This is a genomic window from Pyxidicoccus trucidator (assembly GCF_010894435.1).
GTDB lineage: Bacteria > Myxococcota > Myxococcia > Myxococcales > Myxococcaceae > Myxococcus > Myxococcus trucidator.
The window spans coordinates 342,792-458,134 of the sequence record NZ_JAAIXZ010000002.1 but is presented as its reverse complement, the minus strand read 5'-3'; the positions used below and the strand labels follow the sequence as shown (position 1 = coordinate 458,134).

Genomic DNA, 115,343 nt, shown 5'->3' with positions numbered 1-115,343 from the left:
GTAGGCGCCCTGCGCCTCACTCGGAGGCACCGCGCTGCCATACAGCCCTGTAGCGGACCCGGGCCGGGCCTGTCCCCCCACCGCGCCCGTGGGGGCCGGCAGCGGCACGGCACCCGGGGAAGCCACGCCGGGCCCCGCGCTCTGGGGCAAATCGAACGGATTCGCCGACGGGCGCGCGGCGGGAGGCAGCGGCATCGGGCCGATCCGGGTCGGCTCGTCGAAGACGCCGGCCTCCGTGCCGATGTCCCCATCCACGCTGTTCCACGGCGCCGCGGGTGGCCGGACGGCGGGCGAGCCCTTGGTCGCCTCCACGCCCTGCGCGAAGAACCCCGGCTTCGTTATCTCCACGCCCCGAGGGTCCGGAGCGACCCCGAACTGGGCGAAGGGGTCCACCTGACCGCCCGGAGGGGGTGCTGGCGGCGCACCCGTCTCCGCCGTGGCGCTCTCACGGGTGACCCGGAAGGTGTTCTGACACTTGGTACAGCGGACCTTGACCCCCTTGTCCGTCACCTTCTCGTCGGGGATCTTGAACCGCGTCTGGCACTGCTCGCACTTGACGATCATTCAACAGGCCCGGCTGGGAGCGCGAGTATAGGGGCAGTAGGCGGCCACGGCGAGCCGGGTTCTCGTAGCTTGCTCGCTCCCAACCCCTCTGGTACGAGGTTCGCCCCTGCGAGACTCAGGCGGGGCACGTGGCTTGGAGTCGAGCCCAAAAGGGGCGGAGAGACACATGAGCGAGGCCGAGCAAGCAGGCGCTCCGAGCAAGGAGCCCAAGATCATCAAGCGGTACACGAACCGGAAGCTCTACGACACCGTGGAGAGCCGGTACGTCACCCTTGATGAGATCGCCGCGATGATCAAGGAAGGTACCGAGGTACGGATTGTCGACAATCGTACCAAAGAGGACCTGACCTCCGTCACCCTCGCGCAGATCATCTTCGAGGAGGAGAAGAAGAAGAACCAGATGCCGCTGTCGGTGCTGCGCGAAATCATCCGCCACCCCGGCGAGTCCATCTCCGGCTTCATCCAGCAGCAGGTCACCCCCCGCGTGGCCTCCATCCGCGAGGAAGCCGAGTCCCGCCTCGACAAGCTCCTGCGCCGTGACGAGACCACCGGCAAGGTGGAAGGCGCCCCCGAGGAGCCGCCCGCCGCCGCCGCGACGCCCGAGTCCGCCGCCGCCGCCGGCCTCAACCCCGCCGACCTGCTCAAGGCCAGCCAGCGCGCCTTCGAGGACTGGCAGCGGAAGATCGACGAGCGCGTGAAGCACGTCGTGGAGAACCTCACCGGCAACCTCCCCGCCCTGGGCCGCGACATGGCGTCGCTCACCCAGCGTCTGGAGGAGCTGGAGAAGAAGCTCGAGCAGGTCGAGCAGCAGAAGAAGCAGCAGTAACCGCGCACGGGGCGCGAGCCGTCGCCGGCCGCGCCCTACGCCACCTCCGGCGCCCGCCTCCGCTTCCTGGGGGCCGGGCCGCCGTGAAGCTCCGCGGCGATGGCCGCCAGCATCTGCGCGCCCCGGCTCTTCGGCGCGTACTCCCAGATGGTCTTCCCGTGGCTCTGGGCCTCGTCCACCTTGACGTCGTAGCCCAGCGGCGTGGCCGCCAGCGCGTCCGGGAAGTAGGCCTTCAGGCGCTCGAGAATCGCCGTGGCCAGCGCCGTCTTCCGGTACAGCGTGGGCACCACCTTGGTAACGCGCAGCTCCGGCCGCCCCTCCGCCTCGCCCACCTGCCGCACCGTGTCCGCCACCTCGGCGCAGCCATCCAGCGACAGGTACGTCAGCGCCACCGGCACCACCACCTCCGTGGAGGCCACGAGGATGTTGCGCGTGGTGAGCCCCATGGACGGGGGCGCGTCGAAGACGATGGCGTCGTAGCCCGCCGCTTCCGCCGCGCGCAGCCGGTCCGCCAGCCGCCAGGCCTTGCGTGCGTCGCCGGCCACCACCACCGGGAAGTCCGCCATCTCCTTGTACGCGGGCAGCACGTCCAGCCCCTCGGTCGCCGAGTGCTGGACGACGTCCTCGAAGCGCACCGCCTCGTCCGTCAGCAGGTGGAAGACGTTGCGCGGCAGCGTGCGCACGTCCACGCCCAGCACCTTGCCCGCGTGGCCCTGCGTGTCCAGGTCCACCAGCAGCACGCGCAGGCCCCGCTCCCGCACCAGCCACGCGGCGGTGTTCACCGCCAGCGTCGTCTTGCAGGTGCCGCCCTTCTCGTTGATGAACGCGATGCGCCGCATGGCCGGGACTCCTCAGCCGCCGCGAGGGTGGCTACTTCTTCGGCGACGTCTTCGCCGCCACCAGCGTGTCCACCTTGCCCTCGACGGAGGCCAGCAGCCGCTCCAGGTCATCCACCTTCGAGCGCAGCTGCTCCAGGTCTCCCGTGGACGGCAGGTTCATGGCCGACAGGGTCGAGCGCAGCGCGCTGTCCAGCGTGCCCTTCGCCGCCAGCGAGCGCGACACCAGCGTCTGCACCGTCGCCACGAACTTCTCGTTCGACAGCAGCTGCTGCGCCAGCTTGCCAATCCGCTCCTCGCCCGTCTCCACGAGCTTCTTCATCACCGGGTTGTTCTTGAGCATGGGAAAGCGCGTCCTCGCGCGCGAGGCCTGCCTCGGCCTCAGGAAGTCAGGAAAAAGACGCCGCACTCTGTGAGGTGCCAACGCGACGTGTCAAGCAGCGCAACAACACGTGGCCAAACGCGTTGACTCCTGGAGACGCGATTCCTACGGTTCGCCGCTCTCATTCTATGGCCGGACTTCTCGACAAGCGTCTGTGGATCGTCTCCGGCAAGGGCGGAGTCGGCAAGAGCACCATTGCCGCGGCCCTCGCCCTTGCCTCAGCGCGCGCGGGACGCAAGACGCTCGTCTGCGAGGTGAACACCCAGGAGCGCGTCAGCCGCTTCCTGGAGCGCCCCGCCGCGGGCCCCGAAGTCACGATGCTGGAGGAGAACCTCTGGGCCGTGGACGTGCGCCCCCAGGAGGCCATGCGCGAGTACGGCCTCATGGTTCTGCGCTTCGAGACCCTCTACAAGACGGTCTTCGAGAACCGGCTGGTGCGCTACTTCCTGCGCTTCATCCCTTCCCTGCAGGAGCTCGTCCTGCTCGGGAAGATCATGTACCACCTGCAGGAAAAGGGGCCGGACGGGCGCCCGCGCTTCGACACCATCGTCATGGACGCGCCGGCCACCGGACACGCCATCTCCTTCCTCAGCGTGCCGCAGGTGCTGGTGCAGACGGTGCCCCCGGGGCCCATGTCCCGCGAGGCGCAGAAGATGCGGGATTTGCTCGTGGACCCGGCGGTGACGGCGATGGTGCTGGTGGCGTTGCCGGAGGAGATGCCGGTGAACGAGGCGCTGGAGCTGCACGCGGCGCTGCGTGACAAGGTGAACATCCGCACGCAGGCGGCGGTGCTCAACCAGGCCTTCCCGGAGCGCTTCACGGAGGCGGACCTGGAGGCGCTGCTGGGCCACCCGGAATTGCACGGCGTGGCCAAGGCGCACCATGACCGGGCGGCGCAGGCGGTGCTCGCGGGGACGAAGCTGGAGCGCAACCTGCACGCCCCGCTCTTCACGGTGCCCCGCCTGTTCACGCCCGAGTTCGGACGCGACGCGATTGAGCAGGTCATGGGGCACCTCGAACCGATGGTGACGGGGGAGATGTGAGTACGACGGCCCTGGCTTCCGCGCTCTCGGGCAAGCGCGTCCTCATCTGCGTGGGCTCGGGAGGCGTGGGCAAGACGACGGCGGCCGCCGCGCTGGCCCTGCGCGCCGCGGCGGACGGGCGCACCAGCCTGGTGTGCACCATCGACCCGGCGAAGCGGCTGGCCAACTCGCTGGGCCTCACCGGCCTGGGCAACACGGAGACGCGCGTCCCCGCCACCGCGCTGGAGCCGCTCGGCATCAAGCCCCGCGCGGAGCTGTACGCGATGATGCTGGACATGAAGCAGACGTGGGACGACCTGATTACCCGCGTCGCCCCGCCGGACCAGCGAGAGCGCATCCTCTCCAACCGCTTCTACCAGTCCCTCTCCACGGCCCTGGCGGGCAGCCAGGAGTACATCTCCATGGAGAAGCTGTGGGAGCTGCGCCGCCGCAACGCCCACGAGCTCATCGTCCTGGACACGCCCCCCACCGCGCACGCGCTGGACTTCCTGAACGCGCCCAACCGCGTGCTGGACTTCCTCGACAACGAGGCGGCGAAGTGGCTGCTCAATCCCGCGCTGAAGGCCGGCAAGCTGGGCATGTCGCTGTTCAACCGCAGCGGCTACGTCATGCGGGCGCTGGCGAAGTTCACCGGCACGGAGATGCTGCAGGAGCTGTCCAACTTCATGCTCGCCCTCTCCTCGATGAACGAGGGCTTCCGCGAGCGCGCCCGCGGCGTGCGCCAGCTGCTGGAGGACCCGAGCACCGGCTTCGTGCTGGTGACGAGCCCCCACCCGGAGCGCATGGACGAGGCCATCCACTTCCACACCCTGCTCAAGCAGCACCGGATGGAGGTGGTGGCGCTGGTGGTCAACCGCGTGCACCCCATGCCGCCCGAGGCGCTGTGGACGGACGCGGCCACGCTGACGCCCACCCGCCGCGCCAAGGTGGAGGAGACGCTGCGCGAGCTCCAGGTCCTCGCCGAGCAGGACTCGGCGGGCATCTCCCAGCTCCAGGCCGCCTGCCCGGGCGTCCCCATCATCCAGGTGCCCCGCTTCGAGCTGGACGTGCACGACATCACCGCCCTGTGGCGCACCGGCCGCTACCTGCTGGGCGACGACACCATCGCCTGAGGTCGCCCGCTTCCCTGCCCCGCCCGGGCCCGGATGCAGGCTGGCCGGACTTCTTCACCGTTCCCGTCCGGAGGGCAGGCGGCCGGGGAAGCGCGGGCGGTGGAGCCGCATTAAGCTGGGCGCGCCCACCCCTCGAAAGAGGGCGCCGGGCACGCCCACCTTTGGAGGTGGGAACTCCCCGGGCCTCCGCGATGTCCGGGAGGGTGGCCGGTCGTCCGGTCCAGGAGGACGCATTTCGTGATTCGGAGAGAGCGGGCGCACATGTCGGTCAGTCGGTGGTGGTGGGTCGCGGCGCTGGGGCTGGCGGTGTCCGGGTGCAGGACGACGGGCTCGGCCGCGCGCGCCGACGGACAGGGCACGGCTCCGAAGCAGGAGCTCGAGTTCGACGCGGTGACGGTGACGGCGGACCTGGAGCTGGACAAGCTCAACGACGAGGAGCTCTTCGCGGGCGGCACCTCGGCCTTCGCGGCCAATGACTTCAAGCAGGCGGCGCGCTACTTCGGGCGGCTCGCGGACTTCCACCCGGACAGCCGCCACCGCCGCGCGGCCCTCTACAACGCGGGCCTCGCGCACCAGCGCCTCAAGGAGTGGGAGGAGGCCGGGCACCGCTTCTCCGAGCTCGCGGACCCCGCCAAGGGCCAGGGCGATGCGCTGGACGCGGCGTTCCGCGTGGCGGAGACGCACTACCACCTGGAGCGCTACGACGAGGCCGTCGCCCTGCTGGGCGTCATCTCCGCGCGCGAGGACCTCCCCGTCAACCGGCGCCTGGAGGCCCAGGTGCAGCAGGGCGTCTGCCAGCTGGAGGCCGGCCGCAGCGAGGAGGCGGAGAAGACGCTGCGCAAGGCGCTCTCCACCTACGACGCGCTGTCCGACAAGGACGAGGTGGACGACTACTTCCCGGCCCAGGCCCACTTCTTCGTCGGGGAAGTCTTCCGGCTCCACTACGACAACGTGAAGCTGGACCCGGTGAAGGGCAGCGACAAGCTCGCGGAGGACCTCAACTACAAGGCGGAGCTGCTGCTGTCCGCGCAGGGCCACTACCTGCGCTCCATCCGCGTGGGCAACGGCTACTGGGCCACCGCCGCCGGCGCGCAGATTGGCGCCCTGTACGAGAATCTCTACGAGCACATGGTGAACTCGCCTGCCCCGTCCGAGCTGGACGCCGCCGAGGCCGAGGTCTACCGCCAGGAGCTGCGGAAGAAGATTCGCGTGCTGCTCACCAAGTCCATCAACATCTACGAGCGCACGCTGGAGACGGCCGAGCGCATCGGCTCGCAGAGCGCCTTCGTGGACCGCACCCGTGAGAGCCTCGCCAAGGTGAAGGCCCTGCTGCTGGCGGACGCCGAGGCGGACCCCTCCCCCGCCCCGCCCGCCACGGACGCCGAGCCGCACTCCTGAGCTCCACCCCCGGCTGGGCACCCGGGGGCTGCGCGGCATAGCCTGGGGCTCCCCCATGGAGCCTCTCTTCACCGCCGAGCAGCTCGCGGACATCCACGCCTACCACCTGCCCTATTACATCCGGGCCGCGGTGGACCCGTTCGCGCTGCTGGCCCTGATGGTGCTGCAGCTTCGCTTCCTCGTCCACCCGCTGTACCGCGCGGCCACGGCGGCCACCGCCGGACTGGAGCGGCGGCTCGGCTTCCTGCGCACGGCCCCCGTCAGCCGCGCCTTCTTCCGCGCCATGGAGCGGCTGTGGGGTGAGCCTGGCTGGGGCGCCGCGGTGCTCTTCGCGCTCGCCACGGACCTGTTCATCAAGCTCGTCTACACGCCGGTGGACGTCTGGTTCACCTACACGCTGGAGCACCGGCACGGCCTGTCCAACTACACCCCGGGCGCGTACGCCTGGGATTTGCTCAAGGGCCACCTCGTGGCCGCCATCTGCGTCGCCGCGCTCGTCATCGGCGTGTACGGGCTGGCCCGCAGGGTGCGGCACTGGTGGCTGGTGCTGGGCGTGCCCGTCGCGCTGATGATGCTCGGCTCCTCGGTCCTGGACCCGTACCGGGACCTCCTCTACTTCGACCAGAAGCCGCTGCCCGCGGGCCCGCTGCGCACGCGGATGACGGCGATGATGGAGCAGGCCAGCATTCCCTTCGCCGACGTCATGGTGGAGGAGACCTCCGTCGCGTCGCGCAGGGTCCAGGCGTACTTCGCCGGCCAGGGCCCCACGCGCACCATCGTCCTCAACGACGTCATCCTCAAGGAGCTCTCCGCGGAGGAGGTCCTCGCCGCCGTGGCCCATGAAGCAGGCCACGTCCACGAGCCGAAGTGGCCGGGCCGCATCGCCTCTTCGTTCGTGCTGCTGGCCCTGCTCTTCACCATCGACCGGCTGCTGCGCGTGTCCGCGGCCCGGGGCTGGTTCGGCACCACGCGGTTCGCGGACATCCGCACCCTGCCGCTCCTCTGGCTGCTCTTCTCCTGCGTCTCCCTGCTGGGCAACCCCGTGGCCGGGGCCTTCTCGCGCGAGGGGGAGCGCGAGGCCGACCGGTATGCCCTGCGCCTCACCGGCGACGTGGAGTCCTTCCGCCGCATGCTGGTGAAGGCGGCCCGGGTGAACAAGATGGACCCCGAGCCCCCGCGCTGGGTCGTACTCAAGGGCATGAGCCACCCGCCGATTGGCGAGCGACTCGCCGCGCTCCCTCCTCCGTGAGGACACCCGGACGCGGGGCCGCACGGGCTCCGATTCAATCCTGAAAAAAGCGGCCGGCAGGTGGGCTCCCCGCGACCTCCGTCCCCGCCCTCACGAGCCCACCCACCGACAGCCGCCACCGGACCGCTCCCCGTCGTCCCGGCGGCACGCCTCCCTTTCCCTCTCGCCCTACGGCTGCGAGTCCTCCTTCAGTTTCTCCACCGCCACCAGGGTGATGGCCTTCACCAGCGCCCGCGCCCGGCGCCCCGCCGCCGTCTCCCCGTGCGGGTCCGCCTCCACCGCGTTGGCCAGGTCCGTGAACCCCTGCCGCTCTCCCTTGCGCAGGTAGAGCTCACCGCGGTTCGCCAGCGCCACCGGGTTGCCGGGCTCCCGCTCCAGCGCGGCGCTGTACTCGGCGACCGCCTCCTCCAGCCGTCCCAGCTTCTGGTACACGGTGCCCAGCGCCGACCGCGCCGCCGTGTCCTTCGGGTTCCCCTCCACCAGCCCCTCGAAGAGGATGCGCGCCTCCTCCAGCCTCCCGGCCGCCGCCAGGTCACACCCCACCTGCGCAATCGCCTTCGCCTCCTCGAAGGTCATCCCCTCCACCTCCGCCCAAGTCGCCTCGCCCCGGGCGAAGGCCTTCAGTCGCGTCACCGCTCCACTCTGCATCTGCATGGCCGTTGCTCCCTCGTGTCTGATGATGCGTGCCATGGCGGCTCACGCGCTCCGCAGGTTGGAGATGGCCGTCTTCGCCATCTCGTGGAACTTCGAGGACATGTTGCTCATCAGGTCGAACATGGACTTGCGCTTCTCCATCAGCTTCTGGAGGCGCAGGTTCAGCTCCTGCATGCTGGTATCCAGCTTCGCGGCCCTCTTCTTGTCCGCGTCGCCGGTGCCCAGCGTGGCCTGCTCGTCACGAGCGCTCGCCATCTCGTTCAGCACGCCGAGCAGCTCATCGTCCGTGTCCTGCGAGATGGACATGAGGATGGCTTGAATCTTGTCCTCGACGCTCATGTTCGGGTTGTCGAGGATGCCCTTCACGCTCACGCCGCCGCCCACCGGCCGGCTCCCGCCCGTGGAGGGCTGCGTCCCCGACGAGCCCAGCACCGAGTCCGCCTGACGCAGCGCCGCCGTCACGTCCGGCCGACCCACGATGCCGTCCCTCCCTCCCACGCCCGCCGCCATCTCCAGCCGGTCGAAGTACTCGGGGTGGTCCTTGAAGAACTGCGCGGCCCGCTTCAGCGTCGCCGACGTTGCCGGGTTGTTCAGGATGGCGGCCAGGTTGTCGCGCGTCAGCAGGTTGTCCTTCGCCCCCACCGCCGAGTCGAAGGTGTCCCAGTTCTGGCTCAGCACCGACAGCGCGTCGCGGTACTCGCGGAAGTCCGGGTCCAGCGTGCCACCCGAGGGAGCCGGCACCGGCGTGGTGGGCGTGGGGCTGTCGCAGCCAGGCGTCCCGCCCGTCCCCGGAGTCGGCGTCGTTCCCGGGCCCGGCGGCGTCGTTCCCGGGCCGGGCACGCCACTGCCGGGACGCTCGGGACGGCCGTAGCGAGCGAACTCCCCCTCCACCCGCCGCAGCTCGCCGCGCAGGTCCGACGCCTTGAAGCGGTCGTTGTCTCCCAGCATGCCCAGGAAGCCCAGATTCGAAAACGGGCCCCGGTTGTCGAGCCGCTCGAACAGCGCCTTGTTCTCCAGCATGAAGCGGGCCGCGTTGCGCAGCTGCGGTGACAGGCTGGAGTCGCTGGAGATGCGCTCCAGGTCCTTCTTCGTCAACGAGCCGTTCTTCTTCCCGTCCAGGAAGTCGAGCTGGTCGAAGTTCGCCTCCAGCACCCGCAGCGAGTCCGCGTAGCCGAGCATCTTCGGGTCCAGCGGGCTGCTGCCCGGGGCGAGGATGGACGCGGAGGACGCATAACCGTCCCCCACCTTGGAGTCTCCTCCGGAGGGCGGCCGGTACTCCGTCTTCGCCGCGGGGTTCTTGGAGAGCTCCTGGGCCACGCCCATGGCGCCGCTGGCCGCCATCATGACGTTGCCCGTCGCGGCCCCCGTCGCGGCCTTGATGGAGTTGGTGATGAGTGGTGGCAGTCCCAGCGCGTTGCCCGCGAAGTCCACCGCCGCGGACATGGGACCGGCCAGCAGGTTGGCCGCACCTTTGAGGAAGTCGAGCATGAGCCCTCTGGCGCGGCGGGGTTGGATGTGACGCCGCGCTGTCACTGTCCGGTTTGCAGCGCCGGTGCCGTCGGCCGTCCCTCCCTTCCTCCAGCGAAATCCATGGGTTGGCCCGTCCCCCCGTCCGGACACGTCCCCGGACGCGGACGGGGCGGTCCACGGCGGGGGATTGGGGCTAATGTCCCGCCGCCATGCGGACCATGGGCCTGGACCTGGGCACCAAGACCATCGGAGTGGCCGTCTCGGACGGACTGGGGCTGACCGCCCAGGGTGTCACCACCGTGCGGCGCACCTCACTGAAGGCGGACCTCGCCGCGCTCGCGAACCTCGCGCGGGAGCACGAGGTGAGCCGCGTGGTGCTGGGCTTCCCGCTGAACATGGATGGCAGCGAGGGCCCCCGCGCGGAGGCCTCACGGAAGTTCGCGGACACGCTGGGCTCCGCGCTGGGAGTCCCCGTCGAGCTCTGGGACGAGCGGCTGTCCACCGTGGCCGCCACGCGCACCCTGCTGGAGGCGGACGTCAGCCGCGCCCGCCGCCGCGAGGTCATCGACCAGGTGGCCGCGCAGTTCATCCTCCAGGGCTGGCTCGACGCCCACCGCCCGGCTGATTCCGCCTACCACGCGGACGACGACTACGACCCGGAGGCCTGAGCAGGCCCCCGGCACCCGCCGCCTACGGGCGGCGCCGGTACACGTGCAGCGGCGCCGAGAAGCCGTCGAGCTCCTCGAAGGTGACGCCGTCCAGCACCAGGACGCGGCCCTCCAGCTTCACGCCGGGGTCCTTCACCAGCGAGCCCTGGTCGAAGCGCACCAGCACCTCCGGCTGCGTCTCCTGCATGAGCTTGCGGAAGGTGTCCCAGCGCACGCGCGCCATCCGCTCCTCGGGCAGCCCGGAGAAGAAGGCAATCTGCAGGTCCATGTAGCTGGGGTCGTCATCGATGGCCACCGCGCCACCCTTGCCGGCCACCTCCGCCTTCACGAAGTCCGCCACCTGCATCACCGCCACGGGGTTCGTGGACGTGGGGCTCACCGGGCGCATCGAGTTCTGCAGGCGACCGTCAGCGCGGAAGGTGTAGAGGCCCATGGCCACCGGCACCGCCACGGCCAGCACCGCCGTCACGCCCGCCAGCGCCTTACGCGCGCCAGCGCCACGCTGCCCCACCAGCGCCGCGAAGCCGAGCGCCATGAAGACGGGCACCACGGCGATCTGCGTCACCGTGAAGCGCCCCAGCGGCACGAAGGTCATCAGCACCGCCGCGCGGAAGGTGAAGTACACGGCGGGCACCACCGCCGCCGCCACCAGCCAGCGCGTGTCCGGCCGCGAGCGCCAGGCCTTCACCATGCCCAACATCCCCAGCACCGCCACGCCCGGAGACAGGGTGAGGAGCGCGATGCCGGGCCAGAACCCGAGTTGCTGCAGGCGCCAGCCGATGGCCGGGCCCGAGCCCGCCGAGGACAGCACCCAGCTGCGGTGGAAGTCCTCCACCGCCTTCACCGGGAAGAACGGGTCCCCGTGCATCAGCTCGTTGCCCTGCATCCACAGCAGGGGGAACGGCAGGCACGTCAGCCCGAAGCCCACTGCGCGCGTCAGCGCCGCCACCTTGTCCTCGCTGCTGAAGCACAGCGCCAGCGTGAGCAGCGGGATGTACATCCACGCGTCGTAGCGCAGCGCGCAGGCGAGGTTGAGCATCAGCGCCGCCTGGAACAGGGGCGCGAAGCGATTCTCCTCCACGCCCTCCGCGTACAGCGCGAAGGCGGCCAGCATGAAGAAGAGCGACACCGCCTCGCTGCCCGCGGTGGTGGAGAACTGGAGGTGCATGCCCCAGGCGGAGAAGGCCAGCCCGGCCGCCACGCCCGCGCGCCAGCCGAACAGCCTCCGTGTCAGCGCGAACAGCGGAATCACCGACAGCACGCCGAACAGGAGGCTCACCGCGCGGCCCGCCACCTCGCGGTCCATCACCGACAGCGCCGCGCCCACCAGGTACATGTGCAGCGGGCCGAACTGGAAGGCACCATCGCCGTACGCGGTAATCACGTGCGGCTCTCGCAGCCAGCGCTCCGCCAGCTCCGTGCGCACCACCGCGTCGCCGTAGAGGTTCTCGTTGACGACGAACACCAGCAGGCGCGGTACCAGCGCCGCCACCAGCAGCAGCCCGATGAGGAGCCGGGTGCTCGGCTCGGGTACGAGGGCGGGCACCGCCGAGAGATTCGGCGTGTGGGACGGCTGAACGGACAGGGGGGAGGGGGCGGTCGCCATGACGCGCGGGAGGATACGCAGGCAGGGGCCAAAGCCAAGCCAGCGACCCCTGCTCCCCTGCTTGCAGGGCGTCCCGGGCTTCACCCACCGCGAAGCTGCGCTCTCCCGTACCGGTTTTCCCTGGAACCGCAACCATCGGTGCCCCTACCGCCCACCTCACGGGGGAACCGCCACCCGTACTCTCCGCGACAGTGGCTGCAACCCGCCGGCCTCCAGCGTCACCCGGGTGCGCCGCACCACGCTCCCTCCTCGTCCCCGAGGTGTGCGAGACGTGAAGACGACCTCCAGCCGCTCGGGCAGGGGACGGCGCAGGTCGAAGCGCAGCTCGCCCTCCGCCACCGGCTCCCGCGAGCCTCCGGGCGTCCGGGCTTGGAACTCGAACCGCACCCGCCCCCGGAAGCCGCGAAGCTCCAGCAGCTCGTAGGTGATGACGGACAGCGAACCCGGCTCATGGGCCCGGGCCACCGTCCAGCGCGCGCCCGGCCCCACCGGCTCCTCGGGAAATGGCGGCGTGGCCAGCCAGTGCGATGACAGCGCCGCCCGCACCTGCGACACCAATTGCGAGGACACGCCCCCGCGCAGGTCCAGCCACGCCTCCACGAGCGCTCCCGTCCCTGACAGCACGGCCTCCCCGTCCCGTCCGCTCAGCGCCCCCAGGGCCTCGGCCAGAGCGAGCGCGGCCTCCATGCCGTCCTCGTCCACGGCGCGCACCTCCGGGCGACCCACGCGCAGCCGATAGCGGGCCTCCCCCGGTATCGCCCACGGGTCCGGTGGCACGAGACGGCCCGGGCCCAGTCGATACCTCGCGCTGTCGTCCACCGCGCCCGTCACCGGCAGCGACAGGCGGAGCGGCACCACCACCTCGGGGCCGTACTCGGTGCGCAGCTCACCTTCCGGGCCGGCTCCCGACACGGTGTCCACCTCCGAGGCCACCGACAGTCGCGCCCGCTGCGCCCAGCCCGGCCGGTGCACCAACCTCAGCGCCCTGCGTGGCTCCGCGCCTGCGTCCAGCAGCACCGTGGCGACCACATCCTCGGCGGTGGAGGGTGAGAGGCCCTGAAGCAATGAGCCCAGCAGACATGACGCGGCAAGCAAGGCGGACACGACTCGACTCCCTGGGTCGGGTGACGTCCGGGCCCGATGCACACGCCGTGCTCACCCGCGTCCCGACGCAGCACGGCCCCAACGCCGTCCAGCGCCGTGGACACCGTGCAGGATTCCGACTCCCTGCTGGCTCCCGACGACACCCGCGTCCACCGCCGGAGACACCGTGCGCGATTTCGGCTCCAATGGCCGCCCATGCCGGAGGTCGAGGTCGCTGCCCTGGAGAAGACGTACCCGCCGCCCGGAGTCTGGGCGCGACTGCGCGGGCGCGCGTCCTCCTCACGTCCGGCCCTGCGCGGCGTCTCCTTCCACGTGGATGCCGGCGAAGTCGTCGCGCTCATAGGCCCCAACGGCGCCGGCAAGTCCACCCTGCTGCGCATCCTCTGTGGCCTCCTGCTCCCCGACGCGGGCACCGCCCGGGTGGCCTCGCGCGACGTGGTGCGGGACAGGCCGGAAGTCCGCCGTCACGTCGGCGCCGCGCTCAGCGATGACCGCGGACTCGCCCCGCGCCTCACCGCCCGCCAGAACCTGCGCTTCTACGCCGCGCTCTACGACGTGCCCTCCCGCGAGGTGGACGCACGCATCGACGAGCTGGCCCACACGCTGGAGGCCCGCCGCCTCCTGGACCGCGAGACGCGCACCCTCTCCAGCGGAGAGAAGGCCCGCGTGGTGCTGATGCGTGCCCTGCTCCACCGCCCGCGTGTGCTGCTGCTGGACGAGGTGACGCGCTCGCTGGACCCCGGCGCCGCCCGCCGCGTGCGCAGCCGCGTCCTGGCCGATGCGGCCTCGCGCGGCGCCGCCGTCCTCTTCGCCAGCCATGACCTGGCCGAGGTCCAGGCCGTGGCCCACCGCGTCCTCCTGCTCGACGCCGGGCGCATCGCCGCCTCGGGCGCCTTCGCGGACGTGCGCTCCGCCGCCGACGCCGTCTTCGCGGCGAGCGCCGAGGAGGACGCATGAGGCGCCTGCTCGCCTTCCTCCGGCGCGACCTCGAAATCGCCACCGCCTACCGGCTCAACGGGCTGCTCCTGGTGGCAGGCGGGCTGTTCACCCTGACGCTCTTCTACTTCCTTGCCCGCACCGTGGGGGAAGCCCCCGCCGTGCGCGGCCGGTATGGCGCGGACTACTTCTCGTTCGCCCTCGTGGGCCTGTCCACCGCCACCCTCCTGCGCAGCCTGCAGCGCGGCTTCGGCAACGCGGTGCGCGCCGCCCAGAACGACGGCTCGCTGGAGCCCCTGCTCGCCGCGCCCCTCTCCACTTTTCACGTCGTCGCGCTGATGGCCTCCGGCACCGTGGCGGGCTCGCTGGTGCGCGCGGGCGGGCTGCTGCTGGGCGGCTCGCTCTTCTTCGGCGCCCGGCTCTCCGTGCACCCGCTGACGTTCGGCGTGACGCTCGTGCTCAGCGTGCTCGCCTTCAGCGCGCTGGGCCTGCTGTCCGCCGCCTTCGTCCTCGTCTTCAAGCGCGGAGACCCGTTCGCCTACGCGCTCGACATGCTCAGCTATCTGTTCGCCGGTGTGCTCTATCCAGTGGACGTGCTGCCCGAAGCGCTCCGCATGGCCGCCCGCCTGCTGCCGGCCACACATGCGCTGCACGGACTGCGCGCCGCGGCATTGGAGGGCGCCGGGATGGAGCGCCTCCTGCCCACCTGGGGCGCCTTGCTGGCGTTCAGCGCGGTCCTCTGGCCACTTGCCGGCTGGGCCGTGCAGGCCGCGCGCCGACATGTGGAACGAACGGGCACGCTGCCCCACAGCTAGGTAACAGTCCGGCCTCGGCGGGCGCACGGAAATCCACTGCCCGGGCGTTCAATACCCCTCGCGCCAGAGGGGGGACCCTACCCCCGTGGGCGAGGCACCTTATAATCAAAGTGCCTTTTCACCCCGTGGAGGGGGTGCGCCCTTTTTCGGCGTCCAACCCCCGACACGAGCGTAACGCGCGGTCCCACTCCGCGGCGGGGTCCCGAAGGGGCAGCAGGGCTGTTTGTGCCTGGGACCTCGGCGGGTGGTTGTGGAATGGCATTCCAGCCCTCCAGGTTCACCATTCTAGCCCCCTGTCGGCGCGGTTCCTCCGCGCACCGGGGCGGCCCCGAGGGAGAGACATGAAGGACGCTGAGAAGGTTTCGTGGGTCTCCAAAATCGCCGCGCTCCAGGACGCGAAGACCTACGCCGAGCTCACCTGGGAGGGCTCGTTCGAGGACTACCTCGAGCTCGTCCGCAAGAACCCCAAGGTCACCCGCACCGCCTTCCAGAGGATCTACGACATGATCCTCAGCCACGGGAAGACGGAGTACATCGACAACAAGAAGAAGCTCATCCGCTACCACTTCTTCAGTGACGAGAAGTTCGGCGGCAGGGACGCCATCTTCGGCCTCGACGTACCGCTGATGAAGCTCGTCAACGTCTTCAAGTCCGCGGCCCAGGGCTACGGCACCGAGAAGCGCGTCATCCTCCTCCACGGCCCCGTCGGCTCCTCCAAGTCCACCATCGCCCGCCTCCTCAAGAAGGGCATGGAGGACTACTCCAAGACGCCCGACGGCGCGGCCTACACCTTCTCCTGGACCACCGACAAGAAGCTGCCCGACGGCACCTCGGTGAAGGAGAAGATGAAGTGCCCGATGAACGAGGAGCCGCTCAACCTCATCCCTCGTGAGTGGCGCTCCAAAGTCACCGTCGAGCTCTCCCCTCCGGAGAGCGGATACACCATTCCGGACGGCTCCGAGCTCTGCCCTGCCTGCCGCTTCGTCTTCAAGGACCTGATGACGCAATACCAGGGCGACTTCGCCCGGGTGATGAACCACATCCGCGTCAACCGCCTCGTCTTCAGCGAGAAGGACCGCGTCGGCATCGGCACCTTCCAGCCCAAGGACGAGAAGAACCAGGACTCGACCGAGCTCACCGGTGACATCAACTACCGGAAGATCGCCGAGTACGGCTCCGACTCGGACCCGCGCGCCTTCAACTTCGACGGCGAGTTCAACATCGCCAACCGCGGCATCATCGAGTTCGTCGAGGTGCTCAAGCTCGACGTCGCCTTCCTCTACGACCTGCTCGGCGCGTCGCAGGAGCACAAGATCAAGCCGAAAAAGTTCCCTCAGACGGACATCGACGAGGTCATCCTCGGCCACACCAACGAGCCCGAGTACAAGAAGCTCGAGAACAACGAGTTCATGGAGGCCTTGCGAGACCGTACGGTGAAGATTGACATCCCGTACATCACCAAGCTGTCCGAGGAGGTGAAGATCTACGAGAAGGACTTCAACTCCCGCGCCATCAAGGGCAAGCACATCGCCCCCCACACGCTGGAGATGGCCGCCATGTGGGCCGTCCTCACCCGTCTGGAGGAGCCCAAGAAGCACAACCTCTCGCTGCTGCAGAAGCTCAAGCTCTACAACGGCAAGACGCTCCCCAACTTCACCGAGGACAACATCAAGGAGCTGCGCAAGGAGAGCAACCGCGAGGGCCTGGAGGGCATCTCCGCCCGCTACATCCAGGACAAGATCTCCAACGCCCTGGTCAGCGACAAGGGTGAGGGCTGCATCAACCCCTTCATGGTCCTCAACGAGCTGGAGGCCGGCCTCAAGACGCACTCGCTCATCAACAGCGAGGACGCCCGCAAGCGCATGAAGGAGCTGCTCACCTCCGTGAAGCAGGAGTACGAGGACATCGTCAAGAACGAGGTCCAGCGCGCCATCTCCGCGGACGAGGACGCCATCAGCAAGCTGTGCGGCAACTACATCGACAACATCAAGGCCTACACCCAGAAGGAGAAGGTCAAGAACAAGTACACCGGCCTGTACGAGGAGCCCGATGAGCGCCTCATGCGCTCCATCGAGGAGAAGATCGACATCCCCGACAGCCGCAAGGACGACTTCCGCCGCGAAATCATGAACTACATCGGCGCGCTGGCCGTCGAAGGGAAGACCTTCAACTACCGGACCAATGAGCGGCTCCACAAGTCACTGGAGCTGAAGCTGTTCGAGGACCAGAAGGACAGCATCAAGCTCAAGAACCTCGTCTCCTCCGTCGTCGACAAGGAGACCCAGGAGAAGATCGACCTGGTGAAGGACCGGATGATGAAGAACTACGGCTACTGCGAGATCTGCTCCACGGACGTCCTCAACTTCGTGGCCAGCATCTTCGCCCGAGGCGACGCGAAGGAGTAACCCCCCAGGAGAGAGGCGAGCCGTCGTGACCTTGAAGATCCACCAGGACCACTCCCGCTTCAAACAGATCGTCCGCGGCAAGATAAAGGCCAACCTGCGCAAGTACGTGCAGAAGGGCGAGATGCTTGGGAAGAAGGGCAAGGACGCCATCTCCATCCCCATTCCCTTCATCGACATCCCCCGCTTCAAGTACGGCCACAAGGAGCAGGGCGGTGTCGGGCAGGGGGACGGAGAGGTGGGTCAGCAGCTCGGCCCCGGGGCCGTGGAGCCCGGGGAGGGCCACCAGGCAGGACAAGGCGAGGGCGACCACGCCCTCGAGGTGGATGTCACCCTCGACGAGCTCGCCCAGATTCTGGGCGAGGAACTGCAGCTGCCCAACATCGAGCGGCGGCACAACGAGAAGATCGTCACCCAGAAGATCCGCTACACCGGCATCAACACCACCGGTCCGGAGTCGCTGCGTCACTTCAAGCGCACCTACAAACAGGCCCTGCGGCGGCAGATTGCCGCGGGCACCTATGACCCGAACCGGCCCATCATCATCCCCATGCGCGAGGACCGGCGCTACCGCAGCTACAAGCTGCAGAACCTGCCGGAGACCAACGCCGTCATCATCTACATGATGGACGTGTCCGGCTCGATGGGTGACGAGCAGAAGGAGATCGTCCGGATTGAAAGCTTCTGGCTCGATACGTGGCTGCGCCACCAGTACAAGGGCCTGGAGTCGCGCTACATCATCCACGACGCCGTGGCCCGCGAGGTGGACCGGGACACCTTCTTCCACACCCGCGAGTCCGGCGGGACGATGATCTCCAGCGCCTACAAGCTCTGCCGCGACATCATCGCGGCGGACTACCCGAAGAGCGCGTGGAACATCTACCCGTTCCACTTCAGCGACGGTGACAACTGGAGCGCGGACGACACGCGCCAGTGCATCGAGATGCTGCGCAACGACGTGCTGCCCAACGTCAACCAGTTCGCCTACGGCCAGGTCGAATCGCCCTACGGCAGCGGGCAGTTCATCAAGGACCTGCGCGAGGCGGTGGGGGACACGCCCAACGTCGCGCTGAGCGAAATCGCGGACAAGGACGCCATCTACGCGTCCATCAAGGACTTCCTCGGCAAGGGCCGCTGACGCGGACGCCACGCCACCGGAGCGACTGCCCATGCCCAAGAGCCTGACACCCCGCCTCGCCGCGCTCAGGGACGAAATCCACGGCTACGCCAAGGAGTTCGGTCTCGACTTCTTCGACACCATTTTCGAGATGGTGTCCTACGACGAGATGAACATGGTGGCCGCCTACGGCGGCTTTCCCACGCGCTACCCGCACTGGCGCTGGGGCATGGAGTACGAGCAACTGGCGAAGGGGTACGAGTACGGGCTCAGCAAGATCTACGAGCTCGTCATCAACAATGACCCTTGCTACGCCTACTTGATGGAGAGCAACCCGGAGGTGGACCAGAAGCTCGTCATGGCCCACGTCTACGGGCACTGCGACTTCTTCAAGAACAACTTCTCCTTCCGGCACACCAACCGCCGGATGATTGACGACATGGCCAACCACGCCACCCGGGTGCGCAGGTGGGTGGACAAGATTGGTGTGGAGAAGGTCGAGGACTTCATCGACCGGACGCTGAGCCTGGAGAATCTCATCGACCAGCACGCGCCCCACATCCGCCGCAACCCGGACCCGAAGAAGGCCGAGGAAGAGGTCAAGGCCAACGAGCGCGTGGAGGGCTTCAAGGTCGGCCGCGAGTACATGCGCGGCTTCATCAACCCCTCCGAGTTCCTGGACTCGCAGCGCAAGCGCGTGGAGGACGAGAAGCTGCGCGCGAAGAAGTTCCCCGAGCGCCCGCAGCGCGACGTGCTGATGTTCCTCCTGGAGCACGCCCCGCTGGAGCCATGGGAGTCGGACATCCTCGCCATCCTCCGCGACGAGGCCCACTACTTCGCGCCCCAGGGCCAGACGAAAATCATGAACGAGGGGTGGGCCAGCTACTGGCACTCCACCATCATGACGCGGCGGGCCCTCCGGGACGATGAAATCATCGACTACGCGGACCACCACTCCGGCACCATGGGGACGCGCCCCGGGGCCATCAACCCGTACAAGCTCGGCATCGAGCTGTGGCGGGACATCGAGGACCGGTGGAACAAGGGCCGGTTCGGCAAGGAGTGGGACGAGTGCGATGACCTCCGCGCGCGCCGCTCCTGGGACAAGAAGCTGGGCGCAGGCCGCGAAAAGATTTTCGAGGTCCGCAAGCACTACAACGACATCACCTTCATCGACACGTTCCTGACGCCCGAGTTCGCGATGGAGCAGAAGCTCTTCGTGTACGGCTTCAACGACAAGCGCAACTCGTGGGAAATCATGGACCGCGAGTTCCGCAAGGTGAAGAGCAAGCTCCTCCAGGGCCTCACCAACTTCGGCCAGCCCATCATCGAGGTGGTGGACGGCAACCACGAGAACCGCGGCGAATTGCTCCTCGCGCACAAGCACGACGGGCAGGACCTCAAGGGCGACTACGCCCGCGAGACGCTCCGCAACCTCCAGTCCCTGTGGCGCCGCCCCGTCAACATCGTCACCCGGTACGACAACAAGGGCGCCATGCTCCGCTTCGACGGGACGAGCCACTCGGAGAAGAAGGTCGACCTCTAGTCCGTCAGGCGCTTCAGCCTCGCGGTACAACTTCAGGAAAAACGGCCCGGTGAGCCCCTACCCAGGGGGTTCCCGGGCTGCCGGGCAGGCGGGCGCGGGAATTCTCCGGCCGACTGTTGGGCGCGGGCGCGAGCGTCCACTAGACTCGCCCCGCCCCATGAGAATCGCCCCCCTGCTCTGCCTGGCCGCCCTGCTGGTGGCCTCCAGCTCCGAAGCCGTCGTCCGCTACAGCATCAAGAACCGCCGCATCGAGGCCCGCCAGACGCTCGCCTCGGCGCTGCATGACGCGCAGCTGCCGGACGCACAGGTGACGGCCGTCATCTCCGCGCTGGAGGGAGTGTTCGACTTCCGCAAGTCGCGGGTGGGCGACCAGTTCCGGCTCGTCATCCGGGACGGCGAGCTGGACTTCTTCGACTACCGCCAGAGCCTGGTGGACGAGTGGCAGGTCCGCCGCGACGGCGAGAAGTACGTGGGCAGCAAGCGCGCAATCGAGGTGGAGAAGCAGGTCTCCGTCGTCTCGCTGGACATCAACACCTCGCTGTACGAGGCCGCCGTCGACGCGGGCGAGGACCCGGCCATCGGCATGGTGCTGGCGGACGTGTTCGCCTGGGACATCGACTTCTACCGCGACGTGCGCAAGGGCGACCAGGCGCGCGCGCTGGTGGAGAAGTTCGTCTCCAAGGGCCGCGTGCTGCGCTACGGCGAGGTGCTGGCGGCCACCTACGCGGGCGGCCTCGTCGGCAACAAGAAGGTGTTCCGCTACGTCCTGCCGGACGGGCAGCCCAACTTCTTCAACGAGGAGGGCGCCAGCGCGAAGAAGACCTTCCTCAAGAGCCCCCTCAAGTACGCCCACGTCACCAGCCGCTTCGGCTCGCGCTTCCACCCGGTGCTCAAGTACCTCAAGGCCCACAACGGCGTGGACTACGGCACCCCCATCGGCACCCCGGTGTGGGCGGTGGCGGACGGCACGGTGACGCAGGCGGGCTACTCGGGCGCCGCCGGCAACATGGTGGTCATCCGCCACGCCAACGGCTTCGAGACGCAGTACATGCACCTGTCGCGCTTCGGTGACGGCGTGCGCGCCGGCTCGCGCGTGCGGCAGAAGCAGGTCATCGCCTACTCGGGCAACACCGGCCGCTCCACCGGGCCGCACCTGCACTTCGGCCTCAAGCGCAACGGCGGCTACGCCAACCCGCTCAACCAGCAGTTCCCCCGCGCCGACCCGCTGCCCAAGGCGCTGCTCCCGGACTTCCTGGCGAAGGCGCAGGAGCTGTCCGGGCAGATGGAAGCCGTGTCCGTGGCCGCGGTGGCCGGTCAGGCCGCCAACGCCCCTGTCGCACCCACGCAGCCCTAGCCCCAAGGGGGCGCCCCCCATGTCCTCCGTCGCCGAGTTCATCGCGCTGTCGGAGCAGCTCCATGCCGAGCTCCTTGCCCTGGACGAGGAGCTGCTGAACGGCCTTCCGGACCGGCTGGCGCGCTACCCGAGAGACCCGGAGCAGCGCCGCGCCATCCAACACGAGCAGGCGGACGCGCTGCGGCGCCACCTCCCCACCTTCACCGGGCGGCTGGACGCCACCTACGCGCGGCTGACGGAGCTGGACGCCCTGTTCTCCGAAGAGGAGCGCGAGGCCGCGCTGGAGCACCACCGCGCGCGCGTACAGCCTTTCTTCCTCCAGTGCCCCTTCATCCGCCGCGCCGCGGACAAGCCCCTGGGCTACCCGGGCGACTACCTGACGGTGGAGATGCTCTTCAACGAGCAGGACGAGGGCGTCTCCACCTTCGCCCGCCTGCTGTCCCGCTACGCGCTGCACTGCGGCCCCGCCCGCGCGCACCGCGCCCGCCCGCCCTGGCTGCTGCGCCACCTGCGCCAGCACGAACGGGAGCTGGGCCGCCCGCTGCGCGTGCTGTCCTTCGCCTGCGGCCCCGAGCACACGCTGCGCGAGTACGCCACCGCGGGAGCCTCGGGCCACTTCACCCTCTGCGACTTCGACCCGGCGCCGCTGGAGTACTGCCGCCGCCAGTTCCAGGTGCTCACCCGCCGCGCGGGCCCGGGCCTTCCGCCCCCGCCCACGGTGGACTACGTCCAGCTGTCCACCTACCAGGTGCTGCGCCACAAGGAGCTGCTGTCGCAATTGCGACACCCGGAGGGCCAGGACGTCCTCGTGGTGGCAGGCCTGCTGGACTACCTGAAGGGCAACGTCGCCGAGCGCTTCCTGGACGCCCTCGCGCCCCTGGTGGCCCGCGGCGGGCGCGTCCTCCTCACCAACCTCCACCACCCCAACCCGTGGCAGGCCTTCATGGAGTACGTGGGGGACTGGCGCGTGCTGCACCGGAGCCAGGAGGAGTTCCAGTCGCTCTGCGAGGGCGGCCCGGCGCGGCGGCTGGCCACCATGGAGCTGACCTGCGACGAGTCGGGCACCAACCTCTTCTGGGCCGGACGGCGGGACTGAGCGGCCGGGGCCTCGCCCCGGAGCCGACTACCAGCGCACCAGGAACTCCGCGTGGTCCAGCGCGCGGGCGGTGCCCTCCACCGTGCTCTGCTGGCCCCCGCCCACCGCCATCAGCGCGGCCCTCAGGCTGCCCTCGTGGAAGAGCATGGGCTGCATGTCCCCGCGGAAGACAATCTTCACCCGCCGCCCCTCGAGCGGCTCGCAGTCGTGGGAGCCGTAGCTCACCAGCGTCTTGTAGACGGTGGAGGTGCTGGAGAAGGCCCGCTTCGGGTCCCCCCGCCCCACCAGCTTGGACAGCGTGTTGCCCACGTGGGACTCGAAGAAGCCGGAGACGGTGGCGGCCCCGCAGGCCCGGAAGGTGTCGTCCAGGGAGCCGTAGTACGGCTCCAGCACGTCTACCGCGCCGTAGAGCAGGCGCAGGAAGTCCACCGCCGGATAGGAGAAGAAGTCGATGGGCCTCTTCAGCCTCACCTCTTCGGCCAGCCGGGCCGTGGCCTCGCTGCCCGCCCGCCCGGAGACGAGGGCGAGCAGGGAGTTGAAGATGAAGCCCCGCACGGTGTGCTCGGAGCGCGTCAGTGCGATCCGCTGGGCAAGTTCGCTCTTGTCGCTGGGCATCGAGGAGAGTCTCCAGGCTGAGGAGTGCAGGCCCGCTGACCTTGCAGGCGTCTTGTACCAGAGTCCCCACACGGCAGTGGAGCCCGTGGGTCCAATCGCGATAAATGAAGGTCTCCCGGAGGATTCCCTACCCAATGGCTGAACCCATCAGGACGCAGACCCCTGTCACGCAGCCCCGCACCGCGCAGGCGGGCACGAACGACGACAGCGGCCGCACCGGGCGCGATGCGACCAGCATGCGTCGCTCCTTCCTGGACCACGTCCGCTACTCGCGGGGCAAGAACTACGAGACCTCCACCGCGCATGACCGCTTCATGGCCCTCTCACTCGCGGTGCGGGACAGGCTCGCGGACCGGTGGGTGAAGACGGCGCGCACCTACTACGAGGCCGACGTCAAGCGCGCGTACTACCTGTCCGCCGAGTACCTGCTGGGTCGCGCCCTGGGCAACAACCTGCTCAACCTGGGCATGCACGAGGCCGCCGCCGAGGCGATGCGCGAGGTTGGGGTGGACCTCACCAACCTGCTGGAGATGGAGCCCGACGCCGGCCTGGGCAACGGCGGCCTGGGGCGCCTCGCCGCGTGCTTCATGGACTCGCTGGCCACGCTCGGCTACCCCGGCATGGGGTACGGCATCCGCTACGAGTTCGGCATCTTCACGCAGGACATCGTCGACGGCTACCAGGTGGAGCGCGCCGACGAGTGGCTCAAGTTCGGCAACCCGTGGGAAATCGTCCGGCCGGAGAAGGCGGTGCCGGTGCGCTTCTTCGGGCGCGTGGAGCACCACCAGGGTCCGGATGGCCGGCCCGTGGCCCGCTGGGTGGGCGGCAAGACGGTGGTTGGCGTCCCGTACGACACACCCATCGCCGGCTTCCAGAACAACACCGTCAACACCCTGCGGCTGTGGCAGGCGCGCGCCTCCGAGGAGTTCGACCTGCTGCTGTTCAACGCGGGCGACTACGAGCGCTCCGTGGTGGAGAAGAACGACTCGGAGGTCATCTCCAAGGTCCTCTACCCCAACGACGCCTTCCAGGCCGGCAAGGAGCTGCGCCTCAAGCAGCAGTACTTCTTCGTCGCCTGCTCCATCGCCGACATCGTCCGGCGCTACCTGAAGAACCACACGGACTTCAGGGACTTCCCCAACAAGGCGGCCATCCAGCTCAACGACACGCACCCGGCCATCGGCGTGGCGGAGCTGATGCGCGTGCTGGTGGACGAGAAGCGCCTGCTCTGGGAAGAGGCGTGGGGAATCACGCAGTCTGTGTTCGGCTACACCAACCACACGCTCCTGGCCGAGGCCATGGAGAAGTGGCCGGCGACGCTCTTCGAGCGGCTGCTGCCCCGCCACCTGGAAATCATCTACGAAATCAACCAGCGCTTCCTGCGCCAGGTCCAGATTCGCTACCCGTATGACCAGGAGAAGATGCGGCGGATGAGCCTGGTGGAGGAGGGCCCGGAGAAGAAGATCCGCATGGCCCACCTCGCGGTGGTGGGCAGCCACAGCGTCAACGGCGTGGCCGCGCTGCACACGGACCTGCTCCGGCGCGACGTGATGACGGACTACGCCGCCATGTTCCCGGAGCGCTTCAACAACAAGACCAACGGCGTGACGCCGCGCCGCTGGCTGGCGTGGTGCAACCCGCGTCTGTCCAAGCTGATTACCTCCCGCATCGGCGAGGGCTGGGCGACGGACCTGGACCAGCTGCGAAAGCTGGAGCCGCACGCCGACGACCCGGCGTTCCGCAACGCCTTCCGCGAGGTGAAGCGCGCCAACAAGGTGGACCTGTCCCAGCACATCCGCGACTTGCGCTGGGTGCAGCTCAACCCGGACGCCATCTTCGACGTGCAGATCAAGCGTCTGCACGAGTACAAGCGCCAGCTCCTCAACGCCATCCACATCGTGGCGCTGTGGATGAAGGCCCGGCGAGATCCGTCCTCCATCATCCACCCGCGAGCGTTCATCTTCGGCGCCAAGGCGGCGCCGGGCTACCACCTGGCGAAGCTGACCATCCGCCTCATCAACGGCATCGCCGAGGTGGTCAACAGCGACGCGGGCACCACGGGCCTCCAGGTCGTCTTCGCCCCCAACTACCGGGTGAGCCTGGCCGAGCGCATCATCCCCGCCGCCGACGTGTCCGAGCAGATTTCGACCGCGGGCATGGAGGCGTCCGGCACCGGCAACATGAAGCTGATGCTCAACGGCGCGCTGACGCTGGGCACGCTGGATGGCGCCAACGTGGAGATTCGCGACGCGGTGGGCGACGAGAACTTCTTCCTCTTCGGCCTCACGGCGGACGAGGTCATCGCCCGCAAGCGCGAGGGCTACCGCCCGCGTGACGTGTACAACCAGCACCTGGAGCTGCGCGAGGCGCTGGACCTCATCTCCACGGGCTTCTTCTCGCCGGAGGACAAGCACCTCTTCAAGCCGCTGGTGGACAGCCTCCTCGACGAGGATCGCTACCTCGTGCTCGCCGACTTCCCGTCGTACATGGCGAAGCAGGAGGACGTGGTCCGCGCCTACCAGGACGTCGACGGCTGGGCGAAGAAGTGCATCATCAACGTCGCCCGCGGCGGCATCTTCTCCTCGGACCGCACCATCAAGCAGTACGCCGAGGAGATCTGGCGCATCCAGAAGACGCCGGTGGAGCTGTGAGCCAGGGGCCAGCGTCCCCTCCTGCCGCGGCCGGCGCTGATGCCGGCCGTCGCGCCTTGGAGGAGGGGGTGCTGGCCTTCACCGATGCGTTCAACCGCAATGACTTGAACGCGGTGATGACGTACTTCGAGCCGGACGCGCTCTACGTGACGTTCGACGGGAAGCAGTGCCGGGGCCTCGCGGAGGTGCGCGCCGCCTTCGAGGCGCAGTTCCGCGGGGACTTCGGCACCATGCGCTTCCTCACCGAGGACCTGGTGGTGGACGTGCCCGCGGGCAAGGTCGTGCTGCGCTGGCGCTGCCAGCACGAGGTGTCCCTGACGGGCGGCCCGAAGCAGCTCCTGTACCGGCTGCTGTATGGACGGGACTTCGGCTGGTACGGGCTGGACGTGTTTCACTGGGTGGACGGGCGCGTGCGCGAGAAGCGGACGTACTCCCAGGCTGGCCTGCCGCTGGTGAGGCGCGGGAAGCCCTGAGCGTCAGGGCCCGGTGCTGACTTCATCCGGGCCGAGGGCGGCGCGAAGGTCGCCCCACAGCTCGGAGTCGATGAGCTTCCGCCCCGCGCCGGACAGTGCCCGGCGCACGGCCTCCGCGGCCTCGGCGTTCGAATACGGGCCCTGCTGTTCGTGCAGCGCGCGCAGGTCCACCACCAGCACGTTCGCCGTGGCGTGGCGCTCGGCCGGGGCCCTCCGCAACAGCGTCTGGAGGAGGCCTCGCAGCGGGGGTGACAAGCCTCCCGATAGACGCTCGACGTCCTCGGGCTGGAAGGTGGCTGCCTGGAGGGCCACGTCCCGGTAGGTCCCCAGTGACAGTCCCGCGGCCTTGACTGCTTCCAGCCCTCGGGCGATGCGCGCCCGGTCCGTCTTCTTCAGCCGCTTGCCCAGCCGGGACTCCAGCACGTCGGGGCGGTTGTAGAGGTTGCGCCCGGTGGCCAGCTCCAGCAGCACGGCCCCCACGGAGAAGAGGTCCGCGCGCGGGTCCACGTCGTCCAGGAAGAGGGCCTCGGGCGCGGTGAAGTAGAGCGCGCCCCGGGGATGAACCACGGTGGTGTCCTTCCGGCCTGGCAGGCGCGACCAGGAAAGCCCGAAGTCCGTCAGCTTCACCTGGCCGTCCGGACGCACGCGGATGCCGCACGGGTGGAGGTCCCGGTGGATGATGCCCAGCGGCACGCCCCGCTCGTCGGTCCGCGCATGGGCGTGGGCGAGCGCCACGGCGACCTGGAGCCCCACGTGCACCAGGAAGGACTCCGGGAATGCGCTGCCCCGGGCCAGCTTCACCGTCACCAGGTCGTCCAGGGACAGGCCCGGCACGTACTCCTCCTCCACGAGCAGCGCCCCAGGGACGGTGCGCAGGCCGTACACCCGGGCAATGGACGGGTGCTGGAGGTAGCCGGCGAGCCGGACCGATGCCTCCAGGAGCCGCCGCGCCCGCGCCACCTCCGGGGCGGGCGGAGTCCCCTCGGGGAGGGCCAGCCACTTGAGCAGGCGGAGCTCGTTCGTGCCCCCCTGGGTGCGCCGCGCCAGCAGCCGCCTCACGCCGTGCGCGTCCTGCCCCCAATCCCTCTCCAACTCGTAGATGGCGTCCCCATCCCGCAGGAGAACGTCGCCTTCACTTCCAGGGCTCCTCGTTCCAGCCATGACGTGCGGACTCCTTGCTACCCGCGCGGACAGCCACCGCGACCGGGCAACAAGAGACTACCCATGAGGGCGTCGCGGGCGGAATGACGTGGTGGGTCCTACGTCTCCACTTTCGCGTCCTCGCGCCAGCGTGCCCGTTTCTGCAAAAGGGCTTTACATCCAGGGCCGCCAGGCGCTCAGGGGAAGACGTCCACCACCTTGAAGACCTCCGCGAATGCGAGGGCGGGGGCCTCCGGCGTGGACGCGGAGTGCTTCAGGCAGCCTCGCTCATTGCACAGCACGAGGCAGACGGGGTAGCGCCGCCCGTTGGGCAGCTCCAGCGCCGTGTAGCGGCCAAAGATTCTTTCTCCCCGCGTCCACAGCCGGCCCTCTATCAGCGTGCCGTCCGGCAGCGAGGAGCTTCTGAAGACGCGGCTGACGATGTCGCCGTCGCGCACGAAGAGCGGATCGGACGCGCTGCCGGGCTTGTCCTTGTTCACGTAGATGTTGACCTGCCGCCCCACGTTGAGCCGGAGCTCCCTCATGGCCTCGAGCGCCCCCTCCGGACAGGGCGTGCCGGGCGTGGGCCGCACCTGGGGGCCCGGGCAGGCCAGGGTGGCCGCGGCGCAACCGGCCACCACGCCGCGCTTGAGGGTGGAGACGAGGCCCGGTCCGGGGCCGGGCGGGGCGGAGGCGGTGGGCATGGCGGGCTCCAGGGGAGAAGGGGGCGGAGAGGAAGCGGGAGCCGCCCCCTCGGCGGCAGCATGGTGGGGCCTGGGCGCAGGCGCCACTTTGGCGTCCACCGCCTCAACGGGACCGGAAGCGGGCGGCACCCGGGAGCGCCCCAGCACCAGCGCGCCCACCACCGCCGCCAGCAGCACCGCGCCCACGGCCAGGCTCCGGCCCCGATGCCCAGGTGGAGCAGGCACGGCCCCCGGCGCCACCGGCTCCGCCTGAGGCGCGGCCGGGCCTCCACTGGCCGCCAGCGGGGGCGCCGCCGTTGGCGCCGACAGGGGCGGCTGGGGCGGGACTGTCGGGGACGGACGCGCCCCGGCCTTCGCCTCCACCGGCGAGGACGCCGGGGCGGGGACGCGGGCCTCGGAAGCGGCTTGCGCCGCCGCGTCCGCTTCCTGCACGGCCAGCGCCTGCGGGTGACGCCGCCGAAGCCAGCGCGCGGCGGCCCTGTCCGCCTGCGCCTCGGGCCGCCGCCACCGGTCCTTGAGGAGGGCGGCCTCGTCGCCGGGCGCCACCGGCCCCCACCCGCCGTCCTCGTCCGTGGTGCGCGACTGGCTCTCAGGGCCGGAGTACCACTCGAAGAGGGGCGCGTCCCACGCCGCCCCCGCGCCCTCCAGCGCCCCGCGCACCCGGGCGGCCAGCGCGGCCATGCTGGCCGGGCGCGCCTCGGGCCGGGGCGCCAGCAGTTCCATGACGAGCGCCGCCAGCGCCGGGGGCACGCGCGGGTTGGGCAGGGCCGGCGGCCCGGAGGCCAGCGCCTCCAGGCCGTCCTCGTCCTCCAGGTCCTCCAGCCGCAGCGGCGGGTACTCGTCCGCCAGCACCCGGTGGAAGGTGACGCCCACCGCGTACAACTCGTCCGCCACCGTGTACGGGTAACGCCCGCCTCCGCCGCGCAGGGCGCGCGCTCGCCAGCGCACGACCTGGGGGCTGTAGTAGAGGGGCGTGCCCGGCGGCATGCGCCCGGTGCAGGTGAGGGCCTCCGCCTCGGGGTGCAGGCCCGCGCCCCAGTCCAGCACCCGCGCGCGCGGGCCCGGCCCCACCACCACATTGCCGCCCTTGAAGTCTCGGTGCAGCACGCCCACCGCGTGGGCCGCCTCCAGCGCCTCGGCCACCTGCAGCAGCAGCCCGGCCACCTGCCGCGCGGTGGGGTTGCGCAGCCAGGCCCAGCGGTAGAGGCCCTCGCCGTGCGCGTACTCCAGCACCAGGTATGGGTGTCCCGCCGCCCCCGCCTCCCACAGCCCCTCCTCCACCAGCCGCACCACGCCCGGGTGACTCATCCGTCGCAGCGCCTGCGCCTCGCGTCCGAAGCCCGCGTCCTCCGGCGTCTGCGCCAGCTTCAGCGCGTACAGCGGCCCGGCCGCGGCGTCCGCCTCGCGCACCGCGTACACCGTGCCGAAGCCGCCCTGGCCCACCTGCCGCACCACCCGCCAGCGCCCCACCCGCGTCCCCTCCGGCAACGTCAGCGGCGACAGCCCCCGCGTCCCCGGCGCCACCCCGCCTCCTCGGCCCCCCCTCATGGCGCCACCTTCCGGCCCCGCGAGCGCGGGGCCATGGGGGGCTCCGCCACCGCAGGCACAATCTCCAGCCGCTCCCACCGCAGGCCCCGGCCATGGGCGTCCATCACCTCCAGCCGCACCGCGGCGGCGGGAGCCTCCAGGGGCTCCTCCCACTGCACCGCCACCCACGCGCTCTCGCCAGGCCCCACCCGCTCTGGCTCCAGGGCGACGGGCAGCCGTCGGGCCTCCTCCAGCGGCCGGCCCTCCGCGTCCAGCCGCACCAGCCGCGCCGAGTCCGCCGCCCATGGGCGCTGCCCGAGCGGGTTTTCCAGTCCCATCCCCACCATGACCGTGCCGCCGGTGCGGAACACGGTGGCTTGCTCCGCATCCCTGACGCCCTGCGCCTCGGCCCGCCTCTCGGGGCGGTGGGCCGTCACGCCCCATTCCCGGTCCAACTCGCCGGAGACGAAGAGGCCGGCCAGCCCCGCCCGGGCGCATCGGGTGCGCAGGGGCGCCAGTGCGGCCTCCGTCACGGCACAGCGCCCGCGCAGCTCTGCCAGGGCCGCGACCAGCTGCGCTTCCGACTTCTCCCCGCGCCGCACCTCCACCTGCGTGTCCACCGCGTCCGGGTCCGAAGTGAGCTCGAATTCCACCTGCCTCGGCGCCTTGCCGTCCGCGAAGCGCACCGTGAGGCGCAGGGAGGTACCTGGGCGCAGTTCCTCTGCTGGCCGGAGCACGAGCGAACGTTCCGTCACCTCGGCGCGCTCAAAGGACTGGAGCGACAGGGAATCCACCGATTCACGCACCACCGGCGCGTCGAAGAGGACCAGGGTCGCCGCGTCCGGCGCCACCCGGAGCACGTGTGCGGCCAGCGCTTCGCCTGCGCGCAGGACGATGACCTGCTCCGCCTTCCGCCGTCCGTCCACGCGCGGCTGCGCAGCGGCTTCGGTGCCCACGAGCACCACCAATACGGCAACCCACGAGCAAGGTAGGGACATCCAGGGTCAACCTCCAGCGTCGGACGCTACCAGAGGCCGGCGACACGGAGAGAATCCCTGGCGAGCAGGTCTGGACGCGGCGTGGAAGCCCCAGGTCGGCGCCTCGTCACGGCCAGACGTCCCCCATGGCGAGCAGGCGCAGCCCTGTGCACCTTCACCAGGGCGTTGGCCACGTAGAAGGGCTCGTCGTCAATGACATGGCCCCGCTTGTCCTTGAGCACGAAGGGCGGGTACTCCACCTGCTCTCCGCCCACGCCCTCCGCCGACGGGGTCAGGGCGCCAGCGCCTCAATGCACCCGCGAGCTGCCCGTGCCCCGTCCTCCACTCCTGGACAAGGGCACCACGCCGCTCCTCCACGTCCCGTTATCCTCCAGCACCGCCACCAGGCGCTCGGTCAGCGTCCCCGCCATCTCCATCACCGGGCCGCACAACGCGTCCGCCCACAACGCGTCCCACTCGCCCTCGCACGTGCGAAGGCCGCCGGGCGTGAGCACGGTGATGCGGCACCGGGAGCCGGAGGGCGGCGCCGGCCTCGGCCCGCTCATGGGCACCACGCCTTCCGCCAGCGGCCGGCACACCCGCAGCCACCTCCTCACCGCGGCCACCATGAAGGGCGCGGGGTCCGAGAACATGCGGAAGTCTCCGCTCGCGTCCATCAACCGCGCGTTGCCATCCCAGTAGGCGGACAGTATCTCCGGACCGCCGTGCCGCGAGTGCTCGATGACCAGCCCCAGGACGCGCGTGGCGACGGCCGGCCCCGGTTGCTCACCCAGCTGACGCAGGTAGTTCCAGAACTGGAAGCAGGAGCGCGCGTCCTCCCCCTCGTCTTCCAACAGGCGGTACAGCTCCTCGATGGCGGGCCGCCGCTCTCCCTGGGCGACCTGGGCCGCCACCTTCGCGAGGCGCTTCCACACCTCCTTCGCCTCCGTGCCGGACGCCTCCTGCTCGAGGACGAAGCGGGCCACACCTTCCAGCGACTCATCCGCGAAGATCAGCTCTCGCAGCGGCGCGTAGATGTCCCGCGCCCCGCCTGGCATGGCCTGCTCGCCTCCCGGAGCAAGCGGCTTCGACGGCTTGCCCTTCAACCAATCCATCCACCCCATGCTTCCTCCAGTCTGGAGTCGCGGGCAGGGTACGCCGGAAACGCACCCCAGACGACGCTCACCTTCGCGCCATCCGGGCCCCTGCGTGGCAAGGCCCCGCGCCGCCGCGTCCGAGCCACCAGAGCCTGCCAACGCAGAGGAGCCAGCGAGTTCGAGAGAAGACCGCGCAGCCTCCTGCCAGGCAACGAAGCCCGCCACGCGCTCCAGCGGCTCATCCGCGAAGCCCCACTCACGCCGCAGCCCAACGAGCCCCCATCCGCTCGTCGAGCCGCCAGCGCATCTCTCGCTCAGGACCCGTTCCACACGCGCCCGCCCCGCAAGGGGGTGCCAGGCCTCCTTCTCCCGCCGACGCACTGCGACACAAACGCCCGATGACTCGGCGCATCACACTCTCTCCGTATTCCAGCACAAGAGCCCGTAATCACTGCGGCGCGGAGCGATGCATCGCGCCATGAACACACGACGCACCGCGCAATCCCTCCCTCCGGTACGAGACACGCGTTGTCTGACGCACGGCGCCAGCCGATAACACGGCGCAGCGCATTGACTGGGGAATCAACTCCGGGCACTAGGACTCCGGGTGTTCGGGACTCGCCGTGTTTTTGTGGAAGGCTGAGACGCGTCTGCATTTGCCTCCAGCCACGCGGTCCCGAGGACCTGACGGTGCTGAACCGTCGCGGTGTGCAGTGCCTCATCCCCCGCGTGAAGGAGTCATCATGAAGCAGCAGCGCACCCCATTCCTGGCAGTCCTGGCCCTGGGCCTCCTCGGACTGTCCCTCCCCGCTTCCGCCGCAGCGGAGCGGACGACGTACCCCGTCGTGTTCGCGCACGGCCTGGGCGGCTTCGACAACATCCTCGGCCTGGACTACTGGGGCGACGACTACGGCACCTTCGTCGGAGACCCCTGCAACGAGTTCCTCGAGGTGAGCTGCAACGGCGACATCAATAGCGGCCAGCGCTCCTTCGTCGCCACGGTGCAGCCGCTCCAGAGCTCGGATGTCCGCGGCCTCGAGCTGGCCAATGACATCGAGAGCTACATGGCCAGCGCGGGCGTCGCGCACGTAAACCTCGTCGGCCACTCGCAGGGCGGCATCGACGCCCGCAAGGCGGCGCGCGTGCTGCGCGAGCGCAAGGGCTACGCGGTGGTCAAGGTGCTGCTGAGCGTCTCCTCGCCCCACCGCGGCTCGCCCGTCGCCAAGTTCATCCTCGACCTGGGCCCCGGCGTCACCAGCGTCATCGACGCCCTGTTCCGCATCTACGGCAGCGTCGTCTACGGGCCGGGCAATGACGGCTACGCGGCCACCAAGGCGCTCGTCTACAACGACTATGACCCGAACGACGGCAAGGCGACGGGGGCGAAGCTGTTCAACACGAACTACCCGGTCAGCGCGTCCTACGCGTCCCACTACGCGTCGCTGATGACCGCCCAGTCCGGCCTCAGCGTGAACCCCGCGCTGTACCTGCTGCGCGGCTTCTTCTTCGACATCGACGGCGACGGCTACTGCGTCGACGACTGTGAGAATGACGGCGCGGCCGGCAAGGGCGACGGCTGGAAGGCGGAGGACGATGACGACGGGCTCGTCGGCATCAACTCCCAGCAGATGGGCTACCGGCTGCGCTACACCGAGCAGCTGTTCACCCTCAACTCCATCTCCATCGACTCGGCGCTGGGCTACGTCGCGAACATGAACGCGCCGAGCTCCCTCCAGATGACCTCCTCGTCGTCCCTCATCAACCAGGACCACCTGGACGTCATCGGCCTGGGGCCGGACACGTTCGACGAGATGGAGTTCTACGCGGCCATCTTCAACTACGTCGCGAAGAACGACTAGGCACGCACAGGAGCGGCGGCATGAAGACGCGGATGAAGATGGTGCTGGGCGGCGCGGCGAGTCTGCTCGGGCTCGCCGCCGGCCTGTGGCTCTACGCTCCGGGGCAGGCGGCCGTCGGCCCCGCGTCTTCCCGTCAGGCCTCCCTGGCCCCCCGCCCGTCCGCGGCGCCCCTCCCCTCCTCCGTGCCGGGGGCAACCGCCGCCAGCGGCACGGCGGGGGCCGCGCCCTCGGCCACCGCGCCGGAGGACGGGGACGCGGAGCTCGAGGCGCTCGTCAACGCCATGCGCGAGCGGTACGGCGCGCGGCTGGACGAGCCCTCCGTGCAGATGCGCATGCTGGAAGAGTTGATGCGCCACTTCCAGAAGCTCAGCCCGGACCGCTGGCGCGAGGAGCTGCTCGCCTTCCTGAAGAAGGCCTTCCCCGAGCGGTACGACGAGCTGGCGGCCATGCTCCGCAACCGCGAGGACTACGAGAAGTGGGTGAAGGACAATGACGCGTACCTGCGCGGGCTCGGGGACAAGGAGCGCCGCGCCTCCGTCTGGGATGCGCGCAACCGCCTCTTCGGGAAGGACGTCGCGGAGCGCCTGTGGGCCGCCGAGCTGAAGAACCAGGCCGTCGCGGACACGCTGCGCACGCTCGACACGATGGAGGGCGCCTCCGTCACGGAGAAGCTGTCCGAGTACAAGAAGAAGCTCCAGGAGGTGCACGGCGCGGCGGCCGATGCGTACGTCGCCCGGCACCAGCAGGAGCTGATGAACCGCTTCCTGGACCTGTCCTCCATCCAGCGGGAGCTGACGGAGCTGCCTCCCGCGGAGCGCTCCCGCAACCTGCGCACCATCCGCAAGGAGCTGGGGCTGGACGACGAGGCGCTCACGCGCTGGGACTCGCTGGACCAGACGCGCGACGCCCGCTGGGACGCGGGCGCGCGGTACATGGCGGAGCGCGCGGCGCTGGCGAAGGAGCTGTCCGGCGACGAGCTGGAGGCGAGGCTCCAGGAGGTCCGCACGCGCTACTTCGCCGCCGAGGCGGGCATCATCGCCCAGGAGGAAGCGGGCGGCTTCCTGCGCTTCGAGCGCCCCCGGGTGTGGGGGCGCAACTGAGCGGCCCACTCACGCGGCCTTGTTGAGCCACTCCTCGTAGGCGCGGAAGTCGTAGTCGCGCCCGAGGAAGGCGTGCACCAGCTTCGCGGCGTCGGCCGAGCCCCCTGGCTCCAGCACCTCGCGCCGGTAGGCCTGCGCGGGCACCGGGTCCAGCAATCCCTTCTGCTGGAACACGGTGAACAGGTCCTTCGCGATGACCATCGACCACATGTACGTGTAGTAGTTGGACGAGTACCCGTCGAGGTGTCCGAAGGACAGGTGGAAGTACGTGCCCTCCACGTAGGGGAAGGGCGTGTACTTCCCCTGCAGCTCGCGCACGAGCTCGGTGACGTCCACGCTCCCGGGCTCGCGCCGGTACAGCTCCAGGCTGAGCGCGGCGTAGAACATCTGCTGGCGCACCCACAGCCCCTTGCCGAACTCGTCGGCGCGGTTCATCCGCGTGACGAGGTCCGCCGGAATCGGCTCGCCCGTCTGGTGGTGCAGCGCGAACGTCTGAAGGCTGGCGGTGTCGCGCGCCCACTCCTCAAGCATCTGCGACGGGGCCTCCACGAAGTCCCACTCCGTGCGCACGCCGGACACGCCCGCCCAGCGCGTGTGGCCTCCGAAGACGTGGTGCAGCAGGTGGCCGAACTCGTGGAAGAACGTCACCACGTCGCTGTGCTGGAGCAGCGCGGGCTCGGCGCCGGGCCGGGGGAAGTTGCACAGGAGCACGCCCTCCGGCAGCCGGTACCCCGTCTTGCCGCTGGTGAGGGTGAACTGGGCCGCGTGCTTGTACTTGTCGTCTCGCGGGTGCATGTCCAGGAAGAAGCGGCCCCGCAGCGTGTCGCCCTCGTAGACGTCGTAGGTCTCCACTTCCGGGTGCCACGCCGGCGCGTCCGGGACGCGGCGGTAGGTGACGCCGAACAGCCGCGCCGTCAGGTCCAGCACGCCCTGCTTCACGCGTGAGTACTCGAAGTACGGGCGCACCAACTGCGAGTCGAAGGCGTACTGCTCGGCCCGGACGCGGTCCTCCAGGTACGTCTGGTCCCAGGGGTCCACGCGCTGGGCGGAGGGCACCTCGCGGCGCTTGCGCTCCAGCAACACGGCATAGTCGTGCTGCGTGCGCGCGGCGGAGGCGGTGGAGATCTTCTCGATGAAGTCCGCGGCGGCCTGCTCGTCGCGAATCATCTTGTCCTCGGTAGAGTAGGCCGCCCAGTTACGGTAGCCCAGCAGCGTGGCCAGCTCGTGACGGCGGGTCACCATGCGCTGGAGCACGTCCACGTTGGCGGGGTGGCCCCGCAGGCGGAACAGGCGCCACATCGTCTCGCGGGCCTTCGCGTCCCGCGAGTACGTCATGAAGGGGATGATGTCCGGGTAGTCGGTGGTGATGCGCACCTGGCCGTCCGCGCCGGGCGGGTGGGCGCGCACGTAGTCGTCGGGCAGCCCCTCCAGGGCGGACGGAGGCAGGGCCTGGGTGCGGGTGTCCTGGAGGATGTTGCGGCTGAACTCCTGGCCGATGCGGATGAGCTCCTCCTGCAGCTCCTTCACGCGGGCGCGGGTGGCGGCATCGCGGTCCACGCCGGCGCGGCGGAACTCGCGCAGCACCTTCTCCATCCACTTGCGCGTGGGGGCGTCCTCGCGGGACAGGTCCAGCGAGGCGAGCACGTCATAGACGCCCCGGTCCATGCGGATGTCGTTGAGCAGCGTCTCCAGCGCCTGCTCGGCGGCCTCTCCGGCCTCGCGCATCGCGGCGTCCGGGTGGGAATGGCGGGCCACGGACGCGCGGGAGCTGGCGTCGTCGAGCGCGCCCATGGCCTCGTCGTACAGCTCCAGCACCTCCCGCACGGTGTACGGGGGGCGGAGCGCCTTGAGGCGGGCGATTCCGGCGCGGGCCGCGGCCATGGCCTCCTCACCGGAGCTCCGGAACTCGGCTGGCGGGCAGGTGACGAAGCGGGCGGCGTCGGGAACGAGGGAGTCTGGCACTGTCTGCTCCTGGACCTGATGACAGGGAAGTTTCGGCGGCAAAGGTAATGCGCCCGCCCGCTCCCGCCCAGCAGCAGTCTTCACGGAGCGGCAGGCCCCCTGGGCGACAGTGGGCCGCCCTGTCCTGCTCCCCACGAAAAGCAGGAGGCCGCCCCGGCATACGTGCCGGAAGCGGCCTCCTGGACTCCTCAACTCAACGGCTCAGCGGACGACGGCTGCCTACGGGCAGTGGTTGGGCGTGCCCGGCGTAGGCGTGGCCGTCTGGAAGACGCGGCCGTCCCGCCGCCCCGTGCCGCAGCGCTGGATAGACCTCGTCGGCGCGGTACCGCCAGCGGCCTCGTTCAACTGGACCCGGCGGGCGTCCGGCGCGAGCCACAGCAGCGCATCCAGCAACCCGGCATCAGCGCTCCCCGCCGCGTTGTTGTAGACGAGCGCATCGATGAGCCGGTTGGCCGTCGGGGCGGTGTTGGGCGCCATCGGAGCGGCCTGATAGAGGGCCACGGCGTCCGGGCCGTTCTGCAGGAAGGTGGAGATGGGGAAGGAGAAGGACCTCGGGCTGATGCCAGCCCCCGCGACAGTCATCCGGCCTAAAGCGTCCGTCGCCGCATTCAGGTTGATGGCGTAATAGGACTGGTCACTGCTGCCATTGAAGAAGACCAGCGAATAGCCCGAGAGGTTGACCCCTGGGACTCCCGTTGAGATCTCCACGAACTCCATGACCTCGGGGTTCTCCGCCGTATCGCTGTCCAGCTCGGAGATGACCAGGTCGATGACCACGACGTTCCGGCCAGCGCTCGAGCCGGTCGGTCCCGTGACGATGATGGGCTGCGCGGTACCGACAGGCGTCGAGTCGTGGAGGCTGGCGACGGCAAGCGACGTGGCGCTGTTCACCGTGAACGTCTGGGCCATGCCCCCGATGGTGACGGAGGTCGCCCCCGTGAAACCCGTGCCAGTGAGGACCAGTTCCGCGCCCCGGGCGACGACCTCGAAGGTGACACCGGTGATGGCGGGCGGCGGCGGCGCGGCCACCGTCACCGTGCCGTACTGCGGCGACCCGCCCGACACGACGCCGTTCTGGTCGCAGTACACCCAGTCCTGCGCCCCCGCCGGCCCCCGCGTGAAGCGGTAGCGGAAGCCGTACAGGTAGCTGCCCGCCGTGCCGATGCGCAGCGTGCCCACCGTCTCGTCGTCGTTGAGGCCACCGGGCACGCTGTAGGTCGGGTTGAACGGCGCGGGCACCCACGTCCAGCCCGCCGGGGCGTTGGCGTCCGTGCCGTAGCCCAGCTCCGCCTCGATGAACGGGAAGCCGTCGTTGCCGGTCTGGTTCCGGTTGGTGATCTGGTCGTCGTAGAAGCGACTGTAGATGGTCTGCGGCGCGTCCATCTGGATGGGCGCGGCGATGGTCTTCGGGAACTGGATGGCGCAGTAGTCCACCGGCGGGTTGATGGCCACGGCGCACGTCTCGTTGGTGCGGCCCGGCGTCCCCCGGTCTCCACCAGCGAGGGCCTCACTGGAGTCACACCAGTACCAGCTGCGCTGATGGGCCGAAGAGCCCACCACCACCGAGGACAGGTTCATCGAGCGGCCCACCGTCTGGGGGAACGACGGCGTGTACACGAGGTCGTCCAGCACGGTGGTGGCCATCTCGAGCGTGAGGTGCCCCGAGCCGCCGAGGATGAACGAGCCTCCGGCGTAGCTGTACTGCGCCGGCACGCCGCCGTTGGTGGCCTCATCCACGTTGTTGGCCACGACGAACGTCCCACGGCCCCGGACGGGGGTGGGCCGGTCTCCCGGCGCCTGCACGGCGAAGGCCTCCACGGTGGCGCCGCTGTCGTAGCTGACGAGCAGGTTGGTGATGTTCCGCAGCCCGTCCACGGTGCTGGTCAGCTCGAGGTACTCCGTGGTGCCGGCGCTCGGCGTGTGCATCACCTCGCTGATGACCAGCTCGCCCGGAGCCGGCGCGGGCGCCGTATCACACGCCCCCTCGAAGCAGACCGCATCCTGGCCCTCGCAGAGCGCGGAGGATGGCGTGTACTCGCAGCGCGGCTCGCCGCCCTGCACCACGCACGCGCCCGCGTACGTCACGAGGCTGAGGTTGTCGGGCCCGCACTCCGGAGCACGGGGCGGGCAGACGAAGCCGCCGCACGGACCGGGCACCTCGATGGAGGTCACCACCAGCGTGCTGGCATTGCCCGCGCCGTCGCGGACGCGGAGGCCGAAGTACCAGGTCGCCTGCGCGGGCGGCAGGTCCACGGTGGCCTCCTCCTGCGTACCGGCCGGCTGGGGCTGGCCGGTGGGCAGCTGCATCGCGCTACCGAAGTTGCCCGCGTCGATGAGCTCGGGGCTCTGGCGAAGCTCGTAGCTCGCCGCCAGGCCGTCGCTGCCGTCATCCCCCGTGGCCCGCCACGTCAACCGGACGGTGTCGTTGTCCACCAGCGTGGCCGTGAAGGCAGGGGCCGGAGCCGGCGCCTGGTCGTCGGAGATGTTGAGCTCGGAGTCCACCTGCGAGATGCGCGGGTCCTCCGTCCGCGCGACGAGGATGAAGCGTCCCTCCTGGTCCACGGTGAGGTCAGGGAAGACGGCCACGCCATTCACCGGGTTGACCGTCAGCGTGCCACCCAGGGTGGTGCCCTGGGGCCCACTGGCCAGCAGCACCGTCACTGTCGGGACACCCACCTGAGGGGTGTTGCCGAACGCGTCGCGCAGGGCCACCTGCACCGGCGCGAGCGACTGGCGCACGGTGCCCGTCGCCGGCACGGAGACGTAGACAATCCGCACGGGCTCGGCCGCCTCGACGGTGACGTCACTCGTGGTGGACACGCCGGCCGCGGCGTCGGTGAAGGTGACCGTCTGCGGGCCCGCCGTCCGGTGGACGACCTGGAGCGGGTACTCGCCACGATTCGCCTCGGTGAAGGTGTGGGACTCCAGCACCCCCGGGTTCGCGTCCGTGGTGGTGGTCTCCACCGTGCCCGTGTAGTCCGTCTTCAGGTTGCCGAAGCGGTCATGCGCGGTGACGACGAAGATGTTGCCCTGGCCCGCGACGACCGGCCCCGGCTGCCGCGCCGCGCGCAGCTCCGTGAGCAGGCCGGGGCTCACCGTGACCTGCTGGTCGTCACTCAGCCCCGGCGCCACCGTTTCCGTGGCGATGAGGAGGCTGTTGCGCACCGCCGCGAACGTCACGCTGAAGGTGTGCTGGCCGGCGTCCGCCTCGGTGAAGGTGTGGTTGCCCGGCACGGTGGCCTGGGCGTCGTCCGGCACCTGGAAGCCCACGGTGCCCCGGTAGCCCGAGGCCCGGTTGTCGAACGCATCGAACAGCGTCACCGTGGCTTCCACGGACTGCCCCGCGACGGGAGTGGTGGTGGACAGCGCCAGCGCCATGCGCGAGGCGACTTCGGCCGCCACGCGCGTGCCCGCGCTGGCCGCGCGCGCCGTGTCGAGGTCCGTGGCGGTGACGGAGTGGGGGCCGGAGCTTCGCAACGTCACGGGGAACTCGTGCTGGCCGGCGTCCTGCGCGGTGAACGTGTAGTCACCCGGCAGCTGCGCCTGGGCGTCATCCGACGTGAAGCGCACCGTCCCGGTGTAGCCGGTGACGAGGTTGCCGAAGCGGTCCCTCGCGCTGAGGGTGAGCCGGTTCAGCGCGCCCGCCGTGACATCCTCGGCGAGGCCGCTCAGCACCAGGCGGTCCGCCGCGTCGCTGACCACTTCCACGTCGAGCGAGTCGCTGAGCGGGGTGACCATCAGCTCCGTCACCGTCACGCGCCGGGGGCCCGAGGTGGCCAGCACCACGTTGCTGAAGACGTGGCGCCCCGCGTCCGCCGCGGTGAACGCGTAGTCGCCCGGCAGCTGCGCCTGGGCATCATCCGACGTGAAGTGCACCGTCCGCGTGTAGCCCGTGGCCACGTTGTCGAAGCGGTCATACGCGGTGACCACCAGGCTGCCCGTCATGCCCGCGGTGACGGGGCTCACCAGGCCGGTGAGCGCGAGGCGCACGGCCTCGTCCGCCTGGATGGTGAACAAGTCACTCTCCACCGTCAGCGAGTTGGCGCTGGCCAGGAAGCGGTGGGTGCCCGCCGTCTCCACGACCACTCCGGTGAAGGTCGCCACGCCATTGACGGGGACCGCGTTCACCGCCTCGAACTCCGGGTGGCCCACCAGGGACAGCGTCACCGGAGCGGTGGCCGTGGGGACGATGTCGCCATTCGCGTCCAGCAGGGAGACGGTGAACTCGGCCAGCGCCGCGCCAGCGACGGCGTCGGGCGGCTGCACGGTGAAGGCGAGCCGCGACACCGCGGGGTCCTGAGTCGCCACCGGCAGGCTGGTGGAGCGGGCGGAGTGGCCCTGGTTGTCCGTCACCCGCAGCGCCACGTGGTAGGTGCGGCTGGGGAGCAGTCCCGTGAGGGTGGCGGACTCGGCGGTGCCCGCCGCGGCCGGAGCGCCGACACCCGACACCAGGGAGGCCGCGGCGAACTCGGCGTCGGTGGTGATGGGGCTCTCCGCGTAGCGCAGCTCCTGGGAAGTGGCCGTGCCTTCGAGGCCGTCGTCACCCACCGCCGTCCAGGTCACCGTGGCGCTGGTCGGCGTGGACGCGCCCGCCGCGAGTGAGGGCGCTGCCGGGGCCACGTCGTCCTCGATGTCGATGCTCGCGCTGGTGGCGGACGAGAGCGCGTCCGCGGAGGCGAGGAGCCGCGCGGCGCCTTCCCCGTTCACCCGGAGGTTCGTGAAGGAGGCCACGCCATCCACCGGCGCCGCCTCGATGACACCGGCGAGCCCGGTGCCCTGCGCCAGCGCCATCGTCACCAGGGGCGCGCCGACGGCGGCCCGGTTCCCGTGGGCGTCCTGGAGCACCACCTGCACCGTGGACAGCACCGCGCGTACGGAGGCGCGGGTGGGGACCTCGGTGAAGACCAGCGCGGCGGCGGCACCGGCCACCACGCCCACGTCACTGCGGGACGTCAGCGCCGCGGTGGCGCCGTCCTGGACGGTGACCTGCTGGGCACCCGCGCGCTTCAGGATGAGGCCCGTGAAGGTGAAGCGCCCCGCGTCCGCCGAGGTGAAGGCGTGGGCGGCGGGCAGCTCGGCGGTTGCGTCCGATGAAGTCACGGCCAGCGTTCCGGTGTAGCCGGTGGCCACGTTGCCGAACGTGTCGCGCACCGTCACCTGCGCGCTCTGCGCGGCGCCCGCGGTGGCCACGGCCGGAAGGCCGGAGACCTCCAGCGAGGCGGGAGCCGCCGCCCCGACTGCGAAGGTGGCGCTGGTGGCGCCCTCCAGGCCCGCGGCCTCGACCTTCAGCTGGTAGCCGGTGCCCGCCTTCGTCAGCACCACCTCCGTGAAGCGGACCACGCCGGCCACGGCGTTCGCCTTCAGCGTCCCTTCCAGGGTGGCGTCGCCCGGGCCGGCGGCCAGCGACAGCGTCACCTCGTCCGTGGCCGTCGTCACCGTGCGGCCACGGGCATCTCGCAGGCTCACCTCCAGCCCGCCGATGGGCGCGCCAGCGGTGGCCGACAGCGCGGTGGCGGTGAAGGCCAGCCGCGTGGCGCGCGGAGCGGCGAAGTCGATGACCGGGCGCATGCCCAGCACCACCGCGCCACCGTCCGCCTCGACGGAGACCGTCACCGTCTTCGCACCCGCGCCGGTGGACACCACGGAGGCCGTCGCCTGCCCCTGGGCGTCCGTCTTGCCCGTCGGCTGCGTCACGGTGTTGCCGTCACCGGACACCTCCACGTTCACCGTGCGCCCCTCCAGCGGAGAGCCGTCCTTCTGCTTCACGGTGACGGTGATGGTGACGCGGTCCTCGCCATCCGCCAGCACCTGCGCGGCGCGGCTCACTTCCACCCGGGAGAGCGTCGCATCCGGCAGCGGCTTCGTCGTGGGAGGGGGCAGCGGGTCGGTGCCACCGTCACAACCCAGCGCAACGCCGAGGCACAGCACGCCCAGCCCGAGCAGTCGGGTGAGCGGGAAAGACAGACGGGACATGGATGTCTCCGGAAGCGAGCAGACCCCGCGCGAAGACTCCCCCCGCGGGGTTGCATCGACTTCTAGCAGACATTCTCAGCCAAAACGTAGCCCTGGACCGTAAACTTGAAGCCCCAATGAAAATTCACGAGACCGTGAGGCACTGTTTACGGGGTGGTGACGTGGCCTACATCAGGGCGGCCATCATGGCGCCGCCGCCGAGCAGGGACTGACCGCCGTCGCAGACCATGATGGAGCCGGTGATGTAGGAGGCGGCGTCCGAGGCGAGGAAGAGCGCGAGCCCGGCGATGTCGTCCTTCCTGCCGAAGCGCTGCAGCGGCAGGAGCTGGGTGAGCTTCTGCTTCCCCTCCTCGTTGGGAGCGAGCCGGCGCATGCCCTCGGTGTCGTCGATGGGGCCGGGGGTAATCGCGTTGACGCGCACGCCGGAGCCGCCCCACTCAATCGCCAGCACGCGGGTGATCATGTCCACGCCGGCCTTGGCGGCGCACACGTGGACCTGCATGGCCATGGGCAGGTAGGCCTGGGGCGCGGAGATGTTGATGAGACAGGCGCCGGGCTTGCGCAGGTGGTCGAAGGCCGCGCGGCTGATGTTGAAGGTGCCCAGCACGTCGATGTCCATGACGGCCTTGAAGCCGTTGGAGGACATGCCCAGCGCGGGCGCGGGGAAGTTGCCGGCGGCGCCACACACGACGATGTCCAACTCGCCATAGGCGTCGCGCACCGTCTGGAGGGCCTTCTCCACGGCGGCGTAGTCCCGCACGTCGGCGGCCACGCCCATGGCGGTGCCGTGGGCCTGGAGGCCCTTCACGGCGCCCTCGAGCTTCTCCACGTTGCGGCCGTTGATGGCGACCTTCGCGCCCGCCTTCACGAAGGCCTCGGCGATGCCGAGGTTGATGCCACTGCTGCCGCCGGAAATGAACGCCACCTTGCCCGCGAGCAGCCCGTCCCGGAACACGCCATCAGCCATTGTTTCGTCTCCTGTGGAAGCAACCAGCCGGCGACTTGACCAGAAGCTACCGCACCGCGCCATGGCCTTTACGTAGCGGATGGCGAGGCCGGGGGGTGCTGTATTAGAGGACGCGACATGACCCGTCGCCGTCCTGAAATCCTCGCCCCTGCGGGGGACCTCGACTCGATGAAGGCCGCGCTGGCCAGCGGCGCGGACGCCGTCTACTTCGGGCTCGACGAAGGCTTCAACGCGCGGGCCCGCGCGGAGAACTTCTCGCTCGCCACCCTGCCCCAGACGCTGGCGCTCGTGCACCGCGCCGGGGCCCGGGCGTACCTGACGCTGAACACGCTGGTGTTCGAGCCGGAACTGCCCGTGGTGGAGGACATCCTGCGGCGGGTGGCCGCGGCGGGGGTGGACGCGCTCATCGTCCAGGACCCGGCGGTGGCGCTGGTGGCTCGCGCGGTGTGTCCGCGGATGGAGGTCCACGCCTCCACGCAGATGACGATTTCGAGCGCGGAAGGTGCGCGCTTCGCTCGCGGGCTGGGCGCCACGCGCGTGGTGGTGCCGCGCGAGCTGTCGGTGGTGGAGATTCAGCGGCTGGCGTCGGAGACGGACATCGAGCTGGAGGTCTTCATCCACGGCGCGCTCTGCATGTCCTGGAGCGGCCAGTGCCTCACCAGCGAGGCGTGGGGCGGGCGCTCCGCCAACCGGGGGCAGTGCGCGCAGTCCTGCCGCCTGCCGTACGACCTGGTGGTGGATGGCCAGACGCGCGAGCTGGGGGACGTGCAGTATCTCCTCAGCCCCAAGGACCTGGCCGGCGTCATGGCGGTGCCGCGGCTCGTGGACATCGGCGTGCACTCGCTGAAGATTGAGGGCCGGCAGAAGGGGCCGCAGTACGTGAGCACGGCGGTGCAGGGCTACCGCCGCTGGGTGGACGGTGTGGCGGCAGGAAAGCCGGACGCGGGCGCGCTGAAGCGCGACCTGGCGGGCATGACGCTGTCGTACAGCCGGGGCTTCTCTCACGGCTTCTTCGCGGGCTCGGACCACCAGACGCTGGTGGAGGGGCGCTTCCCCAAGCACCGTGGCGCGTACCTGGGCTTGGTGGAGTCCGTGCACGGGCGCGACGTGCGCGTGGTGGACGACCCGGAAGGGCGCCCCTGGACGGGCGGATTGGGGCAGGAGCAGGAGCGCCCGGACACGCCGCAGGGCAAGGTGTCCTCGCCGCTGGAGGGGGATGCGCCGGTCGCGGCCGAGCTGTCCCCTCGCCCGGGCATGGGCGTGGTGTTCGACGCGGGCCACCCGGAGGACAAGCACGAGCCGGGCGGTCCGCTGTTCCGCGTGGAGCGCAAGGGACGCGGCTGGGTGCTGGGCTTCGGCAACCCGGGGCCAGATTTGGAGCGGGTGGCGCCGGGCCAGCGCGTGTGGGTGACGAGCGATCCTTCCCTGGCGAAGCGCACGGAGGAGCTGCTGGCCCAGGGCGAGCCCGAGGGCCGCGTGCCGCTGGAGCTGACGGTGTCCGGTGCGGCCGGGGTCCCGCTGGCGGTGACGGGCCGGGCGCGGGGCGGGCACGTGTGCGCGGTGTCGAGCGAGGTGCCGCTGGCCGAGGCGCGCGGCGGAGGAATGGGAGCCGCGCTGCTGAAGGACAAGCTTGCGGCGCTGGGCGGGACGCCCTTCCACCTCGCGGGGCTGGATACGTCCGCGCTGGCGTCGGGCCTGCATCTGCCGGTGTCGGAGCTGAAGGCGCTGCGACGCAGGCTGGTGGCGGAGCTGTCGGAGGCGGTGGCGCGGGGGCCGGTGCGCACGGTGCACGAGGGCTCCACGCTCGAAGGACTGCGCGCGTCGCTGCGGGAGCGCGTCGTCGAGAAGCCCCGGGCCGAAGGTGCGCGGTTGCTGCCGCTGTGCCGGACGGACGAGCAGCTGGAAGCGGTGATTGCCGCGGGCCTGCCCGAGGTGGAGCTGGACTGGATGGAGCTGGTGGGCCTGCAGCGCGCGGTGGAGCGGGCGCGAGCGGCGGGGCTGCGGGTGACGATTGCGACGGTGCGCGTGCAGAAGCCCGGTGAGGAGGGCTACGACGCGCGCATCGCGAAGCTGAAGCCGGACGCGGTGCTCGTGCGACACTGGGGCGCGATGATGCACTTCCTGGAGCGCCCGCCCGCGCCCGGAGAGCCTCGCCCGGCGCTGCATGGGGACTTCTCGCTCAACGTCACCAACTCGGTGACGGCGCTGCACCTGCTGGGGCTGGGGCTGGACACGCTGACCTTCGCGCACGACCTGGACGCGGTGCAGCTGGAGGCGATGCTGGAGCACCTGCCGGCGGAGCGCTTCGCGGTGACGGTGCACCACCACATCGCGACGTTCCACACGGAGCACTGCGTGTACTCGCACACGCTGTCGCACGGACGGGACTACCGGAGCTGCGGGCGGCCATGTGAGAAGCACCGCGTGTCCCTGAGGGACCACAAGGGGCTGGAGCACCCGGTGGTGGTGGACGTGGGGTGCCGCAACACGGTGTTCAACGCACAGGCGCAGAGCGCGGCCTCGCTGGTGCCCCGGCTGCTGGAGCGCGGAGTGCGTAACTACCGCGTGGAGTTCGTCCGCGAGTCACGCGAGGAAGCCACGCGCGTGCTGTCCGCGTACCAGGACCTGCTGGCGGGCCGAATCTCCCCGGCGGAGACGGTGCGCCGCGCGGCGGTGCACGAGCAGTTCGGCGTGACGAAGGGCACCATGAAGGTGCTCAACCCCACCTTCACCGTGCAGCGCTGACGTCGAGGTCCACTGTAGCGGCGGTGCTCGAAACTCAGTCCTGAGGCGTCCGCCGTGAGAAGCGCAGCACCGCGCGGAACACGTCCTCCACTGCGTCGACATCCACCTTCTCTTCCGAGGCCCACTGGCGCCGCACCTCCAGGAGGCTCGCCTCCCGCCCCAGGTCCGGCAGGGGCAGGCCGTGCTCGGCCTTGACCCGAGCCGCCTGCTGCACGAGCCGCGCGCGCCGGCCCAGCAGCTCCACCATCTCGCGGTCGAGCACATCGATGCGCTCGCGAAGCTCACCCAACCCGGGAGGCGTGGGAATGGCCTCGGGGGCGCCGTGACCGCCGGAGGCCCGGGAGGCTTCGAGCTCCAGGTGCAGCCGCGTGAGGGCGTCCATCAACCCCACGCGCGCGTCGTGCCCATACGGGTTCTCCGACTGCACGACGCCGAGCAGGTGGGGCACCTCCTGGCGCGCGTACTCCACCAGGCGGGCAAGGGGCTGGAAGCTCGGAGGCGCGAAGGGAAGGTCCTTCCCCGCCTCGGCACGCATCAAGCCGTGCGCCAGGAAGAACGTGAGCACGTGCGTGCGCGACATCAGCGCGTCGTGCTCGTCCGGAGTCATCTCCGTCACCTCGCACCCCAGCCGCTCGAACAGCTCCCGGGCGCGCCGAGCGGCCTCCGGGTGCAGCTCGTTCGGACACACCACGGTGCGCCGGGGACGGTCTCCCCGCGCGAGGCTGGCGGGGCCCCAGAGTGGATGCGTGCCGGCCCAGGGGATGTCCCGCCCGAGCACCGACGCCAGCACCTGCACCGGCCGCACCTTGACGCTGCCCACGTCGAGCACCGTCTGCGCGGGCGTCAGGTGCGGGCGCAGCTCCTGGAGGACCGCACGCATGGCCCCCACGGACATGGCCAGCACCACGAGGCTTGCGCCGCCTACCGCTTCCGCGAGCGAGCCTGCTCGAAGCTCGGGGGGAACCGCTTCCTGCCGTGGGTCATGCACCCGGTGCGGGACGCCTGCTTCGACAAGCAACCCCGAGAGGGCGCGACCGAAGCGCCCATAGCCCAGCAACGCGATGCTCTCCGACATCCGACAGGCTCCCGTTGCACGTGCACGATGATGATGAAGAAATCCTCGCACTGACGTCTTGCAGGCGGAAGCCCCCCACCCTGTCAGCCTGGCTCGCGCTTCAGGTACAGGCGGGTCAGGTTCTGCTCGCCTGCCACCTCGACCGTGGTGGACACCAGCTCCCAGCCCTCCCGACCCTCGGCCTGGAGCCACTCCCACAGGGTCTCGCAGGACTCAAAGGGCCTGGCGGACCTGGAGGCCTCCTGGATGGGAACCTTTCCCGCCCACTGACCATTCACGAACGTCACCCGCCCATCCTGGGACTGGGCGATGCGGTACTCGAACCGACGCGGTGCCATGTTGACTCCGGGTGTCTGGGAGGTGCTCAACGACCCTGGAAGCGGGGAGGCCGGCGCTCGGCGAAGGCGGAGAAGGCCTCCGTCAAATCATGCGACTGGAGGAAGGCGGAGTTCCACACCGCCACGTAGCGCAGGCCATCCGCGATGGACTTGTCCGCGCAGTACTCCATCACCTGCTTGGCGCCCTGGATGACGAGCGGTGGGTTGTCGGCGATGCGCCGCGCCGTGGCCCGTGCCTCGGTGAGCAGTGCCTCGGGCGTGGGGAACACCTCGTTGACCAGGCCCATGCGCAGGGCACGCGCGGAGTCCACGTCCCCGCCGGTGTAGGCCAGCTCGCGCGTGTTGCCATCGCCGATGATGCGCGGCAGGCGCTGGAGCGCGCCGAGGTCCGCGACGATGCCGACCTTCACCTCGCGCAGGGAGAACTTCGCGTCCTGGGAGCAGTACCGGAAGTCACACGCGGCGATGAGGTCCATGCCTCCGCCAATGCACCAGCCGTGTACGGCGGCGATGACGGGCTTGCGGCAGCGGGCCACGCCTTCGGTGGCCTGCTGCATCTCGCCGATGAGCTTGAGCAGCTTCGTGCGCTCCAGGGCGAGGTTGCCCTCGGCGGTGAGCAGCGGCCCGAGGGACTCCATCATCCCCATCAGGTCCAGGCCGTAGGTGAAGTGGTTGCCCTCGCCGCGAATCAGCACGACGCGCACGGCGTCGTCCGCGTCCAGGGCCTTCAGCGCCTCGGGCATCTCCCGCCAGAAGTCGGGGCCCATGGCGTTGCCCTTGCCCGGGCCGGTGAGCACCAGTTCGGCGACGCCCTCACCCTTTTCGATGCGCAGCGACTTGTACGTGCCGTCCATCTGTTCCTCCTCAGCGAGTTTCCAACTCCTGAAACCTACTGGAACTTCATGCAATCCAACCCAGACGCGCCACCGCATCAACGAAGCCCCTGGAGATGGCGCAGCACCAATGCTTCATCCTCGAGACGCGCCGCCTCCCGCGCCAGTAGTTCCCGGAAGGAACCGACCTCTCCGGCTACTCGCAGGCACGACGCGATGCCATCGCCACACGCCTCAACAGCCGCTCACGCAAGACGCTCGGGTTCCTCTCGCCCGCTGAACATCCAAGAAGCGTATTGCCCTGACCGGTTGAACCTGCGGGCCGTCCAGGCTCATGGGCTGAGCCAGGCATCCTCTGGCAGCGCGGGACATGAGGCCTCCCGGGCCGGCCGCGGAATCAGCTCCAGCCGCTGGGGTACGACGACCCCGCGGGACTGCGCAAGTCGCACGAGAGCGAGCCCATTGAGGTATACCTTCCCCTCTGTAGCATCGAGCTCCCGGTCGAAGTCGAGTTGCTTCCGGTACTTCCGGAGGCTCTCCTTTCGCGTCTTGAGCACCTCGCCGAGCGCGGAGCAGAACGCGGCCTCATTTGCTTCCAGCAGGGCCTGGCAGACAGCGAGGTAGACGGTGGGCTCGCCTTCTACCACGCGGGTCCAGCGGTCGAGGGTGCCCCAGAGAGAGGCTTCGTCCCGGGGGGTGCGCAGCAGCCGTTGCTGGAAGTGGAAGAAGAGGAACTCCTCCTCGTACTCAATACCTTCCAGGAACGTGTCCGGTGAGCGCTCCGCGATGCGTGTCGCGGTATCCAGGTCCCCCGCGGCCAGCGCGGCGACGAAGCCCGTGTCCTTGCTGATGGCTAGCACCTGGTCTGGGGGCTGGGTCTCCGAAGCAACCTGCCTCAGCAGATGCAAGCGGGCCAGTCCTGACTTGCGCAGGAGCCTTGCGAACCGCTCCCCGTCCATGTCACGCAGCAGGGCGCAGAGTCCCAGGATGCGGTAGGAGAAGGCGATGGTGGACAGGTCCTCGGCGGTGGCGTCGCCTTCCTCCACCGCCTCCAGTGCGCACCGAAGCTGGAAGCTGTAGTTCTCCTGCGCCAGCTCCAGCGGGTCATGCCTCATTGGATGTCGACCTTCGTCCCCAAGGCGTGGAAGACCATTCCGGTCAGTCCCTGCGCGTCCATCAGCGCCTTGAGTTCCTCCCTCACGAGAATCACCCGGGGCATCATGGCGATGCGGAAGAGATTGACCTGCGGGTCCACCTGGTCGTCCTTCAGGTAGAGCCGCCGCAGGCGGTCGAACTGCCGCTCGCCACTCGGAGCGGTGGTTCTGGAGCCCATGCTCCGCTCCATGTCCCCCCAGTCCCGCGTACCGAGGACGTTGGCGATGTAGCACTCGTCGCTGGCGACGCGCCCCTTGTGGTTGAGCAGGGTGAAGCGGAGGAACTCGATGGGTTCGGTAGTGTGTTGGGCCAACAGCTCCTTCATCCGGGCGGACACCAGCAGATAGCTCAGGGTGTTGGGAATGACGTCCGCGAGGCGGCTTCCCGTGACCTCGGGCGCCATGTGGAAGCTCAGGCCCTCCGGGTACTCGGCGCCCATGGGCTTGCCGAGCGTGGGCTTGTAGAAATTGGACATCGCGCTCGGGTACTTCCAAACCTGGCAGTACTCCGGCTTCGTGGCGTCAGCTCCGAAGATGAAATGGCTCATCACTGTCACTCAGGCGCGAAGGGTCACATCGTGAGGGTGGTGGGCAGCTTGTTGATGTGTGCCCCACGGCCTGCCTGCGCTTCGGCCCGACCCCACTTCACCAGCAGCCAGTATATCTCCTGCTGCGTGCGCTCAAGCTGCCTCTTGGTATCGGCCGCAATCTTGGCCTTGGTTCCCTCACAGCCCTCGTTCTTGATCTGGTCGAACCTGGCCCGGAACTTGTTCAGCTCCGTGATGCAGCGTGCTGCGTAGGCAGTCTGCTTGCCGTGCCGACCTCGATGCCTGGGCAGCCCCAGGATCTGCGCAACGTCCCAGGTGCACGGCAGGATGATCATGTTGAGTCGGGAGTTGATGTTGTACTTGATGTGAGACTGGAGGATCTCCCGCTCCTCCTGCTGCTCGAGGCAATCAAAGACGGTTTCCTCCGGCAGGATGTGGTGGTGCTCGTGCATGAAGGGACGAAGCTCGCTCTGGTAGTTCTGTCCCTTCCCGAAGTTCCAGGCACCCTTCTCGTCCAGGGGATTGACAGGCTGGTGGGAGTCCTTCGTTCCGCTCGCAGGCGTGGGGCCGCGGGCTGTCTTCGTGGCGAAGGCCTTGCCCTTCAACCGCTCCGCGGCGGTCAGCCGCTTTTTGGGACCGATGCGCCAGGAGCCCCTGAGGTCGTCATCGGGGTCCATCTCATAGAGGGAGCGTTTGCGAGAGACGCTCTCCGTCTCCTCGACACTGTTGTACTTGTAGGAGCAAGCCGGGAAGGTCGGGCTCTGCTGGTGTCCCGGAACGTGCTTGTAGATACAGCCCGTGGAGGCGTCCTTCTCAGGTGCTTGTCCACGTCAGGGAGCTCCGGCCAGTGCCGTTGGGATGTCATGGACCTGCCTCATGCCTTGGGTTCAGGAGGGTGGAGTAGGAGCGAGCCGCGGCTGCCGTCATCGCCGCTGACCCAGAGCAGCGCTCCACCTTCCGGGAGGTAGCCCCGCTCGAAGCCACGGACCGCCATGCAGATTCCCAGCAGACCGGCCGCCGCCCCTGTCTCCCCGAAGGAGGCGACGGGGTACCACGTGGGCGCTTCCGCCAGATAACCCTGCGAACGCAGGGTGACGAGCGCGTGTCCCCAGTCGGTCGCGCGGTAGCTGTCACCATTCAAGGCCGCGATGACCCTGAGCGCCTGCTCCCGCGGGCCGCCGAGCGCGCCCAGCGTCCGCCGGATGCAACGCACGAGCGCCTCACCCAGAGCCGGCGTGCGTGACAAGCGGTGGAACGGCTCCGCTTCGACGCAGGGTGCCTCGAGCGTTGCCAGGACCTGGGCCCCCCGCCTGACAGCGGAATCCCAGCGCTCCACGCGCACGAAGGCAGAGGCCTCCCCGGGGAGCAGGCCCACCGGGTTGCCCGGCGTCTTCAACAGGCGCAGCTGGTCGAGCGCTTCGACGAGGCGTGGCTCCACCAGGCTGTCGACACCGCCGATGATGCAGGATTCGACCACGCCGGCTTCGAGCTGCCGGAGCGCGTCCTGCAGCGCGAGCAGGAAGCCGGTGTCCCCAAATGAGAGGAGCTGCACCTTAGGAGACGTCTGGAGCCTCGCGGCCCGGAGAACGGCAGGGAGCAGGCGCTGCTGGTACATGGCGCGGCGCGCCTCGTGGAGGGAGGCCGGGACGCCTTCCCGCGATTCCAGCTCCTGCAGATAGTAGCCGCCCGGAGCGCAGAGATAGAACGCGCACCGGGGACCAGGTTCCTGGTGGGGCCGCGAAAGCAGGTCCAACAGGGCCTCCGTGGCCAGCGCCGCGAGGCGGCCGTGACTGGAGAAGCCCTCCGTGAGCCAGGGGATGGCTGCGCCTCGGGCCGGTTCGAGTTGCCGGCTCTCGGGGTCCCACACCTGCACCTCCCCGAGCGAGGAGAGGCGGGACAGTCCCGCGCGGCTGGCTGCGCAGCTCGCTACGACATCGTCACCGAGGGCGGAGACCATGCCCAGCCCGGTGATGGCCAACCGCCTCGGATGCGGGCGTGTGCCCTGACGTGGGCGGTCCAAGCTCCGCTGAAGCATGGGGGTTGGGCGAGGAGGCCTTGTGGTGGCCAGCAGTTCCTGGAAAGGCCAGCTCAGGCCCAGCCGCCCCAGCGCTTCCAGGCCCTCTCGGACCCCGGCTCGCTGCGTTGCGGAGAAGCCTCGGGACTGGAGGAGGAACCGACCCCGGCTGCGCAACGCGAGTTCCTGGGCCAGGACGTGACGCCGCCGCATGGGCACATGCTCCAAGGCTTCCGCGAGCCAAGCCCCGCTCAGAGGTCTGCCCAACAGGTAGCGAACGCCGCGCTCGAAGTGGCCTCGGTGCTCCCGCCACCACGAGTGAACTGGCCCGGGCGCCGCGAGGGGCAGTGTGTCCTCGGGTCTTGGTCCCACGACGCCCTCGGAGGCGTCCTCTTCCTCACGGAGAGCCGGTTCCAGCGGCGCGCGCTCGTAGGGCCCTGTCAGGCGCAGACCGGTGATGGCGCAGAATGACTCCGCCGCCAACCTACCGAGCGCTGCATCTTCAAGCAGTTGCAGGCAACATTCCGCCGCCTCGACGCGCCCGCTGAAGCCCAGGGCCCAGATGGCCTCCGCGCGGTTGCCAGGAGCTTTCGCGACTGCCAGCAGCCGCTCCAGGTCGGAGTCATTGCCCCCGAGTCCTACGAGGAGCAGGGCCGTGCCGTCGGGGGTGGGACCCGTAGCCAGCTTCCTGCACAAGGACCAGGCCGGGCCCAGGCCCAGGGTCAGCGCTGTCAGCAGGGCCTCGGTGCGTACTTCGGCGTGCGGCGCAGCCAGCGCATTGAGGACACTCTGCTCGGACACAGGCCCCTGGGTCATGCGAGCGGCCTTCAGCGCTGCGGCCACCAGTTGGGGGGATGGATGCGAAAGCAGTTCTCCCAGCAGGGGGCCCGGCTCTTCCCCCCGGAAGGCCACCACTTCCAGGGCAGCAGCCTGCACATCGGCCTCCGGCGAGGCCAGCAGCCGTGAGAGGGATTTCAGGACGCGCGGCGAAGCTCCCAGTTCCAGGGACCGGCGCAGCCAGGAGCGCGCGGCTGGCTCGGCGTGCTCCAGCGCGTCAAGGACCGCCGCCTCCGCCTTCTCCTCTCCCGAGGAGAGCAGGCCCAGTGCCGAGGCGGTGACGACGTCCGCGTCATCTCCGGAGAGTCCTGGCAGCAGCAGCTTCTGTCGGGAATGGGAGCCACCCAGTACCAGCGCATCCAGGTGCGCCAGCAGCCGCTCTTCTGGCCCCTCCGCCAGCTCTGCCAGGGTATAGGCGGGAGAGACCAGGGCGCCCTCCCACAAGGTCCACAGGAACGCGGCTTCGCCGAGGTGACCCTCCAAAAGCTCCTGCTGGGCTTCTGAAAGTGCGGATCCCATGGCGCGATTGCCAGCCGGGTTCACTGCACTCACTCATCCACGGGGTTCTTGCAGGTCAGGCACTTGGGTTTTTCACCGCTCTCGCCGAGCGCCACGACGGGCGGCTGCATCAGGGGTGAGGGGGGCGTGTTCTTGTCGTTGTGGAACATGAGGTCCATCGCCCGGGCGACATTCTTGCCCTCGAACTTCACGTCGAACGAGAAGTTCGCGAACTCTGCCTTGCCCTGGGTCTTCCCCGACACAACTCCACCTCCAGCGGTACCGGCCTCGTCGCCCGTACTGGTGCTGAAGTTCGAGTCCTTCACACAGACTGGGTTACCCTGCACGCTGACGTGCTTGGTACCTTTGTCGGTGTCAGAGGATCTGGCGACGTTGGGGTAGGGGATGGGAACCGGGCCACCTGGGCTCGGTGTCTTGCAGACATCGGGGAAGGCGACCGAGACCCCATTGGAGTCCCTGGTCACCACGGACATCTTGTTGACGCCGACCGTGTTTGCCATGGAGCCGAACTGTAGCGGCCGGCATCCAAGGGGGTAAATCGGACTGGAAGGCAGATGCCCCGTGTGTACTCCAGACGGCTGCACGGGAGTGCATTGGAGCCCGGCAGGCCCGGCTCCTGAGAGCCGGGCACTACGCCTGGCGTCAGCCGAACTCCACCACGCGCATCCCGAACAACCGGTCCACGGCCAGCAGCAGGTCGTCGTTCACCTGCACCTTGATGGACGTGTTCCCGATGAGCGCCTCACCTTCCCCATGGAAGAGCACGCTCACCGCCACCGGCGTCGCACCCGCGTACTTCTTCGCCAGCTCGTGCAGCTTCGCGACACGGTCCTCGGTGAGCAGGTCCGCCGGCACGCGCAGCTCCAGCCGCTTCGTGCGCTTCTCACGCACCTCCTTGAGGCTCTGGATGTCGTCGACGATGAGCTCCGGCGTGGGCGAGTCCTCGTCACGCTGGCTGATCTGCACCGTCCCCGTCACCAGGATGGGGTCGTCCGACTTGAGCAGGTGCTCCCAGTGCTCGAAGCCCGGCTTGGGCCCCTGCTTCGCCCACTTGCCATCGCGCCCCATGACGTTGCGCGTGCCGTCCTTGCCCGGGAAGCACACCAGCTCAATCGACCCGGACAGGTCTTCAATCGTCACCCACGCCATGCGCTTGCCCGTCTTGGTGGGCCGCTCGCGCAGCACCGTGACGACACCGGCCACGGTGAGCTTGTCGTCCTTCCGCGCACGCTGCACCGCCGTAATCGGCTTCGCGTAGCGCTTCAGCTCCTTGTCGTACTGATGCAGCGGGTGCCCGGACACGTAGAAGCCGATGGCCTCCTTCTCCAGCGCCAGCCGCTCCTTCTCCGACCACTCCTCCACCGACACGTACTCGTCCTTCAGCCCACCGCCGCTCCCCGAGGCCGGGCCGGCCAGCATGCCGAACAGCGAGCTCTGTCCCGCGGCCTTGTCCTTCTGGCTGGCCGAGCCGCGGTTCATCGCCTTCTCAATCGTGTCGAAAATCTGCCGGCGCGGGCGCTTCTCGAAGTCGAAGGAGCCGGCCTTCACCAGCGCCTCCAGCACCTTGCGGTTGACGCGGCGGCTGTCCACGCGCTCGCAGAAGTCGAACAGGCTCTTGAAGGGGCCGTCCTTGCGCGCCTCAATAATCGACTCAATCGCGCCCTCGCCCACGCCCTTGATGGCGCCGAGGCCGAAGCGAATCTTCCCCTCCACCGCGCCGAACGCCATGTCCGACTGGTTCACATCCGGCGGCAGCACCGCGAGGCCCGACTCGCGCGCCTCGCTGATGTGCTTCACCACCTTGTCGGTGTTGTCCTTCTCGCTGGAGAGAAGGGCCGCCATGAACTCGCACGGGTAATGCGCCTTCAGCCACGCCGTGTGGATGGTGACGAGGCCGTAGGCCGCCGAGTGGCTCTTGTTGAAGCCGTACTCGGCGAACTTCTCCATCAGGTCGAAGATTTCGCCGGCCACCTTCAGGTCGACGTTGTTCTTCGCGCACCCCTCGAGGAAGCCGGCGCGCTCGGCCTGCATGACCTCGGCCTTCTTCTTTCCCATCGCGCGGCGGAGCAGGTCTGCGCGGCCCAGGGTGTAGCCACCCAGGACCTGCGAGATCTGCATCACCTGCTCCTGGTACACGATGACGCCGTAGGTGTCCTTGAGCACCGGCTCCAGCGCGGGGTGCGGATACGCCACCTTCTCCCGGCCGTGCTTGCGGTTGATGAAGACGTCCACCATGCCGGAGTCCAGCGGACCCGGGCGGTAGAGCGCACCAGCGGCGATGACGTCTTCGAAGCAGTTCGGCTTGAGCTTCACGACCATTTCCGTGAAGCCGCTCGACTCCATCTGGAAGATGCCGGCCGTGTCGCCCTTGGCCATCAGCTCCCAGACTTCCGCGTCGCCCAGCGGAATCTCGTGCCGGGGAATGTGCTTGCCGTGGTTGCGCTTCACCAGGTCCAGCGCGTGCTGGATGACGGTGAGCGTCTTCAGGCCGAGGAAGTCGAACTTCACCAGGCCCGCCGCCTCCACCTCGTCCTTGGCGAACTGGGTGATGAGCGTCTTCTCACCCGGCGGCTGGTAGACGGGCACGAACTCCCACAGCGGCTTGTCGGCAATCACCACGCCTGCCGCGTGCATGCCGGGCTGGCGGTGCAGCCCCTCCAGCGCGAGCGCGATTTCCAGCACGTCCTTGGTGGTGACGGGCCGGCCCTCCACCTCACCGAGGGTGGTGGGCGTCTCCATCATCTCCTTGAGGCGAGGCTCCATCTCGATGGCCTCCTTCAAGGTGATGTTGAGCACCTCCGGCACCAGCTTGGCGATGCGGTCGCCTTCGCTGAACGGGAGCGCGAAGACGCGGCACACGTCGCGCAGCACGCTCTTCGCCTTGAGCGAGCCGAAGGTGATGATCTGCCCCACGTTCATCTCGCCGTACTTCCGGCCGACGTACTGGATGACCTCGTCCCGGCGGTCCTGGCAGAAGTCGATATCGAAGTCCGGCATCGACACGCGCTCCGGGTTGAGGAAGCGCTCGAACAGGAGGTTGTAGGGAATGGGGTCCAGGTCGGTGATGCCCAGCACGTAGGCCACCAGACTGCCGGCTCCGGAGCCACGGCCCGGGCCCACGGGGATGCCCTGCTTCTTCGCCCAGTTGATGAAGTCCTGGACGATGAGGAAGTAGCCGCTGAACCCCATCTTCTGGATGACGCCAATCTCCAGCTTCAGGCGGTCCACGTACACCTCCCGGTCGATGGGATAGGTGACGGTGGCGGCCAGCTCCTTGAAGCGCTCGCGCAGGCCCTCGTAGGCCAGCTCCGCCATGTAGCTGTCCGGGGTGTGGCTGTCGGGCACCTTGAAGGTGGGCAGCATGGGCTTGCCCAGCTTCAGCTCCAGGTTGCACTGCTCGGCGATGCGCTGGGTGTTGTGGACGGCCTCGGGGATGTCCTTGAAGGCTTCCAGCATCTCCGCGGGGCTCGTGACGTACAGCTTGTCCGTGGAGTGCTTCATGCGCTTGCCGTCCGCCAGCGTCTTGCCGCTGGCGATGCACATCAGCAATTCGTGCGCGCGGGCGTCCTCGCGCTTGATGTAGTGGGCGTCCGCGGTGGCGCACAGCGGGATGTCCATGTCCCGCGAGAGCTGCTTGAGGTTCTCGTTCGCCTTCTCCTGCTCGGGCATTCCGTTGGACTGCACCTCGAGGAAGAAGTGCCCGGGCTCGAAGATGTCCTTGTATTCCTGCGCGGCGCGGCGGGCGTGGTCCATGTCGCCGCGGAAGCACGCGCTGGTGACTTCACCACCGAGGCACGCGGTGAGGGCGAAGAGCCCCTTGCTGTGCTCGGCGAGGACCTTCTTGTCGATGCGGGGGTGGTAGTAGAACCCCTGCATGTACGCGGTGGAGGAGAGGTAGCGGAGGTTGGCGTAGCCCTCCGCGTTCTTGGCCACCAGGATGAGGTGGTGGGACACCTTCTCCGAGCGGTCCTCGCGCCCCTTGGGCCCCGCGACGTAGGCCTCCATGCCGAGGATGGGCTTGATGCCGGCGTCCTTGGCCTTCTTGTAGAAGTCGATGGCGCCAAACATGTTGCCGTGGTCCGTCACGGCAACGCTGGTCATCCCCTTCTCCTTCACCGTCTTGATGAGGTCCTTCATCCGGATCGCCCCATCGAGGAGCGAGTAGAGGGTGTGCAGGTGGAGGTGGGTAAAGGACATAGGCTCGTGCCACTCCAGGAGGAGAGATGCTGAACACTAGGGCTGCGCTCCCCTGCTCGCCAGTCCAGTATCGAGACTCTGGAGGTAGGCGACGGCGGAGCCGATAAATCGGCCCTGGAACCTCTTCTGCCATGAGCGGAAGCAGGGTTGAAGAAAGTAACGGCGGGGCCTGGCCGGCGCCTGCCTCCGTGCCCCCCTCCGGGCGTCCACTCAGCAGCACTTCAATGCGATTCCGGGGTGTTGCGCGGCCTTGACAGTGCCCAGCGTGAAGCCCTCATGGCCTCCGCGGACCGCCCCACCTTCGCCCGCGCCCTCCTGCTCGGCTGCCGGGCGGGCCTGCTCGTCTTCCTGGCGCTCTACACGCTCTGCGCGGTCTTCAACATGCAGCTGGGCTACCAGGGGAACGAGAGCCGGGTGGTCTCCGAATACGTCTGGAGCCAGTGGCGCGGGGTGGTGCTGGGCCAGGTGGGGCGGCTGCTCGCGGCCTACACCGTCGTGGGACTGGCCCTGGGCACGCTGCTGGGCGCGGGCCTCTGGGCAGCCGGAGCGGGCCGCAGGGCCGTGTTCTGGGGTAGCGCGCTGGCCTGCCTCGCGGTGGACGCACTGCTGGTGCTGGGCGACCTGGCGCACCACCCGCACCTGTACGCGGCCACGCTGTATGAGCGCTCGGCCGCCACGCGGTGGGTACTCCTGACGGTGAGCGGCACGACGCCCGGGGCCTGGCGCCTGGGCGCGGCGGTGCTGCCCTCGCTGGCCGGCATGCTGCTGCTCGCGCGGGCGCTGCGGCGCGCGCCGGCCCGGGCGCTGGCGGTGGGCGGAGCGCTCGCGGTGGCGGTGCTGCTCGGGACGGGGCAGCTGGTACGCGCGGGCCCGCCGCCCGCTGTGCCCCAGCCTCCCTCGGAGCGCCTGAACCTCGTCATCCTCTCCGCGGACGGGCTGCGGCCGGACCACTTCTCCGGCAACGGCTACCCGCGCCCCACCACGCCCAACCTCGACCGACTGCTGCGCGAGGGCTCGCAGTTCCAGGAGACGGTGGTGCAGGTGCCGCGCACCGCGCCCTCGTGGACGACGCTGCTCACCTCGCAGTGGGCGGGCGAGCACCCCATCCGTCACACCCTGGTGGGGCGCAAGGCCCGCCAGCAGCCGCTCACCACGCTGGCCACCGCGCTGAACGGCGCCGGCTGGCGGACGGCGGTGGTGGCGGACTACGCGGGCGACCACTTCTCCCGGCTGGACTTCGGCTTCCAGCACGTGGAGGCACCGGCCTTCCACTTCCCGGACCTCATCCGCCAGCGGATGCTCATCACCCACGTGGCCCTGCTGCCGTGGACGGCGCTGGCGCCCGGCCTCTTCACCGAGCGCGGCCAGTTCCCCGAGCTGACCGACCCCGCCCCGCTGCTGGGCCGCGTGCGGCGCACGCTGGAGCGCCTGCCGCGCGGAGACCCGTTCGCGCTCGTCGTCTTCGGCTCCACGCCGCACTTCCCGTATGCCGCGCCCTGGCCCGAGCAGGGCCGCTTCGTCGCGCCGGACTACTCGGGCCCCTGGCGCTTCGGCACCACGCCCCAGTTGGAGGCGCCCCCGGGACAGCCTCCACCGACGCCCGAGGACGTGCGAGCGCTGGTGGCCAACTACGACGCCTCGGTGCGCGCCTTCGACGGGCTGGTGGGCGACGTGCGCGCGGAGCTGGAGCGGCGAGGGCTGTGGGAGTCCACGCTGGTGGTGGTACTGGCGGACCATGGCGAGCACCTCGCGGACGAGGGGCGGGGCCTGGGCCATGGGGACCACCTGTGGGGCGGCGCCGCGCTGCGCATCCCCTTCGTGCTGCACCTGCCAGGGCACGTGGCCAAGGGACACACCGTGAGACAGCGGGCCCGCGCACTGGACGTGGCGCCCACGCTGCTGGACCTGCTCGGCGTGCCCGCACCGGCGAGCTTCCGCGGCCGCTCGCTGGCGTCCCTCGTCCGTCCGGGCGCGGAGGGCGTCACGCTGCCGGACGCGCCCGCGCTCGTGGAGACGGACCTCTGGTTCAGCGACCGCGACGGCCAGCCCTACCAGCGGATGCGCATCCCCTACCCCTGGGTCTACGAGACAGCCACGGTGGAGCCGGAGACGGGGGACATCGCCCTCAAGCCGGAGTGGGAGGCCGCCGTGCAGGCGGCCCGTCACCGGGGCGTGTACCTGGGCCGCTGGAAGCTGCTGGAGCTGCCCACGCCGAGCGGGCTCGAGGTGGAGCTGTATGACGTCGTGGCGGACCCGGCGGAGGCCCACGAGGTGAGCGAGCAACACCCGGACGTGGTGCGCGCCCTGCGCGAAGTGCTGGCCCAGGAGCGCCCTTCACACTTCTTCACGCCCCGTACAGGCGCACGACATGGGCGCCCGGCACATTGAGCACTGTCGCCACCTCGGCGAACCCACCCGGAGCCCTCCACGGGCCCCGCACCGGAGAGAGTGCCATGAAGAAGAAGATTGCCATCGCCGCTTCCGCCGTCCTCGCCGTCGTCCTCCTCAGCGGCTTCGCGTTCCGCGGAGGCCATGGCTGGGGCCACAACCCCGAGCGCATCAAGCAGATGATTACCTGGCGGCTGAACGACAAGCTGGAGGACCTGGACGCCACCGACGCGCAGCGCCAGTCCATCAACGCCGTGAAGGACCGCCTGTTCGAGGACGGGGTGCAGCTCATGGAGGAGCATCACGGGTCGCGCGCGGAGGCCTTCGCCCAGCTTTCGTCGGACGCCCCGGACGCGCAGAAGCTGCACTCGCTGGTGGACGCCCGCATCGACGCCATGCGCGCCTTCGCCCACAAGATGACGGACGCCGCGCTGGAAGTGCACGGCACGCTGACGCCGGAGCAGCGCAAGGAGCTGGCCACCGAGTTCCGTGAGCGCACCGGCATCAAGTGACGTCCACCCACGGGCCCGGCCACCCGGGCGGGCCCGGGGCCGTGGGGCACTGAACGCCCCGGCCCTGTACGGAAGGTGGAAACGGGTGGGCGCCGGGTCTGGCCACGGCTAGTTTAGGTGCGTGAATTACACCGACTATGCCCAGCGCATCCGCTCCTTCGTGACGCTCGCCGAGGTGGCCGAGTACGGCCGCGTCACGGAAGGCGGCCAGGACTACCCGCTCTTCCGCCTCACCGTCCCGGGCGACCGTTGGCTGGTCATCACCTCGGGCTTCCATGGGGAGGAACCCGCCGGCCCGCTGACGCTGGCCGAGCACTTCCCGGAAGTGGTGGCCTACGCCCGGGAGCGCGGCGTGGGCCTGCGCGTCTACCCGTGCATCAACCCGTCCGGCTTCGAGGACGGCACCCGCTACAACCGCAGCGGTGAGAAACCCAACAACGACTTCCTCCGGTACGAAGTGACCGCCGGCGAGTGGAAGGGCGAGCTGAGCCGCCCGCAGCCCATCCTCCGTTGGGTGCTGTACGACGGCGGCCCCAAGGAGACGCGGGCCGTGCGTGGCGACCTGGCGCGCTTCCCGCCGCCGAACGCCGCGCTCGACATCCACCAGGACAACTACCTGGGCGGCGAGGCGACGTACGCGTACACCTTCGGGGACAAGGCCGCGTTCCGCCCGCTGGTGGACACGTGCGCCCGCCACGTCACCGTGGTGCGCAACCAGAAGGTGGACGAGAACAACTTCACCGACGCGGACGGCCTCATCGAGTACCACGACGGCAGCATCACCGACTGGTACATGCGCCAGGGCGTGCCCTACGCCGCCGCGCTGGAGACCACCACGCCCACGCCGCTGGCGAAGTGCCACGCGGTGAACCTCACCTGGATTCGCGGCTTCATCGACCTGGCCGCGCGCGGCGGACGGTAGCGCCCGACGTCGTCCCGCCGTGGGGCATGGCGTGGCCTCGCTGGATGCCACGCCACGGCTCGCGTGCCATGCTGCGCGCCTCATTCCGGACCGTGGCCGCCGCCGCCCGGCCGCGCGAGGAGGTTCATGGTGATGGAGCGTCGCCCCCTGGGAAGGACGGGACTCGAGGTGTCCGTGCTCGGCTTCGGCGCGGGTCACGTGGGCAGTCCGGACCTGCCCGAGACAGACGCCGCCGCGCTGCTGCACGGCGTGCTGGACGCGGGCCTCAACCTCATCGACACGGCGCCCGGCTACGGACTGTCGGAGGAGCGCATCGGCCGGCACCTGCACAGTCGCCGCTCCGAGTTCGTCCTGTCCACCAAGTGCGGCTACGGCGTGCCCGGCGTGGAGGACTGGACGCCCGAGTGCATCACCCGTGGCGTGGACCAGGCCCTCCAGCGGCTGCGCACGGACGTGCTCGACGTGGTGCACTTCCACTCGTGCCCGGTGGAGACGCTCCAGCGGCCCGGGCTGATTGACGCCCTGGTGCGCGCCGTGGAGGCAGGCAAGGTGCGCGCCGCCGCCTACTCCGGAGACAACGCCGCGCTGGAGTACGCGCTGGGCACGGGTGCCTTCACCGTGGTGCAGACCTCCGTCAACCTGTTCGACCAGCGCGTCATCGACCGGGGACTCGCGCAGGCCCGGGAGCGTGGCGTGGGGGTCATCGCCAAGCGGCCCCTGGGCAATGCGCCGTGGCGGTTCCACGAGCGTCCCGGCGCGCACGATATCGGCGAGTACTGGCACCGGATGCGGACCCTGGCGCTGGACTCGCGCGGCCTGGACTGGGGCGAGTTGGCGCTGCGCTTCACTGCGTACGTGCCCGGCGTGTCCACCTGCATCGTGGGCACCGGGCGGCTGGACAACCTGCGGCGCAACCTGCGGACGCTGGAGCAGGGCCCGCTGCCCGCGGACCTCGTCGACACCATCCGCGAGGCCTTCCGCCGGAACGACCACGGCTGGGACGGGATGATCTGAAGGGTGCCGGCTGTCTCTCGTCGGAATGGGAGGCGCGGAAAAGCGGCGGCCCCCATCCGCGTCACCGTGGCGGATGGAGGCCGGCGTTCATCACACAGGCGGGGCTCAGCTCCGGGCCAGCCGCTTCCGCCTCGCACGTAGGGACAAGCCCAGCAGCGCGAGCAGGGCCAGCGGGAGTGGCACCGCCGTCGTGACACCACACCCACCCGGGCCCTCGCCGTCGTCACCCACCACCGCGGGCACCTCCGGAGCGACGCCCTCCTCGGGCGGGGGCTGAGGGGCCGGCGGCTCCGCGGCGTCCTGCACCACTCCCGGAGGACCGTCCCCCTCGCGTGAAGCCGTGCCGCCCTCCTCCCCCGCGGAAAGCACCGCGTCCCTGCGCTCGAAGACGCCCGTGGCATCCAGCAGCGCTTCGGAGAGCACCGGGTCATCCTTTCCAGGACGGGGGGCCAGCACACTCGCGGACGCGCCGGCCGTCACCGTGTGCCCCAGCACGCGGAAGTCGCTGTCACTGATGACCGTCCTCACCGAGACGCGGCCGAGGTCATTGATGGCCGGAGCGCCCGTGCGGAAGACGTAGTTGCTGGCAATCTGGACTTCGCTGCCTCCGGGCGGACGGACCCAGACGCTGTAGCGCTGCGCGGTGAGGTCCGCGCGGATGCGCACGTGGTACGTCTGCCCGGAGACATAGGGCACCCGGGTGAGCGTGGCGTAGCCCCCGCCGTTGCGCACGTCGAAGTAGCCGTCCGGGTTCATGCGCACCGTCATCGACAGGCTTCCGTACCCCGCCACCTCCGTGGAGCTGTCCGCGTAGCCCACGGTGCCGTCCTGCGGCGAGGCGCGCGGGTTGATGTCGAACTCGATGGTGCGCAGGCCGGTGTTGGTGGAGCCGAGCAGGTGCTGGCTCTCGAAGAAGGACGTCTTCGAGTACCAGGGGTACGGCGGCCGCGGGTTGAAGCGCAGCACCGCCTCCAGGAAGTAGTAGTCGCCGTAGATGAGGGTGGTGTTGATTTCCCGCCCCGCCGGCAGGTGCCCCACGCCGTGCAGCAGCAGGCCCGGGCTGTTGGTGCCTTCCGCGGAGTAGGCGGGCGACGCCAGCGAGTCGAGCGTGCGCAGCGCCGCGTCCCGGTAGCGCGTCCTGCGGGTGGCGTCCGTCTCCAGGCTGCTCAGCTCCAGCAGCGCGGAGGCGACGATGGCCGCCGCGGACGAGTCCTTCTGCTGGCTGGGGGCGTTGAAGTCCCAGTTGGGCACCATGTCCGCCGGCACCCGGGCCAGGTACCAGTCCGTCACCTTCCGCGCCGCGTCGAGCATCCGCGTGTCGCCCGTGTACCGGTACACCATGGTGTACCCGTAGATGAGCCACGCATGCCCGCGCGCCCACGTGGAGCTGGCCGAGTAGCCCTGGAACGTGCCCTTGGAGCGGATGGCCCCCGTGGTGCGGCTGTAGTCCACGTAGTGGAAGGAGCTGCCGTCCGGACGCACCGCGTCCTGGAGCGTGCGGAGCGCGTGGTTGACGGCCATCGTCCTCCACTCGGGCCGCCCGCCGTTCTGTGACGCCCACAGCAGCAGCTCCAGGTTCACCATCGTGTCGGTGACGAGCGGGACCTGCCAGGCGGAGTTCCAGTCGCAGCAGCTGATGATGCCGACCTGGGAGTTGTAACGGGACGCGAGCGACTCGGCGGCCGTGAGCAGGACGCCGCGGTAGTAGCTGTTTCCGGTGAGCCGGTACGCATTGCCGAAGCTCAGGAACAGCTTGAAGCCCAGGTCGTGCGTCTGACGGTTCGTCTTCTGGAGCTCCAGGGGCCGCGTCCAGCGGTCTGCCCTGTCCCGCCACAGGGGCTCACTCCCCACCTGGTACATGAACCACATGCTTCCGGGGAAGAAGCCCTGCGTCCACTCGATGAGGTCCGTGTTGGGTTCCCGGGTCCACGTCCCATCCGACAGGGCCGCCTTCGGAGACCACGTCGCGTCCGGCATCTCCCGCGTGGTGTCCGCGAGCTGTGAGCGCGCAAAGCCAATCACCCTCACCGCGTCCGCGTCGCTGAAGGCCTGTGCCCGCGGCACCACCACCAGCATCAGCAGGGACAGCACGGCGAAGCCCCTTCCCACGCTGCAATAGGATGTCATATGCAACCCTCCCCTCCGCCCCGGCAAGGTGGCGGCGCACAGGCGGTGCGAACAGGGACACCTGCCCTGTCGCCGTCTGGCTGCCTGGACCGCGAAGCGGCGAGCCCGCGCCGACAGCCAGGTGCCGTGGCAGGGAGGGTGCACGGGGCTTGTGACGGGTCACCACGCGCAGCAGTGGCCTGTCCGCCTGGAGGGAGGGCGGGCTGGCGGGGCGCTTGGGAGCAACCTGCTCAGCCCTGCCTCACTACCGCGACGCGGCCACCAGGTGGGACCACAGGGTCAGCAGGCTGCGGACCACCGACCCCTCCGGAACCTCCGCCACCGGCGGCACGTCCACCTGGATGCCGTGGGGCGCCAGCCGCGTGAAGGGGTTGGCGACGTCCTGCGTCTTCAGTGGCACCGCCGGGTCCGCGGGCCGGAAGCCGAACGCCAGCGCGCGCTCCTGCACGGGCCGGCTGCGCAGGTAACGAAGCCACTCCAGCGCCGCGGCCTTCTGCCTCGGCGTCACCCAGTCACCCTGCAGCACCGCCGCCGGGTGGTCGCTCCAGAGCGTGAGCGCCGGGTAGTACACCCTCAGGTTGCCCCACCGGCCCTGTGCGTTGGCAATCTGTGAAATCGCCAGGTTCTCGTACACCACGGCGATGTCGTACCGGGACGGGCCGAAGCGGACCATGTCCGTCATCAAGGTGCCCGTGGAGGTCTCGAAGCGCGTGACGCCCTTCTCCAGCTGCCGCATCCAGTCCTGGTACTTCGGGTCCAGCAGGTCGCGCTCCGTCAGGCCGCTGCGCTTGTTGTAGAACTCCATCGTCGCCAGCAGCAGCGCCTGGAGCCCTGAGTTGGAGCGCGTCGGGTCCGTGTGGCCCAGCTTCACGAAGCCCCAGTCCGGCTTGCCTCCGATGGCGGACCAGCCCTGGTCGCTCGCCACCGCCTTGTGGATGGCCTTCCACGACACCGTCTGGCCCTGGTTGGCCTTCTGCAGCACCTCCGCCCGGTCCTCCCACACCACGAAGACGAGCGGCGTAATCACCAACGGCTGCGGAGCCTCGTTTCCATTCGTGGCGAAGAGCGGACCGCGCGAGGGTTCGGTGGCCCAGTCCGACTCCAGCATGCGCAGCACCGCGCTGTCCGCGGGGCTCCACACGGTGGGCTTCTCGCGGCCGTCGAGGATGGCCTGCGCCGCCTCCAGCGAGCCGCGCCCGACGAGGGTGAGCTTGATGTCCCGGTGCTCGCGCTGGAAGGTCGCCGCGGCGGCCTCCACCCAGTCCTTCTTCTCCGTGCTGTAGAGGAAGGAAATCTCCGTCACCTCGCCGCGCGCGCCCGGCTCGGAGCCGCCCCCCTGCAGGCCCGCGTTGCGCTGGGACGACAGGTAGAGCACCCCGCCGACCGCGGCGAGGAACCCGATGATGATGAGGACCCTGGGCGTCATGTACCGACTCGCACCTCTTGGAAGGACTCTTCTCGCGCGGCGTTGATGTCCACAAGGAGTCCCCTCCACATCACCTCGTTCTTGCACCCCTGTCACACCAACGTCACGAAAGCGGGGCACGCGCGCGGCGGCGCGCCCTGGCGCCGGCCCGGTGTCGTCCCCGCGACTGACACGCCCCGTGACATTTGTTTGTGCTCAAATGAAGTGCCAGAATCGGGGCATGAGGTCGACCCTTCAGCGGCTGGTGCTCCTGGGAATGGGCGTGGCGCTTGGCGCCTGCGCGGCGAGGCCCGCGCCTCCCGTGCAGCGGTATGTGCTGGGCATGTCCCGGGCGGAGTACCGGGACTACCGGGAGACGAAGGCCTCCCCGTGCGACGCGGAGCCCCGGTGGCTGGCGGACGAGCTGACGACGGTCAACGGGCTGCTGTCGCGCTTCCTCCGGGAGACGGAGCAGCTTCCCGCCGTGGACGCACCGGAGCATGCGTCCCGACTGGCGCTGCTCCAGGAAGCCACCCGGACGCTGCCACCCCTGCTGGAGGTGCACCGCGGCACCCTGCGGAGCCTGGAGGAGTGTGGCTTCCGCCGCTCCGGGGCGTTTCCGGAAATCTCCCAGCGCGGCGTGGAATTGGTGGAGGCCACGCGGGCCCGGCTCGCCCAGGCCCCCGCGGCGCTGGAGGCGGCGGCGCTGCACGAGGCCCGGCGACAGTGGAAGGAGGAGGCACCGAATCGGGAGGCGTCCGCGCGCGGCACCTGGTGCCCGGCAGCGCCGAAGGTGGGGCAGCCGGACGTGTACTACGCGCGCCAGGAAGCGGACGGCCGCATCGAGTGGCGCTTCTGTGACGGACACCGCGTGGAGCGCGCCGCGGGAGGCGAGCCCCAGCTCATTGAACCGGAAGGCCTGACGCGCCGCGAGCGCCGGCTCATCCAGCCCCGGCGCTACCTGGAGGCCGCGGGCAACTTCCCGACGGAGGAAGTCGACCGGCAGCCGGACACCGCGCCCGCCCGGGGCTCCGCCGCCAAGGAGTCCCCGTCCGGCGGGCCGGGCTGAGCGCGGCTACGGGGCGTAGGTGACGACGACGTGGTTGCCCGTCACCAGCAGCCGGCGCGGCACGGCGCCGTTGGCCTGGAGCGTCATGTCGAACACGAGGGGCAGGCGGAGCGCGCTCTTGTTCATCTCGCTCTGGAGGCGGCTCTCCGCGCTGGAGTCCCGCTTCGCCCTGAGGCGGATTTCCGTGGCCTCGGCGCGGGCCAGCACGCGGGCGCCGTCCAGCGTGAGCTGCACCTCCAGGTCGGCGATGGCGCCCTTGGTGACGGCCTGCTCGAAGTCCTTCACCTGTCCCTTCGCGAAGGACGGCACGCTGCCGGTGTACTTCACCTTCTCGCCACGCAGGTGCGCCTTGCAGCGCAGCCGGTTGCGGGAGAGGAACTGAAAGTCGGTCACCCGCTCGACGATGATTTCGCCCTTGAGCTTGCTGTTGAAGTCCCGGCCGGGCATCCGGTACGGCACCATCTGCGCCGCCATCCGCTCCAGCGCCTCGGGCGTGAAGTAGAGCGAGAAGGCGCCGCCCGCCTTCGCCGGGGACTGCAGCTCCGCCAGGTACGAGGCCGAGGCCTGCACGGCCTGGTCAGCGGCCTGCACCTCCCGGGTGAGCTGGCGGTTCTCATCCTCCAGCGACTTCATGCGCACGCGCGGGTCCACCGCGCAGCCCCCCAGCAGCGCGGCGACGGCCAGCAGCGCCCACGTGGCACCCCTTCCCCGTCGCGCGCTCATTGCGGGGACACCTGGCAGTTGCCCGGGGACACCTTCCAGCCCCCGGCGTTGCGGGAGGAGGAGAAGCTCGGCGTCATCTGGAAGGCGCGGTGGCTGAGCTTCACCCGCGAGTGGACGGTGCCCGAGCGCGGCATCCCCTTCGCGGGAGTGCTCGCGGCCGTGACTCCGGCACACTCCAGGCCCTGCAGCCCGGCGGTGCCCTCCGCCTGTGTGGTGGTGCGGAAGGACTGCTCGATTTCGGCCTGCTTGCGCCGCAGCTCCTCGCGCAGCGCCTGGTTGCGCGCCTCCAGCTCCTGCACGCGTGGGTCCGCCGCACCGCCTCCGCGCGTCGCGCCGCTCTCGGAGGCACAGCCCGCCGCCAGCAGCAGCAGCGCCGCCAGCAGCCCTCGTGGGGTGATGCTCGTCATGCGCCGCACGGTAACACCGGCGCGCAGGCCTAGGCCTCCAGGCGGGCCAGCCTCCGGGTGAGGTGGGAATCACCCCCCGCGTCCACGCCCTTGACCCAGGCGGCCAGCGAGCCACCCGCGGACGACAGGTGCGACTCCACGTGTGGCCGCAGCTCCGCCCAGCGCTTCGCCCAGCCCTCCTCGGAGAGGGCACCGTTCAGGCCGGGCCGCTCGGCCAGCAGCATGCCCAGGCGCAGGGCCAGCTCCGGCTCGCCCAGCGAGGTGGCCTGCCCGGCCAGCGCCGTGGCGGCGGGGACGGCGGAGCCCGCGCGCCGCCAGACCTCGGTGGCGCGGAGGAAGGCCGCCGCGTCGACGGCGCCCAGCAGCGACAGCGCATGCCGCAGCGGCAGGCGACCTTCCTTGGGCGCCACCACCACGCGCTCCATCAGCGCGGTGAAGGTGCCCGCCAGCTCCGGGTGCGCCGCGGGGTCCACGCCTCCGAGCGCGCGCAGGGCCCTCCGGGCACGCCGGGCGCGCGACGTCACCTCCCAGCTTCGCCACCCGAGCCGGGCCCGCAGGGCGGCCAGCGCGTCGGCGGCGGCCTTCACGGCCTCGGGGGTGGGGGTGGCGCGCGGCACGCGCCGGAGCAGCGGGGCCTTCTGGGGCGTGGCGGGCGGCGGGGGGGCTTCGGCGCCCGCCGTGACTTCGCGATAGCCCTCGCGCTGCTTCTCCGCGACCTTCTTCTCGTACTCGCGCCGGGCGCCGGCCTCGTCGGGAAACTCCTTCTCCTTGCGCTGGCCCGCGGTGCCGATGCGGCCGAACGTGACGATGAAGGTGCTGCCCTTCAGCTCCGGCTCCCAGAACTTGGAGCTGCTGCCCTCGACGAACTCGAACCTGCGCATGGCGCTGCCTCCTCGGGCGACGGCGACCGGCGCAGGCTAGCGCACTGCTCCGCCGGGTGCCCGCTCGAACGGGCCCGGCCGGCGGACGCTCACAGCGTGCGCGGCGAATTCGCCTTGTACTCCATCCGCATTTCGCGCAGGCCCTCCTCGCGCGTCATCCGGCCCTCATAGCCCAGCTCCTGGCGGGCCTTCGCGTCGCTCACCGTCACCTCGCGCCCCACCAGCAGCAGCTCGGCGCGGGTGAGGGGCGGCCGGCTCTTCAGGTGGAACGCACCCCACAGCACGTCCCCCAGGGTGGCAATCGTCGCCGCCAGGCCGTACGGCATCGTGCGCGTGCCCGCGTCCACGCCCTGCGTCTTCAGCATCTCGGTGATGAAGTCGCGGAACACCACCGGCTCGCCGTCGGTGAGGAAGTACGCCTCGCCGCCGCGTCCCTTCTCCGCCGCCAGCAACATGCCCTCCACGCAGTTGGCCACGTGGCAGGTGGAGGACAGGTAGCGCCCGCCGCTGAACCACGCGAAGCGCTTCGCGCGCACCGCGCTGATGAACTCCGGCAGCAGCGACGTGTCCCCCTTTCCCCAGATGAAGCGCGGGCGCACCGCCACGGTGGTGAAGTCCGCGGAGCTCACGCTCAGCACCCGCCGCTCCGCCTCCGCCTTGGTGGAGGGGTAGTCACCGATGGGGCGCGCCGGCACGGGCCACGTCTCGTTGACGCCCACCAGCGGCGTGCCGTCCACCAGCACCGCCTCCGTGCTGACGTGCACCAGGCGCTTCACGCCCGCCGAGCGTGCAGCCTCCAGCACGCGCTCCGTGCCCCGCACGTTGGCCTCGTAGAACTCCTCGCGAGGCCCCCACCCCTTCACATACGCCGCCGCGTGGAAGACGGTGTCGCAGCCCTCCATGCCGGGCCGCAGCTTGTCCGCGTCGGACAGGTCCCCTTCGAAGGCCTCGGCCCCCGCCTCCGTGACGGCCGCCATGGCGGCGGGGGAGCGCGCCAGCGCGCGCACCGAGTCCCCGCGCGCCTTCAGCGTCGCGATGAGGTGCCTGCCCACGAAGCCCGAGCCACCGGTGACGAATGCCCGCATCGACTGCTCCCTGTCATGAAGTCCCGGGCGCTCCTACCACCACCCGGCCCTGCTCCGCACCGGGGCCCGCTCAGAACATGTCGCGGATGGACGGCTGGGGCCCATGGAAGAGGGACACCGCCGAGCGCACCGAGGTCTCGTCCGACTCCAGCGCCCCCACCCTCCGCAGCGCCTCCGCCGAGTGGAAGCCCGTGTACAGGGACGCCAGGGCCTTCACGTCCAGCCGCAGCCGGCCCTCGCCGCCCCGCTTCACGCGGGCCGCGCCGTCGGACACCTCCAGCACGAAGCGCCCGTGATTCTCCGGGAGGAGCGCGTCCTGCACCTCCAGGTGCAGCGCCCCGGACAGCCCCGCGGGCCAGCCGCGCGCCTCCAGCGCCTTCGCCACGTCCAGCACCCGCACCATCCAGTGCATGTCCAGCTTCACCGAGTAGCTCTGCTCGCGCAGCAGCATGAGCAGCGGGTCATCCGCCCCGCCGTACCACACCGCCTCCGTGCCCAGGGAGCGGTGCTCGCCGAGGAAGGCCAGGATGCGCCGCGCCGCAGCGGGCGTGGTGGCCACCACGTCCGAGAGGAACAGCTCCTGCTTCCACCCGGCGAGCGACTTGCGGACGACGTACAGGTAGCCCTGCACGCCCGAGTCGCCCTCCACCAGGTAGCCGGTGGCCGTCCCGTCGCGCGGCACGTACACGCGGCTCCACACGTAGGGGCCCCGCGCCAGCCAGCCCTGCCGCGTCTGGGCCTGGCCCTGGTAGCACGCGGTGATGGCGGCCTCGTCCTTCGCTTCGATGGGCCGCAGCGTCAGGGTGCGCTCGCTCACGTCCAGCATGGGTATCTGGACGCGGACCTCATACCTCGCGCCGGCGTGCTCGTAGCCCACGCGTCGGTAGAGGGGCTGCGTGGCGGGGTAGAGGGTGGACAGCGGCGCGCCCGACTCGCGGGCCTCGCGCAGCAGGTGCTGCATCAGCCGGGTGGCGGTGCCCTGGCCACGGTGGATGGGGGACACGCCCACGCCTCCCACGCCGACGATGGGCACGTCGCGCCCGCCGTACCACTGGCCCATGGGGATGGAGACGAGCGTGCCCGCGACGTGCCCGCCCTCGCGCAGCAGGCGCAGGCTCTCGCGCCCCACGCGCTGGGTCCAGGCGGTGGCCGCGGCCGGAGCCATGGCATACGACTGCATCATGATGTCGGCGGCGGCGGCGAGCTCCTGCTCGTCCCTCGGCGGCCCGAAGTCCCCAGGCTTCGTTTCCACGTGCATCCCCTCCCGGTTCGCGCTGTCGCGCGTCGTAGGTGCCTAGCACGCTCAGGACGGGAGGGTCAGCCTGTCGAGCAGCAGGCCGAAGAACGCGCCCTCGCCCTGGAAGGCCCAGCCCAGGTGCGCGCCGCACGCGCCGCAGTGGGCAATCCGCCAGGCGAATCCCGGGAACCACGTCTCCTCGGCCGTCAGCGGGCCGTCCACCGCGCAGCCGTCCGCCTGGGCGAAGCAGCCGAAGTGGAAGACGAAGCCGAAGGGATTCACCCGCGTGTGCTCATGCCGGCCGTTGACGGCGAGGCGGTGGCGCTCGCGAGTCACCGGGTGGCCGCAGCGCGCGCAGCACAGCGAGGCCTCGGGCTCCCGCGTCTCCAGCGACTGCTCGGCCTTCGCCTCGGGCGTCTGCGGCGTGCCGGAGGTCGTGCCCTTGAGCCAGCGCTCGTCCCTGTCTCCGGCGGCCTGCATCCACGCTCCCCTGACCAGGACTCCCAGCGCTCAGATAGTGCCGGGGCCCGTGAAGCGGGAGGGGCCTCGGGGTGCGAGCCTGGCGCCGCGGCTCACGTGCCGACGCGCTGCAGCTTCGCGTAGAAGGACGGCGCGTACAGGAAGGCGAACGTCGCGTCCCCGAAGCCCAGCAGGTCGCCGTCGCGCACGTGCAGCTCGCCACCGGGCGCCAGCTCCTTCGCGTTGATGAAGGTGCCGTTGCTGGAGTTCAGGTCCACCAGGGTGCAGCCCGCCTCCGGGCCATGCCAGCAGAGCTTCGCGTGGCGCTTGGAGACGGAGGGCTCGTTGACCACCAGGTCGCAGTCCGGCTGGCGGCCCACGGTGAGCTCGTCCTGCCCGCGCACGGGCGGCAGCGTGGCCACGGTGAGCGCGTCGAAGTGGAGCCAGAGGGCCACCTGCTGCCGCTCCAGGCTGGGAATGTCGCGCGCCATCGTCGTGCGCGCCGCGCCCATCTTCAGCGCCAGCTGCGCCATCACCGGGCTGGGCGGCCTCTGTACCAGCACGAAGGGCCCCACCTGCCGGCAGAAGAACGGCTCGGTCAGGCGGCGGCTCAGCGTTCGCAGCTCCTGGACGGTCATCATCGCGTTGTCCCCCACCCTCGACTTCGGGCGCGCATCCTACCCGGCGACCTCGCGCTCGTCGCGGGTGACCAGGATGTGACGGTATGGCACCACCCGCACCAGCTCCGCGAGCGTCGTCGTGCGCGCGCCCACCTTTTCCAGCGCGTCCTCCACCAGCGTCCTCAGGCCGTGCGCGCGCGCGTGGCGGCGCAGCTCCACGGTGGCGGCGCCCCGGGCGATGAGCTCCTGGAGGTCCGGGTCCACCAGCAGCAGCTCGAAGATGCCGGAGCGGCCCTTGTAGCCGGTGTGGTGACACGCCTCGCAGCCCTTCCCCGCATGCGCCTGGACCCCGTCCAACAGCCGGCCGAGCAGCGCCACCTGCTCCTCGGTGGGCCGCACGGGCTCCACGCACTTCTCGCAGATGCGGCGCACCAGTCGCTGGGCCAGCACCGCCAGCAGCGAGTCGCTGATGTCCACGTCGTCCAGCTTCAGCCCGCGAAGCCGCGCCACCGAGCCCACCGCGTCCGCGGTGTGCAGCGTGCCCAGCACCACGTGGCCGGTGGAGGCCGCCGTGAGGGCCATGCTGCCCGTCTCCAAATCACGGACCTCGCCCACCAGCATGACGTTGGGGTCCTGCCGCAGCATGGCGCGTAGCAGCGTCGCGTGCGGCATCTGCGGCGTCACCTGCTTCTGGTTCACCTTGGGGACGTAGTACTCGATGGGGTCCTCGGCGGTGATGATCTTCCTGCGGCCGTCGTTGAGGCGGGCCAGCGCCGAGTACAGCGTCGTCGTCTTGCCGCTGCCCGTGGGCCCGGTGACGAGCACCAGCCCCTCCGGGTTGGACAGGAGCTGGAGGAAGAGCGTCTGCAGGCCCTCCGACATGCCCAGCCGCTCCACGGGCACCAGGCCCACGCTGGAGTCGAGGATGCGGATGACCACGTCCTCGCCCACGGGACTGGGCACCACGCTGACGCGGAAGTCCACCAGCTTGCGCCCCTCGGTGCCCTCCAGAAGCGCCCGGAGGCGGCCGTCCTGCGGGCGACGGCGCTCGGTGATGTCCAGCCCCGCCAGCAGCTTGATGCGGCTGACCACCTCCGGCAGCGAGCGCGGATCGATGTCCGTGTACGACTGGTGGAGGATGCCGTCGACGCGATAGCGCAGGTCGACGTCGTCGAAGTAGCCCTCCACGTGGATGTCGGAGGCCTTCAGCTCCACGGCGGTGGTGAGCACGTGCTCCACCAACTCCACGGCCGAAGGGTCCTGGGACAGCGGCACGCGCGCCTTGAGCGTGAGGTCCGCGGTGACGCGAGGCCCCGCGCCGAAGCCCACCTCCAGCGCGGACTCGACTTCATAGTGGTTGAGGCGGACGGGCTGGAGCGGGCGCCGCAGGAAGTCGGTGATGAGCTCGAGGATGACTCGGTTCTCCGGCTGCACCATGCCCACCGTCACCGGTGTGGCGGGCGCGTCCGGGTCCACCCTGCCCAACACCGCCACCTTGTTGCGGCGGCAGAAGGACTCCGGCAGCAGCCGGAGCGAGGGACGGTCCAGCGTGAACTGGGAGAGCTCGGAGAAGGGAGGGACGTCCGCCATGGAGGCCCTGGATTATCAGCCCCGGGCCGGGGTGGGCTACCGGGTCGGCACGCCGCTGCTATCCTGTCCGTCCATGAAGCGCCCCTCCGAGCCCGACGCGCCGGCCATGCCGTCGCTGCTCGTCTTCGCCATCGCGGTGCTCCTCTTCGGCTCCCCGCTGCGCCGACTGTGGCTGGCGGAGGGCGCGCCCGGGTACCTGCCCTTCGTCGTGTGGCTGGGCGTCATCGCCCTGGGCGGCTGGGTGGCGCACCGGAGCGGCGGCCATGACGCTTGAGCTGGGCCCGCTCGTCGCGGCGTCCGTTGCGTACCTGCTGGTGCTGTTCCTGGTTGCGTACGCGGCGGAGCGGGGCGTCATCCCTCCGCGCATCACCCAGCACCCGCTCGTCTACTCGCTCGCGCTGGGCGTGTACGCCACGTCGTGGTCCTACTTCGGCAGCGTGGGGTACGCGGCGCGGCACGGCTTCCGCTACCTGGGCATCTACCTGGGCGTCACGCTGGCGTGCCTGCTGGCCCCGGTGCTGTGGCGCCCGCTGCTGCGGCTGACGCGCGAACTGCAGCTCACGTCGCTGGCGGACGTGCTGGCCTTCCGCTACCCGGGACAGTCCACCGGCACGGCGGTGACGCTGTTCATGCTGGCCGGCAGCCTGCCCTACCTCGCGCTGCAGGTGCGCGCCGTCGTGGAGTCCGCGAAGGTGCTCAGCCCCTCCGCCTCGCCCACGTTGGTGGGCCTGGGCTTCTGCGCGGTGCTCACCGGCTTCTCCGTCCTCTTCGGCGCACGGCACCTCACCCCGCGCGAGCGGCACGAGGGGCTGATGCTGGCCATCGCCTTCGAGTCCGCGGTGAAGGTGGTGGCGCTGGTGGCGGTGGGCGTGTGGGCGGTGTCCTCGGTGTTCGGCGGCGTGGACGGGCTGCGCGCCTGGCTGGACGCGCACCCGGAGGCGGTGGAGGGGCTCCAGCGGCCGGCCCGTGACGCGTCCTGGGCGCCGCTGCTGGTGCTGTCCTGCGCGGCGGCCTTCCTGACGCCCCGGAGCTACCACGTGGCCTTCACCGAGGCCCCGGAGCGCGACGCGTGGGCCACGGCCACCTGGGCGCTGCCCCTGCTGCTGCTGGTGATGAACCTGGTGGTGCCGGTGGTGCTGTGGAGCGGCGACGCGCTGGGCCTGCCCTGGCCCGCGGACTTCCACGTGCTGGCGGTGCCCGCGTCGCGCGGGGCCACGGGACTGGCGCTGGTGGCCTTCCTGGGCGGCGTGTCCGCGGCGAGCGCCATGGTCATCGTCACCACGCTGGCGCTGGCGCCCATGTGCCTCACGCACCTGGTGCTGCCGCTGGGGTACGCGCGAGGCCAGCCGGACCTGTATGGCTGGCTCCTCTGGGCGCGCCGGCTGCTCATCGCCATCATCATCCTGGCGGGCTACGGCTTCTACCGGCTGCTGGACACGCGCGGCACGGGGCTGGTGGACCTGGGGCTGGTGTCCTTCGTGGCGGTGGCGCAGTTCGCTCCGGGCGTACTGGGGCTCCTCTTCTGGAAGCGCGGCACGCGGGCGGGACTGCTCTCGGGCCTGGGGGTGGGCGCGGCGATGTGGGTGGTGACATTGGTGGTGCCGCTGTGGGCCTCGCCCGGAGTAGTGGCGTGGACGCGCCGGGCGGCGGTGCTGCTGGGCTTCCCGTCGGACGAGCCGTGGGGCTTCGCCACCTTCGCGTCACTGGCGCTCAACACCCTGGCCTTCGTGGCGGTGTCGCTGGCCACGCGGCAGTCGGCGCGGGAGGCGGAGGCGGCGCGAGCCTGCACGCGCGAGGCGCCCTCGCCGGCCTCGGGAGGCGTGGTGGCGGGCTCGCCGGAGGAGTTCCGCCGGAGCCTGGCGCCGCTGCTGGGCAAGGAGGCCGCCGCGGCGGAGGTGGACCGGGCACTGGAGGCGCTGGGGCTGCCCCCGGACGAGCGCCGCCCCGCGGAGCTGCGGCGGCTGCGCGACGGAATCGAGCGGAACCTGTCGGGGCTCATCGGCCCGGTGCTGGCGCGGCTCGCGGTGGAGGAGGCGCTGCGGCTGGAGCCCGGAGCGCGCACCGCGCTGGCGGAGCAGCTCCGCTTCGTGGAGGAGCGGCTGCGCGACGCGCGCGGCCTGCAGGGCGGCCCGGTGCTCGCGCTGGAGGCGGTGCGGCGCTACCTGCGGCGCATCCTGGAGGACCTGCCGCTGGGCGTGTGCGCGGTGGGCCCGGATGGCGAGGTGGTCATCTGGAACGCGGCGCTGGAGCGACTGGCGGGCGTGGAGGCGGGCGTGGTGCGGGGACACCTGCTGGAGGCGCTCCCGGCGCCCTGGGGCCCGCTGCTGGCCGGCTTCTCGGTCGGCGCGGAGGAGGACACGGAGGCGCGCGTCACGGTGGCGGGAGGCGAGCGCGTGCTGCGGCTGCACCGCTCGCGGCTGTCGGCGGCGGAGGAGCGAGGGAGCACGTCCGAGGGCATGGCGCTGCTGGTGGAGGACCTGACGGAGCGCAAGGCGGTGGACGCGCGGCTGGCGCACCAGGACCGGCTGGCCTCGCTGGGACGGGTGGCGGCGGGCGTGGCGCACGAGATTGGCAACCCGCTGACGGCGATTGCCAGCCTGACGCAGAACCTCAAGTACGACCTGGACGACGAGGAGGCGGTGCGCGAGCGCGTGGGGCTCATCCTCCAGCAGTGCCGGCGCATCGACGCGATTGTGCGGGCGCTGGTGGGCTTCAGCCACGCGGGCACGGTGGGCGGCGAGGCGCGCCCCTTCACGCGGGTGGCGGTGGGGCCGCTGCTGGCGGAGGCGGTGCAGCTGGCGAGGCTGGCGCGCGGCTCGCGGAAGGACCGGGGGCTGCGCTTCGAGCACCGCTGTCCGGAAGGGTTGGAGGTGCTGGCGGATCCGCAGCGGCTGGAGCAGGTGCTGGTCAACCTGCTCACCAACGCCATCGACGCATCTCCTGACGGCGCGGTGGTGGAGCTGGAGGCGGAAGCCAGGAACGAGCGCGTGCGCCTGACGGTGCTGGACCGGGGGCCTGGCATTCCCACCGAGCTGACCCAGCGCATCTTCGAGCCCTTCTTCACCACGAAGCAGCCAGGCGAGGGAACGGGGCTGGGGCTGGCGCTGGTGGCGGGCATCGTCCGCGAGCACGGAGGCGCGATGCAGGTGGACAGCCGGCCGGGGGGAGGCACTAGCGTGACGGTGAGCCTGCCAGAGCCGCGCCAGCAAGACGTGAGCGTGCGGTCCGGCCGGGGAGCCCTGGCATGAGTCGCATCCTGGTCATCGAGGACGAGCCCATCATCCGCACGGAGCTGCGCCGGCTGCTGGTGCGCGCGGGCCACGACGTCTCGGAGGCGGGCAGCGTGCAGGAGGCGTCGAGCGACTACGCGCTCGACTCGTTCGACCTGGTGCTGTCGGACCTGCGGCTGCCGGGAGCATCGGGGACGGACGTGATTGCCCTGTGCCCGGGTGTGCCGGTGCTCATCATGACGAGCTACGCCACGGTGAAGTCGGCCGTGGACGCGATGAAGCTGGGAGCGGTGGACTACATCGCCAAGCCGTTCGACCACGACGAGCTGTTGATGCAGGTGGAGCGGGTGCTGCGCGAGGGGAAGCTGGCGCGGCAGAACGCAGCGCTGAAGCGCGAGGTGGAGCAGGCGCATCCGGTGAGCGGCATGGTCGGAAGCTGCGCGGCGATGCGCGAGGTGTTCGAGCGCGTCCGCAAGGTGGCGCCCTCGCCCGCGACAGTGCTGGTGCTGGGCGAGTCCGGCACGGGCAAGGAATTGGTGGCCCGGGCGATTCACGCGCAGAGCCCCCGGACGGACGGGCCGCTGGTGGCGGTGAACTGCGCGGCCATTCCGGAGGGACTGCTGGAGAGCGAACTGTTCGGTCACGAGAAGGGCGCCTTCACGGGAGCGCAGGCGGCGCACGCGGGACTGGTGGAGGCGGCGCACGGAGGGACGCTCTTCCTGGACGAGATTGGCGAGCTGCCCGCGCCCGCGCAGGCGCGGCTGCTGCGCATGCTGCAGGACGGCGAGGTGCGGCGCGTGGGCTCGACAAGGCCGCGCAAGGTGGACGTGCGAATCGTGGCGGCGACGCACCGGGATTTGCCGCGCCGGGTGCAGGAGGGGACGTTCCGGCAGGACCTCTACTTCCGGCTGCGGGTGGTGGAGATACGGTTGCCGCCGCTGCGAGAGCGCGGAGAGGACCTTCCCGCGCTGGCGAAGCACCTGCTGGAGAAGGCGTGCCGTCAGCTCGGCCGACCGTTGGCGACCTTCTCTCCCGACGCGCTGCTGGCGCTGACGTCGCATCCCTGGCCGGGCAACGTGCGCGAGCTGGAGAACGCAATCGAGCGGGCCGTCATCCTCGCGGACAGTCCGATGGTGACGCCGGAACTGCTGGCGCTGGAGCCGGCGGGCGGCGTCGAGGCCGTGGGCACTCCGGCTGACGTCGTAGAGAGTGGTGCCGAGGCAGAGGACGACTCGCCGGACTCGATTGAGGAGTACTTCCGCCGCTTCGTGCTGGAGCACCAGGAGCACATGGGCGAGACGGAACTGGCGAAGCGCCTGGGCATCAGCCGCAAGGCGCTGTGGGAGAAGCGCCAGAAGCTGGGGATTCCTCGCACACGGGCGTAAGCGTGCGACGGGAGTCCACCGCCCTCGGGTCTGACCCACTGTCCTTCAGTCGAGAGTCCCAGCCCGCATAGACCGGAAAGACAGACAGCTCGTTAGCATGACCTCCACCACCACGGGGGGAAGTCATGGACTCGAACGCGCCCAATGCCATTCCAGTGGGAGACCTGAAGCAGGAAGCCGCTGTCATTTCCATTCCGCAGCCGGAGAACAGCCGCCTCATCTTCCTCACAGCCGCGCTGCCGCTGACGGTGGTCGCCACCGCATGGTTCGTGGCTCCTGGTTGGAGCTACGTCGCGACCACGGGGGCGCTGGCGATGTTCCTCCTCGTCTTGGGACAGACGATTTCAGGAACCCCCTTCGGTGTGCTCATCAACGAGCGCAACCTGATGAGCCTCTCCCGCGTCCAGGCCGCCGTCTGGACGGTGCTGGTCGTCGGCGGCTATCTGACCATGGCCATCTCCCGAGTGAAGGCGGGCACGCCCGCGGCCGTGGATATCGCCATCCCCCAGGAGCTCTGGCTGGCGATGGGCATCTCCACCACCTCACTCCTGGGCACGCCGCTCATCCTCGCCGCCAAGCGCTCCCGGAAGCCGGACGAGAAGATGGTGCTGAACACCTCCGCCCAGCTCGCCGAGGACGCCACCGACATCCATGAGAACTGCCACGGCACGCTCTACGCCAACAAGAGCCTCCAGGACGCCCGCGTCTCGGACATGTTCCAGGGAGACGAGGTCGGCAACACCGCCCACGTCGACCTGGCCAAGGTGCAGATGTTCTACTTCACGCTCATCGCGGCGGTGAGCTACTTCATGGACGTCGCCTCGGCCGTCATGGCGGGCAAGACGGGCGGCCTGCCGCCGCTCTCGGAAGGCTTCGTCGCGCTCCTCGCCATCAGCCACGGCGGCTACCTGCTGGGCAAGGCGAACGACCACTCCAACTCGAAGCCCACCGCCTGAACCCACGCCGGCTGACGCAGCGCTTGCCTTCAACGGCACACGCTGCGTCAGCGACATGAAGTTCTGCACGCCTCGTCATGGGCACTGCATGAAGCGCTACCCCGGTACCGCGCACGCGGGCGTGAGCGAGGACGAACCCGAAGACACTCTCTGCCCGTGCGTACTGAAGGTGGCGTATGAAGTGCTCCTGCTGATGCGGGAGCCACGGCGTAGAGCGGGAAGTCCGTCCTGGAACCCCCTGGCCAGTGCGCTCCTCGCGCTGCTGGTGGTGCTCAGCGGCTGCGGCACGGGCGGGCCCTTGCCGATAGACGACCCTCTCTCCTGGCATCTCCGCATGGGGACGCTGCCCCAGTCACAGTTCCTGCACCAACGCGCACTGGAGCAGCGCCCCCAAGGCAGGCTCGGCCCTATTGAGTCGTCGCTCGTCGACGTTGACTGGTTCCAGGGCCTGATGGTGCGGGCGGGCGTTCCCCCCTCCTTGCTACCCGGAGACAGGCGGAAGCTGACATCGCCACAGGCAGCGGCGCTGTTGACGCGGCTGCTAGAAGCGGAGGTTCCGCTGCGCGATTGGGGCCCGAGGCGCATGGCGGCGCACCTGTTGGTGGGTGTGGTTCAAACTGGCAGGCCGGTACCACGCGAAGAACTGCACGCCCGCATGCGGCGGTATACGGGAATGCTCGTCCTGCGACCGGATGGATACCTGGTGAGTGCCACCACCGGCGCGGCCGTCCAACATGCGGGCGAGGTGGAACTGACGGGTGGCACCCTGCGCGCCGAAGGATTCGAGGCAGGGCCTTTCTACGGAACGCGGGGAGATGCATACCTGTATCCGCTGGAGGATGACCTTGGACACCATCCCGACGCCCTCGTGGCGGGCAGCTACATGCCGGATACGGGCACGGTGGGGCCAGTAGTCGAAGGGATGGGCCGGGCAGTAGAGGACGTGGTGGGCGGCGTGGTGACGCTGGTGCTGGAGCCGGTGGAGAGCCTCGCTGGGCTGGCGAAGCTGCCCGTGGCGGTGCGCACGCTGATTGAGAACAGCCCCGAGTACTGGGAGCAGTACCGGGCACTGCCTCATGGCGAGCAGGTACGGCAGGCCTCCAGGCTGCTGACCAACGTGCTGCTGACGTGCGGCACGGCCGGCGTGGGCAGTGCGCGCCTTGCTTCTGCCGGGAGCAGACTGGGCCAGTTGAGCGTGCCTGTGCTCTCACTGGCCGCCGATGGCGCTCTGGCACTGCGCGCGGTGGTGGTCCCAGCAGGCCAATTGGTCGCGGTTGCGGGCGAGGGCGCCGGCGCACTGTATGTCCTGCACATGGCCAGCACTGGCGCGGGCAGCGGGGGCGGTGCCAATGCATCAAGGCCATGGCCACCTCCTCCGCAGGGCCCCGGACGGTGGGACCAGAAGAACGAAGGTATGAAGCTTCCTGCGCGGAGGTACCAGTCCCAGACCACGGGTGCCCCTGAAGGCTGGGTCTACCGAATCCAGACCGGAAGTGGCCCCAGAGACTACGTGGACTTTGACGGCTTCGATGGAGGCTTCCTACTGGAGGCCAAGGGCCCCAACATCGCGAAATTCATCGATGCCAACCTGGAACCGCTCTGGTTCTTCGAAGGCACTGACGGCATCCTCTCACAGGCAGCAAGGCAGCTCGACGCAGCCGGAAGGACTCCCGTGCGCTGGGTTGTCGCGGAGAAGAGACTCGCTGACTATCTCCGGAAGCTCTTCGACACGAACGGCCTCGGAAAGATCGACGTCGTCCACATCCCCGCACGGCCCTGAGAGGAGAGCCACATGTCCGAGGGCTACTATGCCGGTGTCTACTGGCCTGGCCGCAAGGAGCCGGCCGAATCCTGCGCCCGACGCACGGCGAATCTCTTCCAGCGCCTTGCCCCACTGGAGCCGACCTGGGCGCATTGGTTTGGAACAGGCAGGACTCGTGAGGAGGCGCTCGAGCAGCGACTTGTCCCCGCTGCAGCGACTTTCGAGCAGCTGTTCGCGAAGAAGAAACATCAACTGCTCGGTGGCTTCAACCTGACGGCATGGAGTGGAGAACCCCAGGGAAGCGCGACTGGAGTGATTCTGAAGTGCGGGCTGACCTCGGCAGCAGTGTGTAACTCGTGCACTCTCAACCCTCCAGGGAAGGGACTCATCGCAGACCGGGTCACCGATTCGACGGTGATGCGCAGGGCCCTTCACGCCATGGCACTCACCTGGGAACCGGACTGGGGCATCGCGACCTCCGACCTCCATCGAGCTGAAGTACTCAAGGCGTCCGAGCCCGGAACCTTCGTGGGCTGGCTCATGTACTTCTCGCGCAGCCGCGGCACGGTACCGCCCCTACCCGCTCCGGTACGTATCGAGCCCGTGGAGGACAAGGGCACGCTGATCATCCTCACCCCCGAGCGCTTCACTGTGAGCAACCCCGAGCACGTCGCCCTCGCTGCACGGGTGCAGGAGCTTCTCGCTCGGGCTGGGCTGCTGCGCCCGCTCAATGAATGAAGCGCGAGCGCCAGCGCCTCCAGCGAGAGGCACATCTCGGGTGCCAAACGGAAGTCCACCGCCATGAACGTCGGCGAGCATCTGGAACAACACCTGGGGCAGATTGAAAGAGGCTGGTCCAACACCACTGCGCCCATGACGGTGCAAGCCTGCCGATTTCGGGACCAGCCCTACGCCTCCGCGACGACCTACACCACCCTCGGGCTGAGCCACCACGTGCTCCGCATGAACGAGACTCGAGAGGTCCGGCAGGAGCTGCTCGTCTCCGTTCATGAGTCACAGGCCCACGAAGAACTCGCGGGGCTGCTGCTCGAAATCGCGTCCCGAGTGATTCAGGAGCAGAAGGCCCTGCTCCGTGGGGAGGTGCTCCAGCTCGGCGCCCCCATCCTGCATGGCAGCGAAGCGACCGCCCTCTACGCCTCGCTCCCCGTTCTCTTCACAGAGGGCCTTGCCACTTTCTCGGGGACCGAGCCTCCCACCATCTTCGTCTGGCTCTTCCCCATCCTCCCCAGTGAAGTCCGGTTCATCGCCTCCCACGGTTGGAGCGCGTTCGAGGACCTCCTGGAGCGAAAGGACCCGGACCTGCTCGACCTGCGCCGTGCGCCCATCACCTGAAGGGCCGTGCCTCCGCGCCTGACTGCCTTTCGGGGCACTTACCTGTCCGTCCCGCTACTGCACGACTCGTTACGACGCACTGCATGAATCGTTACCCCGGTAACGCGCACGTCACCTTCCGTAACACCCTGACGCACCGGGCCAACCTGTAAGGTCCTGAATCTCCGAGTCACACCTGTTGGCCGAGGTGTTGCTCATGGCGGCAGGCATGCGCCCTGCCCCCCTCCGCCTGCTGTCGCTCCTGGCCGCGCTCGTGGCCTTGCTGCCCGCCGGCCCCGCGGTCGCGGGGAAAATCACGTTGGGCGAGGAGGCCTTCCTCAACGTCAACGTCCTCCTCCAGCCCCAGCTCCAGCTCATCAAGGACGGGGCTCCCGTGGGAAGCGTGGGCACGGACCTCTACCTGCGACGCGTCCGCCTGCTCGTCTTCGGCAACGTCACCAAGAACCTCTCGTTCTTCATCGAGACGGACCAGCCCAACTACGGCAAGGACGGCAACTTCGACGTCGCCCTCTTCATGCAGGACGCGTTCGTCTCGTACATGTTCGCGGAGAAAATCTGGGTGGACGCGGGCTTCCTCATCGCCCCGCTCTCCCGCCACAACCTGCAGGGCGCCATCGCCCTCAACACGGTGGACTACCACTCCAACCTCGTCCGCTTCACGCCCGGGGTCGGCAAGGTGTGGCGGGACACGGGCATCCAGGTGCGCGGCTTCGTGGGGCAGCTCGGCTTCCGCGCCGCGCTCCTCAACGGCGCCGAGGGCGCCCGGAAGCCCGAGGGCACCGTCAACCCGGACGACCTCCCGCGCGGCGTCGCCCACGTCCGGTGGAACTTCCTCACCCGCGAGGAGGACCTCTTCTTCCAGGGCATCTACTTCGACGACAAGCCCCGCTTCTCCGTGGGCGTCGGCGCCGACTACCAGCCCTCCGCCGTCGCCACCGCCTCCGGCATCCACGACTCGCTCGGCCTGGCCACGGACGTCTTCGTCGACCTGCCCCTCGGGAATGACCAGGCCGTGGTCTTCCAGACAGGCGTCTTCCACTACAGCCAGGGCCTCGACAACCCGCAGAGCGGCACCGGCTTCTTCTCCGAGGTGGGCTGGCGCATCGGCAAGCTCCAGCCCCTGCTCTCCGGCGAGTACTTCAACTCGCGCGTGGCGAACCAGGACCTGCTCGCCCTCAAGCCCGGCTTCAACCTCTGGTTCCAGGCGCACACCTTCAACCTCAAGACGGAGGTCGCCTTCTCCCGCACCGGCGACCTCTCCGAGGCCGACACCGGCATCACCGGCACGGCCCAGCTCCAGTACTTCTACTAACCCCTCCCCGAGGATGCCCCCGATGACCCAGCCCAAGGACGCGTTCATCCCGCCGAAGGAGACGTTCAGCCTCACGTCACACGTGAAGAGCCTGGAGGACTACCGGCGCCTCTACAAGAAGAGCCTGGAGCAGCCCGAGGCCTTCTGGGGAGAGATGGCGCAGCAGCTCACCTGGTTCCACAAGCCCGACACGGTGCTGGACGTGGACGCCGAGCAGGTGGACTTCTCGTGGTTCGGCGGCGGCAAGCTCAACGTCGCCTTCAACTGCGTGGACCGCCACGCCAAGGCGCGCCCCGGCAAGCCCGCCATCATCTGGGCGAAGAACGAGCCCGGCGAGTACCAGGTCATCACCTTCCGAGACCTCCAGCACCAGGTGGGCCGCGTGGCCAACGTGCTGAAGGCCCACGGCGTGCGCAAGGGCGACCGCGTCTGCATCTACCTGCCCATGGTGCCGGAGCTGGCCTACACCATGCTCGCCTGCGCCCGCATCGGCGCGGTGCACTCGGTGGTGTTCGCCGGCTTCTCCGCCGAGTCCCTGCGCGAGCGCATCCTCGACTCGGGCGCGAAGGTGCTCGTCACCGCCAACGAGGGCCCGCGCGGCCCGAAGCTCGTACCCACCAAGGCCATCGCCGACGAGGCGGTGGAGGGCCTCTCCCTGGTGGAGTCCATCCTCGTCGTGCGCCGCACCTCCAAGGAGGTGCCCATGCGCGCTGACCGCGACTTCTGGCTGGACGTGGAGATGTCGAAGCACCGCGGCGTCTGCCCCGCGGAGTGGATGGACTCCGAGGACCCGCTCTTCATCCTCTACACCTCCGGCTCCACCGGGAAGCCCAAGGGCGTGCTGCACACCACCGGCGGCTACCTCACCTATGCCGCCACCACGTTCCGCTACGTCTTCGACATCCAGCCGACCGACGTGCACTTCTGCGCCGCGGACCTGGGCTGGGTCACCGGCCACAGCTACATCCTCTACGGACCGCTGGCGACCGGCACCACCACCGTCATGTTCGAGTCCACCCCCACGTACCCGGACGCGGGCCGGCTCTGGCAGGTGGTGGACGACCTGAAGGCCACCATCCTCTACACGGCGCCCACCGCGCTGCGCGCGCTCATCAAGGAGGGCGACGGCTTCGTGAAGAAGTCCTCGCGCAAGACGCTGCGCCTGCTGGGCTCCGTGGGCGAGCCCATCAACCCCGAGGTGTGGCGCTGGTACCACGACGTGGTGGGCGAGGGCCGCTGCCCCGTGGTGGACACCTGGTGGCAGACGGAGACGGGCGGCATCCTCATCGCCCCGCTGCCGGGCGCCACGCCGTGCAAGCCCGGCTCGGCCACCCTGCCCTTCTTCGGCGTGGAGCCGGTGCTGGTGGACGACGAGGGCCGCATCATCGAAGGCAACGGCGTCAGCGGCAACCTGTGCCTGGCGCGCTCGTGGCCCGGACAGGCGCGCACGCTGTACGGCCACCACCAGCGCTTCGTGGAGACGTACTACTCGCGCTTCCCCACGCTGTACTTCACGGGGGACGGCTGCCGCCGCGACGAGGACGGCTACTACTGGATTACGGGGCGCGTGGACGACGTGCTCAACGTGTCCGGCCACCGCCTGGGCACCGCCGAGGTGGAGAGCGCGCTGGTGGCCCACGAGTCCGTCGCCGAGGCCGCCGTGGTGGGCTTCCCGCATGACCTCAAGGGCACCGGCGTATGCGCCTTCGTCACCATGAAGCCCGACTGGGCGGACGCCTCCTCGGAGCAGATGGTGGGCGCGCTCAAGGAGCAGGTGCGCCACGTCATCGGCCCCATCGCCACGCCGGACCGTGTGGTGCTGGTCAATGGCCTGCCCAAGACGCGCTCCGGAAAGATTCTGCGGCGCATGCTGCGGAAGATTGCCTCGGGTGAGACGGAGAACCTGGGCGACGCCACCACCCTGGCGGACCCGGGCGTCCTCGATGAGCTGCTCGCCAAGGGCATGCCCCCGCAGGTCAAGCGATGAGAGGAGAGACTTCGATGCAAGCGAACTCCCGAGAGGAAGCCCTGGAAGCGCTCGCCGCGTCCCGTTGGCGCGTGGCGGCGGCACTCACCGCCGCCATGCTGGTGGCGTACCTCGGCTTCATCCTGCTGGTGGCCTTCAACAAGCCGCTGATGGGCCAGCAGCTCGTTCCCGGCCTGTCCATCGGCATCGTGCTGGGGGTGCTCGTCATCCTCGCCGCGTGGGTGCTGACGGGCATCTACATCGTCTGGGCGAACGGCAAGTACGACCGGGCCCTCCAACAGTACCGCGACCGCAAGTGAGACAGGCATGAACCCGACCACGACGGGCACGCAACTGGGCCAGCCCAACACCACGGCCATCGTCTTCTTCCTCCTCTTCGTCGGCTTCACCCTGGCGATTACGTACTGGGCGGCGCGCAAGACGAAGACGACCTCGGAGTTCTTCGCCGCGGGCGGCGGCGTGAGCGCCGTGCAGAACGGCTTCGCGCTGGCAGGCGACTTCATGAGCGCCGCCAGCTTCCTCGGCATCGCCGGGCTCGTGGCGATGTCCGGCTTCGACGGGCTCATCTACTCCGTGGGCTGGCTGGTGGGCTGGCCGGTGGTGACGTTCCTCATCGCCGAGCCCCTGCGCAACCTGGGCAAGTACACCTTCGCGGACGTGGTGGCGTACCGGCTCAAGCAGACCCCGGTGCGCCTGGCGGCGGCGCTGGGCACGCTCGCGGTGGTGAGCTTCTACCTGATTGCGCAGATGGTGGGAGCCGGCAACCTCATCCACCTGCTCTTCGGCCTGTCGTACGAGATGGCCGTCGTCATCGTGGGCGCGGTGATGATTCTCTACGTGCTCTTCGGCGGGATGATTGCCACCACGTGGGTGCAGATCGTGAAGGCGGTGCTGCTGCTGGCGGGCGCCACGGCGCTGGCGGGCGCGGTGCTCTACAAGTTCGGCTTCAACCCGGTGAACCTCTTCAACGAGGCAGCCACCCAGTACGGTGCGGAGACGCTGGCCCCCGGCAAGTTGGTGGCGAGCCCGCTGGAGGCCATCTCCCTGGGCCTGGCGCTGATGTTCGGCACGGCGGGCCTGCCGCACATCCTGATGCGCTTCTACACGGTGCCGGACGCGAAGGCCGCGCGCAGCAGCGTGTTCTATGCCACGGGGCTCATCGGCTACTTCTATCTCGTCACCTTCATCCTCGGGTTCGGCGCGTCGGTGCTGGTGGGCCGCACGGCGATTGTCGGCGTGGACAAGGGCGGCAACATGGCGGCGCCCATGCTGGCCGAGGTGGTGGGCGGCACGGGCTTCCTGGGCTTCATCTCCGCGGTGGCCTTCGCCACCATCCTCGCGGTGGTGGCGGGCCTGACGCTGTCGGGCGCGGCGGCGCTGTCCCACGACTTGTGGTCCACGGTGGTGCGCAAGGGCAAGGCGCCCGAGCACGAGCAGCTCAAGGTGGCGCGGCTCGCCAGCCTCCTCCTGGGCGTCCTCGCGGTGGTGCTGGGGGTGCTGTTCAAGGGGCAGAACGTGGCCTTCATGGTGGGCCTGGCCTTCGCCATCGCCGCGAGCGGCAACTTCCCCGCGCTGCTCTTGTCCATGGCGTGGAAGAAGTTCACGACGAATGGCGCGGTGGCCAGCATGCTGGTCGGCACGTTCACCGCGGTGGTGCTCATCTTCCTGTCGCCCACGGTGCAGGTGGACCTGCTGCACAACACCACGGCGTTCTTCCCGCTGAAGAACCCGGGCATCATCACCATTCCCCTGGCCTTCGCGGTGGGCGTGGTGGTGTCGCTGCTCTTCCCGGAGCGCGAGGCCTCCGACCGCTTCGACGAGGTGCGCCACCGGATGCACGTGGGCGCGCCCACGCCCACGCTGCCCGCGCCGGAGGCCCCCGTGTCCGCGGCCGTGGGCACCGCGCCGTCGGTGCCTGGCCCGAGCAAGGCCTGACAGCCACTTTGCCCTCCTCACCATTCCCCCCCGGCGAGGAGGGCCGTCCCCCCGCTTTGCAACGGCCCTGGGACGCTTAGACTGGCGCCGTGTCCAGTCCCTCAGAGCAGAGCCCGCCCGAAGGCATCCGTTTCCGGCTACACACCATCATCTTCGAGGCGGACACCCCGGCGGGGAGGGCGTTCGACATCGCCCTGCTGTGGGCCATCGTCTTCAGCATCATCGCGGTGATGCTGGAGAGCGTGGCCCCGCTGCGCGAGCGGTACGGCCCGGAGCTCCGCGCCGCCGAGTGGTTCTTCACGGCGCTGTTCAGCATCGAGTACGTGTTCCGGCTCATCGCCGTCCGGCGGCCCCTGCTCTATGCGCGCAGCTTCTACGGGCTGGTGGACCTGCTGGCCATCCTGCCCACCTTCCTGAGCATCGTGTTTCCCGGCGCTCAGTCCCTGCTGGTGGTGCGGGTGATTCGGCTGCTGCGCGTCTTCCGCGTGCTCAAGCTGGCGCACCTGCTGGGGCAGGCGGAGATTCTCATCACCGCGCTGCGCGCCAGCCGGCCGAAAATCACCGTCTTCCTGGGCACCGTCCTCACCATCGTCGTCGTCATGGGCGCGGTGATGTACGTGGTGGAGGGCGGGGCGAACGGCTTCGACAGCATCCCCCGGGCCATGTACTGGGCCATCGTCACGGTGACGACGGTGGGCTTCGGCGACATCACCCCGAAGACGGTGCTCGGGCAGCTCATCGCCTCCGTGCTGATGGTGATGGGCTACGGCATCATCGCCGTGCCCACCGGCATCGTCTCCGTGGAACTGGCCGCCGCCACCCGCCACGCCGTCGACACGCGCGCCTGCCTCGGCTGCGGCGTCCAGGGCCATGACCTGGACGCGTCGCACTGCAAGTACTGCGGGCACTCGCTCTAGCGTGGGGCGGCGCTCCCCACCGAGCGCCTGTCACTCACCGCCAGGGGCTGCCACCACGTCGAGCTGGAGGTCGAACGAGAGGTCCGGGGACTCGGAGTTGACCTGCTTCACCATCACCGCCACGGTGTTCTCCCCCGCGACGAAGGCCGAGGCCGGGAGCACCACGTCCGCCACCGCGTTGTCCGTGGAGGCGCTGGCGTAGTCCCCATGTGCCAGCCCGCTGTCCACGTCGCGGCTGAAGACGTGCGTGCCATTCACCCACACGGCCACTCCGTCGTCATAGCGGATGCGCATCGTGACGGAGGAGACCGGGCCGGTGAGCGTCACCTTCTTGCGGAAGTAGACGCTGGACTGCGCGGAGAACGTGCGCAGCAGCACCGTGCCCTCGTCGCCATCTCCGTAGCCCAGCTCGCCCGGGCCCGTGGACCAGTGTGAGTCCTCGAAGTCGGGCAGGAACCAGCCCGGCCCTGGGTCCACGCCGCTGGCCTCGTAGCGCCACGCATCCCCGAACCGGACCACCCGGCCCAGCGCGGGCAGGTAGATGGAGAACGGCCCGTCGCTCACGTCCGACATGGGCGGCGCCGTCTGCCGGGCGACGCGCAGCAGCCCGCGCGTGGTGAGCACCTCGGGCACCATCCAGGTGAAGCGTCCGGTGTTCGGGACACCCGAAGCGACAGGCGCCCAGGTGGAGCCCAGGTCCGGGGACCAGGACAGGTCCACCGATTCCTCCGGGCCGGTGCTGCTCCAGCGGAGCTCCACCGGCATCCCCTCCGGGAGGCTTTCACCGCCGCGAGGAGCCATGACGGTGAGCGTGGACGCGGGCGTCGAGACGCCGAGGTCCACCAGGCTGAAGGTGTCCATGAAGAGCATGCCAGGGGCTCGCAGGGCCAGCGCCACGCTGACGGCGAGCGCGCCCGAGGGCACGGGCGGAGTGAGCCACTCACCGCTCCGGTAACTGGCGCTGGTGGGCAGGTCCGGGCCCGCCGCCCAGGCCACCCAGCCCGTGGACGTCCGGTAGAAGGCCCTGAAGCCGGCACGCGCGGCCGTCTTGTACCAGGCGGAGACACGGTAGCGATGCCCGGTCACCACCGAGGGCGCGCACGGCCCGAAGTCCTGGCGCACCTCCAGCCGACGCTCCGCGCCGCTGGACAGACTGGTGATGCTCACCCGCTGCGCCCAGCTCCCGCTGTGAGCGTCCGTCGTGCGGCTCCAGCCTCCGGAGGACGTGCCCGCGTTGGTGCGCTTCCAGCAGTCCGGGACATTGTCCCCATCCGCATCCACCTCCAGCGAGGGATTCGGGAGCAGCTCGGGCCCGCCGCCGTCCGGCGCGCCTCCATCCGGGACGCCCGCGTCGGGAATGCCCGCATCCGGAACTCCGGCATCCGACACACCCGCATCTGGAGCCCCCGCATCCGGAGCCCCCGCATCAGGCCCGCCTGCGTCCGGCGCGCCCGCATCGGGGGTGCCGGCATCGACCACCCCGCCATCAGCGCGAACCGCGGGCTTCACGGGGCCGCCGACCACCTGGTGCGCCGTGCGCACGAAGGTGCCACGAGACACCCGGGGCGCGAGCCAGGCCAGGTACGAGTCCAGCAGGGACTCGGTGATGGAGTAGGTGCCGCAGCCCGTGCAGATGTCGTGGAGGGAAATCATGATCCACCCGCCGCCCGCGTTCTCGGCCTGGAGGACCAGGCTCTGCAGATTCGCGAGCGTCCAGTCCGACTTGATGGAGGTGGGCGAGCGGATGCTGTACGGGTCCGCAGGCGGGACACTCTCCGCCAGGGGGCAGGAGTTGCATCCGGTGGGAGAGCGGATGCGGCCCGTCCGTCGCGCGTTGTTGTAGCCACAGAAGATGACCGTGTCCCGGGCCAGCGGACTGTCCGAGCCGAAGGGAAAGGCGAACGAGGTGACGGGGAACCCGAAGCCCATGAGGGCGACCCGACAGTCACAGACCTGATGCCGCAGCTCCGCCAGGGGCAGGTCATCCAGTTCCTCGTGGTCGAGGGTGTGTCCGCCAATCTCATGCCCGGCGGCCGCGAGCGTGCGCAGGTCGGCCAGCGTGAGGTAGCCAGCCCGGCCAATGCGTCCCGCGCTGATGTAGAAGGTCGCGTGCATCCCGTACTTCGCGAACAGCGGCCCGACGAGCACCTGGTTCTTCAGCGTGTCCGCGAAGGTGAAGGTGACCACCACCTGCCCTGGCTCGAGCTCCAGGGGCGGCGTCACCTGGGACAGGACGAGGGCTGCCAGGGGAGGCGGGCGCGGTGAGGTCCAGGCAGTGGCGGGCGCGAAGAGGGCGGCCAGCAGGCCACTCCACCCGAGCACCCGGAGAAGGGTGACACGGCGTATGGGGGTATTCATGGTCGGCGCAAGGTCGGACCCCAGGGCCACTCCGGCCATGACCCGACAGCACGGGACGGGTAGCGCCATCCGACTTGCGGTCACCCTTCCGTCGTGGGTCGGTAACGGCCTCATCGGGGCCCGAGTCAACCGGGGAGCTCGCCGGCACCTCGCGCGGAGGGCCGCCTTTGTATGCAGGACGGCGTTGGCCTCAGACTCCAGGGCAGGTGGGCGGGCGTTGAAATCACAGCAACGTCTTTCCCTTCCGCGCATTTGTGCGGGTGGGCCTCCGCGCGGCAGGGTGGTGGCCAGGATGGGGGGACCTGATGCGACGCGTCGCCAACAGCCCGTTGCAGGTGGATGAGGAGAAGCTCGTCCGTCAGTTCCCCGGGCTGGACCGCAAAGCGGTGGGTGCCTTCTTCACGCCCGCGCCGCTGGTGGAGCGCACGCTGGCACTCGCGCTGACGCACCTGGGCGAAGGCCCGCTCACCGTGGTGGACCCCGCCTGTGGCGCAGGCGCCTTCCTCGCGGCGGCTGCGCGGCTGCGGCCCGATGCGCGGCTGTGCGGCCTGGAGCTGGACCCGGAGGTGGCGCGCGTCTGCCAGGCCCGCGTGCCCGGCGCGGACGTACGCGTGGGGGACTCGCTGCGCGGAGGACTGGAGCCGCTGCTCGCCGCCACGCCGCCGGAGCACCGCGAGCTGTGGGTGGGCAATCCGCCCTACAACGGCACTTCGTCGGTGCTGAAGGACGCGTCCACCTACGCCCGGCTGCGCGCGCTGCTGCCGCTGGCCCTGCCCCCGGGCACCAGCCTGCGGGATGACTTCGCCTTCTTCCTCCTGGTGGCCGCGCACCGGCTGGTGTCGCGCCCGGGGGTGCTCGCCTTCATCACTCCGTCGACGCTGCTGGACGCCTTCCTCTACGCCCCGCTGCGCGAGGCGCTGCTGGGCACCCTGTCCCTACGCGAGGTGGCGGACCTGGGCCCCGGCGCCTTCAAGGGAGCGCAGGTCCGCACCTGCATCACCGTGTGGTCCTCGCTGCCGGGCCCGCGCGTCGCGCCCCGCTTCGAGCGTCGCGGAGACTGGCAGGTCTTCACACCCGAGGCCCCCGAGTGGCGCCTCGCCCCCACGTCCCAGGAGGCCACGGAGCTGGACGCGCGCTGGCGGGCGGAGGGCGAGCCGCTCACCACGCTCGTCCCGGTGAGCCTGCCCGGGGTGAAGACGCGCTTCGACGAGTTGCTGGTGGACGCAGACCCGGAGCGGCTGCTGGCCCGCGTGCGGGCCTTCGCCCTGACTCGCGAGGAAGCGCTGCCTGACTTCGCGCGCGAGCACGGACTGCCGGAGGCCCTGCTCCCCAAGCTGCGCGAGCTGAAGGCGGGCCCGCCGCTGGAGGTGGACGCGAGCCACGTGCGCCCCTTCTTCCGCTACGGAGGCGCACGCCACCGGGGCACGGTGCCACCCGAGGCCCGCGCGTACTGCTACCTCGACCGGCGCCTCGTCCCCCGGGGTGACCACCGGCTGCGCGGGCCGTATGACCCGCACCTGGGCGCGGTGAAGCTCCTCTTCAACGTGCGGGAACTGCCGCTGTCCGCCGCGCTGCTGGAGGAGGAGGGCTGCGTGCACGACCACCGGCACGCCCGCTTCGCGCCGCTGTACGTGCCCCAGCGCCTGCGGGACGAGGGCCTGGGCGTCACGCGCTCCGCGTCGACATTGTCGGAGCTGGGGCCACTGGTGCCCAACCTGTCGCCCCGGGGCCAGGCCTGGGCGGAGACGCTGGGCGGTCCCCTGCCCGCCTTCCGGGCCCTCGTGGCGTTCCTCAACGGGCCCGAGGTGCAGGACATCTGGGCGCCGGCCTTCGGCGCTTCACGCGTGGTGCCAGTGCCTCTCGCAAAGCAGTGAACGCTCCACGTCGCTTCGCGAGAGTGCCCGCACGGTTTCCCGGCGAGAGGCGCGCGCAGTCGCTAGTGTCCGCGTTTGCTCCGCAGCGACCTACCCAGGAGAAGACCCACCTATGAAGATTCGAGCCCTGCTGACCGCCGCTACCCTCCTCTCCGCCGCGCCCGCGCTGGCCCAGGCCCCGCAGGCCGCGCCCCAGGCGCAGGACAAGGGGAAGGGCGCGAAGGCCGAGGGTGCGCCCGCCCAGGGCACGCCGCCCGCCACCGCCACTCCGGCGGCTGAGGCGCCCCCGAAGAAGGCGGCTCCCAAGAAGGGAGAATCGGCCAAGGCCATGGTGAAGGACGCCCAGGGCAAGGACGTGGGCGAAATCACCTTCGAGCAGACGGCCCAGGGCGTGCTGGTGAAGGGCACCCTGAGCAACCTGCCGCCGGGCCAGCACGCCTTCCACATCCACGAGACGGGCAAGTGCGAGGCCCCGGACTTCAAGACGGCGGGCGGCCACTTCAACCCCGCGAAGAAGGCCCACGGCATCCTGGCCCCGAAGGGCCGGCACCATGGTGACCTGCCCAACCTCTACGTCGGCCAGGACGGCCGCGTGCAGTTCGACACCTTCGCCCAGCAGGGCCTCACCGTGAAGTCGATGTTCGACAAGGACGGCTCCTCGGTGATGGTGCACACCAAGGAGGACGACTACCACACCGACCCGACCGGCGACGCCGGTGGCCGCATCGCGTGCGGCGTGGTGGAGAAGTCCCAGCCGTAGCGGGTGTAGCGGGTGCCTCTCTCATGCTGGAGAGAGGCACTCCGCTGGATGGGGGCGCCCGGGAGCAGGCGGGAGCGGAAGGAACGCTCATTCCGCATGGCTGCCGCCCCAGCTGGCCAGGAAAGAAGGGGCTTGAATCAGTCGTCCTCGTCCACTGCGTCTCTCGTGCTGCCGTAGAAGGTGGTGTCCCCTTCGGTGGCCAGGATTCCCTCGACGAACTGGCAGATTTCCTCAGGCCCCCCTTCGAGCGTCCTCTCACCGCAGTGCGCCGAGTACCGCGCCTCGGTCAGGTCGGCCATGGGCCCTCCCTTGAAGCGCGGAGAGATGTAGGGCAGCCCCTCGGTCGAGAACGGGTGACGCGGGCAACGAGAGAAGCAGAGCGTGTCGTGGCTCGTGAAGAAGAAGAAGCGCCGGAAGATGGGCCGGCTCGCCATGCGCTCCAGCAGGGGAAGAAGAGGGACCAGGGGCGCCCAGCCCTTCACGCCCTGACTCTCTCTCGCCCGCGCGATGGCATCGTCCCAGCGCCACTCCGCGTACCGCCCCGCCTCGTAAGCGGGGGCGTGGGGCTCGATGCGGATGAACGGGAACTCGCGCTGCAGTGGCTCGACGCGGACACCTGAGTCCAACCACCCTGAGATGGCAGTGGAGAGGCCGTCCACGTCCGAAGCCTTGCCTTCGGCCAGGCGTGTCCCCAGGTGGAGAAACGTGCAGCGAGCCTCGGAGCCCCCATGAAGCGCATCGAGCTCGCAGGCGCGATCCTCCCCGTTCACCGTCAACGTATAGAAATCCCCGAGTGGCTCACGGAGAAGGCACCGCCGGGGGGAGCCCAGGCGTTCCAGCACCGCATCCACTTTCCGGCGCAGCGCCTCAAGCTCCCGCTTCTTCCGGTCGAGGAAGGGAAAGCGGGCGTACAGGTCCTGGAGCGGCACTGCTTCCACGAGCCAGTCCTGGAGCACGCGAAGAGCCTCTTCGAGCGACCAGGTTCGCCCATTCGCGCTCTTCTGCGAGCCTTCGCGGAGCGTGAGGCAATACTCAGTCCCCTCCTGCCTGTAGTAGCGGAAGGCACTCACCCGACAGGCCCGCACCTCGGCCCGCACCTCGACGTGCCAGTGAACACCGGCCCCCTCCAGCACGAGCCGCACGGGAACTGAAGGGCTGGCGAAGTGTCGCTCCAGGAGGGCCAGCAGTTCCCGTGCGATTATTTCTGCCTCGAACTGGGGCATGTCACGGCCTCACGAATCCAGCCTTCACGGAAGTCCGGCGCGCCCGGCTGGCGGATGCGCGGCAAGTGCCGGTCGAGCGGCCTGCTTCAGTGCACGGGACGTGCGACAGCCCCGGCGGCATCCTCCTTCACGGGCGTGAAGAGCAGGTCCTGGAAGTCGTAGCTGAAGTCGGTGAGCGGAGACACGGGCTGCATCCGCATCTCACCGATGGAGCCATCCGGCTTCAGGGAGAATGACACGTACGCATCCGCGTTCAGCGTGCGGTCCTTCCACTTCGCCACGAAGGTGTCGTACTGCCAATGCTCCAGCGTTCCAGTGAGCGCGGGCGTGCGGCTGAAGCGGAGGACCCACTTCTCCCCTTCCTTCGAGATGGCCACGTCGCCGTACCAGGCGTCCCGGTACTTCCCCACGTAGGCGTCCATGGGCAGCGACGGCTTCGACTGCGCATTCCGTCCCGAGTTCGCCGCCGCCACCTTCGCCTGCGCCTTCGCCTCCCGCTCCACGTCATCCGCCTTGAACGCGGCGACCCAGTCCGTGGCCGGAGCCCCCAGGTACGCGTCCAGCAACGTCCACGTGGGGGCCTCGTACCCACCGCGCTCCTCCTGGTTCGTCAGCACGGCGATGCCCAGCCGCAATTCCGGGACGAGCACCACGCGCGACACGTAGCCCGGCAGCCCTCCCGTGTGCCCCACCAGCTTGTAGCCCCGGTAGTCGCGCAGCGACCAGCCGAGCCCGTACGCCGAGAAGTTCGCGCGCGTCGCGGCGAGCGCCTTCGACGGCTCGCGGATGGGCAGCACCGTCTGCGCCGACCACATCTCCCTCGACTGCTCCTCGCTGAAGAGACGCTTCTTCCCCTCCGTGCCCGGAACCACTCCACGCTCCAGCTGCGCGAGCATCCACCGCGACAGCTCATTGACGCTGGAGTTGATGCCACCCGCCGGCGCGTTGTTGTCGAAGGGCACCGGGGCAATGGCCTTCAGCACTCCATCCGCCTTCGCGTGCGGCATGGCCACGTTGGCGCCCGCGCGGAAGGCCGTCACGCTGGTGTTGCTGGTCCGCATCCCCAGCGGCGTGAAGATGCGCTCGCGCATGAAGGCGCCCCAGCTCTTCCCGCTCGCCTTCTCGATGACCTTCCCCGCCACGAGGTAGAGGATGTTGTCGTACGCATACTTGCTGCGGAAGCTGCTCGCCGGAGGGATGCGCCGCAGGCGGGTGACAATCTCCTCCTCGGTGAACGTCGACTGCGGGAAGTAGAGCAGGTCGCCGGCCCCCAGCCCCAGGCCGCTTCGGTGCACCAGCAAGTCACGCACGGTCAGCTCGCGCGTGACGTACGAGTCATGCATCTGGAACGAGGGCAGGTGGTCGATGACGCGGTCATCCCACTGGAGCTTCCCCTCATCCACGAGCATGGCCAGCGCCGCCGCGGTGAAGGCCTTGGTGTTGGAGGCGATGCCGAACAACGTGTCCGGCGTCACCGGCGTGCGCTCACCCTGCTTCCGCACGCCATAGCCCTTCGCCAACACCACCTTGCCGTCCTTCACGACGGCGACGGCGATGCCGGGCACCTCGAAGGACTCCAGCGTCCGCTGAATCGCGGCATCGATGGCCTGCGGAGAAGCCTCCGGGACCTGGGCCAGCGCGGGGGTGAACGAGAGGACGACGAGGAGAAGCGCGAGGGCGTATCGCACGGGAGCTCCGGGTGAGAACAGGCGTCGCGCCTGTCTACCGCACCCGGGCCCGCCACTACAGCGCCCGGCCTTCACGATGCCGGGACACTGTCGCTCACACGTAGCCGAAGCGGCGCCGTGCGAACCACTCCGCGCCCAGCAGCGCGATGAGCGCCACCAGGTAGTACCAGCGGTCCCACAGCGGCTGGTCCTTGGCGCGGCCCACCTCCACCACCGGAGGGTCCAGCAGCGGCACATCCGGCAGCCCGCCCTGGGGCAGCTTGTACGCCTTGCCGCCCGTCACCTTGGCGATGTCCTCCATCAGCTCCGTGCGCACCGAGGCGTCCGAAAGCTCCGGCCCCACGGCGCGCACCGCCACCGCGTCCTCGCCCGCGCCCAGGTCCGTCTCGCCCTTCTTCGCCGAGGCCAGCAGCTTGTACGGGCCGGGCGCGGGCGGCGCGAACTCCAGTCGCACCACGCCATCCGCTCCCGCGGTGCCCGTCTGCACCGCTATCGGCTTCTGCGTCGCCACGGAGAACAGCTCCACCCGCACCTGCGCGTCCTGCGCCGGCTGGTAGTCCGCCATCCGCGCCTGCACCACCACGCCCACGGGCCGCCCCGGCTCCACCGACGGCGGGTCCGCCGTCACCTTCAGCGTCGTCAGGTCCGGGTCCCTCACCAGCCACCGCAGCGCATTGCCCCAGAAGCGGTCATACGCGCGGCTGGGCGAGCCATCCCGGTGCGCCGCGAAGGCCCAGTACCAGGACGCATCCGTGGCCATCACCAGCGAGCGGCCCCGGCCGTAGTCCCACACCGCCACCAGCGGTGCATTCCTTCCGTTCGCCGTCAGGTGCGGGTGGTCCAGCAGCACCGTGGCCCCGGGACGCGCCGTCGTCAGGTTGGCGCCCGGAATGGGCGGCAGCTCCGCCCACGCGGACTCCGTGCTCGCCGCGCCCGTGCCAATGGCCGTTATCGGGTGGCGCATGCCCTCCGGCGTCAGTCGGGCCGTGAAGGGCTCCGGGTTGGCGGGGCCGGCGGCGGCGACGGGCAGCGCCTCCATCAGCGTGGGCATCATCGCCCGGCCCTCGCCCAGCACGCTGTCGCCACCAATCATCACGAAGGCGCCGCCGTTGTGGATGTAGCGCTCCAGGTTGCGCTCGTACTCGGCGATGGACAGCGACGGGTCCGCGTGGCCGAAGTTCTGGAAGATGACGACGTCGAAGGTGTCCAGCTTCGTGTCGAAAATCTCCTCCATGGGGAACGGGATGAGCGACAGCTCGCGCTCGTTCACCACGCCCGGGTCGTCCGACAGCGTGCGCAGGATGTAGAACGACACCAGGTCCACGTTGGCGTCCTGGCGCAGCAGCCCGCGCAGGTAGCGCTCGTCCCACGAGGGCCGGCCCACCACCAGCAGCACGCGCACGCGGTCCCGAATCACCTTCAGCGTGAAGGAGCGGGTGTTGTTGTCCGCCACCGCCTCGTCCGGGAAGGTGGGCACCGTCACCGTGTAGACGAAGCGCCCCGTCTGGTCCGGCGTGAAGGTGAAGGCCACCGGCTTCACGTCGTCCGAGGACTCCAGGCGCACCGTCTTGCTCGCCACCGTCTTGCCTTCCTGGCTGAGCACCACCGGAATCTCACGCCCGCCGAAGCCGCGGCCGTGAATCTCCACCTCCACGGTGAGCGAGTTGCGCACGAAGGCGAAGTCGTCGACCTTCAGCCCCTCCACCGCCAGGTCCTTCAGCGACTCCTGGCCCACGGTGAAGGTGGAGACGGGCACATTCAGGTCCGCCAGCGCCGCGCGCGCCCGACCCACCACGCCCGACTTCAGCTCGGTGTTGTCCGCGCCGTCGCTGAACAGCAGCATGCCCGACAGCTTGCGGGCGCCCTGCCCCTCCCCCGCCGCCGAGCGCACCGCGGCGAGCAGGTCCGTGGTGCCCGCGCGCGCCGGCTCCTTCGCCAGCGACGCGGCCGTCACCGGCGCCAACTCCGGGTCGAAGCCGTACAGCTCCACCGTGAAGCGGTCCTGCAGGGCGGCCAGTTGCGGCGCGGCCTTCTCCAGGAAGGAGGCCACCTGCGCGGTGCGCGTGGGGCCGCCGGGCTCGGAGGGGAAGCTCATGGAGGCGGAGCGGTCCACCAGCACGGCGACGCGGTTCTTCATCCGCGCCACCTGCAGGTGACGGATGCCGGGCTCCAGGAGGAAGAAGAGCGCGGCCACGCCCGCGCCCACCCGGAGGACCCAGAGGAGGACACGGCGGTAGCGCGAGGGCTCGCGGCGCACGCCCCAGGCGGCCAGCGCCACGCCCAGCACCAGTCCGAGGGCGAGCAGCACCAGCGCCCACGGCGGCAGCGGGGAGAGGCTGACGAGCTTCCAGGCGTTGAAGGTGGGGGAGTTCATCCAGGCTTTCGGCGTCAGGCCGGTGCTTCAGCGCCGCTTGTTGAGGATGAGCTGCAGGTGGACGGCGTCATCCTTGTAGTCGAGGCAGAGGGCATACATGCAGATGTTGATGCCCAGGCGAACGGCCAGCTCGCGCTGGGGCTCGCCGCCGGGGGACACGTCGAACTCGTAGTCGCCGGCCTCGCTGCGGCTCCAGGCCCCGGCCAGGTCGTTCTGCGAGTACAGCACCGCGGCGCGCTTGCCCAGCATGGACGCCATCAACTGGGGCTTGTTGAGCAGCCGCCCCGGCGCCGCGTCCAGCATGAAGAAGGACTTGAACACCACGTGGGTGGAGGGCACCTCGGTCAGCGGGTTCTGCGGCAGCACCCGCGCGATTTCCCGGCGGAAGGACGCGTCGAAGCCGTCCCCGTCGCTGCCGTCATTGGCGTCCGCCAGCAGGAAGCCGCCGTAGGTGAGGTAGCGCCGCAGGTTGATGACCTCCGCCTCGGTGAGCGCGGGGAAGCTCCCATCGCTGCCCATGTAGAGGAAGGGGTACTCGAAGAGCTCCGGCGAGCTGAGCAGGAAGGGGCGCGCGTCCGGCACCACCTCCACGGAGGTGCGGCGCTGCAGCTCCCAGGCGATGCGGCGCAGCCCGGACACTCGCGCGTCCCAGCGACCTCCGTGCCGGACCACAGCGGGGATGAAGCGGCTCTTCTCACCGAACGCGTCCGCCCGTCGGGACAGCAACGGAGCGAGCGCGGCGGTGCCGAGCAGGAGGTTTCGACGGGTCAATCGCCGCGCGGACATAAGGAGTTTCTATATACCGTCGACGGGTATGCGCATTCCCCGGTATAGAGAGCCCTCATGGCAAAAGGCGGACAGACGCCCCCGGAGCCAGGCTCGGCCGAGGTGAAGGCCGCCTGGGCCCGGAGGGAGGCCGGCGACGTGGCCGGGGCCCGGCGCGACGCCGAGCGCATCCTGGCGGGCAACCCCTCCCCGGAGGACCGGGCGGAGGCGGAGGCCCTGCTCCGGAGCACCTCCACGCCCCCCCGGCTCTACGGCTTCGCCCTGCTGGCCGCCGCCGTCTTCTTCGTGCTGCTGGTGCTCGCACTGTCCCGGTACGCGTAAGCTAGCGGGCTCGCGCGGCCGTTCCGGGCGCGCGCCGCTTCAATGAAGCAAGATGAAGCAAGGAGATGGAGCCACATGGAAGGCCTCCTCCAGGCCCTCAGGGCATACCAGACGTTCAACCCCTCCGGCTGGGTGGCCATCTACCGGCTGCTGCCCATGTGGGCGGGTATCGTCTGCTGTGTCGTCGGGGTGACGCTGCTGCTCGCGGGCGGCGGGCGGCTGTTCCGCGTGCTGGCGGGACCCATCGGCGCCGTGCTCGGCCTGTGGTGCACGGGCATCCTCACCACCAAGCTGGGGATACCGGAAGTCGTCCCCCGGCTGCCCACCATCGTCGCGGCGGTGCTGCTGGCGATGGGCTTCCTCTTCCCCCCGGCCATCACCTTCGTGGGACTGGGCGTGCCGCTGGGCCTGGTCGCCGGGCAGATTGCCGGGCCCCAGGACTTCCTGCTGGGCTTCGCGCCGGGCTTCATCATCGGCGGGCTGGTGGGCGCGCTGCTCCACCGCGTGGTGAGCGCGCTGGTGGCGTCGGCGGTGGGTGCGTGGGTGCTCGTCATCGGCGCGCTCGCGGCGATGCACCAGTTCGGCGGCCTGGTGGCGGCGGTGGCCAGCCGGCCCTGGGGCGTCATCGTCGCGGCGGCCCTCTTCGCGGTGGCGGGCGCGGTGTACCAGCTCGCCGTCCGCCCCTCTCCCGAGGATGCGGACAAGCAGCGCGCCGAGCGGGAACGGCTGAAGCAGCGCCAGGCGGAGCAGCAGGCGCTCGAGAAGCGCTGGGGGGTCAAGTAGCCCGCCTCCGGCGCGCTTTACGTCCACCGCCCCGGCGCGTACATTCCGCCGCCTTTCCCCCAGGATTCCCCCCCGTAAGGACTGATGGGCCAGGCCAGGCGCAAGGAGAAGCAGCAGGAAGCCCCCACGGAGCCCGCTCCCCGGCAGGAAGCCCCCGCGCCCTCCGACGCGTGGGTGAAGCCCCAGGGGCTGTCCCGGCGGGGTTGGGCCGTGCTCGCCGGCCTCATCCTCCTCATCCAGTTCCCGCTCATCCACTACGCCCTCGTCCGCGGCCAGTCCGACGTGACGGCGGCGGTGCCCTACGCCCAGGACTTCTCGGACCCGGCCGTGGTGAAGCGCGACTTCTTCGCCACCGGCGGCCTCTGGCGCACCGTGAATGGCGAGCTGCTCGGCCCCGGCGTGAAGAACAACCCCCTCTGGCTCCAGGCGCCGCTGCCGGACGACGTGGCCGTGGAGCTGGATGTCCGCTCCGAGTTCCCCGAGGGGGACATCCGGGTCGAGATTTTCGGCAACGGCGTGGACCCGTCCTCGGGCTACGTCCTGGTGCAGGGCGGGTGGAACAACTCCCTGTCCGTCATCGCCCGCAAGGATTTGGGCGCCCCCAACATGGACGCGCTCCGGCGCCGCGCCGCCCGCGCGGGCGGTGAGGCGAACGTGGACCTGGTGGGCTCCGGCGTCTACAAGCAGGACACCCAGGTGCGCGTGGAAGCGCGCGGCACCCCGGTGCAGGCGGGCCGCACGTACCACTGGCGAATCGAGCGCCGCGGCCAGAAGCTGCGCTGGTCCATCGACGGCGAGCTGATGCTGGAGCTGGACGACCCGCTCCCCCTCAAGGGCCCGGGCAACGACAGGCTCGGCCTGTCCGGCAACGAGTCCCAGCTCTTCTTCGACAACCTGCGCGTGGACACGCCGGACCGGCTGCCCGCCACCGCGCCCGCCGCGGCCGCCCCGCTGCCGCCGCCCGGCCCCTATGCGGACGACTTCAACCGCGCCACGCTGGGCGACGCGTGGAACGTCACCAACCCCTCTGCGGTGAAGCTGCAGGACGGCGCGCTGGTGGTGGAGCTGGTCCACAACCGCCCCGTCTGGCTGAAGCAGCCCATCCCCGCCAACGCCACCATTGAGTTCGACGCCTGGACGGAGAACCCCGAGGGCGACATCAAGGTGGAGGCCTGGGGCGACGGCCGCTCCTTCTACGCGGGTGACTTGCGGCTGCAGTACACCGCCACCGGCTACGTCTTCATCTTCGGCGGCTGGCGCAACACGCAGTCCGCCATCGCCCGCCAGCACGAGCACACCAATGACCGCGCGGTGCGCGACGGCGCCGCCGTGGTGCCCGGCAAGCGCCACCACATCAAGATTACCCGCCGCGGCGGCAACCTGGCGTGGGAGCTGGACGGCCAGCCCTTCCTCAACCTCCAGGACCCGGCCCCCCTGCAGGGCCCGCGCAACCAGTTCTTCGGGTTCTCCGGTTGGAAGACCCGCGTGCACTTCGACAATCTGAAAATCGAGCCGCTCTCCCCCTAGCGGCGAAGGAAAGCCTCACGTGCGCAGAGTCGGAATCTTTGGCTGGGGCGTCGTTGCCCCCCGGTCCAGGAACATCGAAGCTTTCGAGAAGAATCTGTCGTCCTCCGAGAGCTGGCTGTCCCCCTTCAACGGCTTCGGGCCGGACAACTTCCTCGTCGGCATGCCGGAGTTCGAGCTGGCCGACTACAAGCCGTGGATTGACGCGCGCTTCCCCGGCAGCCGCTTCTCGCAGCTGGAGCGGAAGATGGGCCAGCCGACGCAGTTCGCCATCGGCGCCTTCATCCAGTCGCTCGCGCAGAACCCCGGGCTGGAGCAGGAGCTGCAGGCGCTGGGCTCCCGCGCCCACGTCTACGTGGGCACCGGCCTGGGCGACCTGCCCACCATCCAGAACATCTCCCTCGACTTGTACCGCGCCCAGCGTCGGTGGGACCGCTTCTGGGCGACCCCGGCGCGCAACGCCGTGCTGCGCCAGTGGATGGAGACGCGCGAGCCGCTGCCGGGCCTGCCTCCGGAGCCGTCCACCGTGGACGAGGCCACGCGCGAAGAGGCCGAGGACGCGTGGTGGCACTACTGGGCCGGCCGCTCCACGGAGCTGCGCGAGTACCTGTCCGAGCTGCGCGAGATTGAAGCCCTCGGCGTGCCCGACGAGGGCGACATCGAGTCCGCCAAGCTGGCCGTCATCAAGGAGAAGCGCACCCGCAACGCGCGCCTCCAGAAGAAGTGGATGTCGCCGGAGCCGCCGTGGAACTCGGTGTCCTCCAACGTGCTGTGGAACATCCACAACACGCCGGCCTCGCAGATTTCGATGCTGGGGCGCATCACCGGCATGGCATTCGCCCCGGTGGCCGCGTGCTCGTCCTTCGGCTACGGCCTGAGGCTGGCCATCAACGCGATTCAGCTGGGCCAGGCGAAGGCCGTCGTCATGGGCATGACTGACGCCGCGCCCAACCCGCTCGTCGTCGGCGGCTTCTACAACGCCCGCGTCATCTCCGCGGACGCCGCCCTCTCCAAGCCCCTCACCGCGCTGCGGGGCACGCACATCGCCGGTGGCTCGGTGGTGTGGGTGCTGGGTGACCTGGAGCACTTCACGGCGAAGGGCTTCAAGCCGCTGGGCATGGAGCCGGTGGCCGTGGGCGTCACCGCCGACGCGGACCACATCATCACCCCGTCCAAGGAAGGCCCCACGCTGGCCATCCGCGAGGCGCTGGCCGAGGCTGGCGTCACCCCCGCGGACGTGGGGAGCTGGGATTTGCACGCCACCGCCACCCCGGGCGACTTCCTGGAAGTGCAGAACCTGCGGGACGTGATGCCCGAGTCGGTGCTGATTACGGCGCGCAAGGGCACCTTCGGCCACGGCATGTCCGCGGGCGGGGGCTGGGAGCTGACGGCCCAGTACCTCGGCTACGGCCAGGGCAAGGTGTTCTCCACGCCGCTGAAGCAGGCCGAGCTGAACAAGCAGATTTCGCGCGTGCACAGCCGCTTCGTCTTCGACGAGGCGGTGGACGCGCCCGCTGGCTGCGCGGGCAAGCTGTCCATGGGCGTGGGCGGCATCAACGCCTGCGTCATCTCCCGCCCCTGGAAATAGCTCAGGGGTGGGCGCGCTTCGCGTCCGCCTCCAGCTTCGCCGCCGCCTCCGGGTCCAGGTGCCGGAGCAGCTCCAGCTCCAGCTCCAGGTCCCGGGCGAAGCGCTGCTCGGCGGGCAGCGAGCCGCTGCTGCCGCTGCTGTTGGTGTTGATGGCGGCGGCGCGCTCCGAGCGCGTCGTCACCACGCCGTCCACGTAGCTGGAGCCCACGGACTGGGAGGTGCGGTCCAGCCGCGTCACCCGCAGGGCCACGCCCCCGCTGGCCACGCGCACGCCCTCCACGAGGAAGCGCGAGGAGGTGGTGGGGCCCAGGGTGCCGCCACCCGAGTCCCGCCACTCCGTCTCCAGCACGAAGCGGCCCGGGTTCTCCCGCCACGAGTAGCCCTTCTCCTTGAGCACCGACTGCACCACGGGCCAGATTTCCACCAACTGCTTGCGGTAGACGTGGTGGGCCGACTGGTCTCGCACGTAGTTCTGACGGAGCGTGCCGGAACAGCCGGTGAGCGCCAGCAGCGTGGCGATGGCGAGACACACGCCCGCGGCGTGGGTGATGCGATGCATGAGAGCCCCCTGGGTCCGGGAGGAACGTTGCCGGGCAGTCAGCATATCGCCACCGCCCGGCCATGTACCCCGGGGGCTTCCCGGACTGTCGGCTCCCGGCCGCCGGACGGCCGAGCCCCTTGCGGGCCTCAGGCCTTCGGTGTCGCGACCAGGTCGAAGTCGGGGATGTGCTCGCGCATGAACTCGCGCATCCGGTTGATGAGGGCCGCCTCAATCTGCCGGGCGCGCTCGCGGCTGACGCCGTACTTGTCGCCGATGTCCTGGAGCGTGAGGGGCTCGTCGGAGGTGAGCCGGTTCTCGAAGATGTAGCGCTCCTTGCCCTCCAGCGTCCGGGAGAACTCGGCCAGCTTGTCGCGGAAGAGGGCCTTGAGCTGCTCGGCGCCCAGCCGCTCGTCGGCGGGCATGGCGTTCGAGGGCAGGTACCGGTCCGCGCGCGTCGCGCCGGAGTCCTCGTCCCCGCGCAGGGGCGCGTCGATGGACATCTCGTCGTGCCCCAGCCGCTGGTCCATCTCCACCACGTCCTGCTCACTGACGTTGAGCCGCTCCGCCAGCAGCTTGGGGCTGGCCTCGAAGCCCTGGGAGATGAGCTTCTCCTGCTCCTGGCGAAGCTTGAAGAAGAGCTTCCGCTGGGCCTCGGTGGTCCCCAGCTTCACCATCTTCCAGTTGTCCATGATGTAGCGGAGGATGTAGGCGCGAATCCACCAGGCGGCGTAGCTGCTGAGCTTCACGCCCCGCTCCGGGTCGTACTTCTTCACCGCCTGCATCAACCCGATGTTGCCCTCCTGCACCAGGTCCAGCAGGGAAAGCGGGTTGCGGTGGTATTCGTGGGCCAGCTTGACGACCAGGCGCAGGTTGGAGGCGACCAGCCGGTAGGCCGCCCCCACGTCCGCCGTGTCCCGGTACTTCCGGGCGAGTTGGAGCTCCTCCTCCCGGGTCAGCAGGGGATGGCGCTGGACTTCCGCCATGTAGGCCTGGAGGGGGTCCTTCGTGGCCAGCGCGGACTCGCCCACCCGGGCCAGGGCCCTCGTGGGGACGACGGGGGCGCTCAGGTCCGCCTCGGGCTCCACCTCGGCCAATTCCGCGGGGTCCGGCTCCAGGGTGTCCGGGTCCACCTGAGGCTCGGCCTCGGCCCCCTCGGCCTGGGCATCCACGATTTCCGCGTCCACCACCTCGCCCGTGGCCGGCCGTTTCGCGCGAGGGCGGGGGGTCGCCCCTTTGGTTCTCTTCCTCCCATTCGCCATGGGCGCTCCATACAGCAAAGTGCAGCGATTGTTGCCAGAGGGTAATGCAGGGGCTATGCCCATGCCTGATGAGCGACAACCAAGAGCCCACGCCGGGAAGCCCGGCGCCTGACGAAGCCCCCACGCGTCCCGACGAATACGTCGCGGACATCGGCTTCGACGAAATGAACCTGTCCGAGCCTCTCCGCCGCGCGCTGGCAGAGGTCGGCTACACCCACCCCACCCCCGTCCAGGCCCGCGCCTTCCGCCCGGCCATGGAAGGCCGGGACCTGATTGTCCGTAGCAAGACGGGCACCGGAAAGACGGCCGCCTTCGGCCTGCCCCTGCTGGAGAAGATTCCCGCCGACGAGAAGCGCGTGCGCGCCCTCATCCTCTGCCCCACCCGCGAGCTGGCGCTCCAGGTGGCGGACGAGCTGAGGTCGCTCGCGAAGTACAAGGGCGTGAAGGTGGCGGCCATCTACGGCGGCGCCTCCATGAAGCAGCAGGAGGACGCGCTCGAGGAAGGCACCCCCATCATCGTCGGCACCCCGGGCCGCGTCTTCGACCACATCAACCGCGGCAACCTGAAGCTGGACGGGTGTGACCACGCCGTCCTCGACGAAGCCGACGAGATGCTCAACCAGGGCTTCTACGAGGAAGTCACCCGCATCCTCGACCGCCTTCCGAAGAACCGGCAGGTGCTGCTGTTCAGCGCCACCGTCCCCACCGACATCCAGAACCTCATCGCCCGCTACACGACGAACGCGGAGACGCTGCTGCTGTCCGGCGACGTCTTCACGGTGGAGCACATCCACCACATCCGCTACGACGTGTCGGACGCGCTCCCCAAGCCGCGCCACCTCATCTACGTGCTGGAGAAGGAAGAGCCGCAGAACGCCATCATCTTCTGCAACACCCGCGACGACACGGCGCTGGTGACGGCGGTGCTCAACCGCAACGGCTTCGACGCGGAGCTGCTCAACGGGGACCTGCCGCAGAAGGAGCGCGAGCGGGTGATGGGCAAGGTGAAGCGCGGCGAGGTGGCCTTCATGGTGGCCACGGACATCGCGGCGCGCGGCATCGACATCTCCGGCCTGGAGTACGTCATCAACTACTCGCTGCCGGAGGACGCGGCGGTGTACCTGCACCGCGTGGGCCGCACCGGCCGCATCGGCAACAAGGGCACCGCCATCAACCTCTTCTCCGGGCGTGAGCTGGCCACGTTCACCACGCTGGAGAAGAAGTTCGGCATCAAGTTCGAGATGCGCGAGATGCCGGCGCCCGAGGAGGCCATGCGGCTGTGGGTGGAGCGCCACGTGCGCGAAATCCACGAGGCGGCCGGCTCCGCCATCTCCGAGGGCTTCCTACCCCTGGCCGCGCAGCTCAAGACGCGGCCGGATGCGGACGACCTCATCGCCTTCCTGCTGAAGTACTTCTTCAGCCACCTGCGCATGGAGAAGGCGGCGGCGATGTACGCGGCCGAGGGGCGCGAGCCTCCGCAGGAGCGCAAGTTCGAGCCCCGGGACAGCGGGCGCCGCGGGGAGCGTGGCGACAAGCGCGAGCGCGGCGGCGAGCGGCGCGAGCGTGGAGACCGCGAGGAGCGCCGGGAGCGGCCGGCGGTTCGCGCCGAGCGGCCCGAGCGCACGGAGCGGCCGGAGCGGGTGGAGTCCCCGGACCGCGAGCGGCGGCCCCGGCGCGACGAGCCCCGGCGCGAGCGCGGCGAGGGTGCCCGTGGCGCGGCGGCGCTGGAGGCGGGCCCCGGCGAGGTGAAGCTGTGGGTCAACCTGGGCACGGCGGACGGCCTGGGGCCGGGCAGCATCGCCACGGCGCTGGAGGACGCGGGCGCCCCGCTGGGGAAGATGGTGCGCGCGGAATTGCGCCCCACCTTCGCGTACGTCTTCGTCGCGGAGGACGACGTCGCGGGCTTCGAGGCCCTCAACGGCAAGCAGCAGGGCACCAAGACGCTGCGCGTGGAGCGGAGCAAGCCGCGCACCGAGCGCGAGGCCACGCCCCGCCCGCCCCCGTCCCCGGACGCGGGCCCCGGCGAGGCGAAGCTGTGGACCAACCTGGGCATGGATGACGGCATGGACGAGGCGAAGCTGCCCGCCGCGCTGGAGGCCCTGGGCGCCCCCGCTGGCAAGGTGCTGAAGGTGGTGCTGCGGCCCACGTACGGGTACGCCTACGTGGCCGAGGCGGACGCCCCGGCCTTCGAGGCCCTCAACGGCAAGCCGCACGGCGAGAAGGCGCTGAAGGTGGAGCGCCATCGCCCGCGCGGAGCCCGCGAGGAGCGCCGCCCGAGGAGCGAGGCCCCGCCGGACGTGCCGGGCCAGACGCGCCTCTGGGTGGGCCTGGGCCGTCAGGACGGGCTGGACGAGGCGGGTGTCACCGCCGCGCTGGAGGCCGCGGGCGCCCCCGCCGGCAAGGTGGTGCGCATGGACCTGCGCCCCACCTATGCGTACGTCTTCGTCGCCGACGAGGACGTGGCCGGCTTCGAGACCACCCACGGCAAGCAGCACGGCGACCGGACGCTGAAGGTGGAGCGGGCGAAGAAGAAGTAGCCGTCAGGCTCCGGAGCCGGTGCCCGCTCCGGCCACCTTCCTGCGCCGCTCCCGATGGTAGTGGGCGGTGCACAGGCCCCGGGCGAGCACCGGCCGGACACACCCGGGCTCGCCACACGGGGCGGGCGCGGGCCGGGCCTCCTCCTCTCCGGACGGGGAGGCCTCGCTGAACATCACCTCCGCCACCGCCAGCAGCCGGTCCAGGTCCGCGCGCGACAGGCGGCGGGCCCGGACGAAGGACTCCAGCCGGTACACACCGGCGTCCTGCGGGTCGTCCAGCCTCAGCAACTCCCACAGGGGAAGCCCCAGCGCGGAGGCCACCTGGAGGAGCGTCTCGTAGCTGGGGCTGCGCTCGCCGCGCTCCAGCAGGGACGCGAAGGAGACGGAGATGCCGCACCGGGCGGCGAAGTCCTCCTGGGTGAGGCCTCGCCGCTCCCGCAGCGCGCGGATGCGTCTGGCCAGCCCCTGCAGGTGTCCGTTCGAGGAAGAAGCGTCTGACGGACCGGGAGACATGGCTGTTTCCTATGGTAGCGCACCCCTTCTGTTAACGTCTCTCGCACGCTGAGGGCCCGTCGCGGCCCTTCGCGCCTTCAGGAGCATTCCGAGTCATGAGCGCCGTCGAGGGCACCAACTACTTCTTCCGCAAGGCCGCGCGGATCATGGACGTGGGCACCCCCATCGAGACGCTGCTCGCCACGCCGCTGCGCGAGGTGAAGGTGCAGGTCTCCATCGAGATGGACTCGGGGGAGATACGCACGTTCCTCGGCTACCGGATTCAGCACGACAACAGCCGGGGCCCCATGAAGGGCGGCCTGCGCTACCACCCGCTGCTGGACCAGGACGAGTGCGCGTCGCTCGCCTCGCTGATGACGTGGAAGACGGCGGTGGTGAACGTCCCCTATGGCGGCGCCAAGGGCGGCATCGCGTGCGACCCGTCACAGCTGTCCCTCAAGGAGCTGGAGCGGCTCACCCGCAAGTTCGTGGACCAGGTGCAGGACGTCATCGGCCCCACGCGTGACATCCCCGCCCCCGACGTCAACACCAACCCCCAGGTGATGGCGTGGATCATGGACCAGTACTCGCGCTACCACGGCCACTCGCCGGCGGTGGTGACGGGCAAGCCGCTGGAGCTGTACGGCTCCAAGGGCCGTGAGGCGGCCACCGGGCGCGGCCTGCTCTACGTGTGCCGTGAAATCATGCGGGATTTGGGCCTGCCGGTGAAGGGCACGCGCTTCGCGCTCCAGGGCTTCGGCAACGTGGGCAGCCACACCGCGCAGTTGCTCTGGGAGGACGGCGGCGTGGTGGTGGCGGTGGCGGACGTGCTGGGCGGCGTGCGCAACCCGCAGGGCCTGGACGTGCCCTCCCTCTTCGAGCACGTGAAGCGCACCGGCACGGTGACGGGCTTCACGGGCGGCACGCCGTGCTCCAACGAGGACGTGCTGGCGGCGGACTGCGAGGTGCTCATCCCCGCCGCGCTGGGCCACGTGCTCACCCGGGACAACGCCAACGCGGTGCGCGCGAAGCTCATCATCGAGGGCGCCAACGGCCCCACCCAGCCGGAGGCGGACGAAATCTTCGAGAAGCGCGGCATCTTCGTGGTGCCGGACGTGCTCGCCAGCGCGGGCGGCGTGACGGTGAGCTACTTCGAGTGGGTGCAGAACCTCCAGCACCTCTCGTGGGAAGAAGAGCGCGTCAACGCGGAGCTGGAGAAGACGATGAAGGAGGCCTACGAGCGCGTGGCGCAGGTGGCCCGCTCGCGGAAGGTCTCCATGCGGACGGCGGCCTACATCCTGGCCATTGGCCGGGTGGGCAAGGCCACGGTGCTTCGCGGCATCTGACGCACTCCGCCACGAGGCACCGAGGCACCTGGGTGTCACCCGGTGGACGTGGCGCGGCGCGGCGGAACGGGCGGCAGGACGGCCGCCCGCCGCGTGTCTCTTCCTCCCGGGGCCCGCATCCGCTACACGCGGCCCTCAATGGTCACCCTCCAGGACATCCTCGCCGCGCGAGAGCGCCTGCGCCCGGTCATCCGCCCCACCCCGTGTCCTCAGTCGGACTACTTCACGGAGCGGACGGAGTGCGCGGCGGTGTACTTCAAGATGGAGAACCTCCAGCGCACGGGGGCCTTCAAGGAGCGCGGCGCGCTCAACAAGCTGCTGTCGCTGACGCCGGACGAGCGGCGCCGGGGCGTCATCGCCGCGTCGGCCGGCAACCACGCGCAGGGCGTGGCCTTCAACGCGCTGAGGCTGGGAATCACAGCCACCATCGTCATGCCGGAGCGCACGCCCCTCATCAAGGTGTCGCGCACGCGTGACGAGTACAAGGCGCGCGTGGTGCTCAAGGGCTCCAACTTCGACGAGGCCTACACGGAGGCGCTGCGCATCCAGAAGGAGGAGGGCTCCGTCTTCGTCCACCCCTTCAACGACCCGCTCGTCATCGCCGGCCAGGGCACCATCGGCCTGGAGCTGCTGGAGCAGTGCCCGGACCTGGAGGTGGTGCTCGTCCCCATCGGCGGCGGCGGGCTCATCTCCGGAATCGCCTGCGCGCTGAAGGAGAAGAAGCCCGGCATCCGCGTGGTGGGCGTGCAGACCTCCACCATCGCCAGCATGAAGGCGTCCATTGAAGCCGGCCGCCTCGTGGACCTCACCGCCGCGGGCACCACGATTGCGGACGGCATCGCGGTGAAGCGCGTGGGCGAGCTGACCTTCCCCCTGGTGCGCAAGTACGTGGACGAGGTGGTGGCGGTGGACGAGGAGGAAATCGCCGCCGCCATCCTCACGCTGCTGGAGCAGGAGAAGAGCGTGGTGGAGGGCGCGGGCGCGGTGGGCCTGGCGGCGCTGCTCAGCGGCGACGTGCCGTCGGCGAAGGGCAAGCGCACCGCCATCATCCTCAGCGGCGGCAACATCGACATGAACGTCATCAGCCGCATCATCGAGCGCGGCCTGGTGAAGACGGGGCGCCTGGTGCAGCTGGAGGTGCGGCTGCCGGACCGGCCCGGCATGCTGGCGAAGCTCACCACCCAGGTCGCCGACCTGCGCGCCAACGTGGTGGAAATCCATCACGAGCGCGCCTTCTCCAAGGCGGGCCTGGGCGAGGCCATGGTGGAAGTCACCCTGGAGACCACCGGTCCCGCCCACATCGATGAGCTGATGCAGGCCCTGCAGCAGCTGGGCTGGCAGGTGGCGCGCAAGTAACACCCGGGACGCAAGGGGGTCTTGCGCGACCGCGCGGGGGCTCGGCCATACTGGGGGCATGAGTGCCCTGCTCGTCGCCATCCTGCTCGCCGCCGCCCCGCCTCCGTCCGCCCAGAAGGCCAAGGAGCTCGCCGCCAGCCGTTCCTGGGAGGAGCTGTACCTCGCCTTCGCCTCCGGAGAGGTGACGGGCGTGCCGGACGCGCAGCGCCGCACCATCTCCGGGGCGCTCCTCAAGGGGTGCGAGGCACTGCTGGAGGAGGACGCGGTGATGGCGTACTCGCTGGGCGAGCGCGCCGTGGCCTTCGAAGAGTCCGCCGGTGCGCTGAAGTGCCTGGCCCGCTCCGCGCGGAAGACGGACCAGCGCGCCGCCGCGGAGGCCGCCCTGCGCAAGGGCCTGGAGCGCCACCCCAAGGAGGGCACCTTCGGGCTGGAGCTGGGCCGACTGCTGCTGGAGGAGCAGGACGCCGCGGGGGCCCTGGCGGTGCTGGAGAAGGTGCCGCCCCGCTCGCGCGAGGCCGCCGAGGCGAAGCGGCTGCTGCAGCAGGCCCGGGCGAAGACGAACGAGGAGGGCGAGGCGCGCAAGGAGGCCGAGCGCCTGGAGCGGATGATGAATGGCAAGACGGGCCGGCGCCCGTCGGGCACCGCGCTGGAGACCGCGCCCGCGGTGGGCCGCGCGGACGACTCGGGCGCCACGCGCCCCGTCAGCCTCGCCTACGAGTCCAGCACGGACCGGAGCGGCATGCGCACGCGCTCCAACGGGCGCTTCACCATCCGCTACTTCAACAACGAGCGCGACTTCGGCCAGCGCGCCGAGTACGAGGGCCGCGTCGTCTCCGCGCTGGACGAGGCGTACGACTTCACCCGGACCCAGATTGGCGAGACGCGCGAGCGGCCGGTGGATGTCGTCCTCTACACCCGTGAGGAGTTCCGGATGCACTTCGGCGCGACGAAGGCCCGGCTCGTGGCCGGGCTGTACTCGGACGACGCCATCCGCCTCAACGACGCGGCGGAGCTGACCCAGGAGACCAAGGCCACCCTGGTGCACGAGTACGTGCACGCGGTGTTGGACGAGTACAGCCGGGGCGCCCGCGACAGCCTGCCCATCTGGCTCAACGAGGGACTCGCGGAGTACGTGGAGTGGCGCTACCTGGGGCGCGAGGACTCTCCCCACCGGACCCTCCGCAACACCCTGGCGGGCGCGGCCAAGGCGGGCACCCTGCCCCGGCTGGCGGACCTGGCCTCACAGGCCCTCCTCGCCACCCGGAACCCGGATATCGCCTATGCCACCTCCGCCACGGCCGTCCGGGAGCTGCTCCGCCGGGGCGGGGCGGACCGGTTCATCACCTTCGTCAAGCAGGTGGGTGGGGGAAAGCCCATCGAGGAAGCCCTGCGGGACCACTACGGGGAAACCCTGGCGACTCTGGACGAGGACGTGCGGGAAGCTCTCCAGTAGGGGAGGCTGCCAGGCGAGCCCGGTCCAATTGGTTTACCCCTCCCCGGGAGTCCCCTAGACTCGCAGCCCCCCATTCATGCTGCGGCAGGAGCCGGGTCGTACGCTGTCCGCAGCAAGGTGAAGAATGTCGGACACGCGCGCCGCGATGAGAGAATTTCGCTTCCTGGACGAGAAGCGGAAGCTGGGAAGCCTGTCTCCTGTAGAGGAGGCTCGCTGGAGCGAGCTGCGCGGACTCCTGGGCATCCAGGACACGGCTCCCGTGGCGGACGCGTCCGCCTGGCAGCAGCAGGCGGCGCCCCAGGGGTACTACGCCGCCGATGGCCAGTGGTACGCCTACCCCGCCGGCTACGAGCAGCAGCCCCAGGGTTACTACGGCGCGGACGGCCAGTGGTACGCCTACCCCACCCAGGGCTATGAGCAGCAGCCCCAGGGTTACTACGGCGAGGATGGCCAGTGGTACGCCTACCCCGCCCAGGGCTATGACCAGCCGGGCTACGACCCGAACCAGGGCTATGCACAGCCCGGGTATGATCCGAACCAGGGCTACGCCGCGCAGGGCTATGACCCGAACCAGGGTTATGCGCAGCCGGGCTATGACCCGAGCCAGGGCTACGCGGGCTACCCCCAGCAGGGCGGGTACGACCCCAACGCGCAGGCGTATGACCCGAACGCGCAGCAGGCCTACGACCCCAACGCGCAGGCGTATGACCCGAACGCGCAGCAGGCCTACGACCCCAACGCGCAGGCGTACGACCCGAACGCGCAGCAGGCGTATGACCCGAACGCGCAGCAGGCGTATGACCCGAACGCGCAGGCGTATGACCCCAACGCGCAGCAGGCCTGGCAGCAGGGGTACGCGCCGCAGGCTCCCGCCGAGCCGGATCCGCTCAGCCTCAACGCGGACGACATCGACATCCCCGCGCTGAGCGAGCCCGCGCCGTGGATGAGCCCTGGAGCCGCCGCAGAGTCCACGCCCGCCCCGGAGCAGGAGTCGCTGGAGGCGCAGCCCGAGACCGCCACCGAAGAGGCCGCATCCCCCGCCGAGGACGTGCTCGAGGTGATGGAAGGGGACGTGGCCTCGGAGGACACCGCTTCGGACCCCTCCGCGTCGTTCGCGGACGTCAGCGCCGACCTCATGGGCGCGGACGGCCAGTCGCCGAGCACCGAGCCGCTGCCGGAGTCCTCGAGTGCTGTCTCCGCGGAGGAGGACTTCTCCTCGGTCAGCGAGCCGGAGCAGGCGCCGGCCTACGCCGCCGCCGAGACGGAGCCCTCGCTGGAGTCGTCGTTCGCCGACATGTCGATGGAGATCGAGTCGGCGCCGGATGCTCCCGCCGAGACGCCCGCCGTCGAGGCCGAGCGGTCCTCTGATGAAGCGGAGTTCGCCTCCGCCGAGCTGGAAGTGGCTTCTTCCGAGGTCGAGCTGGTCGACGCGACGGCCGAGAGCGAGCCGTTGCTCGCCGAGGAGCACGCGCGCGCTCCCATGGACGATGCGTGGGATTCCGCCCCGCTCGCCGTGGAATCCGCGCAGGGCGAGCCCGCCGACTCGGCTGACATCATCGACGTCGCCGCCCAGGACACGGGCGCCGTGGACGTGGGCTCCGACGACTTCATGTCCATGGAGGCCGAGCCGGTCGACACGGAGGCCGCGCAGTCGGGCTCGGAGCTCGCGCTCGATGCGTCGGACATGATCGAGGCCGCGTCCCCCGACGAGGCGACTCCGTCCGCGGAGGCCAGCGCCTGGGATTCGGGCGAGCCGGCCGGAGAGCTGCCCTCCTCCGAGTTCGAGTCCGCTGAGCTGAGCGAGACGGCTCAGGCCAGCATGGAAGTCGAGACGTCGGCGGCGGAGTACGCCTCCGAGAGCGAGAACGCTCCAGCGGAGATTGCCCTCGACGCTTCCGACGTGAGCGAGGCGCAGCCGTCCTCGACCGAGATTGCCCTCGATGCGTCCGAGGTGAGCGAGGCCGCTCCGGCGGAGATTGCCCTCGACGCCTCCGACGTGAGCGGGACGCAGCCGTCCTCCGAGATTGCGCTCGACGCTTCCGACATGAGCGAGGCCGCCCCGGCGGAGATTGCGCTCGACGCGTCTGACGTCGGCGAGGCCACGCCCTACGCGGACGCCCAGGAGTCCGCCACGGCGGCTCCGAATGAGACGGGCGCGACCTGGGAACAGGCCTCCTCCGAGGAGATTGCGCTCGACGCTTCCGACGTGAGTGAGGAGCCTTCGGCGATGGCCGCGGAGGCCCCCGGCTCCGAGGAGAGCGTCCCCACGCTGGAGCTGGATGCCGCCGAGGCGACGGACTTCGCCACGGCGGAGACTCCGG

Annotated in this window: 88 protein-coding genes (2 of these 88 cut by a window edge); 46 read left to right on the top strand and 42 right to left on the bottom strand. The window is 70.0% G+C overall.

What is annotated here, in order from left to right; translation table 11 throughout:
- Window positions 1-564: the start of a zinc-ribbon domain-containing protein gene (locus G4D85_RS08480; RefSeq protein ID WP_164009857.1), read on the bottom strand. 1,926 nt of this gene lie to the left of the window's left edge; 564 of the gene's 2,490 nt are visible here — the first part of the coding sequence; its start codon is at window positions 562-564; its stop codon lies off the left edge, out of view.
- 166 nt (window positions 565-730) lie between these two features.
- On the opposite strand from G4D85_RS08480, the gene G4D85_RS08475 reads away from it, so the two are divergent.
- Window positions 731-1,390, top strand: a complete 660-nt coding sequence (locus G4D85_RS08475) for a polyhydroxyalkanoate synthesis regulator DNA-binding domain-containing protein (protein ID WP_164009855.1) — start codon at window positions 731-733, stop codon at window positions 1,388-1,390.
- A gap of 35 nt (window positions 1,391-1,425) precedes the next feature.
- Here the strand turns inward: G4D85_RS08475 and G4D85_RS08470 are convergent, their stop codons facing one another.
- Both G4D85_RS08470 and G4D85_RS08465 read right to left on the bottom strand, forming a co-directional pair.
- Window positions 1,426-2,229, bottom strand: a complete 804-nt coding sequence (locus G4D85_RS08470) for a ParA family protein (protein ID WP_164009853.1) — start codon at window positions 2,227-2,229, stop codon at window positions 1,426-1,428.
- 31 nt (window positions 2,230-2,260) lie between these two features.
- Window positions 2,261-2,569, bottom strand: coding sequence for a hypothetical protein (locus G4D85_RS08465; RefSeq protein ID WP_164009851.1), 309 nt, complete (start codon window positions 2,567-2,569; stop codon window positions 2,261-2,263).
- A gap of 167 nt (window positions 2,570-2,736) precedes the next feature.
- On the opposite strand from G4D85_RS08465, the gene G4D85_RS08460 reads away from it, so the two are divergent.
- The 4 genes from G4D85_RS08460 (at window position 2,737) to G4D85_RS08445 (ending at window position 7,410) form a co-directional block, all read left to right on the top strand.
- Complete coding sequence (locus G4D85_RS08460) at window positions 2,737-3,651, top strand: ArsA family ATPase (protein WP_164009849.1); 915 nt, start codon at window positions 2,737-2,739, stop codon at window positions 3,649-3,651.
- Window positions 3,648-4,763 carry an ArsA family ATPase gene (locus tag G4D85_RS08455; protein ID WP_164009847.1) on the top strand — a complete coding sequence of 372 codons (1,116 nt, stop codon included), beginning with the start codon at window positions 3,648-3,650 and terminating at the stop codon, window positions 4,761-4,763. Before G4D85_RS08460 ends, G4D85_RS08455 begins: the two co-directional genes overlap by 4 nt.
- 261 nt (window positions 4,764-5,024) lie before the next feature.
- On the top strand, window positions 5,025-6,161 hold the full coding sequence (locus G4D85_RS08450) for a tetratricopeptide repeat protein (RefSeq protein WP_164009846.1): 1,137 nt from the start codon (window positions 5,025-5,027) through the stop codon (window positions 6,159-6,161).
- Window positions 6,162-6,216: 55 nt separating this feature from the next.
- Window positions 6,217-7,410 carry a M48 family metalloprotease gene (locus G4D85_RS08445; protein ID WP_164009843.1) on the top strand — a complete coding sequence of 398 codons (1,194 nt, stop codon included), beginning with the start codon at window positions 6,217-6,219 and terminating at the stop codon, window positions 7,408-7,410.
- A 168-nt stretch (window positions 7,411-7,578) separates the two neighbouring features.
- Here the strand turns inward: G4D85_RS08445 and G4D85_RS08440 are convergent, their stop codons facing one another.
- Both G4D85_RS08440 and G4D85_RS08435 read right to left on the bottom strand, forming a co-directional pair.
- Window positions 7,579-8,100 carry a tetratricopeptide repeat protein gene (locus G4D85_RS08440; protein ID WP_164009841.1) on the bottom strand — a complete coding sequence of 174 codons (522 nt, stop codon included), beginning with the start codon at window positions 8,098-8,100 and terminating at the stop codon, window positions 7,579-7,581.
- A gap of 6 nt (window positions 8,101-8,106) precedes the next feature.
- Window positions 8,107-9,552, bottom strand: coding sequence for a hypothetical protein (locus G4D85_RS08435; RefSeq protein ID WP_164009839.1), 1,446 nt, complete (start codon window positions 9,550-9,552; stop codon window positions 8,107-8,109).
- 191 nt (window positions 9,553-9,743) lie between these two features.
- Here G4D85_RS08435 and ruvX point away from each other — a divergent pair, with 191 nt between their 5' ends.
- Window positions 9,744-10,202 carry a Holliday junction resolvase RuvX gene (gene ruvX / locus G4D85_RS08430; protein ID WP_164009837.1) on the top strand — a complete coding sequence of 153 codons (459 nt, stop codon included), beginning with the start codon at window positions 9,744-9,746 and terminating at the stop codon, window positions 10,200-10,202.
- Window positions 10,203-10,224: 22 nt separating this feature from the next.
- Here the strand turns inward: ruvX and G4D85_RS08425 are convergent, their stop codons facing one another.
- Together G4D85_RS08425 and G4D85_RS08420 are read right to left on the bottom strand one after the other, a co-directional pair.
- The gene (locus G4D85_RS08425) at window positions 10,225-11,808 is read right to left on the bottom strand and encodes an ArnT family glycosyltransferase (RefSeq protein WP_205525469.1); all 1,584 of its coding nucleotides are present in this window, start codon (window positions 11,806-11,808) and stop codon (window positions 10,225-10,227) included.
- Between the two features lie 156 nt (window positions 11,809-11,964).
- Window positions 11,965-12,912 (bottom strand): hypothetical protein, encoded by a 948-nt coding sequence (locus G4D85_RS08420; protein WP_164009833.1) that lies wholly within the window; start codon window positions 12,910-12,912, stop codon window positions 11,965-11,967.
- Window positions 12,913-13,107: 195 nt separating this feature from the next.
- Here G4D85_RS08420 and G4D85_RS08415 point away from each other — a divergent pair, with 195 nt between their 5' ends.
- The 7 genes from G4D85_RS08415 to G4D85_RS08385 all read left to right on the top strand — a co-directional run bounded on the left by G4D85_RS08415 (window position 13,108) and on the right by G4D85_RS08385 (window position 22,178).
- A complete protein-coding gene (locus tag G4D85_RS08415) occupies window positions 13,108-13,869 on the top strand; it encodes an ABC transporter ATP-binding protein (protein WP_164009831.1) in 762 nt (253 codons plus the stop codon).
- On the top strand, window positions 13,866-14,663 hold the full coding sequence (locus G4D85_RS08410) for an ABC transporter permease (RefSeq protein WP_164009829.1): 798 nt from the start codon (window positions 13,866-13,868) through the stop codon (window positions 14,661-14,663). Before G4D85_RS08415 ends, G4D85_RS08410 begins: the two co-directional genes overlap by 4 nt.
- 341 nt (window positions 14,664-15,004) lie before the next feature.
- A complete protein-coding gene (locus G4D85_RS08405; protein WP_164009827.1) occupies window positions 15,005-17,068 on the top strand; it encodes a PrkA family serine protein kinase in 2,064 nt (687 codons plus the stop codon).
- A 25-nt stretch (window positions 17,069-17,093) separates the two neighbouring features.
- A complete protein-coding gene (locus G4D85_RS08400) occupies window positions 17,094-18,203 on the top strand; it encodes a DUF444 family protein (RefSeq protein WP_164009825.1) in 1,110 nt (369 codons plus the stop codon).
- Window positions 18,204-18,234: 31 nt separating this feature from the next.
- Window positions 18,235-19,728 carry a SpoVR family protein gene (locus G4D85_RS08395; RefSeq protein ID WP_164009823.1) on the top strand — a complete coding sequence of 498 codons (1,494 nt, stop codon included), beginning with the start codon at window positions 18,235-18,237 and terminating at the stop codon, window positions 19,726-19,728.
- A gap of 157 nt (window positions 19,729-19,885) precedes the next feature.
- Window positions 19,886-21,082 carry a M23 family metallopeptidase gene (locus G4D85_RS08390; RefSeq protein ID WP_164009821.1) on the top strand — a complete coding sequence of 399 codons (1,197 nt, stop codon included), beginning with the start codon at window positions 19,886-19,888 and terminating at the stop codon, window positions 21,080-21,082.
- Window positions 21,083-21,101: 19 nt separating this feature from the next.
- Window positions 21,102-22,178, top strand: a complete 1,077-nt coding sequence (locus G4D85_RS08385) for a class I SAM-dependent methyltransferase (protein WP_164009819.1) — start codon at window positions 21,102-21,104, stop codon at window positions 22,176-22,178.
- 27 nt (window positions 22,179-22,205) lie between these two features.
- On the opposite strand, the gene G4D85_RS08380 is transcribed toward G4D85_RS08385, so the two are convergent.
- On the bottom strand, window positions 22,206-22,793 hold the full coding sequence (locus G4D85_RS08380) for a TIGR02265 family protein (protein WP_164009817.1): 588 nt from the start codon (window positions 22,791-22,793) through the stop codon (window positions 22,206-22,208).
- A gap of 134 nt (window positions 22,794-22,927) precedes the next feature.
- Here G4D85_RS08380 and G4D85_RS08375 point away from each other — a divergent pair, with 134 nt between their 5' ends.
- Together G4D85_RS08375 and G4D85_RS08370 are read left to right on the top strand one after the other, a co-directional pair.
- The gene (locus G4D85_RS08375; RefSeq protein WP_164009815.1) at window positions 22,928-25,444 is read left to right on the top strand and encodes a glycogen/starch/alpha-glucan phosphorylase; all 2,517 of its coding nucleotides are present in this window, start codon (window positions 22,928-22,930) and stop codon (window positions 25,442-25,444) included.
- A gap of 68 nt (window positions 25,445-25,512) precedes the next feature.
- Entirely contained in the window at window positions 25,513-25,917 is a 405-nt protein-coding gene (locus tag G4D85_RS08370) for a YybH family protein (protein ID WP_240359147.1), read from the top strand.
- A gap of 3 nt (window positions 25,918-25,920) precedes the next feature.
- On the opposite strand, the gene G4D85_RS08365 is transcribed toward G4D85_RS08370, so the two are convergent.
- From G4D85_RS08365 to G4D85_RS08350, 4 genes are all read right to left on the bottom strand, one after another.
- Complete coding sequence (locus G4D85_RS08365) at window positions 25,921-27,078, bottom strand: protein kinase domain-containing protein (protein WP_164009811.1); 1,158 nt, start codon at window positions 27,076-27,078, stop codon at window positions 25,921-25,923.
- A 176-nt stretch (window positions 27,079-27,254) separates the two neighbouring features.
- Complete coding sequence (locus G4D85_RS08360) at window positions 27,255-29,285, bottom strand: serine/threonine-protein kinase (protein WP_164009809.1); 2,031 nt, start codon at window positions 29,283-29,285, stop codon at window positions 27,255-27,257.
- A 20-nt stretch (window positions 29,286-29,305) separates the two neighbouring features.
- Window positions 29,306-30,286 carry a DUF2381 family protein gene (locus tag G4D85_RS08355; protein WP_164009807.1) on the bottom strand — a complete coding sequence of 327 codons (981 nt, stop codon included), beginning with the start codon at window positions 30,284-30,286 and terminating at the stop codon, window positions 29,306-29,308.
- Window positions 30,287-30,573: 287 nt separating this feature from the next.
- The gene (locus tag G4D85_RS08350; RefSeq protein WP_164009805.1) at window positions 30,574-31,380 is read right to left on the bottom strand and encodes a hypothetical protein; all 807 of its coding nucleotides are present in this window, start codon (window positions 31,378-31,380) and stop codon (window positions 30,574-30,576) included.
- 725 nt (window positions 31,381-32,105) lie between these two features.
- Between G4D85_RS08350 and G4D85_RS08345 the strand changes: the two genes are divergently transcribed.
- Together G4D85_RS08345 and G4D85_RS08340 are read left to right on the top strand one after the other, a co-directional pair.
- Window positions 32,106-33,221 (top strand): esterase/lipase family protein, encoded by a 1,116-nt coding sequence (locus G4D85_RS08345; protein WP_164009803.1) that lies wholly within the window; start codon window positions 32,106-32,108, stop codon window positions 33,219-33,221.
- Between the two features lie 20 nt (window positions 33,222-33,241).
- Window positions 33,242-34,321 carry a hypothetical protein gene (locus G4D85_RS08340; RefSeq protein ID WP_164009801.1) on the top strand — a complete coding sequence of 360 codons (1,080 nt, stop codon included), beginning with the start codon at window positions 33,242-33,244 and terminating at the stop codon, window positions 34,319-34,321.
- 9 nt (window positions 34,322-34,330) lie between these two features.
- On the opposite strand, the gene G4D85_RS08335 is transcribed toward G4D85_RS08340, so the two are convergent.
- From G4D85_RS08335 to G4D85_RS08325, 3 genes are all read right to left on the bottom strand, one after another.
- The gene (locus G4D85_RS08335; RefSeq protein WP_164009799.1) at window positions 34,331-36,283 is read right to left on the bottom strand and encodes a M3 family metallopeptidase; all 1,953 of its coding nucleotides are present in this window, start codon (window positions 36,281-36,283) and stop codon (window positions 34,331-34,333) included.
- Between the two features lie 219 nt (window positions 36,284-36,502).
- On the bottom strand, window positions 36,503-42,256 hold the full coding sequence (locus G4D85_RS08330; protein WP_164009797.1) for an Ig-like domain-containing protein: 5,754 nt from the start codon (window positions 42,254-42,256) through the stop codon (window positions 36,503-36,505).
- Window positions 42,257-42,422: 166 nt separating this feature from the next.
- Window positions 42,423-43,223, bottom strand: coding sequence for an SDR family oxidoreductase (locus G4D85_RS08325; protein WP_164009795.1), 801 nt, complete (start codon window positions 43,221-43,223; stop codon window positions 42,423-42,425).
- Between the two features lie 117 nt (window positions 43,224-43,340).
- On the opposite strand from G4D85_RS08325, the gene G4D85_RS08320 reads away from it, so the two are divergent.
- Window positions 43,341-45,968 carry a U32 family peptidase gene (locus tag G4D85_RS08320; protein WP_164009793.1) on the top strand — a complete coding sequence of 876 codons (2,628 nt, stop codon included), beginning with the start codon at window positions 43,341-43,343 and terminating at the stop codon, window positions 45,966-45,968.
- Between the two features lie 34 nt (window positions 45,969-46,002).
- Here G4D85_RS08320 and G4D85_RS08315 read toward each other — a convergent pair whose 3' ends face one another.
- The 9 genes from G4D85_RS08315 to dnaE all read right to left on the bottom strand — a co-directional run bounded on the left by G4D85_RS08315 (window position 46,003) and on the right by dnaE (window position 57,483).
- Window positions 46,003-47,043 (bottom strand): prephenate dehydrogenase/arogenate dehydrogenase family protein, encoded by a 1,041-nt coding sequence (locus tag G4D85_RS08315; RefSeq protein ID WP_164009791.1) that lies wholly within the window; start codon window positions 47,041-47,043, stop codon window positions 46,003-46,005.
- Between the two features lie 83 nt (window positions 47,044-47,126).
- Entirely contained in the window at window positions 47,127-47,381 is a 255-nt protein-coding gene (locus G4D85_RS08310; RefSeq protein WP_164009789.1) for a hypothetical protein, read from the bottom strand.
- Between the two features lie 26 nt (window positions 47,382-47,407).
- On the bottom strand, window positions 47,408-48,235 hold the full coding sequence (locus G4D85_RS08305; protein ID WP_164009787.1) for a crotonase/enoyl-CoA hydratase family protein: 828 nt from the start codon (window positions 48,233-48,235) through the stop codon (window positions 47,408-47,410).
- Window positions 48,236-48,546: 311 nt separating this feature from the next.
- On the bottom strand, window positions 48,547-49,329 hold the full coding sequence (locus tag G4D85_RS08300) for an Imm49 family immunity protein (protein WP_164009785.1): 783 nt from the start codon (window positions 49,327-49,329) through the stop codon (window positions 48,547-48,549).
- Window positions 49,326-49,916 (bottom strand): imm11 family protein, encoded by a 591-nt coding sequence (locus G4D85_RS08295; protein ID WP_164009783.1) that lies wholly within the window; start codon window positions 49,914-49,916, stop codon window positions 49,326-49,328. The genes G4D85_RS08300 and G4D85_RS08295 overlap by 4 nt, the downstream gene beginning before the upstream one ends.
- 23 nt (window positions 49,917-49,939) lie before the next feature.
- On the bottom strand, window positions 49,940-50,593 hold the full coding sequence (locus tag G4D85_RS08290; protein ID WP_164009781.1) for an AHH domain-containing protein: 654 nt from the start codon (window positions 50,591-50,593) through the stop codon (window positions 49,940-49,942).
- Window positions 50,594-50,790: 197 nt separating this feature from the next.
- Window positions 50,791-53,250 carry a TIGR02270 family protein gene (locus G4D85_RS08285; RefSeq protein ID WP_164009779.1) on the bottom strand — a complete coding sequence of 820 codons (2,460 nt, stop codon included), beginning with the start codon at window positions 53,248-53,250 and terminating at the stop codon, window positions 50,791-50,793.
- A 65-nt stretch (window positions 53,251-53,315) separates the two neighbouring features.
- On the bottom strand, window positions 53,316-53,786 hold the full coding sequence (locus G4D85_RS08280) for a DUF4150 domain-containing protein (protein WP_164009777.1): 471 nt from the start codon (window positions 53,784-53,786) through the stop codon (window positions 53,316-53,318).
- Window positions 53,787-53,928: 142 nt separating this feature from the next.
- Complete coding sequence (gene dnaE / locus G4D85_RS08275; RefSeq protein WP_164009775.1) at window positions 53,929-57,483, bottom strand: DNA polymerase III subunit alpha; 3,555 nt, start codon at window positions 57,481-57,483, stop codon at window positions 53,929-53,931.
- 276 nt (window positions 57,484-57,759) lie between these two features.
- Here dnaE and G4D85_RS08270 point away from each other — a divergent pair, with 276 nt between their 5' ends.
- From G4D85_RS08270 to G4D85_RS08255, 4 genes are all read left to right on the top strand, one after another.
- Complete coding sequence (locus G4D85_RS08270) at window positions 57,760-59,871, top strand: sulfatase family protein (RefSeq protein ID WP_164009773.1); 2,112 nt, start codon at window positions 57,760-57,762, stop codon at window positions 59,869-59,871.
- 65 nt (window positions 59,872-59,936) lie between these two features.
- The gene (locus G4D85_RS08265) at window positions 59,937-60,383 is read left to right on the top strand and encodes a Spy/CpxP family protein refolding chaperone (protein ID WP_164009771.1); all 447 of its coding nucleotides are present in this window, start codon (window positions 59,937-59,939) and stop codon (window positions 60,381-60,383) included.
- A 121-nt stretch (window positions 60,384-60,504) separates the two neighbouring features.
- Window positions 60,505-61,305: a M14 family metallopeptidase gene (locus tag G4D85_RS08260; RefSeq protein ID WP_164009769.1), complete on the top strand. Its 801-nt coding sequence runs from the start codon at window positions 60,505-60,507 to the stop codon at window positions 61,303-61,305.
- A 132-nt stretch (window positions 61,306-61,437) separates the two neighbouring features.
- Window positions 61,438-62,319: an aldo/keto reductase gene (locus tag G4D85_RS08255; protein WP_164009767.1), complete on the top strand. Its 882-nt coding sequence runs from the start codon at window positions 61,438-61,440 to the stop codon at window positions 62,317-62,319.
- Between the two features lie 105 nt (window positions 62,320-62,424).
- Here G4D85_RS08255 and G4D85_RS08250 read toward each other — a convergent pair whose 3' ends face one another.
- Together G4D85_RS08250 and G4D85_RS08245 are read right to left on the bottom strand one after the other, a co-directional pair.
- A complete protein-coding gene (locus G4D85_RS08250) occupies window positions 62,425-64,446 on the bottom strand; it encodes a glycoside hydrolase family protein (RefSeq protein ID WP_205525468.1) in 2,022 nt (673 codons plus the stop codon).
- Window positions 64,447-64,690: 244 nt separating this feature from the next.
- A complete protein-coding gene (locus G4D85_RS08245) occupies window positions 64,691-65,872 on the bottom strand; it encodes a substrate-binding domain-containing protein (RefSeq protein WP_164009765.1) in 1,182 nt (393 codons plus the stop codon).
- A gap of 220 nt (window positions 65,873-66,092) precedes the next feature.
- Between G4D85_RS08245 and G4D85_RS08240 the strand changes: the two genes are divergently transcribed.
- The gene (locus G4D85_RS08240; protein WP_240359146.1) at window positions 66,093-66,920 is read left to right on the top strand and encodes a hypothetical protein; all 828 of its coding nucleotides are present in this window, start codon (window positions 66,093-66,095) and stop codon (window positions 66,918-66,920) included.
- 6 nt (window positions 66,921-66,926) lie between these two features.
- Here G4D85_RS08240 and G4D85_RS08235 read toward each other — a convergent pair whose 3' ends face one another.
- The 8 genes from G4D85_RS08235 to G4D85_RS08200 form a co-directional block, all read right to left on the bottom strand.
- Window positions 66,927-67,643, bottom strand: a complete 717-nt coding sequence (locus G4D85_RS08235; protein ID WP_164009761.1) for a hypothetical protein — start codon at window positions 67,641-67,643, stop codon at window positions 66,927-66,929.
- The gene (locus G4D85_RS08230; RefSeq protein ID WP_164009759.1) at window positions 67,640-68,050 is read right to left on the bottom strand and encodes a hypothetical protein; all 411 of its coding nucleotides are present in this window, start codon (window positions 68,048-68,050) and stop codon (window positions 67,640-67,642) included. The genes G4D85_RS08235 and G4D85_RS08230 overlap by 4 nt, the downstream gene beginning before the upstream one ends.
- Before the next feature lie 29 nt (window positions 68,051-68,079).
- Complete coding sequence (locus G4D85_RS08225) at window positions 68,080-68,931, bottom strand: WGR domain-containing protein (protein WP_164009757.1); 852 nt, start codon at window positions 68,929-68,931, stop codon at window positions 68,080-68,082.
- 89 nt (window positions 68,932-69,020) lie between these two features.
- Window positions 69,021-70,016, bottom strand: a complete 996-nt coding sequence (locus tag G4D85_RS08220; protein ID WP_164009755.1) for an NAD-dependent epimerase/dehydratase family protein — start codon at window positions 70,014-70,016, stop codon at window positions 69,021-69,023.
- A 70-nt stretch (window positions 70,017-70,086) separates the two neighbouring features.
- Window positions 70,087-71,274 carry a GNAT family N-acetyltransferase gene (locus G4D85_RS08215; RefSeq protein ID WP_164009753.1) on the bottom strand — a complete coding sequence of 396 codons (1,188 nt, stop codon included), beginning with the start codon at window positions 71,272-71,274 and terminating at the stop codon, window positions 70,087-70,089.
- A 45-nt stretch (window positions 71,275-71,319) separates the two neighbouring features.
- A complete protein-coding gene (locus G4D85_RS08210; RefSeq protein WP_164009751.1) occupies window positions 71,320-71,733 on the bottom strand; it encodes a cereblon family protein in 414 nt (137 codons plus the stop codon).
- Window positions 71,734-71,825: 92 nt separating this feature from the next.
- On the bottom strand, window positions 71,826-72,353 hold the full coding sequence (locus G4D85_RS08205; RefSeq protein ID WP_164009749.1) for an FHA domain-containing protein: 528 nt from the start codon (window positions 72,351-72,353) through the stop codon (window positions 71,826-71,828).
- 36 nt (window positions 72,354-72,389) lie between these two features.
- On the bottom strand, window positions 72,390-73,922 hold the full coding sequence (locus G4D85_RS08200) for a GspE/PulE family protein (RefSeq protein ID WP_164009747.1): 1,533 nt from the start codon (window positions 73,920-73,922) through the stop codon (window positions 72,390-72,392).
- Here G4D85_RS08200 and G4D85_RS08195 point away from each other — a divergent pair.
- From G4D85_RS08195 to G4D85_RS08140, 12 genes are all read left to right on the top strand, one after another.
- Window positions 73,921-74,196, top strand: coding sequence for a hypothetical protein (locus tag G4D85_RS08195; protein WP_240359145.1), 276 nt, complete (start codon window positions 73,921-73,923; stop codon window positions 74,194-74,196). The genes G4D85_RS08200 and G4D85_RS08195 overlap by 2 nt on opposite strands.
- A complete protein-coding gene (locus G4D85_RS08190) occupies window positions 74,186-77,170 on the top strand; it encodes an ATP-binding protein (protein ID WP_164009745.1) in 2,985 nt (994 codons plus the stop codon). Before G4D85_RS08195 ends, G4D85_RS08190 begins: the two co-directional genes overlap by 11 nt.
- Window positions 77,167-78,537, top strand: a complete 1,371-nt coding sequence (locus G4D85_RS08185; protein ID WP_164009743.1) for a sigma-54-dependent transcriptional regulator — start codon at window positions 77,167-77,169, stop codon at window positions 78,535-78,537. The genes G4D85_RS08190 and G4D85_RS08185 overlap by 4 nt, the downstream gene beginning before the upstream one ends.
- A gap of 125 nt (window positions 78,538-78,662) precedes the next feature.
- A complete protein-coding gene (locus tag G4D85_RS08180) occupies window positions 78,663-79,493 on the top strand; it encodes a hypothetical protein (RefSeq protein ID WP_164009741.1) in 831 nt (276 codons plus the stop codon).
- Between the two features lie 88 nt (window positions 79,494-79,581).
- Window positions 79,582-81,273, top strand: a complete 1,692-nt coding sequence (locus G4D85_RS08175; protein ID WP_164009739.1) for a Tox-REase-5 domain-containing protein — start codon at window positions 79,582-79,584, stop codon at window positions 81,271-81,273.
- Window positions 81,274-81,285: 12 nt separating this feature from the next.
- Window positions 81,286-81,993 (top strand): immunity 52 family protein, encoded by a 708-nt coding sequence (locus G4D85_RS08170; protein ID WP_164009737.1) that lies wholly within the window; start codon window positions 81,286-81,288, stop codon window positions 81,991-81,993.
- A gap of 63 nt (window positions 81,994-82,056) precedes the next feature.
- Complete coding sequence (locus G4D85_RS08165) at window positions 82,057-82,608, top strand: suppressor of fused domain protein (RefSeq protein ID WP_164009735.1); 552 nt, start codon at window positions 82,057-82,059, stop codon at window positions 82,606-82,608.
- Window positions 82,609-82,816: 208 nt separating this feature from the next.
- On the top strand, window positions 82,817-83,920 hold the full coding sequence (locus G4D85_RS08160) for a porin family protein (RefSeq protein WP_164009733.1): 1,104 nt from the start codon (window positions 82,817-82,819) through the stop codon (window positions 83,918-83,920).
- 22 nt (window positions 83,921-83,942) lie between these two features.
- Window positions 83,943-85,907 (top strand): acetate--CoA ligase, encoded by a 1,965-nt coding sequence (gene acs, locus G4D85_RS08155; RefSeq protein ID WP_164009730.1) that lies wholly within the window; start codon window positions 83,943-83,945, stop codon window positions 85,905-85,907.
- A gap of 14 nt (window positions 85,908-85,921) precedes the next feature.
- Window positions 85,922-86,206 carry a DUF485 domain-containing protein gene (locus G4D85_RS08150; protein ID WP_164009728.1) on the top strand — a complete coding sequence of 95 codons (285 nt, stop codon included), beginning with the start codon at window positions 85,922-85,924 and terminating at the stop codon, window positions 86,204-86,206.
- A gap of 7 nt (window positions 86,207-86,213) precedes the next feature.
- Window positions 86,214-87,842 carry a sodium:solute symporter family transporter gene (locus tag G4D85_RS08145; RefSeq protein WP_164009726.1) on the top strand — a complete coding sequence of 543 codons (1,629 nt, stop codon included), beginning with the start codon at window positions 86,214-86,216 and terminating at the stop codon, window positions 87,840-87,842.
- 89 nt (window positions 87,843-87,931) lie between these two features.
- Window positions 87,932-88,759 (top strand): ion transporter, encoded by an 828-nt coding sequence (locus G4D85_RS08140; RefSeq protein WP_164009724.1) that lies wholly within the window; start codon window positions 87,932-87,934, stop codon window positions 88,757-88,759.
- Window positions 88,760-88,789: 30 nt separating this feature from the next.
- Here G4D85_RS08140 and G4D85_RS50210 read toward each other — a convergent pair whose 3' ends face one another.
- Entirely contained in the window at window positions 88,790-91,117 is a 2,328-nt protein-coding gene (locus G4D85_RS50210; protein WP_275900273.1) for a polysaccharide deacetylase family protein, read from the bottom strand.
- Between the two features lie 305 nt (window positions 91,118-91,422).
- Here G4D85_RS50210 and G4D85_RS08130 point away from each other — a divergent pair, with 305 nt between their 5' ends.
- On the top strand, window positions 91,423-92,991 hold the full coding sequence (locus tag G4D85_RS08130) for an N-6 DNA methylase (protein WP_164009719.1): 1,569 nt from the start codon (window positions 91,423-91,425) through the stop codon (window positions 92,989-92,991).
- Between the two features lie 112 nt (window positions 92,992-93,103).
- Window positions 93,104-93,751, top strand: coding sequence for a superoxide dismutase family protein (locus tag G4D85_RS08125; RefSeq protein ID WP_164009718.1), 648 nt, complete (start codon window positions 93,104-93,106; stop codon window positions 93,749-93,751).
- Window positions 93,752-93,888: 137 nt separating this feature from the next.
- On the opposite strand, the gene G4D85_RS08120 is transcribed toward G4D85_RS08125, so the two are convergent.
- From G4D85_RS08120 to G4D85_RS08105, 4 genes are all read right to left on the bottom strand, one after another.
- Window positions 93,889-94,974, bottom strand: coding sequence for a DUF6193 family natural product biosynthesis protein (locus tag G4D85_RS08120; protein WP_164009716.1), 1,086 nt, complete (start codon window positions 94,972-94,974; stop codon window positions 93,889-93,891).
- Between the two features lie 86 nt (window positions 94,975-95,060).
- Complete coding sequence (locus G4D85_RS08115) at window positions 95,061-96,662, bottom strand: serine hydrolase (protein WP_164009714.1); 1,602 nt, start codon at window positions 96,660-96,662, stop codon at window positions 95,061-95,063.
- Between the two features lie 94 nt (window positions 96,663-96,756).
- On the bottom strand, window positions 96,757-99,036 hold the full coding sequence (locus tag G4D85_RS08110) for a glutamine amidotransferase (RefSeq protein WP_164009712.1): 2,280 nt from the start codon (window positions 99,034-99,036) through the stop codon (window positions 96,757-96,759).
- Window positions 99,037-99,063: 27 nt separating this feature from the next.
- On the bottom strand, window positions 99,064-99,822 hold the full coding sequence (locus G4D85_RS08105) for a DUF4159 domain-containing protein (RefSeq protein ID WP_164009710.1): 759 nt from the start codon (window positions 99,820-99,822) through the stop codon (window positions 99,064-99,066).
- 57 nt (window positions 99,823-99,879) lie between these two features.
- Here G4D85_RS08105 and G4D85_RS08100 point away from each other — a divergent pair, with 57 nt between their 5' ends.
- From G4D85_RS08100 to G4D85_RS08085, 4 genes are all read left to right on the top strand, one after another.
- Window positions 99,880-100,143 carry a molecular chaperone DnaJ gene (locus G4D85_RS08100; RefSeq protein ID WP_164009708.1) on the top strand — a complete coding sequence of 88 codons (264 nt, stop codon included), beginning with the start codon at window positions 99,880-99,882 and terminating at the stop codon, window positions 100,141-100,143.
- Window positions 100,144-100,218: 75 nt separating this feature from the next.
- Complete coding sequence (locus G4D85_RS08095; RefSeq protein ID WP_164009706.1) at window positions 100,219-100,926, top strand: hypothetical protein; 708 nt, start codon at window positions 100,219-100,221, stop codon at window positions 100,924-100,926.
- An 84-nt stretch (window positions 100,927-101,010) separates the two neighbouring features.
- Window positions 101,011-102,453 carry a DUF6250 domain-containing protein gene (locus tag G4D85_RS08090; RefSeq protein ID WP_164009704.1) on the top strand — a complete coding sequence of 481 codons (1,443 nt, stop codon included), beginning with the start codon at window positions 101,011-101,013 and terminating at the stop codon, window positions 102,451-102,453.
- Between the two features lie 19 nt (window positions 102,454-102,472).
- Window positions 102,473-104,038 (top strand): beta-ketoacyl synthase N-terminal-like domain-containing protein, encoded by a 1,566-nt coding sequence (locus G4D85_RS08085; protein ID WP_164009703.1) that lies wholly within the window; start codon window positions 102,473-102,475, stop codon window positions 104,036-104,038.
- A gap of 1 nt (window position 104,039) precedes the next feature.
- Here G4D85_RS08085 and G4D85_RS08080 read toward each other — a convergent pair whose 3' ends face one another.
- On the bottom strand, window positions 104,040-104,597 hold the full coding sequence (locus G4D85_RS08080; protein WP_240359144.1) for a hypothetical protein: 558 nt from the start codon (window positions 104,595-104,597) through the stop codon (window positions 104,040-104,042).
- Between the two features lie 128 nt (window positions 104,598-104,725).
- Entirely contained in the window at window positions 104,726-105,838 is a 1,113-nt protein-coding gene (locus G4D85_RS08075; RefSeq protein ID WP_164009699.1) for an RNA polymerase factor sigma-32, read from the bottom strand.
- Between the two features lie 68 nt (window positions 105,839-105,906).
- Here G4D85_RS08075 and G4D85_RS08070 point away from each other — a divergent pair, with 68 nt between their 5' ends.
- On the top strand, window positions 105,907-108,375 hold the full coding sequence (locus G4D85_RS08070; protein WP_164009697.1) for a DEAD/DEAH box helicase: 2,469 nt from the start codon (window positions 105,907-105,909) through the stop codon (window positions 108,373-108,375).
- A gap of 3 nt (window positions 108,376-108,378) precedes the next feature.
- Here G4D85_RS08070 and G4D85_RS08065 read toward each other — a convergent pair whose 3' ends face one another.
- Complete coding sequence (locus tag G4D85_RS08065; protein ID WP_164009695.1) at window positions 108,379-108,888, bottom strand: helix-turn-helix domain-containing protein; 510 nt, start codon at window positions 108,886-108,888, stop codon at window positions 108,379-108,381.
- A 95-nt stretch (window positions 108,889-108,983) separates the two neighbouring features.
- Here G4D85_RS08065 and G4D85_RS08060 point away from each other — a divergent pair, with 95 nt between their 5' ends.
- From G4D85_RS08060 to G4D85_RS08045, 4 genes are all read left to right on the top strand, one after another.
- Window positions 108,984-110,213, top strand: coding sequence for a Glu/Leu/Phe/Val family dehydrogenase (locus G4D85_RS08060; RefSeq protein ID WP_164009693.1), 1,230 nt, complete (start codon window positions 108,984-108,986; stop codon window positions 110,211-110,213).
- A 138-nt stretch (window positions 110,214-110,351) separates the two neighbouring features.
- On the top strand, window positions 110,352-111,569 hold the full coding sequence (gene ilvA / locus G4D85_RS08055; RefSeq protein ID WP_164010537.1) for a threonine ammonia-lyase: 1,218 nt from the start codon (window positions 110,352-110,354) through the stop codon (window positions 111,567-111,569).
- A 58-nt stretch (window positions 111,570-111,627) separates the two neighbouring features.
- Window positions 111,628-113,022, top strand: a complete 1,395-nt coding sequence (locus G4D85_RS08050; protein ID WP_164009691.1) for a peptidase MA family metallohydrolase — start codon at window positions 111,628-111,630, stop codon at window positions 113,020-113,022.
- Window positions 113,023-113,167: 145 nt separating this feature from the next.
- Window positions 113,168-115,343 carry the 5' portion of a DUF6982 domain-containing protein gene (locus G4D85_RS08045; protein WP_240359143.1) on the top strand. It continues 3,314 nt past the right edge of the window, so the window shows 2,176 of its 5,490 coding nt (coding positions 1-2,176); its start codon is at window positions 113,168-113,170; its stop codon lies off the right edge, out of view.

Bases quoted from the DNA above. Each gene is read 5' to 3' on its own strand.
- G4D85_RS08385 (WP_164009819.1), top strand. From the start codon at position 21,102: ATGTCCTCCGTCGCCGAGTTCATCGCGCTGTCGGAGCAGCTCCATGCC.
- G4D85_RS08090 (WP_164009704.1), top strand. From the start codon at position 101,011: ATGGGCCAGGCCAGGCGCAAGGAGAAGCAGCAGGAAGCCCCCACGGAG.
- G4D85_RS08410 (WP_164009829.1), top strand. From the start codon at position 13,866: ATGAGGCGCCTGCTCGCCTTCCTCCGGCGCGACCTCGAAATCGCCACC.
- G4D85_RS08195 (WP_240359145.1), top strand. From the start codon at position 73,921: ATGGAGGCCCTGGATTATCAGCCCCGGGCCGGGGTGGGCTACCGGGTC.
- G4D85_RS08250 (WP_205525468.1), bottom strand. From the start codon at position 64,446: ATGACATCCTATTGCAGCGTGGGAAGGGGCTTCGCCGTGCTGTCCCTG.
- G4D85_RS08215 (WP_164009753.1), bottom strand. From the start codon at position 71,274: ATGCACGTGGAAACGAAGCCTGGGGACTTCGGGCCGCCGAGGGACGAG.
- G4D85_RS08150 (WP_164009728.1), top strand. From the start codon at position 85,922: ATGCAAGCGAACTCCCGAGAGGAAGCCCTGGAAGCGCTCGCCGCGTCC.
- G4D85_RS08190 (WP_164009745.1), top strand. From the start codon at position 74,186: ATGACGCTTGAGCTGGGCCCGCTCGTCGCGGCGTCCGTTGCGTACCTG.
- G4D85_RS08130 (WP_164009719.1), top strand. From the start codon at position 91,423: ATGCGACGCGTCGCCAACAGCCCGTTGCAGGTGGATGAGGAGAAGCTC.
- ilvA (WP_164010537.1), top strand. From the start codon at position 110,352: ATGGTCACCCTCCAGGACATCCTCGCCGCGCGAGAGCGCCTGCGCCCG.
- G4D85_RS08080 (WP_240359144.1), bottom strand. From the start codon at position 104,597: ATGCATCGCATCACCCACGCCGCGGGCGTGTGTCTCGCCATCGCCACG.
- G4D85_RS08435 (WP_164009839.1), bottom strand. From the start codon at position 9,552: ATGCTCGACTTCCTCAAAGGTGCGGCCAACCTGCTGGCCGGTCCCATG.
- G4D85_RS08355 (WP_164009807.1), bottom strand. From the start codon at position 30,286: ATGTCCCTACCTTGCTCGTGGGTTGCCGTATTGGTGGTGCTCGTGGGC.
- G4D85_RS08445 (WP_164009843.1), top strand. From the start codon at position 6,217: ATGGAGCCTCTCTTCACCGCCGAGCAGCTCGCGGACATCCACGCCTAC.
- G4D85_RS08415 (WP_164009831.1), top strand. From the start codon at position 13,108: ATGCCGGAGGTCGAGGTCGCTGCCCTGGAGAAGACGTACCCGCCGCCC.
- G4D85_RS08070 (WP_164009697.1), top strand. From the start codon at position 105,907: ATGAGCGACAACCAAGAGCCCACGCCGGGAAGCCCGGCGCCTGACGAA.
- G4D85_RS08380 (WP_164009817.1), bottom strand. From the start codon at position 22,793: ATGCCCAGCGACAAGAGCGAACTTGCCCAGCGGATCGCACTGACGCGC.
- G4D85_RS08375 (WP_164009815.1), top strand. From the start codon at position 22,928: ATGGCTGAACCCATCAGGACGCAGACCCCTGTCACGCAGCCCCGCACC.
- G4D85_RS50210 (WP_275900273.1), bottom strand. From the start codon at position 91,117: ATGAATACCCCCATACGCCGTGTCACCCTTCTCCGGGTGCTCGGGTGG.
- G4D85_RS08105 (WP_164009710.1), bottom strand. From the start codon at position 99,822: ATGTCCGCGCGGCGATTGACCCGTCGAAACCTCCTGCTCGGCACCGCC.
- G4D85_RS08165 (WP_164009735.1), top strand. From the start codon at position 82,057: ATGAACGTCGGCGAGCATCTGGAACAACACCTGGGGCAGATTGAAAGA.
- G4D85_RS08125 (WP_164009718.1), top strand. From the start codon at position 93,104: ATGAAGATTCGAGCCCTGCTGACCGCCGCTACCCTCCTCTCCGCCGCG.
- G4D85_RS08405 (WP_164009827.1), top strand. From the start codon at position 15,005: ATGAAGGACGCTGAGAAGGTTTCGTGGGTCTCCAAAATCGCCGCGCTC.
- G4D85_RS08280 (WP_164009777.1), bottom strand. From the start codon at position 53,786: ATGGCAAACACGGTCGGCGTCAACAAGATGTCCGTGGTGACCAGGGAC.
- G4D85_RS08245 (WP_164009765.1), bottom strand. From the start codon at position 65,872: ATGACGCCCAGGGTCCTCATCATCATCGGGTTCCTCGCCGCGGTCGGC.
- G4D85_RS08100 (WP_164009708.1), top strand. From the start codon at position 99,880: ATGGCAAAAGGCGGACAGACGCCCCCGGAGCCAGGCTCGGCCGAGGTG.
- G4D85_RS08095 (WP_164009706.1), top strand. From the start codon at position 100,219: ATGGAAGGCCTCCTCCAGGCCCTCAGGGCATACCAGACGTTCAACCCC.
- G4D85_RS08175 (WP_164009739.1), top strand. From the start codon at position 79,582: ATGAAGCGCTACCCCGGTACCGCGCACGCGGGCGTGAGCGAGGACGAA.
- G4D85_RS08225 (WP_164009757.1), bottom strand. From the start codon at position 68,931: ATGCGCAGGTTCGAGTTCGTCGAGGGCAGCAGCTCCAAGTTCTGGGAG.
- G4D85_RS08270 (WP_164009773.1), top strand. From the start codon at position 57,760: ATGGCCTCCGCGGACCGCCCCACCTTCGCCCGCGCCCTCCTGCTCGGC.
- dnaE (WP_164009775.1), bottom strand. From the start codon at position 57,483: ATGTCCTTTACCCACCTCCACCTGCACACCCTCTACTCGCTCCTCGAT.
- G4D85_RS08320 (WP_164009793.1), top strand. From the start codon at position 43,341: ATGACCCGTCGCCGTCCTGAAATCCTCGCCCCTGCGGGGGACCTCGAC.
- G4D85_RS08185 (WP_164009743.1), top strand. From the start codon at position 77,167: ATGAGTCGCATCCTGGTCATCGAGGACGAGCCCATCATCCGCACGGAG.
- G4D85_RS08255 (WP_164009767.1), top strand. From the start codon at position 61,438: ATGGAGCGTCGCCCCCTGGGAAGGACGGGACTCGAGGTGTCCGTGCTC.
- G4D85_RS08465 (WP_164009851.1), bottom strand. From the start codon at position 2,569: ATGCTCAAGAACAACCCGGTGATGAAGAAGCTCGTGGAGACGGGCGAG.
- G4D85_RS08170 (WP_164009737.1), top strand. From the start codon at position 81,286: ATGTCCGAGGGCTACTATGCCGGTGTCTACTGGCCTGGCCGCAAGGAG.
- G4D85_RS08340 (WP_164009801.1), top strand. From the start codon at position 33,242: ATGAAGACGCGGATGAAGATGGTGCTGGGCGGCGCGGCGAGTCTGCTC.
- ruvX (WP_164009837.1), top strand. From the start codon at position 9,744: ATGCGGACCATGGGCCTGGACCTGGGCACCAAGACCATCGGAGTGGCC.
- G4D85_RS08345 (WP_164009803.1), top strand. From the start codon at position 32,106: ATGAAGCAGCAGCGCACCCCATTCCTGGCAGTCCTGGCCCTGGGCCTC.
- G4D85_RS08210 (WP_164009751.1), bottom strand. From the start codon at position 71,733: ATGCAGGCCGCCGGAGACAGGGACGAGCGCTGGCTCAAGGGCACGACC.
- acs (WP_164009730.1), top strand. From the start codon at position 83,943: ATGACCCAGCCCAAGGACGCGTTCATCCCGCCGAAGGAGACGTTCAGC.
- G4D85_RS08440 (WP_164009841.1), bottom strand. From the start codon at position 8,100: ATGGCACGCATCATCAGACACGAGGGAGCAACGGCCATGCAGATGCAG.
- G4D85_RS08395 (WP_164009823.1), top strand. From the start codon at position 18,235: ATGCCCAAGAGCCTGACACCCCGCCTCGCCGCGCTCAGGGACGAAATC.
- G4D85_RS08390 (WP_164009821.1), top strand. From the start codon at position 19,886: ATGAGAATCGCCCCCCTGCTCTGCCTGGCCGCCCTGCTGGTGGCCTCC.
- G4D85_RS08300 (WP_164009785.1), bottom strand. From the start codon at position 49,329: ATGAGGCATGACCCGCTGGAGCTGGCGCAGGAGAACTACAGCTTCCAG.
- G4D85_RS08145 (WP_164009726.1), top strand. From the start codon at position 86,214: ATGAACCCGACCACGACGGGCACGCAACTGGGCCAGCCCAACACCACG.
- G4D85_RS08220 (WP_164009755.1), bottom strand. From the start codon at position 70,016: ATGCGGGCATTCGTCACCGGTGGCTCGGGCTTCGTGGGCAGGCACCTC.
- G4D85_RS08470 (WP_164009853.1), bottom strand. From the start codon at position 2,229: ATGCGGCGCATCGCGTTCATCAACGAGAAGGGCGGCACCTGCAAGACG.
- G4D85_RS08475 (WP_164009855.1), top strand. From the start codon at position 731: ATGAGCGAGGCCGAGCAAGCAGGCGCTCCGAGCAAGGAGCCCAAGATC.
- G4D85_RS08075 (WP_164009699.1), bottom strand. From the start codon at position 105,838: ATGGCGAATGGGAGGAAGAGAACCAAAGGGGCGACCCCCCGCCCTCGC.
- G4D85_RS08350 (WP_164009805.1), bottom strand. From the start codon at position 31,380: ATGGATTGGTTGAAGGGCAAGCCGTCGAAGCCGCTTGCTCCGGGAGGC.
- G4D85_RS08425 (WP_205525469.1), bottom strand. From the start codon at position 11,808: ATGGCGACCGCCCCCTCCCCCCTGTCCGTTCAGCCGTCCCACACGCCG.
- G4D85_RS08240 (WP_240359146.1), top strand. From the start codon at position 66,093: ATGAGGTCGACCCTTCAGCGGCTGGTGCTCCTGGGAATGGGCGTGGCG.
- G4D85_RS08310 (WP_164009789.1), bottom strand. From the start codon at position 47,381: ATGGCACCGCGTCGGTTCGAGTACCGCATCGCCCAGTCCCAGGATGGG.
- G4D85_RS08325 (WP_164009795.1), bottom strand. From the start codon at position 43,223: ATGGCTGATGGCGTGTTCCGGGACGGGCTGCTCGCGGGCAAGGTGGCG.
- G4D85_RS08460 (WP_164009849.1), top strand. From the start codon at position 2,737: ATGGCCGGACTTCTCGACAAGCGTCTGTGGATCGTCTCCGGCAAGGGC.
- G4D85_RS08160 (WP_164009733.1), top strand. From the start codon at position 82,817: ATGCGCCCTGCCCCCCTCCGCCTGCTGTCGCTCCTGGCCGCGCTCGTG.
- G4D85_RS08290 (WP_164009781.1), bottom strand. From the start codon at position 50,593: ATGGACCCCGATGACGACCTCAGGGGCTCCTGGCGCATCGGTCCCAAA.
- G4D85_RS08450 (WP_164009846.1), top strand. From the start codon at position 5,025: ATGTCGGTCAGTCGGTGGTGGTGGGTCGCGGCGCTGGGGCTGGCGGTG.
- G4D85_RS08305 (WP_164009787.1), bottom strand. From the start codon at position 48,235: ATGGACGGCACGTACAAGTCGCTGCGCATCGAAAAGGGTGAGGGCGTC.
- G4D85_RS08235 (WP_164009761.1), bottom strand. From the start codon at position 67,643: ATGAGCGCGCGACGGGGAAGGGGTGCCACGTGGGCGCTGCTGGCCGTC.
- G4D85_RS08265 (WP_164009771.1), top strand. From the start codon at position 59,937: ATGAAGAAGAAGATTGCCATCGCCGCTTCCGCCGTCCTCGCCGTCGTC.
- G4D85_RS08295 (WP_164009783.1), bottom strand. From the start codon at position 49,916: ATGAGCCATTTCATCTTCGGAGCTGACGCCACGAAGCCGGAGTACTGC.
- G4D85_RS08110 (WP_164009712.1), bottom strand. From the start codon at position 99,036: ATGAACTCCCCCACCTTCAACGCCTGGAAGCTCGTCAGCCTCTCCCCG.
- G4D85_RS08230 (WP_164009759.1), bottom strand. From the start codon at position 68,050: ATGACGAGCATCACCCCACGAGGGCTGCTGGCGGCGCTGCTGCTGCTG.
- G4D85_RS08330 (WP_164009797.1), bottom strand. From the start codon at position 42,256: ATGTCCCGTCTGTCTTTCCCGCTCACCCGACTGCTCGGGCTGGGCGTG.
- G4D85_RS08060 (WP_164009693.1), top strand. From the start codon at position 108,984: ATGAGCGCCGTCGAGGGCACCAACTACTTCTTCCGCAAGGCCGCGCGG.
- G4D85_RS08120 (WP_164009716.1), bottom strand. From the start codon at position 94,974: ATGCCCCAGTTCGAGGCAGAAATAATCGCACGGGAACTGCTGGCCCTC.
- G4D85_RS08205 (WP_164009749.1), bottom strand. From the start codon at position 72,353: ATGATGACCGTCCAGGAGCTGCGAACGCTGAGCCGCCGCCTGACCGAG.
- G4D85_RS08365 (WP_164009811.1), bottom strand. From the start codon at position 27,078: ATGGCTGGAACGAGGAGCCCTGGAAGTGAAGGCGACGTTCTCCTGCGG.
- G4D85_RS08180 (WP_164009741.1), top strand. From the start codon at position 78,663: ATGGACTCGAACGCGCCCAATGCCATTCCAGTGGGAGACCTGAAGCAG.
- G4D85_RS08065 (WP_164009695.1), bottom strand. From the start codon at position 108,888: ATGTCTCCCGGTCCGTCAGACGCTTCTTCCTCGAACGGACACCTGCAG.
- G4D85_RS08315 (WP_164009791.1), bottom strand. From the start codon at position 47,043: ATGTCGGAGAGCATCGCGTTGCTGGGCTATGGGCGCTTCGGTCGCGCC.
- G4D85_RS08050 (WP_164009691.1), top strand. From the start codon at position 111,628: ATGAGTGCCCTGCTCGTCGCCATCCTGCTCGCCGCCGCCCCGCCTCCG.
- G4D85_RS08200 (WP_164009747.1), bottom strand. From the start codon at position 73,922: ATGGCGGACGTCCCTCCCTTCTCCGAGCTCTCCCAGTTCACGCTGGAC.